Source organism: Pseudoalteromonas sp. S408, assembly GCF_005886645.1.
Classification (GTDB): Bacteria; Pseudomonadota; Gammaproteobacteria; order Enterobacterales; family Alteromonadaceae; genus Pseudoalteromonas.
The window spans coordinates 57,672-173,014 of the sequence record NZ_PNDY01000013.1; the positions used below are offsets into that span (position 1 = coordinate 57,672).

At 40.0% G+C, this 115,343-nt stretch carries 96 protein-coding genes (2 of these 96 cut by a window edge); 39 read left to right on the forward strand and 57 right to left on the reverse strand.

The genetic code is table 11. The features are described from left to right. Positions 1-1,073: the 3' portion of an EAL and HDOD domain-containing protein gene (locus CWB62_RS11610; RefSeq protein ID WP_058405085.1), read on the forward strand. It extends 151 nt beyond the left edge of the window; the window shows 1,073 of its 1,224 coding nt (coding positions 152-1,224); the start codon falls outside the window, past its left edge; it ends in the stop codon at positions 1,071-1,073. Positions 1,074-1,153: 80 nt separating this feature from the next. Here the strand turns inward: CWB62_RS11610 and CWB62_RS11615 are convergent, their stop codons facing one another. The 10 genes from CWB62_RS11615 to ccmA are packed head-to-tail and all read right to left on the reverse strand — an operon-like array spanning position 1,154 to position 8,871. Then, a complete protein-coding gene (locus CWB62_RS11615) occupies positions 1,154-1,885 on the reverse strand; it encodes an MlaA family lipoprotein (RefSeq protein WP_008127611.1) in 732 nt (243 codons plus the stop codon). A 9-nt stretch (positions 1,886-1,894) separates the two neighbouring features. Continuing rightward, complete coding sequence (ccmI, locus tag CWB62_RS11620) at positions 1,895-3,145, reverse strand: c-type cytochrome biogenesis protein CcmI (RefSeq protein WP_138527441.1); 1,251 nt, start codon at positions 3,143-3,145, stop codon at positions 1,895-1,897. Next, positions 3,146-3,607: a cytochrome c-type biogenesis protein gene (locus tag CWB62_RS11625; RefSeq protein ID WP_058405083.1), complete on the reverse strand. Its 462-nt coding sequence runs from the start codon at positions 3,605-3,607 to the stop codon at positions 3,146-3,148. Beyond that, the gene (locus CWB62_RS11630; protein WP_058405082.1) at positions 3,607-4,176 is read right to left on the reverse strand and encodes a DsbE family thiol:disulfide interchange protein; all 570 of its coding nucleotides are present in this window, start codon (positions 4,174-4,176) and stop codon (positions 3,607-3,609) included. The genes CWB62_RS11625 and CWB62_RS11630 overlap by 1 nt, the downstream gene beginning before the upstream one ends. Then, positions 4,173-6,143 carry a heme lyase CcmF/NrfE family subunit gene (locus CWB62_RS11635; protein ID WP_138527442.1) on the reverse strand — a complete coding sequence of 657 codons (1,971 nt, stop codon included), beginning with the start codon at positions 6,141-6,143 and terminating at the stop codon, positions 4,173-4,175. Before CWB62_RS11635 ends, CWB62_RS11630 begins: the two co-directional genes overlap by 4 nt. Before the next feature lie 2 nt (positions 6,144-6,145). Beyond that, positions 6,146-6,625, reverse strand: coding sequence for a cytochrome c maturation protein CcmE (gene ccmE, locus CWB62_RS11640; RefSeq protein ID WP_138527443.1), 480 nt, complete (start codon positions 6,623-6,625; stop codon positions 6,146-6,148). Beyond that, positions 6,622-6,825 (reverse strand): heme exporter protein CcmD, encoded by a 204-nt coding sequence (ccmD, locus tag CWB62_RS11645; RefSeq protein WP_138527444.1) that lies wholly within the window; start codon positions 6,823-6,825, stop codon positions 6,622-6,624. The genes ccmE and ccmD overlap by 4 nt, the downstream gene beginning before the upstream one ends. 2 nt (positions 6,826-6,827) lie before the next feature. Continuing rightward, the gene (locus tag CWB62_RS11650; protein ID WP_058405078.1) at positions 6,828-7,565 is read right to left on the reverse strand and encodes a heme ABC transporter permease; all 738 of its coding nucleotides are present in this window, start codon (positions 7,563-7,565) and stop codon (positions 6,828-6,830) included. Continuing rightward, positions 7,565-8,251: a heme exporter protein CcmB gene (ccmB, locus tag CWB62_RS11655; protein WP_058405077.1), complete on the reverse strand. Its 687-nt coding sequence runs from the start codon at positions 8,249-8,251 to the stop codon at positions 7,565-7,567. Before ccmB ends, CWB62_RS11650 begins: the two co-directional genes overlap by 1 nt. Beyond that, positions 8,251-8,871, reverse strand: coding sequence for a cytochrome c biogenesis heme-transporting ATPase CcmA (gene ccmA, locus CWB62_RS11660; RefSeq protein WP_138527445.1), 621 nt, complete (start codon positions 8,869-8,871; stop codon positions 8,251-8,253). Before ccmA ends, ccmB begins: the two co-directional genes overlap by 1 nt. Before the next feature lie 113 nt (positions 8,872-8,984). Between ccmA and fliK the strand changes: the two genes are divergently transcribed. Beyond that, entirely contained in the window at positions 8,985-11,609 is a 2,625-nt protein-coding gene (gene fliK / locus CWB62_RS11665) for a flagellar hook-length control protein FliK (RefSeq protein WP_138527446.1), read from the forward strand. 2 nt (positions 11,610-11,611) lie between these two features. Continuing rightward, a complete protein-coding gene (locus CWB62_RS11670; protein WP_138527447.1) occupies positions 11,612-11,920 on the forward strand; it encodes an EscU/YscU/HrcU family type III secretion system export apparatus switch protein in 309 nt (102 codons plus the stop codon). A 31-nt stretch (positions 11,921-11,951) separates the two neighbouring features. Here the strand turns inward: CWB62_RS11670 and CWB62_RS11675 are convergent, their stop codons facing one another. After that, positions 11,952-12,488: a thioesterase family protein gene (locus CWB62_RS11675; RefSeq protein WP_006791400.1), complete on the reverse strand. Its 537-nt coding sequence runs from the start codon at positions 12,486-12,488 to the stop codon at positions 11,952-11,954. Positions 12,489-12,596: 108 nt separating this feature from the next. Here CWB62_RS11675 and CWB62_RS11680 point away from each other — a divergent pair, with 108 nt between their 5' ends. Beyond that, entirely contained in the window at positions 12,597-13,091 is a 495-nt protein-coding gene (locus tag CWB62_RS11680; protein WP_058405072.1) for a hypothetical protein, read from the forward strand. A 25-nt stretch (positions 13,092-13,116) separates the two neighbouring features. Here the strand turns inward: CWB62_RS11680 and tyrR are convergent, their stop codons facing one another. From tyrR to bcsE, 4 genes are all read right to left on the reverse strand, one after another. Then, complete coding sequence (gene tyrR / locus CWB62_RS11685) at positions 13,117-14,673, reverse strand: transcriptional regulator TyrR (protein ID WP_006791402.1); 1,557 nt, start codon at positions 14,671-14,673, stop codon at positions 13,117-13,119. A gap of 172 nt (positions 14,674-14,845) precedes the next feature. Further along, on the reverse strand, positions 14,846-16,426 hold the full coding sequence (gene bcsG, locus CWB62_RS11690) for a cellulose biosynthesis protein BcsG (protein ID WP_138527448.1): 1,581 nt from the start codon (positions 16,424-16,426) through the stop codon (positions 14,846-14,848). Beyond that, positions 16,423-16,599, reverse strand: a complete 177-nt coding sequence (locus CWB62_RS18645; protein WP_171034589.1) for a hypothetical protein — start codon at positions 16,597-16,599, stop codon at positions 16,423-16,425. The genes bcsG and CWB62_RS18645 overlap by 4 nt, the downstream gene beginning before the upstream one ends. 3 nt (positions 16,600-16,602) lie before the next feature. Then, positions 16,603-18,219, reverse strand: coding sequence for a cellulose biosynthesis protein BcsE (gene bcsE / locus CWB62_RS11695; protein WP_138527449.1), 1,617 nt, complete (start codon positions 18,217-18,219; stop codon positions 16,603-16,605). 114 nt (positions 18,220-18,333) lie between these two features. Here bcsE and bcsR point away from each other — a divergent pair, with 114 nt between their 5' ends. The 12 genes from bcsR (at position 18,334) to CWB62_RS11760 (ending at position 38,342) form a co-directional block, all read left to right on the forward strand. Further along, positions 18,334-18,525 (forward strand): BcsR/BcsP family cellulose biosynthesis protein, encoded by a 192-nt coding sequence (gene bcsR / locus CWB62_RS11700; protein ID WP_058405069.1) that lies wholly within the window; start codon positions 18,334-18,336, stop codon positions 18,523-18,525. Positions 18,526-18,543: 18 nt separating this feature from the next. Continuing rightward, entirely contained in the window at positions 18,544-19,257 is a 714-nt protein-coding gene (gene bcsQ, locus CWB62_RS11705; RefSeq protein WP_138527450.1) for a cellulose biosynthesis protein BcsQ, read from the forward strand. Between the two features lie 2 nt (positions 19,258-19,259). Next, positions 19,260-21,935 (forward strand): UDP-forming cellulose synthase catalytic subunit, encoded by a 2,676-nt coding sequence (gene bcsA / locus CWB62_RS11710; RefSeq protein WP_138527451.1) that lies wholly within the window; start codon positions 19,260-19,262, stop codon positions 21,933-21,935. After that, a complete protein-coding gene (gene bcsB / locus CWB62_RS11715; RefSeq protein ID WP_138527452.1) occupies positions 21,928-24,174 on the forward strand; it encodes a cellulose biosynthesis cyclic di-GMP-binding regulatory protein BcsB in 2,247 nt (748 codons plus the stop codon). The genes bcsA and bcsB overlap by 8 nt, the downstream gene beginning before the upstream one ends. Continuing rightward, positions 24,174-25,304, forward strand: a complete 1,131-nt coding sequence (gene bcsZ, locus CWB62_RS11720) for a cellulose synthase complex periplasmic endoglucanase BcsZ (protein ID WP_138527453.1) — start codon at positions 24,174-24,176, stop codon at positions 25,302-25,304. Before bcsB ends, bcsZ begins: the two co-directional genes overlap by 1 nt. Then, positions 25,295-29,113 (forward strand): cellulose synthase subunit BcsC-related outer membrane protein, encoded by a 3,819-nt coding sequence (locus CWB62_RS11725; RefSeq protein WP_138527454.1) that lies wholly within the window; start codon positions 25,295-25,297, stop codon positions 29,111-29,113. The genes bcsZ and CWB62_RS11725 overlap by 10 nt, the downstream gene beginning before the upstream one ends. A 248-nt stretch (positions 29,114-29,361) precedes the next feature. Next, positions 29,362-30,846, forward strand: coding sequence for a peptide MFS transporter (locus CWB62_RS11730; RefSeq protein ID WP_138527455.1), 1,485 nt, complete (start codon positions 29,362-29,364; stop codon positions 30,844-30,846). 176 nt (positions 30,847-31,022) lie between these two features. Beyond that, a complete protein-coding gene (locus CWB62_RS11735; protein ID WP_138527456.1) occupies positions 31,023-33,776 on the forward strand; it encodes a metallophosphoesterase in 2,754 nt (917 codons plus the stop codon). A gap of 305 nt (positions 33,777-34,081) precedes the next feature. Further along, positions 34,082-35,128: a 4-hydroxyphenylpyruvate dioxygenase gene (hppD, locus tag CWB62_RS11740; RefSeq protein WP_138527457.1), complete on the forward strand. Its 1,047-nt coding sequence runs from the start codon at positions 34,082-34,084 to the stop codon at positions 35,126-35,128. A gap of 136 nt (positions 35,129-35,264) precedes the next feature. Next, positions 35,265-36,578, forward strand: coding sequence for a fumarylacetoacetase (fahA, locus tag CWB62_RS11745; RefSeq protein ID WP_138527458.1), 1,314 nt, complete (start codon positions 35,265-35,267; stop codon positions 36,576-36,578). 143 nt (positions 36,579-36,721) lie between these two features. Then, entirely contained in the window at positions 36,722-37,882 is a 1,161-nt protein-coding gene (locus CWB62_RS11755) for a M23 family metallopeptidase (RefSeq protein ID WP_138527460.1), read from the forward strand. Next, positions 37,872-38,342: a bactofilin family protein gene (locus tag CWB62_RS11760; protein ID WP_058552244.1), complete on the forward strand. Its 471-nt coding sequence runs from the start codon at positions 37,872-37,874 to the stop codon at positions 38,340-38,342. The genes CWB62_RS11755 and CWB62_RS11760 overlap by 11 nt, the downstream gene beginning before the upstream one ends. A gap of 18 nt (positions 38,343-38,360) precedes the next feature. Here the strand turns inward: CWB62_RS11760 and CWB62_RS11765 are convergent, their stop codons facing one another. Beyond that, positions 38,361-38,834: a hotdog fold domain-containing protein gene (locus CWB62_RS11765; RefSeq protein WP_006791419.1), complete on the reverse strand. Its 474-nt coding sequence runs from the start codon at positions 38,832-38,834 to the stop codon at positions 38,361-38,363. A 182-nt stretch (positions 38,835-39,016) separates the two neighbouring features. On the opposite strand from CWB62_RS11765, the gene CWB62_RS11770 reads away from it, so the two are divergent. The 3 genes from CWB62_RS11770 to CWB62_RS11780 all read left to right on the forward strand — a co-directional run bounded on the left by CWB62_RS11770 (position 39,017) and on the right by CWB62_RS11780 (position 41,564). Then, a complete protein-coding gene (locus CWB62_RS11770; protein ID WP_138527461.1) occupies positions 39,017-40,192 on the forward strand; it encodes a multidrug effflux MFS transporter in 1,176 nt (391 codons plus the stop codon). Between the two features lie 209 nt (positions 40,193-40,401). Further along, positions 40,402-41,034 carry a LysE family translocator gene (locus CWB62_RS11775; protein ID WP_058405105.1) on the forward strand — a complete coding sequence of 211 codons (633 nt, stop codon included), beginning with the start codon at positions 40,402-40,404 and terminating at the stop codon, positions 41,032-41,034. A 65-nt stretch (positions 41,035-41,099) separates the two neighbouring features. Further along, complete coding sequence (locus tag CWB62_RS11780) at positions 41,100-41,564, forward strand: methylglyoxal synthase (protein ID WP_058552241.1); 465 nt, start codon at positions 41,100-41,102, stop codon at positions 41,562-41,564. A gap of 11 nt (positions 41,565-41,575) precedes the next feature. Here the strand turns inward: CWB62_RS11780 and yegD are convergent, their stop codons facing one another. From yegD to CWB62_RS11810, 6 genes are all read right to left on the reverse strand, one after another. Next, positions 41,576-42,940, reverse strand: a complete 1,365-nt coding sequence (yegD, locus tag CWB62_RS11785) for a molecular chaperone (RefSeq protein WP_138527462.1) — start codon at positions 42,938-42,940, stop codon at positions 41,576-41,578. A 63-nt stretch (positions 42,941-43,003) separates the two neighbouring features. Then, on the reverse strand, positions 43,004-43,846 hold the full coding sequence (locus CWB62_RS11790; protein WP_138527463.1) for a DNA ligase: 843 nt from the start codon (positions 43,844-43,846) through the stop codon (positions 43,004-43,006). A gap of 33 nt (positions 43,847-43,879) precedes the next feature. After that, positions 43,880-44,536 (reverse strand): HAD family hydrolase, encoded by a 657-nt coding sequence (locus CWB62_RS11795; RefSeq protein WP_138527464.1) that lies wholly within the window; start codon positions 44,534-44,536, stop codon positions 43,880-43,882. Between the two features lie 63 nt (positions 44,537-44,599). Then, a complete protein-coding gene (locus CWB62_RS11800) occupies positions 44,600-44,899 on the reverse strand; it encodes a hypothetical protein (protein WP_058405052.1) in 300 nt (99 codons plus the stop codon). A 114-nt stretch (positions 44,900-45,013) separates the two neighbouring features. Further along, on the reverse strand, positions 45,014-47,299 hold the full coding sequence (locus CWB62_RS11805) for a TonB-dependent receptor (RefSeq protein ID WP_058405051.1): 2,286 nt from the start codon (positions 47,297-47,299) through the stop codon (positions 45,014-45,016). Positions 47,300-47,715: 416 nt separating this feature from the next. Beyond that, a complete protein-coding gene (locus CWB62_RS11810) occupies positions 47,716-48,576 on the reverse strand; it encodes a mechanosensitive ion channel family protein (RefSeq protein WP_138527465.1) in 861 nt (286 codons plus the stop codon). 320 nt (positions 48,577-48,896) lie between these two features. Here CWB62_RS11810 and CWB62_RS11815 point away from each other — a divergent pair, with 320 nt between their 5' ends. The 4 genes from CWB62_RS11815 to CWB62_RS11830 all read left to right on the forward strand — a co-directional run bounded on the left by CWB62_RS11815 (position 48,897) and on the right by CWB62_RS11830 (position 54,205). Further along, a complete protein-coding gene (locus CWB62_RS11815) occupies positions 48,897-51,038 on the forward strand; it encodes a M3 family metallopeptidase (protein WP_138527466.1) in 2,142 nt (713 codons plus the stop codon). A gap of 101 nt (positions 51,039-51,139) precedes the next feature. Then, positions 51,140-51,988: a DMT family transporter gene (locus tag CWB62_RS11820; RefSeq protein ID WP_138527467.1), complete on the forward strand. Its 849-nt coding sequence runs from the start codon at positions 51,140-51,142 to the stop codon at positions 51,986-51,988. A 74-nt stretch (positions 51,989-52,062) separates the two neighbouring features. Continuing rightward, on the forward strand, positions 52,063-53,388 hold the full coding sequence (locus CWB62_RS11825; RefSeq protein WP_138527468.1) for a glycerophosphodiester phosphodiesterase family protein: 1,326 nt from the start codon (positions 52,063-52,065) through the stop codon (positions 53,386-53,388). Positions 53,389-53,470: 82 nt separating this feature from the next. After that, a complete protein-coding gene (locus CWB62_RS11830) occupies positions 53,471-54,205 on the forward strand; it encodes a dienelactone hydrolase family protein (RefSeq protein ID WP_138527469.1) in 735 nt (244 codons plus the stop codon). A gap of 19 nt (positions 54,206-54,224) precedes the next feature. Here CWB62_RS11830 and CWB62_RS11835 read toward each other — a convergent pair whose 3' ends face one another. Beyond that, positions 54,225-55,148 carry a LysR family transcriptional regulator gene (locus CWB62_RS11835; RefSeq protein ID WP_138527470.1) on the reverse strand — a complete coding sequence of 308 codons (924 nt, stop codon included), beginning with the start codon at positions 55,146-55,148 and terminating at the stop codon, positions 54,225-54,227. Positions 55,149-55,315: 167 nt separating this feature from the next. On the opposite strand from CWB62_RS11835, the gene CWB62_RS11840 reads away from it, so the two are divergent. From CWB62_RS11840 to CWB62_RS11860, 5 genes are all read left to right on the forward strand, one after another. Further along, complete coding sequence (locus CWB62_RS11840) at positions 55,316-55,999, forward strand: type 1 glutamine amidotransferase domain-containing protein (RefSeq protein WP_058405044.1); 684 nt, start codon at positions 55,316-55,318, stop codon at positions 55,997-55,999. 130 nt (positions 56,000-56,129) lie between these two features. Beyond that, entirely contained in the window at positions 56,130-56,705 is a 576-nt protein-coding gene (locus CWB62_RS11845; RefSeq protein ID WP_138527471.1) for a rhomboid family intramembrane serine protease, read from the forward strand. 42 nt (positions 56,706-56,747) lie between these two features. After that, complete coding sequence (yghU, locus tag CWB62_RS11850; protein WP_138527472.1) at positions 56,748-57,590, forward strand: glutathione-dependent disulfide-bond oxidoreductase; 843 nt, start codon at positions 56,748-56,750, stop codon at positions 57,588-57,590. Positions 57,591-57,751: 161 nt separating this feature from the next. Continuing rightward, on the forward strand, positions 57,752-59,053 hold the full coding sequence (locus CWB62_RS11855; RefSeq protein WP_138527473.1) for an MFS transporter: 1,302 nt from the start codon (positions 57,752-57,754) through the stop codon (positions 59,051-59,053). Between the two features lie 163 nt (positions 59,054-59,216). After that, positions 59,217-60,593: an FG-GAP repeat domain-containing protein gene (locus CWB62_RS11860; protein WP_138527474.1), complete on the forward strand. Its 1,377-nt coding sequence runs from the start codon at positions 59,217-59,219 to the stop codon at positions 60,591-60,593. A gap of 57 nt (positions 60,594-60,650) precedes the next feature. Here the strand turns inward: CWB62_RS11860 and CWB62_RS11865 are convergent, their stop codons facing one another. Then, positions 60,651-61,106 carry a hypothetical protein gene (locus tag CWB62_RS11865; RefSeq protein WP_138527475.1) on the reverse strand — a complete coding sequence of 152 codons (456 nt, stop codon included), beginning with the start codon at positions 61,104-61,106 and terminating at the stop codon, positions 60,651-60,653. Between the two features lie 12 nt (positions 61,107-61,118). Beyond that, complete coding sequence (locus tag CWB62_RS11870; protein WP_138527476.1) at positions 61,119-61,394, reverse strand: EF-hand domain-containing protein; 276 nt, start codon at positions 61,392-61,394, stop codon at positions 61,119-61,121. A gap of 292 nt (positions 61,395-61,686) precedes the next feature. On the opposite strand from CWB62_RS11870, the gene CWB62_RS11875 reads away from it, so the two are divergent. After that, positions 61,687-62,541, forward strand: a complete 855-nt coding sequence (locus CWB62_RS11875) for a PA4780 family RIO1-like protein kinase (protein ID WP_138527477.1) — start codon at positions 61,687-61,689, stop codon at positions 62,539-62,541. Between the two features lie 34 nt (positions 62,542-62,575). Here CWB62_RS11875 and CWB62_RS11880 read toward each other — a convergent pair whose 3' ends face one another. The 4 genes from CWB62_RS11880 to CWB62_RS11895 form a co-directional block, all read right to left on the reverse strand. Next, the gene (locus CWB62_RS11880) at positions 62,576-63,247 is read right to left on the reverse strand and encodes a response regulator (protein WP_138527478.1); all 672 of its coding nucleotides are present in this window, start codon (positions 63,245-63,247) and stop codon (positions 62,576-62,578) included. A gap of 74 nt (positions 63,248-63,321) precedes the next feature. Further along, entirely contained in the window at positions 63,322-64,755 is a 1,434-nt protein-coding gene (locus CWB62_RS11885; protein ID WP_138527479.1) for an ATP-binding protein, read from the reverse strand. A gap of 139 nt (positions 64,756-64,894) precedes the next feature. Continuing rightward, the gene (locus CWB62_RS11890) at positions 64,895-66,823 is read right to left on the reverse strand and encodes an alpha/beta hydrolase family protein (RefSeq protein ID WP_138527480.1); all 1,929 of its coding nucleotides are present in this window, start codon (positions 66,821-66,823) and stop codon (positions 64,895-64,897) included. Positions 66,824-66,866: 43 nt separating this feature from the next. After that, complete coding sequence (locus CWB62_RS11895; RefSeq protein ID WP_138527481.1) at positions 66,867-67,475, reverse strand: flavin reductase family protein; 609 nt, start codon at positions 67,473-67,475, stop codon at positions 66,867-66,869. Positions 67,476-67,658: 183 nt separating this feature from the next. On the opposite strand from CWB62_RS11895, the gene CWB62_RS11900 reads away from it, so the two are divergent. The 3 genes from CWB62_RS11900 (at position 67,659) to CWB62_RS11910 (ending at position 69,894) form a co-directional block, all read left to right on the forward strand. After that, positions 67,659-69,188: a cryptochrome/deoxyribodipyrimidine photo-lyase family protein gene (locus CWB62_RS11900; RefSeq protein WP_138527482.1), complete on the forward strand. Its 1,530-nt coding sequence runs from the start codon at positions 67,659-67,661 to the stop codon at positions 69,186-69,188. Positions 69,189-69,190: 2 nt separating this feature from the next. Beyond that, positions 69,191-69,328, forward strand: coding sequence for a DUF2256 domain-containing protein (locus CWB62_RS11905; protein WP_082653623.1), 138 nt, complete (start codon positions 69,191-69,193; stop codon positions 69,326-69,328). Positions 69,329-69,456: 128 nt separating this feature from the next. Beyond that, positions 69,457-69,894 (forward strand): OsmC family protein, encoded by a 438-nt coding sequence (locus tag CWB62_RS11910; protein ID WP_058405031.1) that lies wholly within the window; start codon positions 69,457-69,459, stop codon positions 69,892-69,894. A gap of 68 nt (positions 69,895-69,962) precedes the next feature. Here CWB62_RS11910 and CWB62_RS11915 read toward each other — a convergent pair whose 3' ends face one another. Beyond that, positions 69,963-70,142: a 2TM domain-containing protein gene (locus tag CWB62_RS11915; protein WP_058405030.1), complete on the reverse strand. Its 180-nt coding sequence runs from the start codon at positions 70,140-70,142 to the stop codon at positions 69,963-69,965. Positions 70,143-70,359: 217 nt separating this feature from the next. On the opposite strand from CWB62_RS11915, the gene CWB62_RS11920 reads away from it, so the two are divergent. After that, complete coding sequence (locus tag CWB62_RS11920; protein ID WP_058405029.1) at positions 70,360-71,124, forward strand: EAL domain-containing protein; 765 nt, start codon at positions 70,360-70,362, stop codon at positions 71,122-71,124. Positions 71,125-71,170: 46 nt separating this feature from the next. Here the strand turns inward: CWB62_RS11920 and CWB62_RS11925 are convergent, their stop codons facing one another. Next, positions 71,171-72,658: a dipeptidase gene (locus CWB62_RS11925; RefSeq protein WP_138527483.1), complete on the reverse strand. Its 1,488-nt coding sequence runs from the start codon at positions 72,656-72,658 to the stop codon at positions 71,171-71,173. Positions 72,659-72,827: 169 nt separating this feature from the next. Here CWB62_RS11925 and CWB62_RS11930 point away from each other — a divergent pair, with 169 nt between their 5' ends. Further along, a complete protein-coding gene (locus CWB62_RS11930; RefSeq protein ID WP_082653622.1) occupies positions 72,828-72,995 on the forward strand; it encodes a DUF2986 domain-containing protein in 168 nt (55 codons plus the stop codon). 30 nt (positions 72,996-73,025) lie between these two features. Here CWB62_RS11930 and CWB62_RS11935 read toward each other — a convergent pair whose 3' ends face one another. The 3 genes from CWB62_RS11935 to CWB62_RS11945 all read right to left on the reverse strand — a co-directional run bounded on the left by CWB62_RS11935 (position 73,026) and on the right by CWB62_RS11945 (position 75,880). Next, a complete protein-coding gene (locus tag CWB62_RS11935; RefSeq protein WP_138527484.1) occupies positions 73,026-75,155 on the reverse strand; it encodes a TonB-dependent receptor plug domain-containing protein in 2,130 nt (709 codons plus the stop codon). Between the two features lie 108 nt (positions 75,156-75,263). Further along, positions 75,264-75,455, reverse strand: coding sequence for a helix-turn-helix transcriptional regulator (locus tag CWB62_RS11940; RefSeq protein ID WP_008132333.1), 192 nt, complete (start codon positions 75,453-75,455; stop codon positions 75,264-75,266). Further along, positions 75,452-75,880, reverse strand: a complete 429-nt coding sequence (locus CWB62_RS11945; RefSeq protein ID WP_138527485.1) for a hypothetical protein — start codon at positions 75,878-75,880, stop codon at positions 75,452-75,454. Before CWB62_RS11945 ends, CWB62_RS11940 begins: the two co-directional genes overlap by 4 nt. Positions 75,881-76,121: 241 nt before the next feature. Here CWB62_RS11945 and CWB62_RS11950 point away from each other — a divergent pair, with 241 nt between their 5' ends. After that, complete coding sequence (locus CWB62_RS11950) at positions 76,122-78,038, forward strand: alpha/beta hydrolase family protein (RefSeq protein ID WP_058405026.1); 1,917 nt, start codon at positions 76,122-76,124, stop codon at positions 78,036-78,038. A 318-nt stretch (positions 78,039-78,356) separates the two neighbouring features. Next, positions 78,357-79,559, forward strand: a complete 1,203-nt coding sequence (locus tag CWB62_RS11955; protein WP_138527486.1) for an MFS transporter — start codon at positions 78,357-78,359, stop codon at positions 79,557-79,559. A gap of 58 nt (positions 79,560-79,617) precedes the next feature. Here CWB62_RS11955 and CWB62_RS11960 read toward each other — a convergent pair whose 3' ends face one another. The 4 genes from CWB62_RS11960 to CWB62_RS11975 form a co-directional block, all read right to left on the reverse strand. Continuing rightward, positions 79,618-80,664 (reverse strand): NAD(P)-dependent alcohol dehydrogenase, encoded by a 1,047-nt coding sequence (locus CWB62_RS11960; RefSeq protein WP_138527487.1) that lies wholly within the window; start codon positions 80,662-80,664, stop codon positions 79,618-79,620. 134 nt (positions 80,665-80,798) lie between these two features. Then, positions 80,799-81,512, reverse strand: a complete 714-nt coding sequence (locus tag CWB62_RS11965; RefSeq protein WP_138527488.1) for a DUF1499 domain-containing protein — start codon at positions 81,510-81,512, stop codon at positions 80,799-80,801. Between the two features lie 88 nt (positions 81,513-81,600). Further along, positions 81,601-82,941 (reverse strand): DUF1501 domain-containing protein, encoded by a 1,341-nt coding sequence (locus CWB62_RS11970; RefSeq protein WP_138527489.1) that lies wholly within the window; start codon positions 82,939-82,941, stop codon positions 81,601-81,603. 10 nt (positions 82,942-82,951) lie between these two features. Continuing rightward, positions 82,952-84,859 carry a DUF1800 domain-containing protein gene (locus CWB62_RS11975; protein WP_138527490.1) on the reverse strand — a complete coding sequence of 636 codons (1,908 nt, stop codon included), beginning with the start codon at positions 84,857-84,859 and terminating at the stop codon, positions 82,952-82,954. A gap of 166 nt (positions 84,860-85,025) precedes the next feature. Here CWB62_RS11975 and CWB62_RS11980 point away from each other — a divergent pair, with 166 nt between their 5' ends. Continuing rightward, positions 85,026-85,241 carry a hypothetical protein gene (locus tag CWB62_RS11980; protein ID WP_058552207.1) on the forward strand — a complete coding sequence of 72 codons (216 nt, stop codon included), beginning with the start codon at positions 85,026-85,028 and terminating at the stop codon, positions 85,239-85,241. Positions 85,242-85,304: 63 nt separating this feature from the next. Here the strand turns inward: CWB62_RS11980 and CWB62_RS11985 are convergent, their stop codons facing one another. The 6 genes from CWB62_RS11985 to hrpB form a co-directional block, all read right to left on the reverse strand. Next, positions 85,305-86,855, reverse strand: a complete 1,551-nt coding sequence (locus CWB62_RS11985; RefSeq protein WP_138527491.1) for a sensor domain-containing diguanylate cyclase — start codon at positions 86,853-86,855, stop codon at positions 85,305-85,307. 95 nt (positions 86,856-86,950) lie between these two features. Next, positions 86,951-87,928, reverse strand: coding sequence for a sensor histidine kinase (locus CWB62_RS11990; RefSeq protein ID WP_138527492.1), 978 nt, complete (start codon positions 87,926-87,928; stop codon positions 86,951-86,953). Beyond that, positions 87,921-88,472 carry a heme NO-binding domain-containing protein gene (locus CWB62_RS11995; RefSeq protein WP_138527493.1) on the reverse strand — a complete coding sequence of 184 codons (552 nt, stop codon included), beginning with the start codon at positions 88,470-88,472 and terminating at the stop codon, positions 87,921-87,923. The genes CWB62_RS11990 and CWB62_RS11995 overlap by 8 nt, the downstream gene beginning before the upstream one ends. Next, positions 88,469-89,593: an HDOD domain-containing protein gene (locus tag CWB62_RS12000; protein WP_138527494.1), complete on the reverse strand. Its 1,125-nt coding sequence runs from the start codon at positions 89,591-89,593 to the stop codon at positions 88,469-88,471. The genes CWB62_RS11995 and CWB62_RS12000 overlap by 4 nt, the downstream gene beginning before the upstream one ends. A gap of 109 nt (positions 89,594-89,702) precedes the next feature. After that, on the reverse strand, positions 89,703-90,167 hold the full coding sequence (locus CWB62_RS12005; RefSeq protein WP_138527495.1) for a nuclear transport factor 2-like protein: 465 nt from the start codon (positions 90,165-90,167) through the stop codon (positions 89,703-89,705). Positions 90,168-90,260: 93 nt separating this feature from the next. Next, positions 90,261-92,687 (reverse strand): ATP-dependent helicase HrpB, encoded by a 2,427-nt coding sequence (hrpB, locus tag CWB62_RS12010; protein ID WP_138527496.1) that lies wholly within the window; start codon positions 92,685-92,687, stop codon positions 90,261-90,263. 273 nt (positions 92,688-92,960) lie between these two features. Between hrpB and CWB62_RS12015 the strand changes: the two genes are divergently transcribed. Further along, positions 92,961-93,158: a CsbD family protein gene (locus tag CWB62_RS12015; protein WP_138527497.1), complete on the forward strand. Its 198-nt coding sequence runs from the start codon at positions 92,961-92,963 to the stop codon at positions 93,156-93,158. Positions 93,159-93,219: 61 nt separating this feature from the next. Here CWB62_RS12015 and CWB62_RS12020 read toward each other — a convergent pair whose 3' ends face one another. The 13 genes from CWB62_RS12020 to CWB62_RS12080 form a co-directional block, all read right to left on the reverse strand. Then, on the reverse strand, positions 93,220-97,764 hold the full coding sequence (locus tag CWB62_RS12020; protein ID WP_138527498.1) for a PKD domain-containing protein: 4,545 nt from the start codon (positions 97,762-97,764) through the stop codon (positions 93,220-93,222). A 182-nt stretch (positions 97,765-97,946) separates the two neighbouring features. Then, the gene (locus CWB62_RS12025) at positions 97,947-100,208 is read right to left on the reverse strand and encodes a xanthine dehydrogenase family protein molybdopterin-binding subunit (RefSeq protein ID WP_138527499.1); all 2,262 of its coding nucleotides are present in this window, start codon (positions 100,206-100,208) and stop codon (positions 97,947-97,949) included. Continuing rightward, positions 100,205-100,702: a (2Fe-2S)-binding protein gene (locus CWB62_RS12030; RefSeq protein ID WP_006791476.1), complete on the reverse strand. Its 498-nt coding sequence runs from the start codon at positions 100,700-100,702 to the stop codon at positions 100,205-100,207. The genes CWB62_RS12025 and CWB62_RS12030 overlap by 4 nt, the downstream gene beginning before the upstream one ends. Positions 100,703-100,898: 196 nt before the next feature. Next, positions 100,899-101,594: an aspartate/glutamate racemase family protein gene (locus tag CWB62_RS12035; RefSeq protein WP_138527500.1), complete on the reverse strand. Its 696-nt coding sequence runs from the start codon at positions 101,592-101,594 to the stop codon at positions 100,899-100,901. 81 nt (positions 101,595-101,675) lie between these two features. After that, entirely contained in the window at positions 101,676-102,026 is a 351-nt protein-coding gene (locus tag CWB62_RS12040) for a hypothetical protein (protein ID WP_058405012.1), read from the reverse strand. Positions 102,027-102,106: 80 nt separating this feature from the next. Continuing rightward, a complete protein-coding gene (locus CWB62_RS12045) occupies positions 102,107-102,316 on the reverse strand; it encodes a hypothetical protein (protein ID WP_058405011.1) in 210 nt (69 codons plus the stop codon). 176 nt (positions 102,317-102,492) lie between these two features. After that, the gene (locus CWB62_RS12050) at positions 102,493-102,819 is read right to left on the reverse strand and encodes a DUF7716 domain-containing protein (RefSeq protein ID WP_138527502.1); all 327 of its coding nucleotides are present in this window, start codon (positions 102,817-102,819) and stop codon (positions 102,493-102,495) included. Next, positions 102,816-107,606 (reverse strand): RHS repeat-associated core domain-containing protein, encoded by a 4,791-nt coding sequence (locus tag CWB62_RS12055; RefSeq protein ID WP_138527503.1) that lies wholly within the window; start codon positions 107,604-107,606, stop codon positions 102,816-102,818. The genes CWB62_RS12050 and CWB62_RS12055 overlap by 4 nt, the downstream gene beginning before the upstream one ends. A gap of 15 nt (positions 107,607-107,621) precedes the next feature. Beyond that, positions 107,622-108,452, reverse strand: a complete 831-nt coding sequence (locus tag CWB62_RS12060) for a hypothetical protein (RefSeq protein WP_058405008.1) — start codon at positions 108,450-108,452, stop codon at positions 107,622-107,624. 170 nt (positions 108,453-108,622) lie between these two features. Beyond that, positions 108,623-111,256, reverse strand: coding sequence for a methionine synthase (gene metH / locus CWB62_RS12065; RefSeq protein WP_058405007.1), 2,634 nt, complete (start codon positions 111,254-111,256; stop codon positions 108,623-108,625). 9 nt (positions 111,257-111,265) lie between these two features. Next, the gene (locus tag CWB62_RS18755; RefSeq protein WP_138527504.1) at positions 111,266-112,336 is read right to left on the reverse strand and encodes a homocysteine S-methyltransferase family protein; all 1,071 of its coding nucleotides are present in this window, start codon (positions 112,334-112,336) and stop codon (positions 111,266-111,268) included. Beyond that, positions 112,326-113,273 (reverse strand): homoserine O-acetyltransferase MetA, encoded by a 948-nt coding sequence (metA, locus tag CWB62_RS12075; protein WP_058405005.1) that lies wholly within the window; start codon positions 113,271-113,273, stop codon positions 112,326-112,328. The genes CWB62_RS18755 and metA overlap by 11 nt, the downstream gene beginning before the upstream one ends. Positions 113,274-113,455: 182 nt before the next feature. Then, positions 113,456-114,757 (reverse strand): M24 family metallopeptidase, encoded by a 1,302-nt coding sequence (locus CWB62_RS12080; RefSeq protein WP_058405004.1) that lies wholly within the window; start codon positions 114,755-114,757, stop codon positions 113,456-113,458. A 176-nt stretch (positions 114,758-114,933) separates the two neighbouring features. Here CWB62_RS12080 and ettA point away from each other — a divergent pair, with 176 nt between their 5' ends. Next, positions 114,934-115,343 carry the 5' portion of an energy-dependent translational throttle protein EttA gene (gene ettA / locus CWB62_RS12085; RefSeq protein WP_006791482.1) on the forward strand. The gene runs 1,264 nt beyond the window's last position, so the window shows 410 of its 1,674 coding nt (coding positions 1-410); it begins with the start codon at positions 114,934-114,936; its stop codon lies off the right edge, out of view.

Sequence of the window (115,343 nt, forward strand, 5' to 3'; positions counted from 1 at the left end):
ACTTTGGTTTAGAAGACTTAACCGATAACAAGCCTGCTTATATTAACTTTACACTCGAAACCTTACTTAAGGGTTACCCTACCCTATTGGGTAAAGACACCATTGTTGTAGAAATACTTGAAACAATTCAACCCGGTAAACGCTTACTTGCTATTGTTAAAGACCTAAAAGACAAGGGCTATACCATCGCGCTCGATGATTATATTCACCAGCCGGTATGGCGCCACTTTTATCCGTTTATCGATATTATTAAAATCGACTTTTTAACGTGTGATTTAGCAACAATAAAAACCATTATAAAAGAGCTAAAGGCACAACCGCATATAAAGCTTTTAGCAGAAAAAGTAGAAACATATGAAGCATACAGCTTAGCGTTAGAGCTTGGCTTTGATTACTTTCAAGGATTTTTCTTTTCAAAACCAGAAATGGTTAAAAGCAAAGCGCTACCGCCATCAGAAATGGCCCTTGCAGAATTACTCTACCAAACGTCAAGTGTAGAGATGGATCTTAAAAAAATCACCGATGTATTTGAACGTGATGTAAACCTGTCTTACAAACTACTTAGATACTCAAACTCAGCAGCTTTTACACGACGAGCGGAAATAAGCACAATAAAACAAGCGCTTATTGTTTTAGGTGCTCAAGAAATTAAAAAACTGCTCTCTTTGTTATTTGCTGCACAAGTATCGGCTGATAAACCGGTAGAGTTAATTAGGTTATCTCTCACGCGCGCTCGCTTTTGTGAACTATTAGCTATTTCACATGGGCAAATGAAAGATACAGGCATGGCGTTTTTAACCGGTATGATGTCGCTAATGGATGCCATTTTAGATGAAAGTATGCAAAGTGTGATGCAAAAGCTTCCTTTATCTAACGACATTAAAGCGGCATTGTTAGATAACGAAGGATTATTAGCGCAATATTTAAACCTTGTTAAGCATTACGAAAAAGCAGATTGGTCACAAGCAAACGACATTTCTAAGGCACTCAATATTGCCGACCAAGTTCCTGATGCTTATCATGAAGCATTAAGCTGGGTTAACGAGCAAATGAGTTTGATGGTTAATACCTAAATATAACGTAGGGTACTTAGTAAACCTTATTTCATAATAAAAACGCCAGCATTTAGCTGGCGTTTTTACGTTTGATTCACTTATAAACTTTCTAGAAAGTCTTCATCAAAGTCGGCTGGCTCTTCTTTAATTGGCGGATTGCCATCGTAAAGCTCGAATAATTGACGTTGAAAATAAATATCTTTTACAAATAAGTAGGGGTCAAGTGAGTCATTTAAAAGCCCTTCTTGCGCCATTAAAGACGCGCGTGCTTCTACTGCTTTTAAAGCAAAAACTAACACAGTTTGTGGCGTAGTTAGGGCTATTTCTGGTAATACAAAATTATCTACTACGTCACCGGTTAAGTTTCTTGCTGTTGTTGGCCCCATTGCTGGTAGCATTAAGTATGCACCATCACCAATGCCCCACACGCCCATTGTTTGGCCAAAATCTTCATCTACTCGATTTAAACCAAGAGAACTAGCGACATCAAAAATACCAAAAATGCCCACTGTAGAATTCACTAAAAAGCGTGCAAGGCTAACACTGGCGTTACCCGGTTTACCCTGTAGCCCAGCATTTACCATATCAACCGGTGCAGTTAGGTTATCCGTAAAGTGAACAATGCTTTGACGCACAGGCACAGGAGTCACAGCAACATAACCCACTGCTGCTGGGCGAAGTATGTAAGCGTCTAAAACATCCATATTAAAGTCATACAGCGGACGGTTAATACTTTGTAATGGATCTCTTTCATCGACTTTACTTTCTGGTACTTGCGCACAACCGGCAAGTATCAAAAAGCTTAAAAAAGCTAAACTTTGTCTTAACATGTGTCGTCCTTAAGGTATTAATGTATCTATTTTAAGTTGGTATTCACTTACGCTTTCACGCTTTAGTGAAGAGGAATGCCCTTCTAATTCACCTGAACTTGGCATAACAGAGTCATCTAACGAAACACGCGCCGATATAATAATATCTTCTGCGCTAGATAAGTTCATACCTTCAACCATGGCAGTGCTGTCGTTTAATTCAACTGTAATAGGGAATGAATACGAAGTGAGTTTTACAGCAGCAAGTGGCATTGGCGAACCGCTCGCGGCTTTTGCAAATACAAACAAAGTCCCTTCTTGCGGCAATTTACTAATAAGCTCACTGGCAACATTAACGGTAACAGCAATGCTATTGGCTTTAGTTACTGGCATTACAGAACCTTCGCTTTGCATTTGCAGTTCAATATCTGCAATACGCTGAGATATTAAGCCATAACGAGAATCATTTTTTTCCATACTGGCTAGTAATACTTCAAATGCAGCTTTGGCTTGAGGCCAGTCCTTTCGCTCGTAAGCAATCAGCGCTAATAACGAAATAGCATCTAAATTAGTGGGCTCTGCATTTAATACTTTTGACAACATACCCGCAGCACGTGTCATGTTGGCTTCACTGCCTTCAAGGAGTAAAATTTGGCTGTAACTTATTAATACCTGTTTGTTATCAGGGTTCATGCGCAGTGCTTTATCAAATGATTGCTGAGCCATATCAAACTCATTCAATGACATCGCAACACGACCGAGTAACATCCATGCCATTTCGTCATCGCCTGATCGACTTAACTTAGTGCGCAGTGCCAGTGCAAATGCTTGTAGCTCATTTTGAGTAAGCTGCTCGCCTTTTTGCATCACTGCGCGCTCACCGTATTCAGTCAGATTATCCATGGCATCGTGCCATGCTGATATTTGTTGTTGGCTACCTGTTAAACTATAAAAAATACCGCTTAGTGCAATAACAAATGCCCCCCCTGTCAGGGCAAAAATACGGTTGTTACCTTTACTAATCAATGATTTTTCTGGTGACAGCTCATTAAGTAAGCGGCGTTTTAGTTCTACTATCGATTCAGAGTAGTTAACATCATCAATACGTTGGTTATCTAAATCAGTCTTTAAATCGACTAAACGCTGTTCATAAATACTTATAAGCTCTGCATTTGCGTTATGAGTAATTGTTTTAACACGCTCTTTTTGCAAAAAAGGCAGCATAACAAACGCCAGTGCAATCAGTGTGAGTAAAGCAAAACACGCCCACATTAAAATCATTTAACTTTGCTCCTGACGTTTATTTTGTTCAATTAGCTTATTTAAAAGTACTTCATCTTGGTTGCTCCAGGTCTGCTTTACAGACGCTTTACGCTGACGGATTACAATAAAACCAAATCCAACAATAACAATGAGTACCGGCAATACCCAAAGTACCAGTGTTGCAGGTGTCACAGGTGGGTCGTAATGAACAAAATAACCATAGCGGTCAATCATGTAGTCAATTACTTCGTCTTTTGTGTTGCCTTCTTTAACTAGCTCTACCACTCTTTCACGAAGGTCTTTGGCAACAATAGCGTCTGAATCTGCAATATTTTGGTTTTGACATTTAGGACAACGAAGTTCTTTTGTAAGCTCTTCAAAACGAACCGCTTGCTCGTCGGTATCAAATACGTAGCGATCAGCTTGTGCTAATGCGCTTGTCGTTAGTAAAAGGCTGAGTGAAAACAATAGCCACTTCATTATTTCAGCTCCTGCATCATAGGTGCAAATTTAGAACGCCATACTCGTGGATTAATATCACCGGTATGGTGTAGCAAAATGGTGCCGTTTTTATCGATTAAAAATGTTTCTGGCGCACCCGATACGCCCAAATCTAACGACAGCGTGCGGTGTAAATCCAAAATATTAAACTGATAAGGATTACCCGCACGCTCAAGCATGTCTTGTACTTCAGTACGTAGTGCTTGCATGTCAAAAGGACCATCAAAGTCTGCGTCGTAACCTTGCACATAATACAAGCCAATAATTTTAACGCCTTGCTCTCGCAACTTTGTTAAGTAACCCAGCTCTGCTAAACAGGTTGGGCACCACGTGCCCCACACATTCAATAAATAAACCTCGCCTTTTAACGCTTCGTTGGTCCATTGCTTGTTGTCTTGCATTAAATCAGGAAGGGTAAAAGCCGGCATTTCATGGCCAATTCGCCCTGTTTGTATTTCACGTGGGTTTGCAAACAGCCCTTGGTACAAAAATATACAAATAAAAGCAAAGGCTAAAAGAGGCGCTATGGCTAACAATTTACGGTTCATAGCACGCTCTCCGCCGCAGCTTTTCGAGCTGTTTTTGCAGATGTACGGTAACGTTTATCAAACAAAATCATAAACCCTGCAAGTGAAATTAATACACCACCAATCCATAACCAACGCACAAACGGCTTATGGTATATGCGAAGCGACCAAGCTCCTTGGCTTAATTGCTCGCCTAGAGCAAGGTATAAATCACGAGTAAAACCAGCGTCAATGGCAGCTTCTGTCATGAATTGCATGCCAATGTCGTATTTACGTTTTTCAGCGTACAAACGAGTCACTACGTCATCGTTTTTTAGCACCGTAACAACACCAGCATGGCCACTGTAATTAGGTCCACGAATTGTTTTAACGCCTTCAAAACGGTAGTTATATTGGTTTAGCTGCACTGTATCACCCGGCTTCATCGATACGTCGCGCTCAACCGAGTACGCAGAGGTTAGCGCAACACCCGCAATAACAAATGCCATACCAATGTGGCCCAACACCATGGCCCAATAACTAACACCTAAGCGTTTTAACCCTTCTTTTAATGAGCCATGCACTGCAGCTTTAGTCACAATGTCAATCAAGGTTGAAATGGCAACCCACACACCCAGCGTTGTTGCTAATAGCGTAAGTGGTGTGACTTCATCGTAAGCTGAAAATAACCATACACAAGTAATTGCCACACTGGCCAAAACACCCACTGCGATTTTATTTTGTAAAAACGCCCATTTGTTTTGCTTCCAGCGTAAAAAAGGGCCAATACCCATTAAAATAGCAAATGGCACCAGTAGTATTGCAAACATCTTATTAAAAAATGGTTCGCCTATAGAAATACTGCCTAAGCCCATTTCTTTATGCACCATAGGCAGCAGAGTACCTAGTAATACAATTAAGGTTGCCACAACTAAAAAGATATTGTTTAGCCATAATGCCACTTCGCGCGATACAAACTTGTATCGACCTTCGCTGTGAACCTGCGATACCCTAAGTGCATAAAGCGCTAAACCACCGCCAACAACTATTCCTAAAAAGGCAAGTATAAACAAACCTCTGTCTGGATCTGTTGCAAACGCATGAACAGATACAATAATGCCTGAACGCACGATAAACGTGCCTAGCAAGCTTAACGAAAATGCAGCAATTGCCAGTAAAACGGTCCACGATTTAAAAATACCGCGCTTTTCTGTCACGCTTAGCGAATGAAGCAAAGCGGTTGCAACAAGCCATGGCATTAGCGACGCGTTTTCTACTGGATCCCAAAACCACCAGCCACCCCAGCCAAGTTCTGCATAAGCCCACCAACTGCCAATTGTAATACCTAGGCTTAAAAAGCCCCACGCGGTCATTGTCCACGGGCGTGACCATTTAGCCCATGTATTGTCGAGTTTTCCAGTTAAAAGTGCTGCAATTGCAAACGAAAATGCAACCGATAAGCCAACATAGCCCATGTAAAGTAATGGCGGGTGAATAATCATACCGGGATCTTGTAAAAGCGGATTTAAATCTCGTCCTTCTACCGGAAAGTAAGGAAGTAAACGTTCAAATGGGCTTGATAGAAGTAAGGTATACATCATGAAGCCGACTCCTAAAAAGCCAAGTACACCTAAAACACGGGCACGTAAAACCCAAGGTAATGACTTTGAACGAGCAGCTACGACAGCAGTCCATCCAGCTTGCATCACTAACCAAAGCAAAATTGCTCCTTCATGGCCGCCCCAAGTCGATGTTATTTTGTAATACCAAGGCAGTGTGCTACTTGAATGATAAGCCACATATGACACGGTAAAATCATCAGTTAAACTTGCGTATATAAGCGCAGCAAACGAAATTAATACAAACGCAAACTGACCAATAGCTAAAGAGGGGGCTGCACGCATTAAGCGAAGATTACCTGTATGTGCGCCCCAAAGTGGAAAAATACATAATAAAACGCTCAGCACCATGGCGAGAGTTAAAGAAAAGTAACCAATTTCTGGGATCATAGCTAATTACCACTATCTAGGTTGTATTTTGGTTTTTCGTGCTTAATGCCTTTAACCGCCTCAGCAACTTCTGCCGGCATGTATTCTTCATCATGCTTGGCCAGTACTTCAAACGCTTCAATGACATTAGGTTCAATTAAAACACCTTGCGCAACAATGCCCTGCCCCTCGCGAAACAGATCAGGTAATATACCTTGGTACTTCACGGTAACTAATGGACCTGTATCAATTAATTTAAAGCTTACTTCTAAGCTTTTCTCGTTTCTATCAACAGATCCTGGGACGACCATGCCACCAATACGCAGTTTTTGGCCGATAAATGGTTTTTCTTTATTCGGGCCTTTGCCGTCAATCAATTCACTTGGGGTATAAAATAAGTTTATGTTTTCTTGTAAAGCGTAAAGCACTAAACCTATGGCAGAACCCAAGCCAAATAAAATAGCAACAATGACTAATAAGCGTTTTTTACGTCTGGGATTCATGATGCTTGCTCCTGCTTGGCTTGCTTAATACGCTCTTCGCGCACAATTTGTTGCTCTACTGAAGCCATAATACGTTTAGTATCTCTTAAAGAGCTCACTAAAATACCCAGTAAAATAACTGCACATGTACCAAATGAAAGCCATACATAAAACCCATAGCCTCCCATTGCAATAAAATCAGAAAAAGAGTCAAACTGCATAATTACCCCCTATTAAGCAACTGGCGCACCCATGGGCGATGCTTTTCTCGTTGCAAAATTTCATTTTTAAGACGAATTAAAGTGACTGTGCCAACAAACGCTGCAAAGGCTAAAATATTTACCATTAATGGCCAAAACATGCTTGGGTCAACTGCATTGGTATTGAATTTAGTAATGCTTGCTCCTTGATGAAGGGTATTCCACCATTCAACCGAAAAGTGAATTATTGGTAAGTTAATCACCCCTACAATAGCCAAGATTGAAGCCGCGCGACCAGCCGCTTTTTTATCTTCAAAAGCGTGGTATAACGAAATGACGCCCAAATATAAAAATAATAAAATAAGCTCCGATGTAAGTCGTGCATCCCACACCCACCAAGCGCCCCACATAGGTTTACCCCATGCAGCCCCGGTTATCAGTGCTATTGCCGTCATACATGCGCCAACAGGGGCTATTGCAATTACGGCAAGTTCTGCATTTCTGAGTTGCCATACAAGTGCAACAATAGCTGCAATGGCCATAGAGGAATATGCCCCCATTGATAAAATGGCAGAAGGAACATGAATAAAAATGATACGGTAGCTGTCTTTTTGTTGGTAATCGGCAGGTGCAAAACCAAGCCCCCACACCCAACCAACGAGCATACTGACAACCGTAACTACGGCAAAATAAGGCAAGAACGTATTGCATAACTGGTATGCACGCTCTGCTTTAGCATAGGGATGTAACCACTTCCACATTAACTTATACTCACTTTTAAAGCTGACGATATGGCGATTGGTGCGCTAATAATAGCGATAACTAACATAGCACCAAGGATGGCAAGTTGTCCGCTATAATCCAGCGACATAACACTGGTATCGATAGCCGACGTTGCAAAAATTAAAACTGGAATATACAAAGGCAGTACGAGTAAACTCATCAAAATACCCCCTTTTTGTAGCCCAACAGTCAGCCCAGCCCCTATTGCACCAATAAAGCTTAATAACGGTGTACCCAGTAATAACGTTAAAACAGTGGCCACCAGCGCATTACTGTCTAAGTTAAGTAACAACGCAAACAGTGGTGTCATGAGGACTAGGGGCAATCCCGTTACCACCCAATGGGCTGCTACTTTCGCAAGCACTGTGAGTGACAAAGGGTACGATGAAGCAATTAACTGCTCAAGAGATCCATCATTAAAATCATCTCTAAACAATTTATCTAAACCCAACATGGTAGAGAGTAAAGCGGCAACCCAAATAATACCGGGCGCCATTCTAGCAAGCAGACCGGGCTCAGGACCTATTGCTAACGGAAACAAAGAAATAACAATTAAAAAAAACAATATTGGGTTTACAATTTCAGCTCGCTGGCGAAAAGCAAGCTTCACATCTTTAATAAAAACCGCGCTAAATAGTAACCAATAAGAGTGTTGACGAGTCATCAGTGACGATACTCCAATGTGACTGTTTGTAAATCACTAAAATGAGCGGTTAAATCTTGGTGAGTAGTTAATAATATGGCGCCATTATTATTTAGATGTTGAGTAAATCGCTGCTGCAAAAATGCAACACCGCTTTTATCGAGTGCGGTAAATGGTTCGTCTAATACCCATAATTTTGCGTCGCTTAGCCAAAGCCTAACTAATGCAACTCGTCGTTGCTGGCCTGCCGACAGCATTCTAACAGGCACGTCTTCAAGGCCCACCAAACCTAACTTTGCCAAAATTGGATACAGGTCGGGCTCATTTGAATAGCCGTTGATGCGTAACCAAAAGCGTACATTTTCAACAGCGCTCAACTGTATGTTAACACCCGTTTTATGGCCTATAAAAAGTAAGTCGTGAGCAAACTCTTCATAGTATTTATTTATTGAGCGTTCTTGATACAAAACCTCGCCTTCATCAGGCGCAGAAAAACCGGCGATGATACGCAATAGCGATGTTTTACCAGCCCCGTTAGGACCCGCTAATTGCATGATTTGACCGCTTTTAAGGCTAAAATTAAGGTCCGCAAACAAACAACGTTCTTGCTTGATGCAGGAGACGGACTTAATGTGTAACAAGATGACGATTCTCTCTGCCAAAAATTAGGCGTTAGTCTACCATAATGATAGGGTAATACGAATATTGCTTTAAAATCGATTCACTTAAAATAGAGAAAACTTGATTTAAAATAATGAATACGCCAACGCAAATAACATTATCTAATTCATTGGTTATCAATTCATCAACTAATAACCAAACCAATGAGTTACCACAATTACCAGGTGAAGTACTTGCGGCTAAAAACATTCAATTTTCTAAAGACTCCATTACCCTTGACGTACTCGTTAATAAGCATTGGCAAACTCTCAGGCTAGGTACAACCCATGCGCCTCAATCTTTAGACAAAATAGCCAGCGCTAATATTCAATTAAGTGCAGATGGTAAACAGCTTGCTATTTTGCCCAATGTAACAACACTCACAATTAATAAACCCGCTCAATTACAACGCTTACTCAATTTTATTAGTACCGGTGCCGAGGTTGAAAGCAAACCACTTGCCGTTCAGGTTGCTTTAACGCCGGCACCAAAATTAATTATTGATAAGTTCAATGCCAGTATTGCCATTAATAAAGACGTGGCACAATTGCTCAGCACAGAGCAACCCTTAAAGCTCGTTATGAGCACCAGTAGTAAAGGGGCGCAAATTAATGTTATTAATCGCTTTGCTGATACCGTTCATACACAGCCGCTAAGCCAAACGAAGCTGGTTAAAATGCTAACAAGCTTGTTACCTAATGCACAACTACACGCAACGCCAAAATTAGCCATTTTAACGCATCCTCAAAAATCAGGTTCTTTTACTACACAAGTATCGAACGCGCAGCTAGCTGAACTTCCTCGTTCGCCAGTAAAAGTAAGTCTAACAAATCAAGCAGACAAGCTAGTAATAACAACACAAGCCGAAAACGCAAAAGTGATGCTAAGTAACTCTTTTTCCAAGCCCTTTAATGAATTACTGACTGCGCAACACGCCAATTTATCAACCTCACCCACACACAATAATAGCAGCATCAAAGTAAGCCCATTGGTGAGTACTCATAGCCCTATAAAATCGTGGCTTCAAACAAGTTTTAGTGATTTAAAAACGCGAATTAATGATGCCGTTAGCTATTTTGAAAACAAATCGTTTGCAAACGAAAATAAAGCTCAACTCTCGCCATCACTCACTTTAAACAAGCAGTTAAAAGCCGCCCCCCCCTTAACAAATAAAATTAATGTAATTGAGCATGCAGGTATACAAGTTGCTACTAATGCGCAAAAGCCCAGTGGTGATCGTGCTAATATTTTACCTAAGCATTTCTCTCAACTGCCGCCTATTGTACAGTTAACGCAGTTAATAAAAGCAAATGTCGCTGTTTGGCAATCTCCTAACGCCAAAGTTGTGAGTAGCCATTTGCAAATACCTGATGCAAAAACAACAAATACATCAGAAAATAAGCAGCCACAAATCGAAAAAGCCACTCAGCAAAGTAAAACAGCGCTAGGTACACAACCAGTTGCACCGTTAAGCACTCAAATAAAAGCAGAACACGCAGCCAAAAATACAGAGCAAGTATTAAAAAGCTCAACAGCCCAAGTTCAAACTACCTTGAATAACGAACCGCAAAAACAAACTAGAGTTAAAGAGCTAAATTCTCTGCCTCTAACAAAAGTGGGACTTAGTCATGTGCAACAAGCTAACACAGATAATAAACTGGCCACGCTGCCTATCCCCAAGCCTAATAGCCAAACAGCTCAGCAAACACACGTTGTATCTTTAACACCAGCAAATAATAACCTTTTAAGTACAGTTTTTAATAACACAGCGACTATTGCTTCACAAAGCCAAATGCTTCAACCTATTGAAGCTAAAATATTAACACCGCTTTTAAAACTGCCACCATCGCATGACTCAACTCAAAAAACCTCAGAAGAAAAACCCCCATTGAGCAGTCAAATAGCCGATATTCAAGTTAAAGCCACTAAACAAACACCTGACCTTAATGCATTGGTTAATCAGGCTTTTAATCGGATGGTATCAAGCAGCAACGTCAGCCCGACTGCTGTGCAAAGAGAAATACTGGCGACATTGCAACCTCATAGCTTAACGCATGACACCCTGCAAAGTAGCTTCACCAAAGGGCTTGAGCAGCTAGCCGTCAGTATTTTGGCCGCCCCTATTATTAACCAATCTGTAACCCCTATTACTTTTGAGTCAAAAACAGGTATTGATGCATTACTACAGGTGCTTATGCCTACGTTTAAAACTGGCAAAGCAAGTTCAAAAATACTCGAGCAACTGCAGCAATCACAAGTTCAAGCGCTTGCTGGAGAGCTTGTTCAGGTTAAAAACACGCTCACACAAGTTAATGTTTCAACACCTAACCAGCAACCTGAGAGTAACCCGCTGGCACAATTTTTATTGCCGATGAAATTACCGCCAGAAGCAGCCCAAACAGAAATAGCTCTTGGGCAATATAAAAAGCCATCGGCAGATAAACTAGAGCCGAAAAACGTATGGTTTGTTAGATTAAATTTTGATTATGCCGAGCTTGGACAACTGCAAATTACAGCCGAGCTAATGGACAAATCACTCGACTGTCAGTTACTCGCGTCAAGCCAAGAAGTGAGTGCTATTGCGCACCCTCACCTTGATAACTTGCGCTCAAAACTTGCTAAACATGGCTTACAAGTTGCCGAGCTAAACCTAAAACGAGGCGAAGCAACCCATGCTGCTTTTTATAAATCTCATGCAATTATTAATATTAAGGTGTAGTTATGAGTGCTCCCCCTAAAAGCAAATCGGCAATTGGCCTTTTATACGAAACCGGAAGCGCCCCCACGTTAAGCGCTAAAGGCTTTGGCGAATTAGCTGAAGAAATCATTGCAGCAGCAAAACAGAAAGGGATCATGATCCACGAAGACCCTGACTTAGCAAAAACCTTATCGCACCTCGAATTAGGTGAGGAAATTCCAAAAGAGCTTTATTTTGTGATTGCAGAACTGATTGCGTTTTCGTATGTATTACGTGGGCAATTTCCACCAGGATGGCAGGACTTTCAGGGTAAGTTGAATATAAAAGCTTAACATTAGGAAAGGCGCTAAGCGCCTTTAACGTTTACTTTGGTAAATTAGTCATTTTTTTCTGCTCAAGCATTTCTTTCCAATGCATTACTTCGCTTGGCAAAATAGGCGTTTTACCTTCAAAGCCAGCCACTTCAAGCATTTCTTCAATACTAATAACGCCTTTTTTGCTTTTAAATACACCACGCACGTAAGCTATAGCATGCAAACCTCGGTCAGAGTGGAATTTTTGCTCTATATAAAAATACTTATGATCCCACCCTACTAACTTAGTGCTAATGGTGTATTTTTGCATCGGTTTTATATCACGAATATAAGTGATTGCTGTTGCATTAACGATAGGAAACCATCGGCGTTTCATTATTTGCTTAAGTAAACCAACACGCTCGGTCATCCACGTTCGCGACAAGTCCATCATTGCCAAATAACGCGAATTAGTTAAATGCAGATTAATATCACAGTCAGTCGGGAGTGCTTTGTAGTCAATATCTACGGTATCAAGTAAATCTTGATAGTGTTTATTACGCTTAATTTTAAAAAATAATAATAGGAGTCGAATATATAAGTTCACAACAAAGGTCTTACCAGTAAAATTTAATTGAGTGTATCACAAGCACTTGCGAAGACGAATGTTCTCCCTTACTCTTAATTCACTCATATATATAAAAATAAAACGCTTATGAAACCTCTACTACATATAATTACGTTTATTGGATTACTTCTACCAAGCTATTCGGCGCTAGCTGATTTTTCACTGCCAGGAAAAGGGACCATTACCTACTCCACTGGAATACAAAAAAACTTTGAATTTGGTTTTGCATGGCAGCAAAAAGCTGAACAATTTAAAATTGGCGCTAAAAGCTACGCTATGCAAAGCATTCCAAGTTCATACTCAGTGGCTATTACACTATCAAAAGATGAAAGCCAGGTATGGGTGCAAGAGTTTAACAATGGTTTTATTGAAGGGTTTAATTGGCAAATTGGCGAGCATACTGTGTCACTGAAAAAGCAAATGTTTAGTGACCGAGTAAAAGGCGATTACGTTATAGAGTTAAATAACCGTAGTTACTTTTTTACCCGTAACAATGCCAGTATTGTTATAAACTTTAATGAAGACGGTATTGAAACTATTGCTATTGATGGTGTTACAAAAAATATGGGCACTAAAAACTAGTCCCATATTTCTGTTTTAGAAAAATCTAAACCTTAACGGTTTTTCTATTAATACCGTAGTCGCGTAGCTTATTTGCCACTGCGGTATGACTAAGCCCTAAACGTTTAGCGAGCTGCCTTGAACTTGGGTAGGCTGGATAAAGCTTACGTAATAATGTGGCTTCAAAACGTTTTACTGCTTGATCAAGCGATCCCTCAAAGTCTGACTCCAAATACCCTAATTCATGCGTAAACGTAGGCAGTTGTAAATGCTCTAAACGTAACTCACTGTCATCTAACAAAGACACTGCACGGTAAATAGCATTTTCAAGTTGGCGTACATTACCCGGCCATGGGTATTCTTGTAAAAAGCTTAAGCACTCTTGTGATAATAACGGGATTGCGTGGCCATTTTGCTGTGCGTATTTTTGAATAAAGTGCTCTGCGAGAGGCCCTACATCAGCTTTACGATCTCTTAACGGTGCAATTTCGAGTGTTAATACATTAATTCGGTAGTATAAATCTTCTCTAAAAACACCTTCTTGTACCATTGCGGGTAAATCTTTTTGAGTAGCAGCAACAATACGAACATTTACCTTTACTTCGTTCTCATCGCCTACTTTTCTGAAAGTCCCGTCTTGTAAAAAGCGCAAAAGTTTAGTTTGCAATTGGGTCGACATTTCACCCACTTCATCTAAAAATACAGTACCGCCATCGGCTTGCTCTAGTACACCGCGTTTAGGAGCTGCATTTTCTTCGTAACCTGCATAACCAAATAATTCAGACTCCGCTACATCGTCAGGTAACGACGCGCACGAAAGCGCAATAAACGGCTTAACTGATCGATTAGATGCATAATGACACGCTCGCGCAAGTAACTCTTTACCTGTGCCCGTTTCACCAGTAATGAGTATTGGGGCTTCTAGTTGCGCCATTTTTCGAGCTTCACGAACAACACGGCGCATTGCAGTACTAAAGTTATGAATGGTTGCAAAGCTCTCTTGTCCGTAGCGTCTGAATGCACTAACTTGCTGCCCTAAACGACTTTGCGACTTAATATTAATAACGGCACCAGCTAACACATCGCCTTCACTGCCTTGCGGCACGGCAATAGGCAGAATATCAGCAATAAAGTCTTCTCCAGCGACTTCAACTCGGGTGGTTTGCCCCAATACTTCTTTGCCTTCCAACCAACGAGTAAAGTTAAAGCCTTTGAGTAAGTTATTAATATTGGCACCAATTACTTCTTTTTCGCTTAACTGCAGGTCTTTACACGCAGCATCATTACATAAACGCACCCAGCCCTTAGCGTCAATAGAAATAACCCCATCAGGTAATGCACGTAATAAGGTATTTAATTCGTTATGCTCTCGTTCAGAAGGAAGAAATGCGGTAGTGCGTACATCATGCACACCATCAATAAGACGAATCGAAGGCATGATTTTTTGAAACTGCTCAAACTCAATTTCGGGAAAGCTCACATACATACGGCAATTAACAGAATCAACCTCAATACCTTTTAAATCAACACTGTAGTTAACTAAAATATTAAGGATTTCTTGGGCTATACCGATTCTATCAGCACAGTGAATATCTAGACGCATACATCCTCAAAGCAGGAAAAACTAAATTAGCCGAATAATACGCTAAGTCGCTTTGAGAAGGTAGCTTATTGTAAACATTTTTGGACAAACTTGCGTTTTAACTAAGGCGCAGGAATAACAGCCTAAATACGCTACGCAGTAGTGCTAGCCTACTGCATAGCTAAATTGTTTTTTAACCTTGAGGATAGGCAGACCATTCTTCGCCATCAAGTTGTATGTAAGGGCGTTTATTAACGTACATCATAATTGTACCCGCATTTTCGGCTACTTTTGATGCTTTAGGTAGGTTTCCTACTAAATTTGCAATGCTGTTGTTGCCACCAAAAACATTTGTTTCAAGTGCTTTAGCAACAATTTCAGACAGGGCAAAGTAGCTAGTCGATTCGTTAATCATAATTTGCGAGTAACTTTGAACATCCGGACCAATAAATTTAATAGCCGTCGGCACAGATACAATACTAGGGCTGGGTATTTCGCGAAGGCCAGCAAATTGAACTTTGTCACCTTTTAATGCTGCGCCATGCTCAGGCACTATCATTAACATGACGTTACGACCACGCTTTTCAAGGTTTTTAATAAAGCGGTTAATATCAGACAGTAAATTAGCGTGCCTGATTGGGTAACTTTCAAGGCTATTCATACGTTTTTGATTAGCTAACTGGTTACCGTCGTGCAAACTTGTTGTGTTGTAGTACATTGCACATGGCTTACAATCGTCAGCCTCATTTTCAAGCCAGTTGTTCAATACTGCCCCGTCAGAGTATATAGGGCTATTATCAAACCCATATTGAGCCACCGGCATTGAGCTGATATTAAGTGGTTTATTATTCAAACCACCAAATTGATCAATTAAACCTTTAAAGTTATCAAAATGCCCATCGTGGTTCATTACCACGCTACTTTGATACCCTAACTTTTCTAAGTTTTTGAATAAATAGCACTGCTCTGGTGCATCGTTAAATAAAGCGGTTTGACTGGTTTGCCCACAACTTGCTCGAAGCAACCTAATTGCGGCAGGCCCACTGTACGATGTAGCCGAATTAAAGTCTGAAAACACCACATCGAAGTCACTAAACATATCTTCAACACTGACACCAATGGCACTTAAATCATCAATTGCCATAGAGCAAATATTTAACACAATGACATCAAATAACTCACCATTTACCTGCGAAGGAAAGTGACTCACTAGGTGGCTTTGTTGCTGGTAAAAATCAGTGAGTTTTTGATCAGGTGTTTGAATGGCGCGAGTAATAACCTGTGTTTGTTGCTCAGGTTGATTATATGGGGTGGTATTCGCTGAGTTGTTTCCAGCAACAGTTGACGATTGTTCGCTGTCTCCCTGCCAGCCAATAATAAGTAACCCCACAATGGTGATTGTTGTAAAGCGTAACCACTGCGATGTGTACCAAAAGCAGACTGTGATAACAAATAATGCTAATAACATATCAACACTAATTACGCGTGCTAAAAGCTCAATAAAATAGCCGAAGCTAAAATCTTGAACATTACCTGCTTGTTTAGTTAGTCTATTTAAAGGCGGTAACCACGAGTCTTGATATAATATAACAATTGCCAAAGAGCCGCCAAATACGTGCTTTGCTTTTTCGATTATTGTTTTTTTGAACTTAATTGCTAAAAAAGCAGCAAGTGCAGCATTGGTCAGTACATTAAAATCAATTGCACCATAGTAAAATAGGGCAAATTTAGCCAGAAAATAAAGGTTCCAAGCTCCTAAACCTGATAATTTCACTGCTCATCCTTTTTTTTGTTATTGGGTGTGTAAGGTTCAAGTACTTCATGTTTAAAAGTAACCTTGTAATAATATTTTTTTACTCTGGCTAGTATGTAAGTTGCTGACATGCACAACATAATACCGACGAGCATAGCCAAAATAGCGGTAATAAAAAGCTGATCAATACTCATGGGTTAGGCCTTTAATCTCATCGCAAATGATACCGCATCGGGGCGCGCATCATTTGTAAACTCGGGCGTTTCTGATGCCTCTGTAATATTTTTTGACACACTGGGTTCAAATTTATAGCTGTCATTTTCGGTTAACTGCTTAGAATAATCAACAACGGGCTTACCGGCATAAAATCGTCTGAGTTGCTTACACTCTTGCTGTATATGAAAATGGTTTGAAATAACATTTTGCTGCACAAAAAAATCATTGGTTTGTAATTTAAACAAATGTTTAATTGCATTATTTACATCGTTTTCTCTACACGCATGCAAGTACAAATATACTGTGTTATCCGCAAGGCTAAAAACATCTCCTTCACGCTTAATATGGAACAAGTGTAAAGGATGAATCGGATCTATTCGTGGCAGTAACTCAAGCTTAACTAACACACCGCTTACCCCTAAATTAACCGCAGAGTCGCTATGAACTTCAACCTGGCGTGTAAACTCATCAAAAGGGAGATAGCCTTTAGAGAATGTGTTTTCAGTAAACTTTAAAACATGTTCAACAGATGGAGGTAATGGCCTCGAAAATTGAAAGCCTTGAATGGACTGGATCTGAGATAATAACCGCGAAGGCTCAGAAAAACTATACAAAATAAGATTTACGCCTAACGTTAAAAATAAGCATTCATCTTGGTGACGTATTACGCCATCTACATTTTGTATAACTAATTTTAACCAACGACCACAGCTTTTTCTGAGCTCAAAGCACTGTTTACCTAATTGCGCTAAATCAGTGTAGCGAGTAACGGCAAAAACAAGTGTTGCGGCTTTTAATTTTGGGCCTTTATCGAATAATTCATTGTTGTCTTTAGCGGTATAATAGTGTGTGGGTAATTTTGTGCCTATAGGCACCGCACTTTGCACTAACCATACGTCATCTTCATCGGGAAAATGACTGCCGTTTGGCATTTTTTGCTCGTTAATATTAGTCTCTGAAACAGCAAACTGATTGTTTTCAATTGCAAGCTGGAATTGTTTTTCAGCAAACACGCCCGTGCTATGCAGCCAGTAATCATAATCTAAAACACGTGTGGCAGAGTCATTATCAACAAAAATTAAGCCATCAAAAATAGTATTTAAGCGCCTCATTAAAAATCGGTAATGTGTGACTTCTGGACCCGATATTAAAAACAACAAGGTCACCCCTGATTTTTTAGCAAACTCACTGTAATCACTCAGAATTACACCTATATTTGCTTCGCTCGTAGCACTGAGTAATTCAGTGTGCAGGTGAATAAACACAAGGGCATTTTTTAAATTTTTATAGGCGCTAATTTCTTTTATTATACCTTTATTTGTGCGCTCTGTTGAGTAGTGTTGGGTTTCAGATGAAAATGAAAACGGGTGAACCTTATTGCGTTTATAAGCGTTGTTAAGTGCAGCCGAATAGGGCGATTCAAAAAATGATTCAACTTCTTGAGAAACAATATAGATATCATTTGAGAGACTTTGGTTAACTGCATGTAAAGCAAGTTCAACAACAAAATTGTCTAAAGGCGCCAAAACAGCATAACTTGAAGCCGATTTTAACTCCTTTGCAGCTGGCTCTAATCCCGGGATGTTAAAGTTATGCACTTAAAAAGTCCTTAAAAAAAATACTTTTTTACTAGTTTTGCCCGCTATTCTATATATAATAGCCAAATATTGTCCACTTTTAATAAAATAAAAATTACGCTTACAAAGGTTGTGATGAACAATTTAGCTACAAAAAGCTCACAAATACTTACATCAAGTGACATAGAAAACCTAGCTCGCCGTTTTGGTGGGAAAAGCGATGACTACATTGAAATTATGAATACACAAAAAAACCAAAAAACAATAAACAAATACGCGCTATTAAAAGAAATTGATGACGCAATAAAAACAACCAACAATAAATAATATAAAGGTAGCATTCCATTGCAACGGATTTTTGTAAAAGGTATTAAAGGAGGAATTGGCAGCACATCGGTCGTTGCTAATCTTGCGTGCGTCTTAAAAAAATCAGATGTAGATGTTATTGCCATAGATTTAGATGCTAAAAGCGACCTTGGGTTGCATTTTGGTTTAAAGTGGACGAGCACTAAAGGCTGGAGTAACGAAAGTAATTTCGAAGATGCACTACTGCACTTTCGTAAAGACAGCGACGGCGTACTTTTTTTACCCTTTGGTGATAATGAGGCAACGTTAGAAGACATAGTCTCAACCATTAATCATTGTAAAAAACTAGATTATAAATCATCAAGCTGGTTACTATTTGACTGCCCTGCTCATATTAATATTTCTCACTACCCGTTGGAAGAAGACGACATTGTGATTGAGCTTGTTACCTGCGATGCTATTTGCCATAGCCTTATATATAAACGCCTACAAACGTTAAAAACCGCCAAATCAACTTGGAAGCATTTTTTTGTAGTAAACCGCTACAACTCAGCCTCAGTGTTAGAGTTTGATCTATTTTCTCTTTGGCAATCTACACTGCCATTTATGGCGCCGTTTTTTATCAACAGCGATGAAGTTATTAAAGAAGCCACAGCAAACCGAAATGTTGCACTTAATTGTGCACCATACAGCGTTGCTAATGATGACTTTGAAACACTTGCCGGGTGGCTTGTAAGTAAAGCGGCGTTGTAACAATGAGCTTTTCTCTTTTTTACAAAAGACCCATACACAGTACTCTGTATTTACTACTGAGCATATTGTTTACTGATAAGCTTGTTCGCTATATTTTATTTAAATTTCATAGTTACTTTAATCAACACAAAGTTAATGTAATTGAAGCTTTTTTTATGCCTTTTATTACTTTGTTTAGCTCTTTATTTATAAATATAAGCAAAAACAGAGAGAGCTTTGAATTAACCTTATATAATTATTATCCCCACTTAAGGCTTCCTTACAGGACCTACATATACTCTAATATTGTGCGCTTTATAATTCAGACTATTTTTTTATTGTTTACCGTCAACAAACCTAAAAATAAATCTGTATCAATCAAAAAGCATGCAACAAATTATTTTTATGATTCGGTGAGCTACAGCCTAAGACAACTCCGCTGGTACGATCTTAAATTAGGTCGGTTAATAAGGCGCCTTTTTTCTAAAAACAGCAGCAGGCCTAAAAAGAGTGCTTTTAAAACAATGGCTGACGCTCGAATTTGGCAAAATAAGTTAATTAAGTACATTGTAGTTGCGCTTATATTATTTTTGCTCGCAATCTTTGTAACCATTCCATTTAGCCTTGAAGCGCAAGCCGTTTTTATTAGCTTTATATTACTGGTTGCTTACGCGCTAAAACGCGTAAAAGGTCATATGGCCACCATTATAATGGTCACGCTTTCTGTCACTACATCATCTCGTTACTTATGGTGGCGCTATACCGAAACACTCAACTGGGATGATCCACTCGCATTAACATTAGGTGCAGGTTTATTACTTGCAGAAACATATGCGTGGATGGTGCTTATTTTAGGTTTCTTTCAAACAATTAATCCACTTGAAAGAAAACCCGTAATGCTGCCAAAAAATACTGACTTATGGCCTACGGTAGATATTTACATTCCTACTTACAATGAGCCATTAAGTGTTGTAAGGCCCACTACCCTTGCTGCGTTGAGTATTGATTGGCCGGCAGATAAATTAAACGTATATATTTTAGATGACGGTAAACGCCCTGAATTTGGTGAATTTGCCAAACAAGTGGGTGCAGGTTATTTAACAAGGCCAGATAATAACCATGCAAAAGCGGGTAACATGAATAGTGCTATGCGCTATACCAACGGTGATTACATCGCTATTTTTGACTGTGATCACGTACCTGCTCGATCATTTTTGCAAATGACCATGGGGCAATTTTTAAAAGACAGTAAAGTATGTTTGGTGCAAACACCTCATCACTTTTTCTCAGCAGATCCATTTGAAAGAAACTTAAATAACCACAGTCAAATTCCAAACGAAAACATGCTATTTTACGGGCTTATTCAAGACGGTAACGATATGTGGGATGCCACGTTCTTTTGTGGTTCGTGTGCGGTACTAAAAAGAGAAGCGCTTGACGAAATTGGTGGGTTTGCTTTTGAAACCGTAACTGAGGATGCACACACTGCGCTGAGAATGCAACGCGCAGGTTACAAAACGGCTTACATAAATATTCCACAAGCGGCAGGACTTGCCACTGATAGTTTATCGGCTCATATCGGCCAGCGAATTCGTTGGGCCCGTGGTATGGCGCAAATATTTAGGCTTGATAACCCGCTTTTAGGCAAAGGCTTAAACATACCTCAGCGACTTTGTTACTTAAACGCTATGCTGCATTTCTTATCCGGCATTCCACGCATTGTGTTTTTAACTGCACCTCTGGCACTCATCTACTTTAATGCGTACATTATTTATGCGCCATTTTTAGCTATTTTTATCTATGTTGTACCGACACTTATTCAAATAAAAGCAACCAATTCGCGAATACAAGGTAAGTATCGCTATTCGTTTTGGGGCGAAGTTTACGAATCTGTGCTTGCTTGGTACATATTAAAGCCAACAACGGTTGCTTTATTTAACCCAAACAAGGGTAAATTTAACGTTACCGAAAAAGGCGGCTTAAACGACGAAGAGCATTATGACTGGGGAATCTCTAAGCCCTACCTTGTTTTACTCGCCATTAATTTATTAGGCATGTTGGTAGGTATTTTACGCCTGTTTTTTGGCGACCCTACACAGGTTGGTGTGTTGCTAATTAGTATGGGGTGGGCGCTTTATAACATTATTATTTTAGGGGCCGCCGTTGCGGTAGCTGCAGAAGCACGCCAAGTTAGGCACTCTCACCGTATTAAAGCAAACTTTCCAGCGGGCGTTCGTTTAGCAAATGGACATACGCTAAAAGTAAAAATTACAGATTACTCAGACAACGGCGTGGGTATAGAAACCGACCATGCGCATTCTTGTCGCGTAAACGATAAAATAGAATTATTAATGAGCCGTGGTAATAAGCAGTTTTCCTTCACTACCCATGTTTGTAACACTCGGGGTAACCAAATTGGCTTGACCATTAAAGATTTGTCTCTTGAAAAACAGCGCGCGTTTATACAATGTACATTTTCACGAGCAGATGCGTGGCTTGACTGGCAAAATAACTTTAGACATGATCGCCCATCTTACAGTTTTAAAGAAGTGCAGAAAACGAGCCTTAGAGGCTTTAGTAACCTGCTTTTCCATGCGCCAAGAGCGCTTCAACCTACTATTCAGTTCATAACTAATATAGTTATGTACGTAAACTCATTTACCCCAAAAAGACCAATAGTGCATAATAATTATGATTAAAAAGTTGCTAAATACACTCCTAACATTGTCACTTATTTGTAGTGTGCATATTGCACACGCGGTTGAGCCATTACAAAATAAATCAATGTTTATTAATGGCTATCCTGAAAGTGCTCAGGTATCGAGTTTACGTTTAGAGTTTGAAGCTTTAGGTTTTACTGGCTTTAAGCTCAACGGGGTAAATAACAATTCCCGCGTCGACTTCACAAACCGAATTGATAAATTAAGCACTAATTTAAAGCTGAATTTTTCGTATACAAACTCGCCTTCGTTAATCGCAAATGTATCGCATTTAAAAGTTTACTTTAATGATAATTTAGTGACTGTTTTGCCCATTAATGAGCAGCTAAGTATTGTGAAAAACACAGTGCAACATAGCCTCGACCTAAACGCTAAATATATCCAAGATTACAACCAAGTACGCTTTGAATTAGTTGGTTATTATGACCTTCGTTGTCAAGATTATTTCAGCCGCACCATTTGGACTGAAATTAATAGGTCAAGCAACATTATGCTCGACCAAAAGCAGCTTGCTATTGATAGTCGTTTAGAATACCTTCCTGAACCGTTTTTTGATGAAAAAGATTACAATAAACTTAACCTACCCTTTGTATTTGCTAAAACACCCAACACCCAAGCAATTGAAGCAGCAGCAACGCTATCAAGCTGGTTTGGCGCACAAGCAGACTGGCGCGGCTTTAATTTTCCAGTAACGCTAAATAAAGCGCCAAACAAACATAGCGTGGTGTTTATTACTAATGATTCGAAACCTGATTTTTTAAAAGATTACCCAGATGTTGAAAAACCAACGATTGAAATCATTTCAAATCCATTTAATCGTTATTACAAGCTGCTGCTAATATTGGGTCGTGATGAGGCTGATTTAAAAACTGCGGTGACGGGTCTTGCATTTGGCCACAAAGTAATGACAGGCAGAAGTGCAAGCATTGAAGCCATTGATCAATTACCGCTGCGTAAAGCATATGATGCTCCGCGCTGGCTTAGAAGCGATCGCCCTGTGCATTTTGACGAACTTATTGACTACCCTACGCAATTACAGGCGCAAGGCCTTAATAATGGCCCTGTAAAACTAAATATTCGTTTTGCACCTGATTTGTTTACATGGCGTGAAAGAGGGATACCTATTACCCTACAATATCGTAGCACTCCAGAATCGGAAGCTATCGACTCTCGTTTAAATATGTTAATAAACCAAGAATTCATAAGCGGCTTTTTGTTAGACGAAAACAACGATTTATTACAAACAACACAAGCATTACTGCCGCTAGTAGGCAACACCGATACAACCCAAAGCACTGAAGGGTTTTCTGTGAACGGGATTAATTTAGCGAACAGAAATGAACTTAACTTTGATTTTAGATTTGGGGTCCTCAAAAAAGGGGAATGTGCTGTTGCACCTCCTGGCGGTGAATTTGGTGTTATTGATGGCGACTCAAGTATTGATGTAAGCGGTTTTGACCATTACATTGCTCTGCCAGACTTAAATGTATTTGCTAATAGTGGATTCCCATTTACCAAATACGCTGATTTACAGCAAACTCTTGTATTAATTGATAACAACCCAACACCTAGTGCACTTACCGTTTTGTTTAATTTAACTGGCGAATTTGGTGCAATTACTGGTTACCCGGCTCACAGAATGAGTGTGGCTCATTTAAATGAGGACGCTGATTTAGATGATAAAGACATACTTGTAATCGCAAAACCAAACAGTATTGCTAACGACTTAGACGAAGATGCACAAACAAACATTTTGCTTAATAATAATCAACGAGCAATAAAACAAGCTATTTATAATGGCGCTTATGATGAGCAAACTACCGAAAAAGTAGAAGTAAGCATTAAAAGTAGTGGTGATATGGCTGTAATCACGGGGTTTCAATCACCATTTGATTCAAACCGTTCAATTGTATCGTTAAGTGCGACAACTAATAATGCATTTACTCTGCTTGATGACGCATTGATGAACTCAGAAAAACGTGCCCTAATTAATGGCAGTGCAGCCGTTATTAATTCACAAGGTATTAAAACAATACAGGTAGATGAACAATATTATGTGGGGCATATTCCGGTCCATACTTTAGTGTGGTTCCACTTATCTGATCATCCATTTATATTGGCGTTACTGTCTATATTAACGCTGTTACTGATCTCATTTATTTTATGGCGATTATTACAAGCACTAACTTACAAGCGTTTAGCTGAAGGAGATAAATAATGAAATCACTCGTTAATGTATTTTTTACTGTGATTGCACTATTTGCTTTTAATGCAAACGCAAAAGCTGAACAATGTGCACCATGGCAGTCGTGGCAGGTATTTAAAAATCACTTTGTAAGCCAAGACGGACGTGTTATTGACTTAGGCAGTGAGGGAAGTATCACAACCTCTGAAGGTCAATCATATGCACTATTTTTTGCACTTATCGCCAACGATAAAGTCGCGTTTGACTCTGTTTTAAATTGGACTCAAGAGCACTTATCAGAAGGCGATTTAAGTACTCGTTTACCTGCATGGAAATGGGGCCTAAATAAAAACCGTGTAGGGGGTATTTTAGACTCAAACCCTGCGTCTGATTCTGATTTATGGATTGCATACAGCTTATCGCAAGCCGCTATTTTATGGGACGAGCGTCGCTATAGTATTTTAGCCGCTGTGCTTGCTCAGCGTATAATCAGAGAAGAAACAGCTTATATAACAGGCCTTGGTTTATCTTTATTGCCGGCACCTGCAGGCTTTGAGTTTGATAATGAGCGTTATAAGCTAAACCCTAGCTACTCGCCGCTATTTATTTATCAACAATTTAAAAAGCTTTACCCACATTCACCATGGCATCAACTTCATGAAGGCTCAGCAAAGCTTATTTTAGATACTGCTAAGCAAGGCCTAAGCCCTGATTGGGTTATGTTTGATTCAAACCGTGGATTTTACTTTGACAAAAAAACCACTGACATAGGCAACTATAACGCTATTCGAGTTTACCTCTGGGCCAGTATGATGGCAAACGACGCACCTTATAAACAAGAGCTGCTTACTCAATTTGCACCATTTATAGAGTCGATTAAAGAACGTGGCTATGTTCCTTTAAATACATATTCTCAATCAGGTAAATCTGATAAACGAGGCCCATTAGGATTTAACGCTGCATTACTCCCTTTGTTAGCTGAGCAAGGTAACGATGAGTTAGTAATGGCTATTCAACAAAAATTGATGATTGATAAATCTTTTACACAAACACGTTATTACGACAGTGTATTAAATTTATTTGGTGAAAGTGCTGTAAATAAGCGCTTTAAAATCACGGCTGATGGAACGCTACAACCTACTTGGAGCACTGAATGTCGTTAAGGTTAGCCTTAGCTTGTACATTAGCACTAAGCGCTAGTTTAAACGCCAAAACCATAAATGATATTGATACACAATCTGTTGATTGGTTATTAAGTCAAATTAGTATTGGCGAAGCACAACAAAACAAAAAGCTAGTTGAAGACAGCCTACAAAAGTTGGTTGCTATTGCCCCTTCTCGAATAGAAACACAATGTGCTTTGGCCCATTATGACTTTACAAATGGCAATGTAAATCAAGCAAACTTACTATTAAGCAAGCTTGATAACCAACTAATGCAACAAACACCTTGCGTAAAAAAACTCAAGGTGATGTCTCGTATACAAGGGCAAGATAAGGCTAGCGTTCAAGAGGCCAAGCTACTTGCTCGTGCTGGCAGGTATGAACAAGCACGTCAGATTTATAATAAAATTTTTAATAATATTTATCCGACCTTAAATTTTGAACTTGAGCATCTAAGCTGGTATGCCCAAGACACCGGCCAATGGCAAGGCGTTAAAAATAGATATAAGCAACTACTAAAGCGCTATGACAATATTGGCCAGGTAGAAGTTGCTTATGCAAGGCACTTACTCAGACGTAACCCACGTGATAAAACAGCTATGCGTATTTTGGGGAAGTATGGCTCAACATCTGGTTTTAGTGATGAAGTAGAAGGTATTTGGCTATCTGCATTAAGAAACATGCCGATAAACAGTAATACAGATAAACAGTTTCAGCAGTATTTTACGCTCTACCCTTTCAGTAACAAGGGTGAATTACACTACCAAGATTTTAAAAAGCAATTAAAAGCACGACGAAAGTTGTTAGCCGATCCTGCTTATCAGCTTTGGTTAAAAGGTGAAAAGTTCCTTGAACAAGGAAAACTAAAATCAGCAGAGCCACACCTTTTAAACGCATTAAAAGGCCGCCCTACTGACGGTGCTATTATGAATAGCTTAGGCATACTTTATCTTCAACTAGGTGAAAATGGTAAAGCCTACAATTACTTTACACGTGCACAAAAATACACTGCCGACTTTGCAGAGCGAAATACCCTCAAAAGCATGGCCAAAACGGCTAAGTTTTGGTTTTATATTCGCCAAGCAAGAGACGCTATAGACAGCAGTGAATTTAGAGTTGCCAAATTAAAACTCGATTTAGCCGCCGCATTAGAAGAAGAACCGAACACTGTGTTAGCAAATCGTGGCACCTTACAATTTGCCCAAGGGTTATATTCACAGGCAGCACTTACCTATCAAGTTGTGCTTAAAAGCGAACCTTTAAACGAAGGCGCCCTATTTGGCTTATTTGAGATTGCAGAACTTGAGCAAAGTGAAAAAAACCTGACATCTTTTTTTAATCGACTTTCTTTTTCACAAAAAGAAATTTTAAGAGCGTCATATTTAAGTTCAATAAGTAGCGCGTATAGGGCTAAGGCAACAAAGCTTACCGAAGCAGGTGAATTAGAAGAGGCTGAAAAAATATTAAAAGAGGCTATTCAAGCAACACCTGAAGAGCCTTGGTTATATTACGACTTAGCATTTATATACCAACAAAAAGGGCTCACCGACAAAGCTCGCTCATTATTTAATAATGTATTGTGGCAATTTCCGCTAAATTCACAGCTTAGGTATAGCCATGCACTATTTTTGCGCGCGTTAGACGATTATCAAGGCGCGCTTGCTACACTTAAGTATATTCCTTTTAAATCTCGCGACGCTGATATTGTATCTCTTGAACAACAGTTGCAACTTAATGAGTCTTTAGCACAAAGCGAGCGTTTTATTAATTCTCAAAATAAAGCGGCAGCTATTTATCACTTAAGTGCGTTAGAGGCGCAAAATTTAACACCAGCAATGAAAGCTGAATTAGCACGAAGCTGGTTTAGCATAGATGAACAAAATCATGCCTTAAAACTAATGCGCAACGCGTTAGTTGAAGACCCCTCATTATCTGCCTATTGGCATATGTTATACGGCGAATGGCTTTTAGCACAAGACAATAAAGCACCAACTGTTGATTGGTTTAATCGTTATAGGCTTCCTGAAAATGCCTCTGAGAGTGAAATAAATCAGTTCGTGCAATTACAAAATGCTTATTATTCAGAGTATTTTAATGGCAGTGACCTTATTGCCAAGCTAAATCAGCTTGATCAAAAATACCCCAGCTCACCGGCTACAACGACTGCGCTAATAAATGCAAATTTAGCACTTGATCAAAACCAATCAGCCATTATTTTGTATGAACAAAAAGTAAAAAATAATCAGCTAATTGAACCCCAAGCTTTAATAGCAATATCTAAAGCCTACAGAGCACTTGGGGATGATTTCCAAGCGAAAGAAGTCACACAACTCGCCATTAAACAAAGCACAACGCAAGAAAGTTATTTTCAGCGTCAAATTATGGAATCGTTAAACGATTTTAACTACGCAGGTGATGCCCTTTACTTAGCTGAACAACTTATTCAAAAAGCACCTAATGATTTAGAGCTTCGTTATTTAGGCGCGCAAGTTGCTGCTAATTTTAATGAAACAGAGCAAGCACAAACGTGGTACGCACAAACGCTTTCACCTAATCGTCAACTAAATGAAAAAGAACTCTACGCATCACTTTCGCGCATTAATGAGAACGACCAGTGGTATATAAATGGTGCTAAACGAGAAATACTTAATCAGCAAAACAAAAACCAAGCCTACATTGCTGTTGGTGTTAATTTTAGTGGACAAGTAAGCACTGAAAGTGAAGCCACATTGGGCGCTGGTTTAGTCCCTATTGAAGCGTACTTTCCGCTTTGGCAAGGGCAAGGTTTTATAAAAATAGACCCAACAAGCATTAGCGCTCAAACAACACGATTTGACGAACAATTTGCTGGTAGCCGATACGGACAAGGCGCTTTGTGTATATTTAACTGTGGTATTGATGAAGTAAGTCCTGAGCAAGATGGCGTTGATATTGGCATTGGTTGGCAAAACGAAAACTGGCGCGTAGATATTGGTACAACACCACTGGGCTTTTTAATCGAAGACATTGTATGGGGTGTTAATTACTCGGACGACTTTGGTGACTTTGGTTATAGCCTTGAGTTAGAAAAACGACCAGTAACTAGCTCAGTACTTGCCTATGCAGGTCTTGAAGACGTTAATACTGGTAAAATTTGGGGTGGTGTTCGTTCAACAGGTTTAACCGCTAATGTTTCCCACGATTTAGGCGGCGATTGGGGGTTTTGGTCTAGTGCTGACTTTACATTATATAAAGGTCAAAACGTAAAAGATAACCAACGCTACCGCTTGATGGGCGGCACCTATTATCGTGTAATAAGCAATCAAGAACGCGAATTTACAGTCGGTGCAAGTTTATTGCATTGGGCGTATAAGTTTAATTTAAGTGAGGAAACGTGGGGGCATGGCGGCTACTATAGCCCTCAAAACTATATTGGGTTATCGGTTCCCTTAACTTACGATGCACGTTGGGGTGATGACTTTGTGTACCGCGTAAAAACGGGCGTGTCGTATTCGCAAACTAAAACGCAAGCCATCGACTTTTTCCCTAATGATCCTGACCTTCAAGCAGAAGCCTTTACGCGCCAACTTGAAACCGGTGTAGACCCTGCCTTTGACTCAGATACCAGTGCAGGCGTATCGTACAATTTAGAAGGCAGTTTTGAATACAGAATAACGCCACATTGGTTCTTTGGTGGTTATTTAGCTATTGACCGCTCGGATTTTTACGAACCTAATTTTGGCCAGCTTTATATCCGCTATTACTTCAATCCCGTTTACGGAACACTCGAATTTCCGGGTACACCTATTATCCCTTATGCTGAGTTCTAACTTGGCATAAGGTGATACACCGCTCAGTACTTCCCCTCGCCTTGAGGTATATGTATACTTGAGCGCAATTGTAGCTAGGATAAGGGTGTGTCTCTTACCTTATGGTGTTATAGCCATACAGCAAATCATTATCTTAGCTACAAATAATATACTGATGGTCGAGCACTTTAACCTTATAAACGGGCTAACTTAGCTAAAGCAAAAAATTATAAGGCCATCACAACAATTCTTTAAGTTAGGAAGTAAATATGAGTTCAGCTCCAGATAGTGGCTGGTTTGGCCACCCTAAAGGACTTTCGACATTGTTCTTCACTGAAATGTGGGAACGAATGAGTTATTACGGTATGCGAGCTATGCTCGTATTATTCATGACAGCAAGCTTACAACAAGAAGGCCTTGGCTTTACTGTTGCATCAGCTGCTGCAATTTATGGTTTGTACACAGGTGCGGTATACTTTTTAGGTTTGCCAGGTGGCTGGCTTGCAGATAGATTATTCGGTGGCCAAAAAGCGGTTTGGTACGGCGGTATTATCATTATGTGTGGCCACATTATTTTGGCCGTCCCGCATGAATATTCGTTTTTTATTGGTTTAATTTTTGTTGCTACAGGTACGGGCTTACTCAAGCCAAATATCAGTGCAATGGTAGGCCAACTATATAGCGATGCTGATGAGCGTCGTGATGGCGGTTACGCTATTTATTACATGGGTATCAACATGGGTTCTTTAATAGGTTACTACGTATGTGGTTACTTTATGGAGAACGTAGGCTGGCACTGGGCATTTGGTGCAGCAGCTGTTGGTATGGCCATTGGTTTAGTGCAATACAAAATTACACTTAATAACTTACCAGAGCACAGCGCTTTACCTGCTAACCCATTAAGCGCTAAAGGCACTTCACGTACATGGGGCGCTATCGCGTTGTTTGTGGCTGTTGTTGCGGGCGTTACCATAGCCGCTATGACGGGTGCCATTACTATAAACCCTTCGGTTGTAGCCGGTTATACAGCTGTTGCATTTACTATTATATTCTTTGTGTACTTTGGTCTTATTTATTTTAAAGGCAAATTAACTGGCGAAGAAAAACAAAGAATGTGGGCACTATTTTTAGTGTGTGTTGCGTCTGCGTGTTTTTGGTCTGGTTTTGAACAAGCCGGTTCTTCATTAAACCTATTTGCTCGTGATTACACCGACCGACTTATTGGTACTTTTGAAATTCCAACTACGTGGTTTCAATCTTTAAATTCACTATTTATTATTGTTTTATCGCCATTTTTTGCTGCGCTTTGGATAAACCTATCTAAAAAAATGATATCGCCTACTTACAGCGTAAAATGTGCATTTGGCTTGATCATCATGGCCTCAGGCTTTTTAGTCATGTTTATGGCAGCACATTATGCAGCTGAGGGCTTAAAAGTAGCGCCTTACTGGTTGGTTACTACGTACTTTTTACACACAGTGGGTGAGCTTTGTTTAAGCCCTGTTGCATTAAGTGCAGTAAGCAAGTTATCGCCTCGTCGCTATACGGGTCAAATGATGGGTGTGTTTGTTTTAACTTACTCTATTGGTAACATTATCGCAGGTTTACTTGCTGGTAACTTTGATCCAAATAACGTTCAAGAAATTCCTACCCTATACTTACAAATTGCATTATTTAGCATTGGTGTAGGTATTGTTTTAGTGCTTATGAGCTTTAAAGCGAAAATATGGGAAAAACAAGGATTAGAAACCTAATTCGGTTAATCCTTTTGTACTAATAATTATTTACTGCATATTCTAAATGTAGTAACAAATAAAAAATGCCCCCATAATTGTTTATGGGGGAATTTTTATACAGCTATGCTCCCATACTTTTAACTGATATTATGCATTAATAAATTGTTAAATTAGATACCCGAGGACTGCTGTATATGTTATTGGATAAGTTATTAAAAATAGCTGCAATACCATTTTTGCTCTTTGTATTAAGTGCATGTGGAGGTGCGAGTGATGCAGTAACAGTTAATCCAAATGATCCTGTTGAGCCCGAGCCTACCCTACTTTCTTTAACTGCTGCTAACGGCTTAAACTCAACGCTAGATAACGGGGGGGTTGAATTAATTATCCCTGCTAATACAGCCTCATCGAATAGCGAAATCACTTACGAAAAAACGACGTTGGATGACGCTAACGCACAGCTAAACATTATCTCTGATTTACATACTCTTATACCCGTTCCTGACATTACATTTTCAGATTCTATTACTATTAGAATAAAAATACCTGAAGACTACGTACTAGGTGGGCAATTATTTATAGCCAGGCAGTTGGGCCTAAATAGTTGGGAAACGATTACTAACTCAACCGTAAGCGATGATTACGTCAGTGCACAAGTGAATCAAGTAGGCACTTATGCAATTCAAATGCAGCGTAAAGAAGCATTCGCCGATATTGGCCCAACATGTGAGGCGAGCGCAACAACACAATCGGTACGGTTTGTTCATGTAGCAGACTTACATGCCCGTTTTGGGTATGAGGAACAATACTTTAGCCGCATTAAAGCGTATTACAACCAAGTTGCCAACCAAACACCACATACCCTATTTACCAACGGTGGTGACGATTATGAAAAAGGCACGGTAGCAGAGCAACTTTCACAAGGCACAGCAACCGAAGAAGCCATTAAAGCGATGCAGTTTGATATCCGCGTTGTGGGAAACCACGACTATGCATGGGGCCCTGAAAAACTGCTGAGTTATTCGCAAGATGATAAAGCGATTGTGCTTGCAAGTAACACTCGCTATGAAGGGGAGCAACTTCAAGACTTTGCCGCTGTAAGCTTTGCAAAAGTGCAAGTTGGCTGTATTACTCTAGGTGTATTTGGCATGACGTCGGTGCCATGGAATGAATTAGATGAGCCACTTCAAGACGATCCAATTCCTGATTTTATCAAACAATTTAAAATGAGCTGGGAATGGCAACAAGTCGCACAAAGCATTGTAAGCCAATACCGTGATGATGTTGATTACATGGTAATGCTAAGCCATTTAGGCGTAGGCTTAGATACCGATATGGCAACTGACGTTGAAGGCATTGATTTAGTATTGGGGGGCCATACTCATGGCGGCGAAAGCTTTGATACACTAGAAAATGGCGCCATTGTTATTCAACCTGACTTTTATGCAAAAGGGATAACCGATTTAACGCTGGAGTTTAATTTAGCTGATAAAACATCCCCTGTTGTGAACTATCAAACAATTGCGACCGAAACAATTACAGAACGTGATGACCCAACAAAGCAAGCCATTGACGAAATTATGGGGCGTTACGCACCCGATGCGCAAACCGAAATAGCTATTTCAGAAAACTACCCAAGTGCAATTGAGTTAGCTGAAATAACAGCATTAGCCGCGCAGCACGCAAGCTCAATCACAGCTGCACTGTTAAACCCTGAACTGGTTCAAAAACGGTGGACACCCGGCACGCTTACACAAGAAGATTTCCACGAAGCATTTTATGTAGAAAGGCAACCTTCGAATACACCTGGCTTTAACGCCATATATAAAGTGACAGTTACGGGCACAGATTTAACATCTATGTATGCAAGCCAACCAGACTGGTTTTCACTCACACCCGATAACGTTCAAGCCACCAGCAATTATGATGTTGCCTTATTTAAAGGTGCAGCGCTTAATCCTGAGTTATTTTTTAATGGCGTAACATTTTCAAACGTAGAACCCATTGCTGAAGCATGGTGGTTACTAGATCAGTACGCCCGATTTAGAACAAGCCAGTGCTTATACCTCGATACCAACAATCAACTATTTTCATGTACAAACGAAGAAAACATAACGGTATGGAATTTTGATAATACAGCAAGCCCACTCACAGCAGATTTTGGACCTTCAGTGCTCAGTTACTTCGATCCTGAAGAAAAAGACTGGGGCCCAGAAGAAACTCAATATAAAACCACTACCGAACTCGGCATTAGCGATTTGAGTGACGGGCCGTCAGGTGTAATGGCATTTTCAAGGCATGCACCAACCGAAGGCCTACATATTAACTTAAACACCCCCGCTAACGGCGATTATGCCGCTGATGGCATGGTTTCAGACTACACACTTGTAATGGATTTATACTGGCCCGCTGAAGGCCAAGATATTTACCGTGCGGTTGTTCAAGCGGATACCGTTAACTACTTAACCGACGACGCCGACATATTTATAGACCCAAGTGGTGGTTATGGTAAATCAACCAGCGACAGTGGCTATTTTGGTAATACACAACCAGACTCTTGGCACCGTGTCGCTTTAGTATTTTATACGGCACCTACCAATGGCGTATTTGAAGTATACATAGATGGCGAACTTGTAGGTGTAAAGGAAGATGGAGAAATAAACAACCGTTGGGCGCTCAAAAACGCCGTACTGTTATTTAACGATGACAATTTCGAAACCGAACCAGGCTACTTAAATGCCATGCTTTATGCCGGACGTGCGATGAGCCGCGACGAAATAAAAAGCTTAGGTAATGCGCAGCAAAAACTGACTTACGAGCAAGCAACACGCGTACTTAATCAAACTATTGAACGCCATTACCAAGCTGCCCCTGCAATAAAGCCTAATTTATGGTTACAACAGCGTAGCAAGTTTTTTGGTGAACACACCAAAAATGTAAACAATTAATTACACTTGCCACTATTTTATACCACTTCAAAAAAGAGAGTTTAACCACTTAAACTCTCTTTTTTATTATTTTAAATCATAAACTTAACTAAAAAAAAGTAACGTTAACCGCTTATTTTTACAGCGTAAATGTTCTCCTCTGTATGCACTAAAAGCAAGTTCACCTTAAACGTCCTATAAAATTTACACACAGCCTAAATACTAAATACAGCGCAACGCTTCCCCTAAACCTAATTCTGGTTAATTATCTTGCCATTAACACAACAACAAATAATCACAATGCTTACATTGTGGGAGTAACTAAAATGAGTGAAGTAACTAACTATTTAGGTTTAGTCGGTATTGAATTTACTGAATACGCCACGCCTGATGCAGATTACATGGACAAAGTATTTACTGACTTTGGCTTTTCAAAGCTTAAAAAGTTTAAAGGTAAAGACATTGTTTATTACAATCAAAACGACATTCACTTTTTACTGAACAACGAGCGTGAAGGTTTTTCAGCCGAATTTGCTAAAAGCCATGGCCCTGCAATTTGTTCAATGGGTTGGCGTGTTGAAGATGCCCAAAAAGCATTTGAAACTGCAGTAGAGCGCGGTGCAAAACCTGCAACCGATTCTACACACAAAAATCTTCCTTACCCTGCAATTTACGGTATTGGCGATAGCCTAATTTACTTTATTGACCAATTTGGCGATAAAGGCACCATTTACGAAAGTGACTTTGAAGATTTAGCAACGCAAACCATTGTTGAAGACAAAGGCTTTAAGCGTATCGATCACCTCACTAATAATGTTTATAAAGGCACTATGGAAACATGGGCAAACTTTTATAAAGATGTGTTTGGTTTTACAGAAGTACGTTACTTTGACATTAAAGGTCAAAAAACGGCGCTAATTTCATATGCGCTTAAATCTCCATGTGGCACCTTCTCAATTCCAATCAACGAAGGTAAAGGTAACGACAACAACCAAATTGACGAATACTTAGGTGAATACAATGGCCCAGGCGTTCAGCATTTAGCATTTTTAACTGACGATTTAGTTAGCTCGCTAGACAAACTAGATAAATCAACGATTGCTACGCTTGATATTATCCCTGAGTACTACGACACCATTTTTGACCGTGTACCGTGGGTTAAAGAAGATAAAGACAAAATTCGCGAACACCAAATACTGGTAGATAGCCAAAGCGAAAATTGTTACCTACTACAAATTTTCTCTAAAAACTTATTTGGCCCAATTTTTATTGAAATGATTCAACGTGTTGATGATGGCGGTTTTGGTGAAGGTAATTTCCAAGCGTTATTTGAATCAATTGAACGCGATCAAGAGCGCCGCGGCGTTTTATAACCTTTTTTGAGTAAATTAAAAGCAGCGACCTTCGCTGCTTTTTGTCGTTTTAATATTTAAAATGTATGGCTTAAAGTGCAAGTATGCTTAAATAAATACTCCATTGTTGCCATACAGTTAAACCAAAGGAAATGTAATGAGCCTAATTAACGAAACCCATGATATCAATTTAACAAGCTGGGTAGAGTCAGCAAATGTTGCCAATTGCGACTTTCCTATTCAAAACTTGCCATTTGCCGAGTTTCGTCGCAAAGGTACTAACGAAGAATTTCGTGGCGGTGTAGCGATAGGTGATCAGGTTATCGATCTTGCAAAACTAAGTGAGCTTAATGTATTTACAGGCGATGCTAAAACAGCACTCGATGCAGCTAGCGAGTCAACACTAAATGCATTTATGGGTTTGGGTCAGCAATTTTGGTCAGCACTTCGTATGGCTCTTTCTAAATCACTACGCGAAGGCGCTGATTGTCAAAAAGACATTGCAAACACATTAATAGCACAAGCTGATATTGAATTTGCATTGCCATGTCGTATTGGTGACTACACCGACTTTTACACTTCTATTTATCATGCAACAGCAGTCGGTAGTTTATTTCGCCCTGATAACCCACTATTACCAAACTATAAATGGGTACCAATTGGTTACCATGGCCGTTCTTCATCTATTGATGTGTCTGGGCAAACATTTCACCGCCCTAAAGGACAAACTAAAGCACCTGATGCTGAAGTACCATCATTCGGCCCATGTAAACGCCTTGATTACGAGCTAGAGCTTGGCATTTACTTAGGTAAAGGAAATGCGCTTGGCGATGCAATTGCAATCGAAAATGCAGAAAATCATGTATTTGGTTTTTGTGTGTTTAACGACTGGTCGGCCCGTGACTTACAAGCTTGGGAATATCAACCATTAGGTCCATTTTTAGCGAAAAACTTTGCATCAACAGTGTCGCCTTGGATTGTTACAACAGAAGCACTCGCACCGTACAGAACAAGTTGGACGCGTGATGAAAATGACCCACAACCAATGGAATACCTAGAGTCTGCAGCTAATCGCGAGCAAGGTGCATTTGACATTCAAATGGATGTAAAAATTCAAACCGAAAAAATGCGTAGCGAAGGACACTCTCCTACCCGCGTATCTACCTCTAGCTTTAAGCATTCGTACTGGACTGTAGCCCAAATGGTCACTCACCATACGGTTAACGGGTGTAACTTTATGCCGGGTGACATGTTGGGTTCGGGTACGCAATCGGGGCCTACACATGAAGAAGCGGGCTCTTTACTGGAGCTATCTCGTGGCGGTAAAGAAAAAATAACGCTAAGCAATGGCGAGCAACGCAGCTTTTTAGAAGATGGCGATAACGTTATTATGCGTGGCTGGTGTGAAAAAGAAGGCTTTGCACGTATTGGTTTTGGCTCAGTTGAGAGTACGGTTTTGGCCGCAAAATAATCTCAATCAAGCATAACCAAATGAAGAGGGTTGCTTTTAAAAGCAGCCCTTTTTTATTAATTTTTGAACAGTTACAATTTTTTTCTGGCTTTTTAAGCTCAGATTGATACATTATTCCGGTTAGTAGCCAGTGTTTATATGCCATGTCAGTATTTATAAAGTCTTACAAAAAACTTTTTCCAGCTCGCCAACTTCTTATTCGTCAAAATGGCGAGGTTAAGCATGTTGTTTTAGCGTCTTGGTTACAACTTTTCGCAATAATGCTTATTTTAGCAACAATTGCGTGGGTGAGCATTTCGAGCTTTCGTGTTTATACGCAAACTAATCATATCTCTGACATAGAAAAAAACCAGCTAAACAAACAAGCACTTTGGGAACAAAAAGTTACCGAGCAGCAACGTCTTCACGAACAGCAACTTAAGCAGCTTGTAACGCTTGAGCAAAAACAAGCGCTACTTCAAAGCATGATCGAATCTTTACCTGCTTCAATTAGCCAAGACGTTATTCAGTTAGGTGAAGAGCTTGAGTCCCCTATTAATGAAAATAAAAACGAATTCCATGAACCTTTAGTTGATGAAGATCCAAATGCTAAGCAAGTTAATTTAGGTCAACCTATTAGTTTTGAGGCGCGGTTGGCGCGTTTAAATGACCAATACGAACAAAGCTTTAACTACCTAGACACAAAAATAAACGAGCGACACAACGCCATTTTAGCCATGCTTAAAGGCGCAGGGCTTGATACCGCTTTAGAAAGCCACTTAGCAATTAACGCTTTGCACATTGCTCAAGGTGGGCCATTTGATGTGTTTGACGAAACAAATATACCCAGTCATTTTTTGGCAATAGTCGACAAATTAGTTGCGTTAAACAATCTAGAAAATTTATTAACTGAATTACCTAACACCCTACCTTTACCCGCTGCAAAATATTACATTTCAAGTAGCTTTGGTTTACGTAAAGACCCAATGAATAATCGTCGTGCATTTCACAAAGGCGTAGACTTAGCAGGTTGGCACAAAACCGAAATTTTTGCTCCTGCAGACGCTGTGGTTCTTCGTGCAGGGCGTAATGGCGGATACGGTAACTTTATTGAACTTGAACACAAAAATGGCTTAGTTACTCGCTTTGGCCACTTAAATAAAATAAAAGTAAAAAAAGGCCAGCATATCGCTAAGCACGATGTGATTGGTTTAATGGGGAGCACTGGAAGAAGTACCAGCACTCATTTACACTACGAAGTATTGGTTAATGGCGAACAAGTCAATCCTCTAAAAATAACAAAGGCGCTCTCTCGTGTTCGGTAAAAAAAAATCAGCAAGTACTAACCTAAGAAAGGTTAATCATACCCCCTCTATAATTTCTGAAGATGTGCGCCTTACTGGCACTTTAATAAGCCAAGGTGAAGTTCAACTTGATGGCCGAATAGATGGTGACATAAAAGCCGAACAATTAGTCATTGGTTCCTCCGGTGTTGTTGAAGGAATTGTCGAGGCCGTGGGTATTGTTGTTAAAGGCACGGTTATTGGCTCTATCAATGCAAGTGAAGTAAAAATACAAAGTGGTGCCCATGTTCATGGCGATGTGTTTCATGACTCATTGAGTATTGATGCTGGCGCTGTAATTGAAGGCAACTTAAAGCAACGCACTGAAAAAGAAACAGTAGAATTAACTGCTGAACCAATTGAAACAGAAGTAAAAACACTGATTGAAGAAGATGACAGCGGCTTGTCGTTTGTAAATAAACAAGCCACCGATAAAAGCTAGCGCTACACTAGCGGTAGGCTATTTTTTTTCAGTAATATACATTGTAATATCTGCAGTGAACACGAGTTCGTTGCGGGTATTATAAAGCTTCACGGGTACAACCAAGTCTTCTTTATCTATCCACTGGCGTGGTAAATCAATCTCAGCAATAGCCGTAACGTCTGTATCAACCTTTGCCAAATATTGTACTGTCATCCCCTTTGGGATCCAACGGTGGGTTTTTACCGGTACAGTCGCATCAACCATCACACCTGCACACAACTCAGCTAGGTTACACTGCGCAATTGCATGAATGGTTCCAATGTGGTTATGAACACTTCGGCGGTTTTTAACAACAGCACTGCAGTGCCCTTCTCGCAGGTCTAATACGTAAGGTTTCATAGAGCCAAAGTAAGGGGCTTTAAAACAAACAGCTTTAGTAAAAAGCCAATTTCCAAAGGGTAAGTTTTTAAATTTATGCCACGTTTTTACAAGTGGTGATTGATTTGCCATTATAGTTTTCCAGTTACAGTTACTTTATTAACGCTAACACATCAGACCAGTTTAAAAAAGCCGTTTTAATCGCTGCTTTTATCACGTGTTTAATAAAAAATACGAATGACGACGTATGCATAGGCCAAAAGCCCTTTCTTTTTTATGAGTGCCCCCCTAAAATACGCGAAAAAGGAGACTCAATGCATTCACAGCCCGCAAAACCTAATCTAACTTTATTACTTATCTTAGCGTTGCTTGTTATTTTTTGCCCTATGGCTATTGATATTTATCTGCCCGCCTTCCCTACCATAGCAGAGCAATTTTTGGTAACTGAGCAACAAGTGCAGCAAACCGTTGCCATTTTTATGTTAACTGTTGGATTAGGTCAATTAATAGCAGGGCCTTTAGCTGATAGATTTGGCCGAAAGCCTGTCGCATTAGTGGGTATTAGCTTATATGCAGGCTCTGCGCTACTTGCTTACTATGCCCCTTCGTTTGAAGTATTACTTTCTGCGCGTGCATTACAAGGGTTAGGCGCATGCGCCACATTTGTTGTTGCTTTTGCGATTGTAAGAGATAAATTTGGTAGCGAGCGCAGCGGCCAAATTATTACCTACTTAAATGGCATTGTGTGCTTTATTCCTGCGTTGGCGCCCATTTTAGGTGCTTGGTTAACGGTTAAGTTTGGCTGGGAAATGAACTTCTTATTTTTAACTGGGTTTGCATTAGTAGGCTTTATTTTAACGCTGTTCTTTTTTAGAGAAACACGACCAGCCGATAGCGTGTATCAGGGGCATATTCTCGACTTAAGACGCTTTATACCCATTATTTCTACGCCACTATTTTTATTTAATAGCTTACTTTGTATGGTCACAATGTCGGTTATTTTAGTATTTGTCACTTTAGCGCCAGGGTGGATCATTACTGAACTTGGCGGCAGCGTGGCTAACTTTACATTTTGGTTTTCACTTAATGCTGTTTTAAGCATTATTGCCAGCTTTGTTATGCCGCTATACATAAAGCGCCACCCCAAACGTGCTTTGAAAATAGGGTTACTCCTATTGGTTAGCTCTGGTTTATTGATGCTCGTGTTTAGCCAATATAAATCGGCACTCGCGTTAATGATCCCCATGTTTGTTGCTGCATTTGGCTTTGCACTTACCCTTGGCTCTGCAGCAGGAAGAGCATTAAGCCTCTTTCCTAAGCAAGCAGGAACAGCTTCAGCGCTGCTTGGTGCAATGCAAATGAGTGGAGCAAGTTTGCTGGTGTTCATTACTCAATTTTTACAATTATCGACCCCGATATTAATTGGCGTCCACTTTTTATTATTGGTGCCTTTTAGCTATTTGTTGTTTCGCAAAGCACAGTTTTCATAACCCACCTTATTAGCACGAATTATTAGTGGGAAAATATTGCTTATTTTCCCACGCTTACTTTAATAACAATGCTTAAAAAGCGGCAGGTGAAACTGGCGTAATGAGAGGTTAATCAAGCGCTTCAACATTGATACAGTAAGCCATAGACTGCTTTTTATTTATCATTACGATTGGTATCATCCACTACCTTTAATTAATTCATGTATATGATGATTAACCCCGATTTTCTTTTCTCATTTTTAATTGCTAGTTTTTTAATGGCAGTGGCTCCTGGCCCTTCGAATGCATTTTTAATGGCACAAACATTTGCAAATGGCCGCACCGCAGGTATGCAAAGTGCATTTGGTTTTGCATTAGGTGGTGTTGTGCATACCTTTTTTGCTGTAATAGGTTTAAGTGCTATTTTAAAAGCATCCCCTACGGCCTATAGTGCTGTTCAATATGCTGGTGCCGCTTATTTGTGTTATTTGGGCTTTATGATGATTAAAAGCACGACAGCTGCCACACAACCCCAAAGTGAAGATAAGCCACACATAAGCACAGCTAAAAAGTCTAATGTGATGTTTCAAGCCATGATGACCGAAGTACTTAACCCCAAAGTCGCTTTATTTTTTATTGCTTTTATTCCACAGTTTGTAGATCCCAACTTATCATCAGCCACTTTTCAGCTCGCATTTTTTGGCCTGCTATACCCTATTTTTGCTTTTCCAATAGACTGCACGTATATTTATTTTGGCGACAAAATCGCACAGTTTTTTAGGCAGCATCCAAATAGTCAACTTTGGATTGATAGAGTAACGGGAATAATATTTATTGCCCTAGCTATTAATCTACTATTATAACTCTCCTAATTTTGCTAACAGTTGGTGTAACTATGAGCATTTAGGCACAAATAAAAAGAATTAATATGGAACAAAAAACACAATCTCTTCCTGCAAAAAAAAATATTGCCCTTGTTGCTCACGATGGCAAAAAAGCCGCGCTAAAGCTGTGGTGTGACAAACATAAAAGCACACTGAGTAAACACACCTTATATGGCACAGGTACAACGGGGCATTTAATTCAAAAAAGTACAGGGCTTGATGTTGTTCAGCTTTTAAGTGGCCCAATGGGTGGCGACCAGCAATTAGGCGCAAAAATAGCAGAACATGAAATTCATGTTTTAATATTTTTTTGGGACCCTTTAGCTTCACAGCCTCATGATCCTGATGTAAAAGCATTACTGCGTTTAGCCGCTGTTTGGAATATTCCCGTGGCGTGTAATGAGGTAAGTGCTGATATGCTACTAAGCTCTCCTTTAATGGACACCGAGCTTGAGCGCACTTTGCCAGATTACGAAAAATACCTCGCAACCCGACAAATAAGTCTATAAAGCCTTATAAGCTACTTATAAAGCATGCTGGCCCATTTTGTCAGGCCAGCAGTTACACTACCAAAGTGGTCACCATTAACCATATTAATATCACCTAAGTGCTCGCTAAGTGCTGCTTTAATTAGTGGAGATTGCGCACTGCCTCCCGTTAAATAAATAACGTCTGGAGTTGTTTGCGCGTCACTTATTGCTTGTTTTGCCAACGTGACTATTTGGCTAATACTACTTTCTACAGCTAAAGATAAGTCATGAACTGATAAATTTTTACTAAGTTCGGTATCTAAAAAGCGCAAGTCACAGTTAAAATCGTTTGTTGACGATAGTGCTATTTTTGCGGCTTCACCTTGTTGAACAAGTTGATGTCCTTGCTTATTTTGCTGTAAATGAATTAAGCGCTTATAAAGCGCTGGTGCACTTACATCGCGTAATTGTGCATTAAGCTCTCGCGCCTGACTTTCACTGTAAAATTGGCTTTGTAAATTAACATCGTTAATTTTACAGGCTTGCCAAAACGGCTGATTTGGCAAGGGTAATCCTGATTTAAATGTACTACCCAGCCCCAATAAAGGCATTAAACCATGAAAGCTCAATGCAATATCTAAATCGTTTCCACCAACACGCTTACCACTGTGAGCTAAAAAGTCGTTATCACGCTGACTATTTCCTCTAAAACTGGGGCCCATTTGCACAAATGAACAGTCACTGGTGCCTCCACCAATATCTATAACCAACACTTTCTGATCGTGTGTTAAATCACTTTCGTAGTCGATACCGGCTGCAAGCGGCTCATATAAAAAATCAACGTCTTTAAAACCAGCTCGTTTTGCTGCTCGCTCTAAAATACCAACCGCTTGCTGGTTAGACTGCTCACCACCCACCGCCTGAAAATTTACAGGGCGGCCAATAACAGTTTGAGTAAGCTCTTTTTCTAAAGATTGCTCTGCACGTTGTTTTATTTTTAAAATCATTGCCGTTGCAATGTCTTCAAAAAAGTTGATTTGCCCTTGCTTTAAACCGGTTGCGCCAAAAAACGATTTGGGTGACTTAACAAAGTACCCTTCTTCAGGAAATTGAACGTATTCACTAATTGCTTCTCGGCCAATAAATAAGGTTTCATCTGAAGGTTGTAAATCAAGGTCTGATTTAATTCGAGGCAATGAATTTAAGAGTGCTTGGCGCTGAGAGTTAAAATCTTGCTCGTGCGCGGTGGCTTTCAAATGCTTAGCCACAAAATCAACTACCAAAGCACTATGATGCGTATAAAGTGTAGAAGGTAAGTAATGTTTGCCTTGCTCTAAAGGCACTAACTGAACATTATTATCGTTCATTACACCCATAGCACAATTAGAACTACCGTAATCAAAACCTACAAACATATACCACCACACATTACCAAAAAGGCCGCGCAATTTAGCATACTTAAGATTACTTTTAAATTGCTATATGCTTTCTCTTACTCTCAAAAAACTAGCAAAGCGTGGAAGACCATTCTTAGTTAACCCGTGAAAACGATAGGTAACAGTGCTGCCAATGGCCGGTGGGTTTTGCCGTTGGGCATCACTAAACCCTGTACCAATTGAAAACAACTGCCCAGAGGCTGACTTAACGCGAAGCGCACCAAGCATCCCCGTGTATTTACCTTTACCCGGCAAATGAGCAATAACAACCGCCTCAGCATCAAGGTAAGGCTTTAGCTTTAACAAAGCACCACTTCGTCCACTTTTATGTTTTGCATCAGCTAGGTGCAGCATAACGCCTTCTGCACCCTGTGCCGTTATGCTATTGAAGTTATCAGAGAGCTGTTTGTTATCTTTAAATTGAACCTGCTTAACTGCTTGGATATGGGGCTGATTAATATGTGTAACAAGTTGAGAGTAATTTTTATAACGCTCACTGAAAGGTAGGGTTTTATCTGGCATATCAAATATTTTGTAAGTGACAGTTTGCCAGTCTTGGTTATTTGGTATTTTAGTTCTTACTATACCGCTTAATGCAGCAAAATGTGCCCGTTCAGTCCAAAGCTCGCCGTCTAACCATATGTTAGGCAGTGATGCGCTAAACCAAGGTGGTGCATTAATCACATTACCTTTGCGAGTAACAAACTGTGTGCCGGTCCATATGGCTCTTACACCGTCAAATTTTTCGCTGACTAAGTAGGCGCTAATATCGTCGTGCTTTTCTTCATCATACACTTTGGCTAATAATACAGAAGGCTGAGAAGTATAAGCCGAGCAGCTAAACAAAATAACCGTAATTAATAACATCCATTTTAGAGCAATCATTAGCGCATCCAAGCTAGGTAATAGTGACTTAAACTATAGTTGAGATTGCACCCATTGCCAAAACTCCTCAAGGTTACCCATGCAATAGGTCGCTTTGCTAAAGTCATGTTCTTTGGTGTGGCTATTTGCAATAGCAACCACTCTTAAGCTCGCATTATTTGCAGCGCTTACGCCTGTAAACGTATCTTCTACAGCTATCGCATTTTCTGCCTTTATGTTTATTTGCTTTAAAGCGAGTAAATATGGGTCGCCTGCCGGTTTGGGGTTAATCACATCATCTTTGGTAACAACGCTATCAAAAAACTCATAAAACCCCAACCCTTTTAGAATTGGCATCGCTTCACTTGTTGCACTTCCTGTTACGAGTGCCATTTTTAAGCTGCTATTTTTAACCGCTTTTAATGTTTGCACCACAAAAGGCATAAGAGGCGGTAAATTCGTTTTTACGTATTCACCAAATAATCGGTATTTCTCTGCGGCTAAAAACTCAGCACTGACTGATAAGTTATTCTCACTTTTAATTTCAATTGCCGCTTCAAGTGTAGGACGCCCTGAAAATCGCTGACAAAATTCTTCTTCTAAATAACTTACTCCAAATGGCGCTAACAGTGTGCTCCAACATACAAAGTGCATTGCTTCTGAATCGACTAGCGTGCCATCCATATCAAATAAAACGGCCTGTAAACTCATGATTTCTCCTTAAATTATAGTGCTAAAAAAAGGTGCTTCAGCACCTTTTTTGTTATTACATGATTATTGCGTTAAACCAGCAGGCGGCTCACCAAAAGCCTCTTCACCAGTTTCAATATCAACTAACTCATAGCCACGCGCTTTACGAACCACCTTAAGTACAGGTTTTTCAAAAGCGGTTTTTAAGCGCGCCGAGTCATCTTTTAATTCATCAAGCGTTGTACCGAACGGTGCTGCACCTGTTTCAGACCAATTAGTTACTTTACCATTAAGGTTATATTCTACTTCGTGTATTTGATATTGCGCTGCTTCATCTTTTGTTGCTTCACAAAAAATCACACGATAATTCCAAAATCCAGCCATTCTATTTCTCTATCAATAAACCAATTATGCGCTACTTTAACAGCTCTAAAAGGGATCACAAAATAAAAAGCCTGCACATGGCAGGCTTTTAAATGCATATTTCTAATCTACTAATTAGAAGAATTTAACTTTAAATTCAGCACCAACATAACGCTCTTCATTAACAATTCCCGTGTTATTGTTAAAGTCGATTGCGCCTATTGCTTGTTGCTCATCAAATAAGTTACGAACAAAACCAGCAACTTCGTATTCGTAGTCACCTTGTGCCCATCTGTAACCTGCACGAAGACCAACTTCAGTTAAAGGCTTGCCTTCAAACTCTACAGATTCATATAAGAACATGTTGATTTTGCTGCGGTAAGAAATATCACCATTTGCAAAGAAATCACCATCTTCAAGCTCTTTAGTGTAACGAAGTGTAAAGTTAGAAATCCACTCTGGTGCATGCGGTAAGCTGTTACCGTCTAAAATTGCACGAGCTTCAGGACCAAAAGGACCTGCAACTTGGAAAGTTGGATCTGTCACAGTACACTGGCCACACACAGCTACAGCTAGGTCATTATCTTTAAGCTCAGTTTTGTTATAGCTTAAGTTAAATGTTGCATTAAGCTCATCGCTTAATACCCACTCAGTGTCTAACTCAAAACCGTAGCCCGTCGTTTTATCTGCATTGATTAAGCGGTTAAAGTTTGCACCACCACCTACAGCAGTCAATTGCTGATCGCTCATTGTGTAGTAGAACACAGTTGCGTTTACGCGACCTTGTCCGTCTAACACGTCTGATTTAATACCTGTTTCAAATGAAGTTACGGTTTCAGAATCAGCTGTTGTTACTTCATCACCAAATAAAATACGACCTTGCAAGCTTGGTGCGCGGAATGTATTAGCTACGCGGCTGTACCAGTTTACGTCTTCGTTTACTTTGTAGTTTGCAGATAAATCCCAGCTTACATGGCTATCGCTAACATCTTGCTCGATAAATAAAGCACCACCGCCAACAGGGCTAAGTGTACGATCTGCAGAGAAATCTTTTTCATCATCAGAGTAACGAAGACCCGCTGTTACTTTTAAATCATCAGATACAACATAATCAACAGAGCCAAATACTGCCCATGCTGTTGTGTCTTGCTGCTGTTTTACATACCCGTTTAAGGCGCCAGCATTTGGTGATGAAAATGTGTCGTAGCTAAAGTTTTCAATTGTTAGTTCTTCATCAAAGTAAAAAACGCCCACTTGATAATTTAAGTCGCCGTCAAAGTTACTTGATAAACGAAGTTCTTGAGTAATTTGATCTTGCTCAGGAATACCATCGGCACTTTCTGAAGGGAATGGAATAAAGCCAGGGCCCATGTAATCAGGAAGGAAAACAGCACCGTAACCACCGTCAATATCACCACGAGAGTAAATTTCAGCGCTTTCCCATGCAGAGATAGACGTTATAGTGTGGTTTTTAAGTTCCCACTCAAGTCTTAAGCTCATACCTTCAGATTCTACTTGTTGAGTAGAACGAGCACCGGCATCTTGATAAACAACATCATGCTCGTAGTTATCAACCAATTCGTTAGAGCCAGATTCAATTACGTTTGCACGAAACGCAATAGGCGAACCATCTAAATCACGTGTGTGATAGTTTAAAAGCGCAGAAAAATCATCGCCTTCATATAAAAACTGAATACGTGCAGCTTTTTCAGTATAACCGCCCTGTTGATCTTTAGCTTCAAAATTAGGTGCTTGGTTATCAATGTAATCATCTTTATCTTGCCATAATAATGAAACGCGAGCAGATAAACGATCTGTTAGCGCACCACCTACAGCACCTTCAGTGTCTACTGCGCCACGGCTACCGTATGAAACCGCACCGTAACCGTCAAACTCTTGGCTAGGTTTAACTGAATCAAACTTAACAAGGCCTGCAGGCGTATTACGGCCAAATAAAGTACCTTGCGGACCACGTAATACTTCTACGCGCTCAATATCAAATACTGGAAAGCCTTTTAAAATCGCATTTTCTTGAACAACTTCATCAACAACTAACGATACAGGTTGAGACGCATTCAAATCGAAATCGGTGTTTCCTAAACCACGTACGTAAAAACGAGGGAAAGAACGGCCAAATGAAGATTCGATAGACAAGCTTGGAATTTTCGCATTCATAAAACGAATGTCCATACCCGCAGAGCTGTAGGCATCAAGGTTATCACCTTGCAATGCAGATACAGCTACAGGCACCTCTTGAGCATTTTCTACACGTTTACGTGCAGTAACTTGGATAACTTCTAGTTGATTACTTTTTTTAGCCGTTTCTTCTTCAGCAGCAAATGAAGAAACAGAAGTGCCAGCAGCAGAGAGTAGTGCGGCATTGATGATTGTCGCTATTGCAGATTTTTTAATTGCTTTCATGTCGGGTATTAACCTTTTGTATGCACTCTTGTTCAACGGTTTTTTGTGTTGCGCAATGTATTCATTGCGGGTTCGTACAATTTTTCGCGACTTGGCTATATGCGCGCGGACCTTATTATCGAGAGTACAAAAACGAAATAATGAGGCTGAACGAACGAGTGAGATTATACCACTGTGTGATAAATTTACTGCATAAAATCTTTGTAATTTTGAAACTATTTTGCAACATTTAACCACAAGATAGCGGCTTTTAATTACTTTTTAGATGTAAAAACCCAACCATAAGGACATATGTCCTTATCAATAAAACCACAAATAAAGTAGCAATTTTAAAGTTTTAACTAAAAAACCTAACTTAGGTACGATTTTTGCTGGCGAAGAAAAAACCGCACTAGGCGGGTTTTTTCAATGTTTTATCAAGTACGCTTTATGGCTATTTCACCATCGATATGAATGTCACGTTGAGGGAACGCAATCACCACACTATGTTGCTCAAATATGTCATACAGACTAAAGCGAATATCACTGCGCACAGTTCTAAGCATGGTTTCAGATTCAGCACATACCCAAAAAACAGCGTTAAAAACTAGCGAGCTATCGGCAAAGTCATCAAACAACACTGCCGATTTTGGTGTTTTTAAAATTGCGCCATGTTCATCTAACACCTGCTGAATGAGCTTTTTAACTAATACCACATCTGATCCATACGCCACCCCAACACTCACCGATGAACGTGCATTTCCATCAATTAACGTCCAGTTGGTTACTGTGTTCTCTAATAATTGACTGTTGGGTATTAGCATATGTACCCCGTCATTTCGACGTATACGCGTTGAACGAGTATTTATAGTTTCGACGACACCTTTGGCACTGCCTACTTCTAAAAAGTCACCTATTCGAATGGGGCGTTCCCACATTAATATCCAACCGCTTATAAAGTTATTAATTATATTTTGCGCACCAAACCCCACACCTATTGCAATGGCGCCAGATACAAACGCAAAAGCCGTTAATGGGATGTTTAATACTTCCAGCGAGGTGAAAACTAAAATGGCGATACTTAAAATAAAATAAATACGCGTAAATAAATGAACAGCATCTTGGCTTATTTTTTTGGCAAGTAGGGTTCTTTTTATTAACTTACCAATGTGGGTCACCACAAACCACATTGCAAACAAAATAAGCGGCACCTGAATTATTTTTGCCACTGTTAGTTGGATGTCGTTGTAACTAAATACAACAAAAGAAAGGATTTCGTTTATTTGTTCTAAATTCATTTATTTTCCAATCAGGGAGTCTTTAACTTTATTATAAGGTGAATGTGTTTTAATTAACTAACCTTAACACGCCACAATGCAATTTAACTGACTTTAAAAATTGCGCTTTGTTATTTTATAGCACTTATGACTCCAAAAAGGGCATCAAAATAAACAGCTCAAGCTACTTTTACCTACCTAAACTCCTATTTTTAGCTAATTTGCGTTTAAATCCAGCTTAATCTCGATAAACTTTATTGTATATAAATCAAAATTTGGTAAGTTAAGTGGGTTTTTCGACTCGAAAAGCCTATTCCGGCTAATCTTTCTATGGAGTTATTATGCGTAAAACCCTAATCGCCACTACAATTGCTAGTGCATTATTACTATCTGCCTGTTCAGAAAATAAATCAGAAACACAAACAATGGCAAAAGAAAGCGCAGCACAAGTGCAAGACGTAAACGCAAGCAATGTGTTATTCAAACCAAGTCCTTTACAATACATGGCACCTGAGTTTGATAAATTTGGTACTAAAGATTACGAAGCCGTATTTGATGCAGGTATTGCAGAGCATACAGCTCAAATACAAGCAATTGCTAATAACCCAGAGCCAGCAACATTCAAAAACACGTTAGTTGAAATGGAACTATCTGGTGAGTTATTGAACCGTGTATCAACGGCATTTTATAACTTATCGGGCTTAATCTCAGATGATGAATACCAGCGCATTAGTAAAAAAATGGCGCCTGTATTATCGGCTCACTCTGATGACATTTATTTAAACGGCGCTTTATTTGAGCGCGTTCAAACAATATACGACAACCAAGCAACACTAAGCGTTGAAGACCAACGTCTTGTTGATTTTTACTACAAGCAGTTTGTAAAAGCCGGCGCTAAACTAAGTGACGAAGAAAAAGCAAAAATGCGTGAAATTAACGCACAGCTTGCTAACTTATCTACTGCGTTTTCGCAAAACGTTTTAAAATCCTTTAAAGAAGATGTCATTGTTGTTACTGACAAAGCTAAACTTGCTGGCCTTTCTGAAGGTGAAATTGCAGGCCTTGCCGCTGCAGCTAAAAAAGCAGGTAAAGATGGCTACATGATCACGCTTGTGAACACCACGCAACAGCCTATTTTATCAAGCCTTGAAAACCGCGAATTACGTGAGCAAATTTTTACTGCATCAGCAAACCGTGCGGCACAAACAAATGGCCCTATCATCATTGAAGAAACTAACTTACGTGCACAAAAAGCAGAGCTGTTAGGCTACAAAGACTGGGCTTCGTATGTAATGACGTCGCGTATGGCGCAAACAACTGAAAATGTATATGGCATTTTAGATGACCTTGCCCCTAAAGCCGTTGAAAAAGCAAAAATTGAAGCCGCTGCTATTCAAAAAGTAATTAATGATTCGGGCGAAAGCTTTGAACTTAAACCTTGGGATTGGGCATTTTACGCTGAAAAAGTACGAGCAGAGAAATACGACCTAGACCCTGCGTTAGTTAAACCTTACTTTGAAATGAGCTCAGTAATTAACGATGGTTTATTCTTTGCGATGAATAAACTGTACGGTATTACATTCAAAGAACGTCAAGACTTACCGGTTTACCACGAAGATGTAACCGTTTACGAAGTATTTAATGCTGACGGCAGTGCAATTGGTTTATTTTACATGGACCCATACGCACGTGAAGGCAAACGTGGCGGCGCATGGATGAGTGCATACGTAAGCCAAAGCGGCTTAAAAGGCACTAAACCGGTTATTTATAACGCGCAAAACATTCCAAAACCTGCTGAAGGCGAGCCAACGCTTATGACCTTTGACGAAGTGTCGACTATGTTCCATGAATTTGGTCATGCGGCTCACGGTTTATTCTCAGATGTTAAATACCCAAGCCTTGCTGGTACTGCAACGGCGCGTGACTTTGTTGAATTTCCATCTCAAGCACACGAAGATTGGATGATTGAACCTAGCGTACTTGCTAATTACGCTAAGCACTACAAAACAGGTGAGCCAATTCCACAAGCATTACTTGATAAAGTATTAGCATCGCAAAAATTCAACCAAGGTTTTGGTACTACTGAATATTTAGCCGCTGCTTTACTGGATATGGAATGGCATTCATTTGGTTCAGATAAGAAAATCAATGATGTTCAAGAGTTTGAAAACGCAGCACTAAAAGCTCATGGCATTGATTACTACCCTGTACCACCGCGTTATAAATCAAACTACTTTAGCCATACTTTTGCTGGCGGTTACTCTGCGGGTTACTACGCCTACCTTTGGACTGAAGTATTTGCAGCCGATGCGTTTGCACATATGGAAAACAACGGCGGTTTAACACGTGAAAACGGTGATAACTTCCGTAAAGAAATCCTATCAAAAGGTAATAGCCGCGACTTAATGCAAAGCTACATTGAGTTTAGAGGTCAAAAACCAACAACCGACGCACTACTTAAGCGCCGTGGTTTAGTAGAATAATAACTTAACTTATTATTTTTAATATAAAAGCCCGCTTGCGGGCTTTTATTGTTTATACCTTTATTTATAACAGATAAACTTAGCCAATTAGTTATTACAAAATGATGGTTATGGGCTATTTATTTACAGTGACCCTACTTTGGGCATTTTCGTTTAGTTTAATTGGCGTATATTTAGCTGGTCAGGTTGATGCATGGTTTAGCGTATTAATACGTGTTGCGCTAGCCACATTGGTATTTTTACCGTTTATTAAACGCCTTCCTCCCGCCACCGCAATCAAGCTTATGTTAATAGGCGCTGTGCAACTTGGTGTTATGTACAGTTTTTATTACCACTCATTTTTGTTTTTAAGCGTCCCTGAAGTATTGCTTTTTACCGTAATGACACCGCTCTATATCACTTTATTAAACGACGCCATTAACAAACAGTTTAATCCGCAATTTTTTATTGTCGCTTTAATTGCCGTATTGGGTGCTGTCGCAATTCGTTATGAAAATCTCGACAATAACTTTTGGTTAGGGCTGTTGCTTGTGCAAGGAGCTAATTTAAGTTTTGCCACTGGTCAAGTCACTTACAAACGACTAATGCAAGGCAAGCAGCTTGACGGCAAAGCGGCATTTAGCTGGTTTTTTATTGGTGCGCTTATTATTGCCGGCTTATGTTACGCTTTATTTGGTAATCTAAGTAAGTTACCAAGCACGAATACACAATGGGGAATTTTAATTTATTTAGGAATTGTGGCCTCAGGCCTAGGTTATTTTTTATGGAATAAAGGCGCAACGCTTGTCAATGTTGGGGCGTTGGCAGTTATGAATAACTTACTTATTCCAGTCGGTATTATTGTTAATATTGTTATTTGGAATAGAGATGCCGATATTTTTAGGCTAAGTGTTGGTGCTGCAATAATGCTTTTAGCGTTAGTGATTAATCAAATAATGGCGAAAAAATAAGTTCACTTTCCTGTCGTTTAAATGTCATTAAGTGTGACTAAGGTAGTGCAACTTTTATTTTTTAAGGATAAACAATGAAACGCATTACCTTATCTGCCAGCTGCCTTCTATTTGTTGCACTTATTGGCTGTGACGACGAAGTTAAAGTAGTCGAAAAAGACGTGGTAGTAACGAACACTCACGTTGAAATTGTAGAAGTGCCGACCCCTGTGGTTGTAGAAGTTGCACAAGGAAGCAATATTCAACTAGGTGCTCGCCCAGATTATTTAATAAACGACATGGCGCCAAGCGAACTAAAAACACAATTAGCAGCTTGCCAAGATGGCCCATTTTATACGACAGACTTTTCAATTGGGCATCGTGGTGCGCCAATGCAATACCCAGAACATACTAAAGAATCCTATGTTGCAGCAGCGCGTATGGGGGCCGGTATTGTAGAGTGCGATGTAACGTTTACAAACGATAAAGAACTCGTATGCAGGCACTCACAATGTGACTTACATACCACCACCAATATTTTAGCTATTCCAGAACTTGCTGCAAAATGCAGTGTGCCATTTACCCCAGCCAATCCAAATACAGGGGTTCCTGCTTCAGCAAAATGCTGTACAAGCGATATTAGCCTGAGCGAATTTTTAACCCTTGAAGGAAAGATGGATGGCGCCAACACAAACGCCACCACGGTAACTGAATACCTCAACGGCACCCCAAATTGGCGTACCGATTTATACGCAACAACAGGTACGCTTTTAACCCATAAGCAAAGTATTGAATTATTTAAAGCACTGGATGTAAAAATGACCCCAGAGCTTAAGTCGCCTCAAGTTAGTATGCCTTTTGATGGTATGAGCCAAGAACAATATGCACAAAAAATGTTAGATGAATACACGCAATTAGATGTACCAGCAAATCAGGTTTATCCGCAATCATTTAACTTAAACGATGTAGAATACTGGATTAACACCAACCCTGAATTTGCAGAACAAAGTGTTTACTTAGATGGCCGCGATAGCGAAGCAGGGTTTGATCCGAGCAATCCAGCAACATGGCAACCAAGCATGGCCGAGCTGGTTGCTAACGACGTTAAAATACTCGCGCCTCCCATTTGGATGATGTTAACCATCGATAACGATAATAATATAGTTCCTTCACAATACGCCATTGAAGCAAAAGCAGCAGGTTTGAAGCTCATAGCGTGGAGCCTTGAGCGCTCAGGGCCACTAAATGAAGGCGGTGGTTATTACTATCAATCAATTGCTGATGTAATAAATAACGATGGCGATATGATGACTGTAGTTGATGTGTTAGCAAAGCAAGTAGGCGTTATTGGTATATTTTCTGATTGGCCGGCCACGGTAAGTTACTACGCAAGCTGTAATAAAATGCCAGCCAGTATTTAAAAACGCATTTCAGCGGTCGTTTATTCTGCTGCGCTCAGTTACCATAAAGAGAGAATCTAAACCTTTTTAACTGAGCGCTTTTATGATCATCCAACACCATAATGCTGATTTATCAACACCAACAGGCCTAATGCGAACCACAGTGTATCGTCCACAAGCCGATGGGCAGTTTCCTGCTATTATTTTTTACTCTGAGATTTTTCAGCAAACCGCCCCCATCGCCCGAAGTGCTGCACTTTTGGCAAGCCATGGTTTTGTTGTGTTAGTACCTGAAGTATTTCATGAGTTAAACCCTATCGGGACTGTACTTGCCTACGACGATGCAGGTAAAGATAAAGGTAATGCTGATAAGTGGGAAAAACCGCTTGAGCATCACGATAGCGACACACAAGCATTAATCGATTTTGTAAAGTCGCAACAATACTGCTCAGGTACAGTGGGTGCAATGGGGGTATGTATTGGCGGGCATTTAGCTTACAGAGCTGCACTTAATCCCCAAATAAAAGCGGCGTTTTGTTTATACGCAACCGATATTCATAGCGACACACTACCCGCTCAAAAAGGAAACAATTCATTTGAGCGCATGGCCGACATACAAGGTGAAATACATTTTATTTGGGGTAAACAAGACCCTCATGTACCACAGGAGGGTCGCAGTAAAATTTATCAACAATGTATTAGTAGCGGTATTAATTACCAGTGGCAAGAAGTTAACGCACAACATGCCTTTATGCGCGACGAAGGTGAGCGATATGACGGTGCACTCGCAATCACTATGTACCAACAAGCGGTGGCGCTATTTAACCGCACGCTTTAATGCAAAGCCATTGAGTTATTTAAACGCTTTTCAGCATACCCAGCGCGGTATGCTGCTTTACAAAGTACGCTTTTAAATAATCAATAAATAACCTAAGTTTTTTAGAGCCAGTGGCACCTGGCGGAAACACCCCATAAAGCTCAATATCTTTAGTTTTGTAATCGTCTAGTATGATCTCTAGTAGCCCTGCTTGGACTTTAGGCCACGCATCATAAAGAGGAATACGACCAAGGCCATGCCCCGCCTCTACAAATGCCGTTCGAGCTGCCGCATTATTAGTACTTAAACCACCTTGCATTGTAATGTCGTGTTTTTTGCCATCTTTTTGAAGTGTTAATGTTTTACTTCCTAATTGATACACGACCCACTTGTGCACTTTTAACTCCGCTGGGTTTTTAGGTTTACCAAAGTAATCAAAGTAATCTGAAGAGCCACAAATACAGGTGCTCATTGTGGTGAGTTTTGTAGCTTGTAAGTTTGAGTCACTTAACGCAACACCACGAATAGCAATATCAAAGCCATTTTTTATTATATCTACTACGTCGTCTGTCAGTTGTAGGTCGATGTCAATTTTTGGATATTGACGCTTAAACGTATTTATAGCGGGTACAATTAATTGCATGCCTACATTAACTGGACAACTCACTTTAAGTAAACCTTGCGGCTCGCTTTTTATATTTTCTATTTGTTGATTTGCGGCATTGGCCTGCTCAGTAATAACGCGACAGCGTTCGTAATACGCTATACCGGCCTCAGTGAGTGTCATTGTGCGAGTTGAGCGATTTAAAAGCGTAACTTCAAGCTGGGTTTCTAGCTTTTTTAAGTGATAGCTTGCCACAGCACGCGTTAAACCTAGTTGCTTAGAGGCGGCAGTTAAACTTCCTTGCTCTACAATTTGTGCAAACACCACCATACTTTTTAATTGTTCGAATGACACTTTCATGGTTGTTTCCGCCTAGTTTAAAATTCAACCCACACATTGTATCAATTATTAAACCAATAAAGTCAAATTTATCATCGTTGTTTAAAGCAGTTTAAATGCATATAGTAAATACACGAGTTTGGTGAATACCAAATACTGATTAACTCAATTATCGAAGGAATATTGTTATGGCTAAAAAAATACTTATGGTACTTACTTCACATTCGGACCTTGGTAACACAGGTGAAAAAACCGGTTTTTGGGTTGAAGAATTTGCAGCACCTTACTATGCATTTGTTGATGCAGGCGCTGAAGTAACACTTGCGTCTCCGGCTGGCGGCCAACCGCCAATTGACCCTACAAGCACGCTTGCTGATTTTCAAACCGATGCAACTAAACGTTACGATGCAGACAGCGCAGCGCAAGCGCTAATGGCTAATACCCATGCACTAAGCGAAGTAAATTCAAGTGATTACGACGCAGTATTTTACCCTGGTGGCCACGGCCCATTATGGGATTTAGTAGACAACACCGATTCTGTATCGCTAATTGAAAATTTTATTAAAGAAGAAAAACCCGTCGCTGGCGTATGTCATGCAAGTGCTGTGTTTTTAAATGCCAAAGATGCAGACGGCAACGCATTGGTAGCTGGTAAAAAAGTAACCGGCTTTACTAATAGCGAAGAAGAAGCAGTACAACTAACCGACATAGTCCCATTTTTAGTAGAAGACGAGCTAATCAAAAAAGGCGGCGACTACCAAAAAACTGAAGATTGGGGTGTGCTTGCTTTAGAAGATGGTTTATTGATCACAGGTCAGAACCCTGCAAGTTCAGAGCTTGCTGCTAAAAAACTATTAACTAAATTAGGTTAATAGCAATTATACACTAAAGGCCAATACGGCCTTGATTAAGCACAGCATTTAAGCTGTGCTTTTTATTTGCTTTTCATTACTCAATACAATTTCTATACTAGCAACTGCTTAAGCTCATTAGGGAAAATATATGACAACCCAGTCTCTGTCATTAGTTACTACTTCAAGATTTGCAATATTTAGTATTGTTGCTGTTTGCTTTGTACTTCAAGTTATTAATAGCCTCCCTGGAATAAACCTCAATGGTTTAGGTATTTATCCTCGTAGCATTCAAGGTTTAATTGGCATACTTTGCGCTCCCTTTTTACACGGTAGTTGGTGGCACTTTGCCAGTAATATGCTGCCATTTGCGGTGCTCAGTTGGCTTATTTGCCAATACAGTGTTAAACGATTTTACACCGTGTTTGTTTTTACTGCGCTTGCAGGTGGTTTGCTTGTATGGACATTTGGTCGCAGTAATTTTCATGTTGGTTTGAGCGGCGTAATATATGGTTTATGGGGTTTTATTCTCTGCTATGGCGTGGTTAGGCGCTCGCTAAAATCAATCGTAATCGCTGTAGTCGTTGCCATACTTTATAGCGGTTTTATTTGGGGCGTATTGCCGCAACGTTTTCATATTTCGTTTGAAAGCCACTTATTCGGAGCCTTAAGTGGTTTGTTTTTGGGTTATAAATTAGCAAAAGCAGATAGACAAAAAGGTTTGTGAAAAAACTATTTTAAGTAAATCAATCTAACAGTGAGGTTATTTATGAGCAATAAAAACGATTACACACCACCCAAAGTATGGACTTGGGAAAGTGAAAGTGGCGGTAAGTTTGCCAGTATTAATAGGCCCATAGCTGGGGCAACGCATGACAAAACCTTACCTATTGGTGAACATTCATTTCAGCTTTACTCGCTAGCAACACCGAACGGCCAAAAAGCCGCTATTATGTTTGAAGAACTTTTAGAGCTTGGTATTAATGATGCGCAATACGATGCTTATCTAATTAATATTGGCGAGGGAGATCAGTTTGGTTCTGACTTTGTTAATATTAATCCAAATTCAAAAATTCCTGCGCTACTTGATCACTCAACAACACCGCCAACACGTGTATTTGAGTCGGGCTCTATTTTGCAATATTTAGGTGAAAAATTTAACGCATTTATACCTAAAGGTCTTGTAGCAAAAACCGAGTGTCGTAACTGGTTATTTTGGCAAATGGGTTCTGCACCCTACTTAGGCGGCGGGTTTGGCCATTTTTATAGTTATGCGCCCAGTAAAATGCAATACCCTATTGACCGCTTTACTATGGAAACCAAACGCCAACTCGATGTACTTAACCAGCATTTAAGTAACAATGACTATATGGCGGGCGAGGAATATTCAATTGCCGACATGGCTATTTGGCCTTGGTATGGCTCGCTTGTTTTAGGCGACTTGTACGATGCTGCAGAGTTTTTAGACGTTGCCTCTTATACGCATGTTGTTAAATGGGCTAAACAAATCGCTGAGCGTCCCGCGGTTAAAAGAGGTCGTCGTGTTAATCGCACATGGGGCCCCGAAGAAGACCAGTTAGCCGAACGACATAGCGCAGACGACTTTAAGTAAACTGTTGCTAACACTTCAAAAAACCAGCTTAAATGCTGGTTTTTTATGTTCAATTTTAATATGGCGTTGCTAAAGTGATCACACTCCCCTAACTGAGAGTAGAATATTTAATCATATCAACCTAGTATAAATTTACTTACTTCAAAATTTGTGAAAACACCGTGGTCAAACTAACAAAAGAGCAAATTTATAAACGCCTTAATAATGAAGAAGATGCTAAAGCCTGCAAAGAAATTGATGAATCTGCATGTAAAGAGGTACCCGGTAACTTCATTATTTTATTACTGAGCCAGCTGTTTAGTAAATTTGCAGATGCACTACTCAACCCTAAAGTAACGCTCCCTTGGTTAATGCACAGCCTAAATGTGCCTGGCAGCTTTATAGCGTGGCTTGTACCAATAAGGGAATCTGGCTCTTTACTTCCGCAGTTGGCCATTGCCGATGTGATCCGCAAACTATCTGTTCGAAAATGGGTATGGGTAATTGGCGCTATTGCGCAATCGTTATGTATATTTGCGATGGTAGGCGTTGCTTTTACATTAGAGGGAAAACAAGCGGGCTACGCTATTTTAGGTTTATTAATTTTATTTAGTTTAGCGCGGGGCTTTAATTCAGTAGCAGCAAAAGATGTACTGGGAAAAGTGATTCCAAAAAAACAGCGAGGAAACATTAGCGGCTTAGCGGCAAGTATTGCAGGTTTAGCAACCCTGACCTTTGGGCTGTTAATGTGGTTTTTTTCTCAGCAAAAAGAACAAAACACGGTATTAATGGCTTTGGTATTGGGCGCAGTAATGTGGCTCGTGGCGGCCTTTTTTTATAGCCGCATAAATGAATACAAAGGGGCCACTGAGGGAGGAAAAAACGGGTTACTGCACGCATTTACAAAACTTAAACTCCTTTACCACGATAAGCAATTTGCCCACTTTGTTGTCACACGGGCTTTTTTGTTGTGCTCAGCCTTAAGCGCACCATTTTATATTATTTTGGCAAGTCGCCAGTCGTTTGAGTTTTCATTACTTGCAACGTTTATTGCCGTATCGGGGTTAGCTAGTTTAGTGTCGGCGCCAATTTGGGGGCGATTAAGTGACCTATCAAGCCAGCGAGTTTTAGTGCTTAGTGCCATGCTAGTCACTTTCAATGGTTTAGCGGTTTTTGTTATTGCAACGTGGTTTAACCATTTGTTGAGTGCATGGTGGCTACTGCCTACGCTTTACTTTTTACTTTCTGTTGCTCACCAAGGGGTTCGCCTTGGCCGCAAAACGTATTTAGTCGATATGGCACAAGGAAACAAACGTACCGATTATGTTGCGGTAAGTAATACGGTTATTGGTGTGCTTTTACTCATGTTAGGCAGTCTTGGATTACTTGAGAGCTTTTTGTCTACCGCTGAACTTATTTTGCTCTATAGCATGCTTGGGTTTTGTGGCGCTATGAGTGCATTATTTTTACCTATAATAGAATAAACATCGCCATAACAATTCGTACTAACACCTAAAAGCACTTACTTTATTAACCCATTTAGTATAAACATTTTATTACAATTACTTACACCCTAACGTTAGTTTTTGCCGTAGGCTGAAGAGAATTAAATACTTGCCTACTTAAAACTACACAAAGGGACTTACCATGTTGAAACCGTTTAGTGCATTACTTATATTGCTTGCGCCTAGTGTTTTATCGGCACAAACTATGTCGATTAAAACCACCGAAGAGTTAGTAACCACCGACTCAACAACGTTATTTGCATTCAACAAAGAGCTTAAACAGCTAGAACATATTGATTTGCTATCGGCACAAAGTACTCAGCTAATTTTGCCTGATAAGGCCATTGGCTTTGACGTGGCAACACTTGCTAATTCGAGTGGTAAACAAGCGCTTGTTGTAGCAAGCGATGGCATTTACAAAGCAGGCAAGGATATACCTTCACTGTTATTTACATACACATCAGTAATAAACCAGCTAGAAGTCACCGAGTTTGAAAAAATAAACTTTATTATTGACGCAAACAAAGATGGACTGAGTGATATTTTGCTCCCTGACTTAAAGCAAACAACTCTGTATGTTCAAAACACCAACGGCCAATTTACTCCTCATACTTTTGAAAAAACAGCGCTATTTACCGGTGATTTTTCAAAAGAAGGGCTCATTCTTGAGGTTGATATTAATAACCAGCCTACTATTACCGACTTTAACCACGACGGCCTAAACGACTTAGTATTTTTAAATAAGCAAGGCGCCCATGTACTTTACGCGAATGCTAATGGTTACAATAAAACCATGGCTGACGTTAATTTTAATATTGAGTTGGGTGAGCTCAGTAACGGTGAAAAACGCAAAATAAAACAGCTTATTGATATAAACAACGATGGCTATTTAGACTTTATTACCAAGCAATATAAGCCAGTGAAAGGTATGGATTCGCTCGATATTGAAATAGCGCATAACCTTTATTTGGGTAATAAAACAGGTTTTAGTGAAACACCTATTAAATTGTTAAATACCAGCGGCCCTAGTCAGCTTGTATTTGAAACAGACTTTAATAACGATGGCTTAATAGATCTTCAAACAATGGACTTGGACATTGGCCTTGGCACTATTGCTTCTATGGCTATGGGCGGTGGTAAAACTGACGTAGATGTAGAAATGAATATTTATAAGCAACAAGCAGATGGCTCATTTGCCAGCAAATCAAGCATAGAAATTGATCTTGAGATGGAAATAAATATGAGTAATGGCGATGCAACCCCGCCTTTATACATAGGCGATATAAACGGCGATAACAAAACCGATGCAGTCTATAAGTACAGCAAAAAAACGCTCTATGTTTACTACGGCGATGAGAACAATTTGCTGAGCAAAAAGCGTAAAAAAATAAAGTTAACTTTACCTAAAAAAAGTAAAGATATTTTGTTAGTTGATATTAACCAAGACGGTAAAAAAGACTTTGTGTTTAAATTTACCGAAGAAGATGGCACCAGTAAAATATCAACCCGCTTAAACTAACCACCTACACAAAAAGCCCAGTATTACTGGGCTTTTTGTGTCAGCTTTTACACATATTTACGCTTTAATACTGAGTAACGAATCAGATTCAGACAAGCCAAACTTTTCTTGAACAGCCGAGAGTATAGCGTCTTTATCTTCATCGTTTATTTGGCTTGAATACTGCTCGAGTAATTCATCAAGGTAACTTACTACCTCTTCTGTATTAACTTGCTCTAGTGAATTTTGTGGCGGTGGAGGCGGTCTTTGCCCTTCAGGGCGGCCAGCATCACCAATACTTTTAGCATCAAATTCAAGCTCGCTCATTAATTCTGCCAGCTCTTTAGTGGGTGAAATACCCTGCTCTTCAAACGCAGCTTGAATGCTTTTTGCATCTTCAGAGGTTAAGCTTTCGGGACCAAACTGCGCTAGCGTTTCTTTTACAAAATCACTTTGTTCTGACGTTAGCGATACAGCTTGGCTTTTTTGCTGCGGGATAAAACTAGTAGCGTTGTTGTTTATAGAGTTGATCATGTTAGTTTCCTTTCAACGTTCACGACGAGGTGGTTTATGTTCACTTAATTCTTGCTCGCTGATTTCCCCATTACCGTCAGCATCAATTTCATCAAAAATAGTCTGTGCGTCACCGTGAGGTGGTTTTTTAGTATTAAATTCATTAAAACTAATTGCACCATTGCCATCGCTGTCGAGAGTTAAGAAGTCTGGCTTAGGCGGTTTGTTATTACTTCCTTTTGCAGCAATATTGGCTGAAAAAACAATGCTAAGTAATACAATCATTGCCGTTGATGTTAAATGCTTCATAGTAATAACCTTATATTCAGGGCGTGTTGATAGCGTAAAATTACACTTTAAAAACGCAAAAAATGTGCAAACAATAAGGAAGTATTAAATAATTTAAAAAATTGATGTGTTCTAGGGCGTTCTGGTTGCTCAATTTACAATCAGCAGATAAGCTAACGCAAGCGTGTGTAAATGCGCGTAATACTGCCCTTAATTCTCAAAGCTGATATACTGCTTGAGCATATAAAACAACTAATTACAGAGCACTTTTATAAATAATGATTAATAACCAATTCCACTTAGCAGGCAAGCTGTGAAAACACCAAAACGCTTACAACCCCTTATCGATGACGGTTTAATTGATGAAGTACTTAGCCGACTAATGAGCGGTAAAGAAGCCGATGTATTTGTAGTTCGCTGTGGTGAACACATCCGGTGTGCCAAGGTTTATAAAGATGCTGTTAAACGCAGTTTTAAAAAAGCCGCACAATACCAAGAAGGCCGTAAAGTTCGCGGTGGTCGTCAAGCACGTGCCATGGGAAAACGCTCAAGTTATGGGCGCCAGTTAGAAGAAGAAATTTGGCAAAACGCTGAGGTTGATGCACTTTCTCGATTAGCTAGGGCCGGTGTACGCGTACCCGACACATACTGCTGTGTTGATGGTGTATTACTTATGGAACTTGTGTCTGATAGCGATGGCGATGTAGCGCCGCAGCTAGGCCATGTAAGTATGAGCAAAGAAGAAGCTATAAAACAACATAAACAAATGATGCATTACATTATGCTTATGCTGTGCGCGGGTATAATTCATGGTGATTTATCAGAGTTTAACGTGCTTGTTGACGATAAAGGCCCTGTGATTATTGATTTACCGCAAGCTGTAAATGCGTCTGCTAACAATAGCGCTGAAGCCATGTTTGCTCGTGACGTAAACAATATGCGCCGATATTACAGCGAGTTTGCGCCTGAGCTGTTAAATACTCAGTATGCCAAAGAAATGTGGGCACTATTTGAAGAAGCAAACCTAACACCTAACTCTATACTTACAGGTGAGTTTGAAGATAACAGCGAAGACGCTGATGTTGATTCTGTACTTGACGAAATCCAAGCCGCAGCCGATGAAGAACAAGAACGTTTAGCGCGTATCAACTTCTCTGACGACGAGTAATAACACTCATTTTTATGGTAATCGCTTTGCTCCCTTATTGCGGGTGTACAAAGCGATACCCCACCCCATAAACAGATTGAATCACACTCTCAGTTTTAGTTAATTCATCAAGCTTTTTGCGTAATTTTTTTATGTGGCTGTCAATTGTTCTGTGGCTCACAATGCGCTGATCGGTATACATGGTATCCATTAGGCTATCACGTGAATAAATTCTACTTGGGTTATTAAACAACGGTTTAAATAACTGAAACTCAACGTTTGTAAGCTCAATGTTGTTATTTTTATAGTTCACTTTGTAGGTGGTTTCATCTAACTGCATTGCCGACGTTTGAGCCTGTGACGTATTAATACGCCTTAAAATAGCTTTAACGCGGGCAACCAGCTCTGCGTAACTAAATGGCTTACAAATATAATCGTCAGCGCCTAACTCAAGCCCTAACAGACGGTCTATTTCTTCTACTTTAGCCGACACCATAATAATCGGTACTGTGGAAAAGCGCCTAATCGCTTTGCATAATTCAATTCCGCTTTGACCTGGTAACATTACATCAAGTAACACAAGGTTGGGCCTATTAATTTCAAGCCATGGAAGTACGTCATTCCCATGGTGTATTTGATGAGTATTAAAATGATGATTCATTAAAAAATCACTCATTAAATTAGCCAATTTTTTTTCATCTTCAACTATTAATATTTGTTCACTCATTGGCATCTCGCTTTGTCATATAAGTCCTAGCCACTTACTAAAGTAGGTAAATTAAAAAGTGACACTTCTGCGCTTTACATTGTGGGTAAGCTAATCACAACAGCAAGGCCGCCTATGCTTGCTTTCTCTGCGACTATTTCACCATGATGGCCTTCGACTATGTGTTTACATATTGATAAACCAAGGCCCGCTCCACCTTCTTGGCGGTTACGCGCATCATCAACCCGATAAAGGTATTCAAACAAATGCGCTAAATGCGAAGACTCTACCCCAACGCCATTATCCTCGATGGTCAGCTCAATAAATGATTGCCCTTTTTTGCTTATGTTTTCAGCGGTTATTGAAATAGTAGTGCACTGAGCATAGTGCAAAGCATTCATTAAAATATTGTCAAATAGCTGTAATAGCCGTGTTTTATCTGCCTGAACAATAGTTTGTTTGGCACTGTTAAGTACGTAAATATTAATTGCATGTTGTTCAAAAAGTACCTGATATTTTTGCTCAATTGTATTTAACAGTAATGTTAAATCGGTTGGCTGCATGGTGTAATGCATCCCCCCTAATTCAGCACTATTTAGCATGTGTAAATCATCAATCAACCGTTTTAAATGCATTGCCTCATCGTTAGCAGAGCTAATGTTTTGGGTGTTGGGCTCACGTACGCCAAGTAACATTGCTTCAAGTTCACCAAGTAAAATGCTCATGGGTGTTCTTAATTCGTGAGAAATATTTGCCAGCCAACGTTTACGCACTTTTTCATCTTTAGCGAGCGTTAAGGCAAGCATGTTAAAGTCTTCACTTAACTGACCTAATTCGTCTTTTCGATCAAGGGTAAGCTTAGTGGTGAAGTTCCCTTGGGTCAGCTGGTGCATACCTGTTGCAATTTGTTTTACGGGGCTGACTAAATGTCGTGATAATAAAAAAGTTAACAACAAGGTAAATAAAGCAGCGGCTATAGCAATAAGCCACAAGTAGTTGGTTTGCTGCTCTAAAAAGTCAAGCTCGTAGCCATCAACTAAACCATCTCTTTTAGAAACAGCTATATAACCAACGGCTATATTATTAACAATAATTGGCGTATTTATATAGGTAAGCTCATCAAGGTAACGCCCTCGTATCGGCTGTTTATTTTTATCAAGCAACGCGTAATGAGCTATTTTATTGGGCTTAGGTGGGCCCTTCATTTCAAAGCGGGCGCGTTCTGGCGGGGGCGGCCTCATTGAGCGACTCCTTGGCCCCGGGCGTTCAGAAAATTGACTACTTTGTAGCTCGGTTTCAATAAGGCGTCTAAAGCTTTTATTATCACGGATGACTTCGTCCCATGAGGCACTGCTTTCATATTGCGTGGCGAGCTTTATAACGAGGGGCTCAAGTGCTTTGATTTCTTTAGCATTCACATAATCAATAACCCCCTGACCTATACTCCATTGTATAAGCACCACCAGCCCTGCAATGATACTGAAGGTAAAGCTAAACAAAATTAAAAAAAGCTTATTATGAATTTTCATAAGGGAGTGTTGACCTTAAAATAAAACCGCCACTTATAACTTGGCCACATTTAAATAAATAGCTTAACAACCAAACGTGCAAACAATGTGTATTTTCCTAAATTTTTATACAAAAAAGGCGACCTAAGTCGCCTTTGTATTATTCACTTTTTAAGTGTTTATCAAAAAAGTCTAAGAAAGCCTGTAAGGTTTTAACTCTGTGCGGTTGATACGATAAGTAATGGTCGCCATCGTCCAGCTCAATATAGGTTACATCTTTTCCTTCATCATCGAGTTCATCTTCCATTTCACGGCTATGGTAAACAGGCACCACACTGTCATCGCTGCCATGTACTAATAATATAGGTCGGTTGATTTGCTTTGCGTACGTTACAGGTGAGTTAGCCTCGAGCATATCGTCATCTGTACCAAACTGCTTTCTTACTATTTCTTTATTAGTAAAGTAACGCGCTTTAAAAACAAGGTGCTCTAAATCACTTACGCCTGCAAAACTGGCAGCACATTTAAATGTTTCAGGGTGCTTAACAACCGCCATTAACGCAGCATACCCCCCATAACTTGCGCCACCAATACAGATTTTTTCAGGCTGTGCTATGCCTTGTTCAATTAGCCAATTAGCACCATCTTGTAAATCGTCTTGCATGGCTAAACCAAAACCCTGAATCGATTGCATTAAAAACTCGTAACCATAACCACTTGATCCCCTAAAATTAGGTTGTAAAACAGCGTATCCGTTATAAGCAAGCAGTGCCGTCCAATAATCAAAGTTAGCGTAATCTCGCGCCATTGGACCACCATGCGGAAATATTATAGTGGGTAATTTATCGCCCTTTTCATACCCTACAGGCAACGTTAAATAACCCTCAATGGTTAATCCATCTCGCGCTTTGTAACTAATCCGTTCTTTACCGCCGTAAGCTGTTTCATCAATTTGCGGATAAGCATCGGCAATGGCACTGACCTGATTTTTTGTTCTGTCTCCTAATAAATAACTACCAGACGACTTTGCTGAACTAACGTAAAGTATGTATTTTTGTTGATCTTTAGTGGTGCTTAAAATATCAATATCGTAGTCGTCTTTAGGAAGCGATACTCTTAAAGAACGGTGAAGTTTATCTAAATCTGCATCCCAGTAGTTTACCCCGTCCTCTAAATGAGAATCAGTAAAGCCTGCAACCTCACCTGTTTTGCTAGAATAAAAAATAGAACCATCAAAGTCGTATTTATCATTACTATAAATTAACTCGCGCTCTTTGGTAGTTAGGTTAAGTCTAAACAATGCATCTCGCCCGTTGTGCAAAGCCGAGATATATAAAAGGTTAGGGCTTTTATCAAACCCTAATATAGAAATACTTTGCTCACTAAATACTTCGTAATCAAATAACGTGTCCCAGTCTCCGGTCTCAGCGTTAAGTAATTCATAAGTAAATTGAGTTTCGTCCATTTTTTTAGCGATTCGCACATTACCTTGCCTGTCGGCAAACCAATCTGTTACGTTATTGCGCTGTCTTTGTACTTTACTTTTGCGCAATGTATTAAGATCTAGCTCGTATACAGCAGGGTTATTTGGCACTGTAAAATCACCCTGTACCAAAATTTTATCTTCTTGTTCTGGTAGAAAGCTCACTATACGGTCTGCAAATTGTGGCTGACGCTCATCTCGAGAAGGGACAGCTCTAAACGCTAATTTAATCCCATCTTTATTTGTGAGATTGTACGAGTACAAAAGTGTAGATGTATATTTAGCCCCGCCAAATTGGTACTTAATAAACCTAGCACCCAGCAAAATAACGTTATCATTAGCCCAGCTATACCAATCAAAAAATACAGTGCGGTTGTCTGCATTTAAAATTGCTTTTGTATTTCCTGTTTTGAGATTTTTAACCATTAACACTAAGGTGCCTTTGTGGTTTCGAACAAAAGAAAGGTTCTCACCATTGGGAGATAGTTTAATTTGGCTAAAGTCTTTTAAGCCCGCAAAGGCTTCTATTGGCAATTTTTTATCTTGTGCGGCGAGAGTATTAAAGCTAATAAGCGTGATTAATGCAGCAGCAATGAATTTACGCATCAAAAATCCTTTTATTTTTATGTTTTTAAATCAGGTCCGTATTCTACAACTGAGGGCGTTTCAGAACAAATTTATCTTTTGTTGTACTAAAGTAATTACCCCCCATTTTCCCTACAGCATCTAAGCGAGCAGGATCAATATAACCGTTTGCTAATATTGCATCATCAACGCAAATACCTACTACATTTAATAACATCATTTTACCGCCACTTGCCTGATCAGAAATAGTAATGACCTCACGTAGTGTGCATTCATAGCGTACTTTAGAAGCCTCGACACTTGGCGGGCTCACTAACAAACTTGGCGCCTGTTGTATATTTGCTTCATCAAACTCGCTCACGTCATTTGGATAATTAGCACAGCTTTGATTCATTTGTTCAACTAAGTTATGGCTAACAATATTGACTACACACTCTTTAGTTGCCAGTAAGTTAGTTAAGGTGTCTTTGTTGGCTTGATCTCGCGGGTTTACCTGAGTAACACTTAATACAGGAGGGTTACAGCTTGCTACGGTAAAAAATGAGTACGGGGCAATGTTCGCAATTCCCTTCTCACTTAACGTGCTGATCCATGCAATAGGTCGTGGGCTTATACCACCCACTAAATATGAATACACATTGTGATTGGCATTGTTAGTTAAATCTAAAAACATGTTTTTCCTTTTTATTATTAAAACTAAATCGCAATTTAAAACCTTTACGTATTAACAACTTTAACTGTTTTGTATTTCAATACTTTTATCTAGCAACCAGTACCAACTAGCTAATACGCAAGCAAAAAACACAAATAACGTGAACACTAATATACTAACTTTAAGCGACGAGTCGTAAATTAAATGCGTGAAAAAATAAACATAGTGTGGTTCAAACGCGATTTACGCTTAAGCGATCATCAGCCCTTAAAAAATGCGTTCGATACTGACATAGCGACCTTACTACTTTATAACTTTGAACCAATCCTACTTGAAGATGCCCATTACAATGAGCGGCATTGGCGCTTTGTATATCAATCTATTGTTAATTTAAATTCTCAGTTAGCGCGCTTTAATGCAAAGGTTTATATATTTAATGAAAATATGCAAACACTGCTTGATAGGCTCAATAACCAGTTTGAAATAGCACGTATTTTTAGCCACCAAGAAATCGGGCTAAACAATACATTTGAGCGCGACCTAGCAATTAAAACTTGGTGCCATCATAACCATATAGACTGGCTAGAATCGCCAACTGGCGCTGTTATTCGTGGTAAAAAAAATCGTGATAACTGGAATGAGCGCTGGCAAAAAACAATGCAAGCTCCGCTTGCTATACCTAATTGGAAAAATGTTAATACCGTAAAACTTAAAGATTATGAAACTCCAGCGTTACCTAAAACCTACACGCAAGATGATGATAACTTTCAACAAGGAGGATCGCTTCACGCAAGAGAAGTTATGCAAAGTTTTTTTGGCCAGCGCGGTAAAGGCTATCAAAAAGGGATTTCTAGCCCAAGCTTAAGCCGTACACATTGCTCTAGGCTCTCGCCATATTTAGCGTGGGGAAATATAAGCCTTAGGCAAGTCTATCACACTGCGATAGACGCTTATCATTCATCACACCCAGATAAGAAAGGTTGGAAACGCCCGCTTGCTGCTTTTGTATCTCGTTTGCATTGGCATTGCCACTTTATGCAAAAATTTGAAAGTGAATGCACCATGGAATTTAAAGCATTAAATCCGGGATATCACTCATTTCCATATCGTACCGATGAGCATGTAGAACGCGACATTGAGCGCTGGGCACAGGGGCAAACAGGCATACCAATAATAGATGCATGCATGCGCTGTTTAAAAGCCACCGGTTATATTAACTTTAGAATGCGCGCTATGCTTGTGAGCTTTGTAACGCATCATTTAAATATAAGTTGGCAGCAAGCAAGTTTGCCACTGGCGAATTACTTTTTAGATTTTGAACCCGGTATTCACTACCCGCAAATTCAAATGCAGGCATCGGTTACGGGCATTAATACTATTCGTCATTACAACCCGATTAAACAATCAGAAGATCAAGATCCTACCGGCGCATTTATTAAAAAGTGGTGCCCCGAGCTTGAAAAGCTTCCTATTGAGTATTTACACGAACCATGGGAACAAACCCCAATGGAGGCATTGTTTAACGATTTTAAACTCGGTGAAGATTACCCAGAGCCGATGCTTGATTTGACGGTCGCATCTAAAGACGCCCGCGAGCGATTATGGCAATACCGAGAGCGTCCAGACGTTAAACGTGCCATAGGCAAAATTCTTAGAAAGCATGTTGCAATCACACCTAAAACAAGCAAAGTAAAAAATAAAAGTACCACTAAAAATAACACTAAGGTTAAGTAATTATGGCGCATAAAAAACTAAACCTACCTCACAAAATATGCCCAGTATGCGACAAGCCATTTTCGTGGCGTAAAAAGTGGCAGCGTGACTGGGATAATGTAATTTATTGCTCAGAGCGGTGTAAGCGCAATAAAGAGTAATTGAAATTTACTGGCGTCTATTTTGCAACATCATCAGAAATTAGTGCTTTTTCAGCCGTTATTTAAGCTTTTTTGTAAATAACGCTTAATGAGTCTGAAAAGCTTACATGCAACGCAAGGAGAAGATGATGACGATTAAAAAAACAGCAAACTCAACGTGGTCTGGTGACATTAAAACAGGCAAAGGCAGTATTTCAACGCAAAGTGGCGCACTTGATAAACAGCCATACGGCTTTAATACCCGCTTTGAGGATGAGCCAGGGTCAAATCCTGAGGAGCTAGTAGGTGCGGCGCACAGTGCCTGTTTTAGCATGGCGTTGTCGCTTGCATTAGGTGATGCTGGTTTTACGGCCGATAAAATTGATACCAAAGCAACGGTAAGCCTTGATGAAGTAGACGATGGCTTTGCAGTGACGCATATAACTCTTGAAGTAAACGCACGTATTAAAGATATTGCTAATGAGCAATTTCAAGCATTGTGTGAGCAAACTAAAAAAGGCTGCCCTATTTCAAAGCTGCTTAATACCGAAATATCACTTAACGCAACACTCGAGAGCGTCTCATAACCGACTATTACCCATGCTCAATAGTAGGTAATCTAAGCCAAGTAAGTTTTTACTTGGCTTTGCATTCATTACCCAACCCTTTTTGAGTTGTTTAAATTTAATAAATCGTTAAGTAGTGCAATACCCATACCTAACGCCGGCCATATCACCCATAAATAATTTGGCGAGGTAATTAAATTAATGACTGTTAATAGTGTTAATACAGCTAAATAACGCTTTAGATTTTCAAAAAATGTAGTTGTATTCATGTTTACTCTCCTCTTTATGTATGAGGTTATTTTTAAACATAAACACAGCAAATACAGCTGTTAAAAGTCACTCAATATTATGACAAGTGTCATCAATTAGGGCTTACTTATTAATCACTTATAACTAGTTAAAATATAAAAACTCATACTTTAACTTGTTTGTGTTAAAATCGGATTTAAACTAACCTTGATGTATATGTTACAAAGGCTGAATTAAATGAATGAAAAATCAACAAATTGCGCAAAAGTTACCTGCAGTAACTGTGAGGATGCAAACACACTTGAATTTGATTTTTCAATGGCCTTCCAACCTATAATAAATTGCCAAACCAACCATATTTTTGGCTACGAGGCATTAGTGAGGGGGCTAAACGGCGAATCTGCTTATTCTATTATTTCAAGAGTGAACGAGGAAAACCGTTATACGTTTGACCAGCTTTGCCGTATTAAAGCCATTAAGCTAGCCTCAGAACTAGGCATTACATCAATGCTTAGCATCAACTTTTTACCAAACGCTATTTATAAACCAGAACGTTGTATACGCACCACATTAGAAGCGGCAAAAAAGTATAATTTCCCAATTAAAAACATCATGTTTGAGTTTACCGAGGTAGAGAAAGTAGAAGACACTGCACATATAAAACGCGTGGTTGGTTATTACCAATCGCTTGGCTTTAAAACCGCGACCGATGACTTCGGCGCAGGTTACTCTGGTTTAAATCTACTTGCTGACTTTCAAACAGATATTATTAAGCTAGATATGGCACTAATACGCGATATTAACCACGATGCGAAACGCCAATTAATAGTAACTCATTGCTTAAACATGTTTCGCGATTTAAATATTACAGCCCTAGCTGAAGGAATTGAAACAGTAGAAGAATACATGTGGCTTAAACAGGCTGGCGTTGAGTTAATGCAAGGCTATTTATTTGCAAAGCCCAGTTTTGAAAATCTCCCCAAAGTTAATTTTGAAAAATAGGTGCTAATTAATACCAACACCTATTTTATGAGTATTTAAATTTAGCTTACATATTACCTAGCTCAATCATCATTGCGGTATACATGCGTAAATTAAGCTCCAATTGCTCAAGCGTAATAAATTCATGCTCTGAGTGGCCTGTATAACGTTTACCCGGCATTGATGGGCCAAACGATACGGCATTATCAAATAGTTTTGCGTTAGTACCTCCGCCAATTGATACAAAATCGGCTTGTTCGTCACCTGTAAAATGTTTAAAAATATCGAGTAGCTTTTGTGCGTGCGGCGCATTATCTAACAGCATAGGGTTGCCTATCACTGTATCTATACTCTCGAGTGTAACCTTATTGTTAGCTTGCCATTGATTAACGGCTGTCTCTATTTGCTGCCTTAAAACATCTTCATTTTTACCAACAGGGCGACGAGCATTAACGGCTAACGTTAATTTATTTCCGCTGCGCTCAATGACGGTTGGAGAAACAGTCATTGGGCCCATAAAGTCATGTTTATAGGCAATATCGCCAAACTGCTTACCGTGAAGATCTAACCCTATCAGTTGATTTACAAATTTAATGAGCTGTCCATCGCTGTTGTTTTCAAGCGCGACTCCATTAAATAGCTCAGCTAAATGTGCAATGGCATTCACGCCAGATTCGGGCTCAGAAGAATGGGCAGACATGCCCTTTACACTAATGACCATGGCGTTATTTTGTTCAGTAAAGTTAAATTCAACTTTATCTAGTTGCTTGGCTTTTGTTTTTAATTGGTTTACTAGTGCGTTGTTTGCATTATGCAGTACTAAGCTTGCGTCTTCTGGTATTTGGCTTTTGAAAGCACCACCAGCAAGGTCGCTTACATACACTGCTTTTTGATCTGATATGGCATTAAATGTAGGAGAAATTAAGCTCCACCCTTTTTCAGCAACCACTACTGGGTATGATGCATCAATGGTTACTGCATACTTTGGTTGCTCGTATGTTTTCATGAATTCAGTCAATGGGCCCCAATCAGACTCTTCAGCTAAGTAAATCATCAGCTCAATGCGGTTATCAAGCTCTATGCCTTTGTCTTTAATCGCTTTCATGGCGTAAAGCGCAGTAGCTATTGCCCCTTTATCGTCTTCGGTACCGCGACCAACTAACTTGCCTGGTTCTGAGGTATCAATAATAAATGGGCTTTGCTTCCATTTACTCGCGTTTGCAGGTTGCACGTCACCATGAGTCACTACGGTGACTTTTTCGCTTTGCTCACCCATACCTATTAACACGGTATGTCCTAAATCTTGGTAATCAAAACCAAGCTCTGCAGCTTTTATTTTTAACAGCGATTTAAAGGCTATAAAGTCTGGGTTTTGTGGTGTGGGTATTGAGTCTTTATTTACCGTAGGAAAGGCCACTAAGTTAGTTAGCGTATGAACTTGGGCATTTTGGTAGGTATTTACTGCGTAATCGGCAATGTTATCTATCTCTTTATTTAACTGTGCTTGGGCGTTAAACATGTATAAAGCAAGGCTGGCTAGAACTAACTTTTTCAAAACAATATCCATTTAATGAGTCACTACGAGTTTTAATTATAACGTGCGAAATACATTACAAATAGCGCTTTGCGGTAATTTAACACACTATTGAGGGCAATATTTATATGGCAGCTTTAAGTTGGATAGCGGTATAATAGATGGCTTAAAATAACTAGGGTAGATTTGTGTGAATCGTCGTAAAAAAATAGTCACTAAATTTCAAAAGAAAGACAAACGCGCTAACGCTAAATTACATAAAAGTAATAAGCCTGCGTATGTGTCAAAAGCTGATCGAGAAAAGCTTGAGCAGCAAAATTCAGTAACTCAAAGCGATGATAACCAAGAGCAGGAATAACCGACTCTTGGTTATAGATATAAAATCACATTAAAATGCGACACTCATCCCAATATTAAACGAGCGCCCCTGCCCTGCGAGCTGTTCAAAACCAGTACTTTCGCCTTTTTTAAGCTGCGCAATGCTCACACCACCAAGCGGTAGCTGATAGTATTCATCAAATATATTATTCACATGTGCACTTAACGTTAAGTCGCCCCATGACGCTTTTGAGCCTACATTGACAATATTATAGCTGTCGGTTTGGTTTTCGAATCGAGTGGTATCTACGCGTGTTTTTGTATCATTCCATTGCCATGATAAGGTATTTTCAAAGCGGCCCAGTTGTTGGCTTATTTCAAGCTTAGTGTGCAGTGGTTTTATTTGATAAAGCGGCTGATTTGTATCATTTCGCTTTGCGCGCGTATTGGTAATATTGGCATTTAATTGCCAATTACCGAGTGCTTTAGATTCATGTATATTCGCGGTTAAATCTAATTTAACTCCATACAATACCGCATCTGTATTTGTAAATTTAAGTATATTGCGTGTCGTATTTTCTAAGCCAAATCGATTAAACGACCTGACGATATCTGCATCAATGTAGTCGGTTGTATCGGTATACCAAATGTTAGCACTAACCCGCCAGTCGTCGTTTTGAGCCGATTTAATATAAGTAGAGCTTACTGTATGCGCAGTTTCCACCGCTAAATTTGGATTACCTATATAGCCATTGCCATCGCCGTACCAACCAATCATGGTAGTTGCCATATTGCTTACCCCCCAACTGTATCGCTCATACAAATTAGGCGCTCTATTTTTACGAGCAAGACCCAGTTGTAACTCTTCATTGGGGGTAAGTTGGTAATTAAGTAAAACACTTATATCAACCACCGTATCTGATTTATTGTGCTCAATGGCATTAAAAGCAGCAGCGGCATTTGCGTTATTCGGCTGCATTGGCATGGCGTTCATATTCATCATTGCCATGCCTTCATTGTAAGGCTGAACATCGTCAGCACGTGTCTTTACATGTTCAACACGTATACCTGAATTTAACCACAACTTAGTATTTATTTGGCTCTCATACTCTGCAAATGCTGCAATACGCTTACGCTGACCATTATTTATATTAATGTAATCGTTAGGCCCCATCATGGCGGAACCTTCAACAGCAGACCACCAATCATCAATTCGGTAATCATAAAATGCCTGTCCTAGTAATAGACTACTATTACTATTTAAGTTTAAACGCCATTTTAATTGTGAGCTTATATCTCGCGCATCAGTGCTCATTGGCATCATGCCGGTTTTTTCTGGACTAAAAAAACCCATATCGTGTTTTACATCATGCCAGTTAAGCTGCGCCTCCAACTCACTGCTTATAAATACATGTTTATACTGTGCAATAGCGCCAAAACTTGTGTTATCAGTCATATCCATATACTGATTGGCGAAGCCCTGATAAGGTATTTTTTGGTGGGTTAACTTAACAACAAGCTGTTGATTTTTATCTCGTATCGCTGCAGAAAGCGCATGGTTTTGAACGCGATATAAAGTATCAAATACTAAATTTCCATTTCCGTCTTCATAACTTTTAGCATCACTAAATGCACCTTGGTAATTAAAGCTCAAGTTATCACTTGTTATACGTGCCCCAACGCCCACTTTTCGTGCATTATTTACGCTGTTGTATTGAGCCGATACATAACCCGAATGCCACCCTAGGTCACTACTGTCGCTGTACTGTGGTGAAATAGAATTAACGCTTATTACACCAGCAATATTATCGCCACCGGCACTCACCGCAGATATACCCGCAATAACATGATAAGCGGTAATTTGATTAGCAGAAACATACGAAAGTGGTGGGTTCATATGATTAGCACATGCAGCGGTTACATCTGCGCCATCTACTAATACTTTTACTCTATCGCCCATCAGGCCATTTAAAATAGGTAAGTTTGACACCCCACCCGAAGCAGAAAAGTCTACCCCTAAGTTGGTTAATAATGACTCTGCTGAGCCAAGTGCAAGATGTTTATTTTGCGAATGTCCCTGAACCTCAATAACTTCTAAGGAGGTGTCGTCTGCAAAAACTACAGGAGAAAATATACTGCTTATAAATAAAGCCAAGGGAGTTAATAAATGTGTGTTTGGAGTCGTGCTTAAATCTGCCATTTTATAATTATGCCACTGTAATAGTTGAACTAATTATAATTCGTGTAGCCATATTAAAAGCGCGACAAATTGTCGCACTTTACTCATTTTATATTAAATACGACGGCGTTATTCATCATCAAAAATATCTTCTATTTTTAATTCAAATAACCGCGCTGCTTTAAACGCCAAAGGTAAACTGGGATCAAACTTGCCTTTTTCTATTGCGTTAATAGTTTGGCGTGATACATCTAATAATTCTGCTAGTTTGGCTTGTGTTAAATTTCGTTCAGCCCTGAGTACTTTTAAGCGGTTTTTCATTCGTCGCCCTCATCACAGCTGTAGCGTTTGTTAAGTATGTAGGTACTAATTAAATAAACCGCGCCCATTAAAAACATTATGTCTGGTATGTCAGCTCGCACGTCGATAATGCCACTTAGCTGCAAATTACTATATGCAAGCCCGCCAACCACAACCGCCCCAAGCGTAAAGCCCATTGCGCTTAAATGTATTTTTTGTTGTAACTCATCAAGCCCTTGTAAATTGCGCTTATTGGCTATAATCATCGCAATACCCACTACAACATTTACGACAATAAAAAAGCCACTCACCACGTTATTATGCTCCCAAATTAAAACAGGTCCAAACGAACATAGCGCCAACGACAGTAACCAGATAAGCGTCCATTTAGCTAAATTAGTGGTGTTTATTTTTTGGCGCTGTCTTAACGTTAATTGTGTTTGCATTTTTTAACCCTCTTAAAAAGTAAAGTTCACTTTACTATATTTGTACAAAAACAGCCCAAAGTCAAATAAGCTTTACATAAAGATTGGTTTTAATGACATTACAATGTGTTACAAATCTCTAGTGAAATGTTTCCAGCAGTACTTCTAAAAAGATAAAAATAACAATAGAATAACGTTATTAAATATTAAGTAACAAGTAGCTATGGTATTTAATAAATACTCTAAAAATTAAGGATATAAAATGTTAATTACAAGGCTTATAGTTTTATGCTTATTGTTATTAAGCTTTAACTCATATAGTAAAAATACGTTAGAAGATTTTTTTGATAAAAGCGGATACGTTCAGGTTAAAATCTCACCTAGTGGTAAATATTATTCAATCACTTACAGAGAAGATACTGAAGTAAAGCTGGTTATTCTTGAAAGGGAATCAGGAAAAACAACGGCCGCATTTGCATTTGGCGAAAATCAAAAAATACGTAATGTTACTTGGTTAAATGACGAAAGATTTATGATGTCAGTAGCTAAAACAGTCGGCTTTTTAGATACCAAAGGTGGGCGCCCATATTATGTTGTTGCAAATTACGATGGCTCTAAAAGGCGTGAAATTTTATTTTCAAACACGTCCATTTTAAAAGTCATTAGCACCCTTCCAAATGATAAAGAAAACATTTTAATCACCAAAGGTCACTTTAATGATGATTTTGCTGTTAATGTTCATAAATTAAATATTTATAACGGAAAAGTGGATTATGTAGCCGGCCAACCCAAAGACGACGTATTTGGTATAACTACCGATATTTCGGGTAACCCTAGATTGGCATTTCGTTATGAAGAAGATGAAGTTCAAGAGCTTGGCAAAGGCGATTTAAGTGTTTATTTTAAGAAAAAAGCGAACAGTAATTGGCTGTCTTTAAACCTTAATAAACTAAGCTACGAGAAAGGAGATGCGCTAGGTTTTTTAGGTATGAACCTAGAGGGTAACGAGGCCTTTTTAATGAGTGACTCGGGCAGAAAAACTACTGCTATTTACAGCCTTAACTTTGAAAATGAAGAACTGACCCTTTTAGCGGCAAATGACAATGTTGATATTTCAACGGCAATATTTGGCCCTAACGGAGATGTTATAGGGGCTACGTTTGACCCTGATTACCCTCAATACCAATACTTTGATGCGAAGGGTGAAAATGCAATATTTAAAGAGCTAAGTGACACATTTAAAAATTACCGATTACAATTTACAAGCCACTCTAAAGAAAAAGGCCTTTCTGTGTTTTCTGTAGAAGCAGACAACTCGCCAACTACCTTTTACTTGTACGATACTAAAAATAAAAAAGCGACTTTTATTGCCTCAAGTGCTCCTCAGATAGATAAAAAAAGTCTTTCTATGACGGAACCTTTTAGAATAAAAGCAAGAGATGGCGTTGACCTAAACGGCTATTTGACCATACCAAAAGGGGCTGCTGATAAAAACTTACCTGCAATTGTCTACTTGCATGGCGGCCCGCATGGACCTAGAGATTTATGGGAGTACAACCCTGAAACTCAGTACATGGCTTCATTAGGTTACGCTGTGCTTCAAGTAAACTTTAGAGGATCTGGTGGCTATGGCAGCGAATTTCAGAAGAGTGGTTATAAAAAATGGGGGCGCGAAATGCAAGACGACGTCACCGATGCCACTCATTGGGCTATTAATGAGGGAATAATAGATAAAGATAGAATATGTATCTACGGCGCTAGTTACGGTGGTTACGCTACATTAATGGGCGTTATTAGGGAGCCAGATCTGTACAAGTGTGCAATTGGTTATGTAGGCGTATACTCACTACCAGAAATGAAAGAGAGTGGCGATACACCAAAAAGTAAATCAGGTAGAAAATTTCTAGACATGGTTCATGGGACCGACATGCAAGATATGCAAGCTCGCTCTCCTTCATTTAATGTTGATAAGATTAAGGCTAAACTGTTTATTGCCCATGGCGAGGACGATGTAAGGGTTCCTATGGAACAATATGAAGCATTAACATCAGCGCTTGATAAAATAGGCTATCCATATGAGTCAATGGTGAGAGATGAAGGACATGGATTTCATCAACCTAAAAACATCACTGATTTCTACACTAAAATGGCTGAATTTTTTGCAGAAAGTCTAAAATAATACGCTAATAAAATTGTGCCAGCATAAATGCTGGCACTCATTTCCCTCTCCCTACTAAGAAATTTTTTATATGACCTCCACTGTTTTTATTATTCCTCCACCATTTTTTATTACATTCAAAAATAATACCTTTTGACATTAAATAATATAAATCGTATTTATTTAATATTACCTAATGACTTAACCTCTCGCTTCACTTAAACTAATTACTTCTCGCTTTTCTATATTCATCTCATAAAATTTTTGCATTTATAACCCATTGCATTTTTGGCTTTGGCGTTACTTTTTATATTTAAACATCTAATTCAAAGGGGATTTATGAAGCCTGATGTTACGTCTATATCTAACCAGCTCAATAAAACAGCTATTTTAATTGTGTTGGCGCTAGGCACCTTTATTTTAGGGTTGTCTGAATTTTCGATGATGCCAATGTTACCTCTTATAAGTGAAACATTTGGCACAACGCCTTCTCAAAGTGGTTATGCTATAAGCGCTTATGCTATGGGCGTAGTGGTTGGCGCGCCAGTGTTAATGCTAACAACGGCTAATATGCGAAAACGAAAAGCACTACTGATTTTTTTAAGTTTAATGTGTATTTCTAATGGGCTTAGTGCATTGGCAACGTCGTTAGAGCAGTTAATCATATTTAGGTTTTTGAGTGGACTGCCCCATGGTGCCTATTTTGGCGCTGCCATTTTGCTTGCATCAGATATTGCGCCGCAAGGTAAACGAGCCAGTTTTATGTCAAAAGTATTTATGGGACTAACCATTGCCACTATTGTTGGTGTGCCCATTGTTACGCTGGTAGGCCAAAATTTAAGTTGGCGTTACTGTTTAGCAGGTGCTGCAGTGATAGCTTTTATCGCATTTATTTTAGTTTATAAAGTCGTGCCAAACATAGATAACGCTAAGCCCTCTAACTTATTAAATGAATTTGGCGTGCTAAAAAACAAACTTGTTTGGTCAATTTTAGGTATTGTCATTATTGGTTTTGGTGGTGTATTTTGCATATACACTTATATTGCCGACACAATTTTAGATGTAACAAAAACAGCGCCTTATACTATTTCGGTGGCAATGGTGATGTTTGGCATTGGCTGTACACTGGGTAACTACGTATTAGGAAAAGCCGCTGACAAGTCGGCAATAAAAACCACAGGCTTTGCGCTTGTGTGTACCATTATTTTTGCATTTGCCTATGTTACGGCAAGTTATAATATTTGGATGCTTTATGTGGTTATTTTTTTCATAGGGTGCAGTGTCGGTTTAGCTACGTTAATTCAAAGCCTTTTAATGGATGTTGCACCTGAGGGGCATGCAATGATAGGCGCATTAGTTCAATGTGCATTTAATACAGCAAATGCAATTGGCCCGTGGGTGGGTGGAATTGCGATTGCCAAAGGCGCTGCACCCAATCAAACTGGCTATGTCGCTGCGGTATTATTTTTAGGTGGCTTAGGAATGTGGTTACTTAGCTATTTACAACTGAATAAGTCGCCAGCTATCAAAACGGTTAACTAATCACTATACCAAAAGAGCGGCTTGTAAGCCGCCCTTTTATATTTACACAAAAAAAAGTTTACGAATCTAACGATGCCATATCAATGACAAAACGATAACGTACGTCTGATTTTTCCATACGTTCGTAAGCGGTGTTAATTTCGTCAATATTGATCATTTCACACTCAGGCAATACATTGTTCTCGCCACAAAAGTCGAGCATTTTCTGTGTTTCTGCTATGCCACCAATGAGTGAACCTGCAACCTGACGTCGCCCCATTAATAAAGGCACCGTATTTAGCTCGTCAACGGGCCCAACCTGACCAACAATAATTAATGCGCCATCTATGTCTAATAGCGGTGTATAAATTGATAGGTCGTGTTTCACAGGCACTGTATCGATGATCACATCAAAAGCCGACTGTGATTCTTTCATTTCGTCATCATTTGTTGAAACTAAGTAATGCTGGGCACCAAGTTCAACGGCATCCTCTTGTTTAGATTCGCTTCGACCAATAACAGTAACATCGGCACCCATTGCTACGGCATTTTTAACCGCCATATGCCCTAAGCCACCAAGCCCTACAACTGCAACACGGCTACCTCTTTTAATGCCCCACTTATGAAGAGGTGAATACGTAGTAATACCTGCACATAACAGTGGTGCAACGCGCGAAAGTTCTAAACTTTTTGGTATTGAAAGCACAAACTCTTCACGAACTACAACATGCTTAGAGTACCCGCCTTGGGTCATTTCACCGGTTTCTCTGTCTTTACCGGCATAAGTGCCAACCATGCCCTCACGGCAAAATTGCTCTTCATTGTTGTCGCACTGATCGCAGCTTTTACACGAATCAACCATGCAGCCTACGCCAACAGTATCACCTTGTTTATATTTTTTTACGTCGTTGCCGACCGAAATAACTTTACCAACAATTTCATGGCCAGGGATCAGTGGGTATTTTACACCGCCCCAATCATTTCTTACCGCGTGTAAATCTGAATGGCACACACCGCAGTATAAAATTTCAATTTCTACATCGTTATTTCGTAAATCGCGGCGTTCAAACGCAAACTCTGTAAGCTCAGAACCTTGGCTTTGTGCTGCATATCCTACTGTTTTCATAATAACTCCATAGTTGTTTAAAAATTTAAAACGCATTGAGTATTCACTCTATGGGGTGAATACAAACTGAAAAACAGCCACAAAAAAGCCCAAATAGTATTTGGGCTCAATAACATAGCAATGTTTAAAAAATGCTACTTAGTAAGTTCTGCGTTTATTTCATCAATTAAGGTATTAATACGTTGCGCATTTTTTCCTAAATCGCTTCGACCAACGCGTGATTTACTTCTTATATCAACAAAACGTTCACTGCCTTCATCGACAATACGAACGACAACATCGTCTTTAAAGCCAAACCAGGTTGTGGTGTCTGTTGCTTCTATTAAACCAAGTGATTTATTAGCGCTTACTAACTCCCAGCCTAAATTTTTAACTGCTTGCTCGGTTGCTGCCATTAAATCATTTTTCGTTTGTGCAAAGTTAAGTGTTGTTAGTTCTGGGTACGCTTTTCGTTGTTGTACCGCGGTTTCTTCCCCTGCATATTCAACTGGGTTTGGTGCATCAGCACGAAGCGGTGCAATAGCAACAAATTTAGGCGGATTAACTAAATCGGTTGAAATATCATGGATTGGCGGAACACTTTTCGCTTTGTTCATCATGTTAAGCGGCATAGCAATAGCAACCACAGAAAATATAACGGCAATAATAGAACTACCGAATGAAGCGGTTTTACGCATAAATATTAGCTGCACGAGTAACAATACAAGCGCTGCACCCCCTACATATACGCCGTATCTGAAGCCGGTAAAGGCAAGACCTAAATCAACAACGCCAAACTTGTATAAAGGGCCAGGTAATACAACGAGTAAAAAGGCGATTAAACTCACCAAGCTGACTAAAACTTTCATTTGTGTGCTCCATTTTGTGTGTAATTGTTATTTTGTAAACAGCACTTATACTGCTTGTGCTTGATTTTGGTTTACCATTAGCAACTAATTACACAAAAAAGTCCAATGTTGTGCGATCAAAGTTGGTCAGATTAGGAAAAATATCACTCAATTCAGAGGGTGCAACACCAAACCATTGCGCTAACGAAGCAAAGTATTGCTCGTTAGATACGCTTGGAATAAGTCGGCCACCGCCAACGTCTTGCGGTCCATCTAAATGCTGAGTTAAAAAATCACCATAGATATCCCCTCCTTTAACAGCCCCTCCCATTACTAGTTGATTACCCGCCCAACCATGATCGGTGCCATCTCCATTTGAGGTCAACGTTCTGCCAAAATCAGACATTGTAAAGGTCGTTACTTTGTCTGCCATATTTAGCTCTTGCATCGCATTATTGAACTCATTCAAGCTTTGCGCTAATGAGTTTAGTAATAACGGATGCATATCTAATTGGTTATCGTGAGTGTCAAACCCGCCCATTGAAACAAAGAACACTTGGCGCTGTGTTGCTAACGTAGACTGCACACTAATGGCTTTTGCCACTGCAGCCAATTGCTGAGAAACACTTGAATCGCTAAATGTTGTTACTAGCTCAGGGGCAGTTTCTAACGCGTTGTTCATGGTTTGAGTATTGTTAATGGCCGAATTGAAACTTTTTGCATAGGCGTCACTAAGTGGATGCTTAGTATTGCCCATTATGCGGTTCATAATATTAGTTACATGGTCTGTGCGAGGTTGATAACCACCAAATGCATTTATACGGCTAATCCCACTTTTATTTAATGCAAACGCTTTTGTTTGGCTGCCGGTTTGCCACAGGTTGGTTCCATCTAACGACACATTGGCAGCAAACTGGTCTTGCTGATTTAAACGCTCTAACAAACGTGCACCCCAGCCGCTATTGAGCGACTGTTTTTCACGGCCATACATCCAAGAAGCTTGTTGATCATTATGAGAAAATAAGTGTTTAGGCAACGCCACTGCATTATTTTTGTAATCGTTGTAAGTTGTTGGCGCAAGTAAGGTACCTACCCCACCAACAAAAGCTAAATTAGACTCATTAAACACATTTTGAATAGGCGACAGTGATGGATGCAAACCCACACCACCAGCAAACTGGGTGGCAGTATTTAATGTAATTGGCGATGCAACAGCTAAATTTTGTCGGCTTTGCTCATACAAGCTGCGCTGCTCACCCTCAAGGGGCACCAACATGTTAAGTGAGTCATTACCGCCATATAAAAAAATGCATACCAATGCTTTGTAGTCGCCCAGTTCTACCGCATTAACAGACCCGGTAAGCGCTTGTAATTGCAAACTAGTCAGTGCGGCTGCCGATACACCGCCTTTTAAACATAACGATAAAAATTGCCTTCTATTAATGCTCATTACGCCTCTCCTAATACTGCAAATTAAATTCAGGTGAAATAGCAATCATATAAAGTAAATACGATACCCGTTCGCGATATTGATCGTCATCAAAATAGGCATCTAAATCTAATAATGCTTGGCGTGTGTCACTACTCATAGAGCCTGCAAAATACAGTACGCTGTATTGATCGAGTAAGTAGTTAACCCCATTGCTTTGCAAAGTATTCATATCGTTAATGATGTAAACATAAATGCCATTTGGATTTAAATCGGTGTGCGCCTCTGCGGTACTCCACACTAAATCGGCAAAGTGCTCATTCATGGTGCCAATGAGGGTAGCGTCACCCGCTATTTGTAGCTCAGGAGCCACTAATGCATCTGCTCGCAACTGAGCAGGCTGGTAGTCAGGTCTAAAAAAGTTAAACACCGAACTCGACTGCATAGGCCCTTGCCCATATCGGTCAACTAAATTCCATGTTTTGTAAAAACCTTCGGGTGACTTCGCGTTTAAGTTTCGCCAAAATTGGACTGTTTTAAGAAGCGGTTCTTTTATTTTCCCTTGGTAGTTTAATACGCTGCCGTAATGGCGAGCTTCATCATCTAAATATATGGCTTTGACTACTGCAGCTAAATCCCCTCTTACACCTTCGCCATTATCATTAAACACGCTGGCAATTCGCTCTACATATTGCGGTGTAGGGTTTGATGTAATAAGTCGTTGTATTAGCTGCTTACTAATAAACGGCGCTACATTTTGATGATTAAATAAATTATCAAGCGCTAGTTGTAAGGACTCTTGCGCTCCATACCCTTGGGGAATAACGTCGCCGTTTAATAGCGTTTTTTGCTTTTGTGAATGGTACTCTTCAAATGCTTGCATAGGCGCAACATAGTCGCGACTTTTGCGCTTAAATGTTTCGCTGCCTGCAAATGTCCACCCTGTAAACACACGAGCAAAGCCTTCTATTTCTGCTTGGCCATACGTAGCAATGGTATTACCGTTAGCGTCTAATTTTACAGTGCCATCTTGGTTTAGCTCATCAAGCCCGATAGTAAATAACTGCATGACCTCACGGGCATAGTTTTCATCTGGGCGAATATTTAGGGTCTCATCGGCCTTTTCGTTGCCCAAATGACTAAGGTAAGTTCCCATAATTGGCGATAAAGTTATCGCCTCAAGTAAATCACGAAAATTACCAAATGCATGCGTTAGCAGTAAATCGTAATATGCCACCATGCCCTCAGGCTGGGAACGTAAATCGTTATTAAGATCAGACACAACGAGTATTTCACTCAGCGCAAAAGCGACGCGCTGGCGCAATTGGTCGTCGCTTTGCATGACGGCTTTCCACCACGCGTCTATTCGGCTTATATACCTAAAATCTTCATCGTCATTAGTAAACACTATATAGTCACGATGATAGTTAATGGGCAGTGCTAGTTGAGCATCGAGCCAGTGCAGCTCACTTTGCCCTTGCGCACGTTGTATTTCTGTAAGCGTTGGCCCCATGCTTCCTTGATGCAACAACCGCGCTGCAGAAAATGCATCCATACCATTGCGGGCAAAAAAGTTAACCGTTTTAACGGTGGTGGCCCCTTCGTTATCGGTCGCGGTAACGTTAAACGCATATTCTGAAGGCATGTAAGTTAATGCATCAGCCAATTTAACGCTAACTGAGCTTGCGTTTACTGGCTCACTTAATACAACAGGCCCCGAAACTTGCTGCCAAATCACACTGGCAATACTGCCGTCAGCATCGCTGGCTGCTGCTGTTAACTCAATAGTTTGGCTTTTTTTGATATCGCTTGGCAAATCAGACAACGTTAGTATAGGGAGCTTATTACCATTAACCTTAGGTGTATCGCTTGAGCCTGAACCGCCGCAGGCACTAAGAAAAAAGACTGAGCTTGCTATCAAAACTAATTTATAATGCATGTTAAATCGCCATGATATTTTGGTTTAAGTAGGTAATTACCTACTTAGTTTAATGCATTAATTGAAACACAAAATTTACATTTTTTCCTTTTATTTTTTGTAATCGAAACTTGACTAACGTTCAAAAATGCACAAACTACGGGGGTTAAACAGCCAGAGACCACATATGAAAACAGAAATTAGCTATCAGTTTGAATCTTCGCAAGTTGCCAACCGTTTTTTACATGAATTAAAAAACTGGTCCGTGAACGATGTAAAAACACGCCTTTTTAATGGGGGAGATAGCGTAAAAGTAAGCTACGATTACGACGAAACTGGCTTCGATTATACTATTGCCGAGCTTGATGATTTAGCCGAGCAACATGGAGGAAAAGAAGTTTAGTGTAAAGCAATGTATATTAAACCTGTTTGCGTTAATAATAACAATTTAGCAGTAGCGATTTGATTAAATTGATTTAATTAAAGCTCTATTTCGTCCGGTATTTTTGGCTTCGTACAGCATAACGTCTGCGTTTTTAATTAATAGCTTAGCGGTTACTTTTTCATTATCCATAGCTTTTGCAGTTGCAAAAGCACAACCTACACTAACAGTTAAAACGTTACTGACTTTAGAGCCTTTATGAGCTAGGTTTAGCGCCTTTACATTTAGCAGCAGTTGTTGAGATATTGCTTCAAATTGCTCAGCCGTAAGCTGATTAAACAGCATTATAAACTCTTCACCTCCATAGCGCGCTGCCGACCCATTATTTGATTGGGCGGTCTCTTTTAAAACACGGCAAACTGCTTGCAAAGCACTATCCCCCTCTTGGTGGCCATAAAAGTCGTTATAAAACTTAAAGTAATCTACATCAATTAGCATTAACCCCAGTGTTGTTTTTTGTCTGTGGGCCTCTTGCCACTGCGTTGTGTAAATCTCTTCAAAAGCACGCCGGTTATAAATTTGTGTTAACTCGTCTATTTTACTAATTTTTTCTAGTTGTTCGTTTTGCTTTTTAACCTCTTTTATTAATGAATTAAAACCATTTATAAGCACACGCATTTCTAGAAACTGATTTTTAAAGTGAAGCGGTTGAAGATCGTTTTTAAGCAACATTAAATTGATTGCAGATGCGCCATTAATTAACGGTGTAATAAAAAAGCGGTTAACTATATAAAAGCCAATTAATGAGACAATAAAAAACATTAATAAAATAATTATTAAGTAATTATCAAATAAAATGGGGATACGCTGATGATGATGCTTAATATTCATAAGCAAAATTGGGTTACCATTTATATCTAATAACGTTCTTTGACGCTCTGTGGCTATTTCCTCATTTTGAATTCCATCACTGAGAGCAACCGCTCTTTGTGGTGCGCTGTCTTTGTTTATTAAAGTGTAGCTTAGCTTTACTTGTGCCATCTCGGCCATTTTAGCGAATTGTGACTCCCTTACTTTTTTAATAAAAACAATGCTACCAACAGACTCTCCTGTTTTGTTTGTTCGTTGAATTGCGTGCGATGCAAACATAACAGGACTATGCTCTGTACTCAAAAAACCGAAGCGTTCTGACGTATTTGTTCCATAAGGGAGAATAGTACGATTAGGCAAACGAGTATTTAAATCAAACTCTGGCAGCTCAAAGGGTTGCTCTTGAATATAATCAAAAGTATGCGCATAAACTTGTTTAAAGTTCATGTCGTAAATAAATACACCATCTATTTTGAGTGATTTAAAAGTATCGTCCACATAATTTGACTCAATATAATCTTTATTAAAGCTCGTCATGTAATCGTATGAGTCATCCCACACCGAATAATCGTAATTTAGGGTTTTTAAAAAAACAAACTCTCTGTTTAATGCTATTTCTAGGCTCAATAACTCTCTATTTTGGTAGTCTTTAATGTTTTCATTTATGGTTGGTAACGTAAAAAAGTATCGGTAACTAACCAATAAGCTAGTTACAAAGCACATCAAAATTAGGGTACCTATTATTACAAAAAATCTTAATGTCATTATTAGTGCCTAAAATGTAAGTAGCTAAACGCATTTGCCGCATAGCCCTTATGAATAGTTGTTTAAATGTGCTTAAGTTTTAAATGGCGCCGTTATTAATTTAACGATGATTCTGGCATTAATGTAATTGGCATAGTACAGCGCATTAGCGTACCAGCGCCCAGTTCGCTTTCTACCTCAATTGAACCATTGTGCTCTTTTAACACGTTGTAAACGATGGCCATCCCCATTCCGGTGCCTTTTCCAACTGGTTTTGTAGTGTAAAAGGGCTCAAATATATGACTTTTAGTTTGTTCATCCATGCCGCAGCCATTATCAGCAATTTCAATGTAAATATTTTTTTCGTCTGAAAATAACTTGATGACTATTTTGCCTTGCTTGCCATCAACTAAATCACACGCATACTTCGCATTTAGTAATATATTCACAAACACTTGATTAATTGCCGATAAATTACAATAACTTAATGGCAGCTCGTCATAAGTACATTCAACGTCACAACTTTTTAATTGATTAGCTAGTAACTTAATCGCCCCCTTTAAAGATTCAGTAATATCAGCCATAGCAAGTAAGTTATTTTTAGGTCTGGCAAAATTAAGTAAATTATTTACTATTGCCGCAATGCGATGCAGCCCTTCATGCGTGTCGTCTAACAGCTCATCTAAATCTTCTAAAATAAAATCAATGTTAGCTTCATTATCGAGTTTAACGAGTTGCGCTTCTAATTCTGATGCGGATATAGATTTGTCTATAAATTGCTTAGCAACCTGCATTAACGAATGCAGTGTAGGTTTGAAGTACTTAATACTGTCGAGATTACTCATCACGTAGGCAAGTGGATTATTTATTTCATGAGCAACGCCTGCCGATAACGTACCGAGTGTTGCCATTTTATCGGTTTGCATTATGGTCACTTTCTGACTTTTAAGCATGCTCAGCTTTTCTTTTAACTCTTGATTGGCGCAAAATAACTTACGAGTTTTATCTTCCAGTAATACCTCTAGCTTATCTCTCGCTGCTTTTTCACGTAGATACGCTTTTTTATAGTTATAGTTATAGTTATCTTCAACCATTTGAAGCCTCGTATCTGACTTCAATAACGCACTTTTCGCAGCCATCGTGCATACACTCAACATGGTCTAAAACTACATTAACTCCAAAATGTGAAGCTGCACCATAAATCAGCCCTTCAGCACACATACATAGCTGCCGCTTAGAACGGTAATGCATTAAAATAAATCCTTCTTCAACCAGCTTTGCTTCTATCTCTGGCAAATTTGGCTCGTGGTATAACTTAGCGACTTCAACATGAATAACCTTATCAATCCCCATAATTAACTCTGCAAAACTGTCAAAGCCTTCAGCAACTGTTGGGTGACTCCTATTTAAATGACCAAACAAATACTCACCAAATGCTTTTAACACTTCGGGCATGGTCATAGATAACGCTGCTGCAACATCTTGGGCTAAACCAATTATTTCTTCATCGGGATAGCTTTGCGCCGAAATATAAACGCGACCATCTGGGGCGTTTTTTTCAAGTAAATCATCCCATGCAGCCATTCCACATTTTTCAATAACTAGTGCCTCTAAGCCTCTAAAAATAATACCTTTCATATTTTATCCTTATTAATTGACCACCACTGCTGTAAATCGGGGAGTAGTTTTAGGTCGTCTATAAAATCGAATTGTTCAAGGTTAAAGTTCAAAGCCTTGTTGCAAAACACGTGTTCAATAATAATGTGGATCACCGTTAATGATATGTTTTTTTCTGAGGGTAATTCATCAATTAATTGTGCTTCTACTATGTTTTGATCAAACCCCCAAAGTGATAATAAGTAGGCACTTAAAACAAATTTAGGTACTGCTTGTGTATTTAAATCGCCATTGGTTTTGCTCGTTATAATTAGCTCACCTAAAACACTTAATAACCCAACAGCGCATGCAAGTAATTGAACTTGGCGATCTTGTTTTATAAATTTCGCTAACGATTGCGATAACTCTGCTTTTTTATAACCTTTTTCTATTAATTGGTTAATCGCTTTTTGTTTATTTTTACTGAGTAATTGATGAGATAACTCTGAAAAAACCACAATAGCTCTGAGGTTTATTAAGCCAATGCGTACAATGGCTTCTTTTACACTCGATGTGTGGGTATCAAATCCCATGAAGGCCGAGTTGGCAATTTGTAAAACTTTACCGGCAAGTAAAGGATCATGCCGAACATCTTTTTCTAAAATAGAAATATTAGGCTCGCTTTTATTGAGCTCATTGAGGAGGTTTTGCGTTACACCGCCTAAAAATGGCAGCTTTGAAAGTTGGCCTAAAACAACGCGATGTTCACTGCTAATACAAAGTGTTTTTAACACGGTGGCACTATTTATAACACTTTCTAAGTGAGACTGAGTAAACGGCTTAACAAGATGAAAATGAATGACGTTATTTAACTGGAGCTGATAATTACCACTCATGTCACCTGTAAGCAGGCACCTAAGCGCAGAAGGACAGAGCTCCTTGGCTTGTTCGAGCACATTTTTGCCTGTTGGAAGCTGCATCATCGAATCGCAAAAAATGATATCAGGTAAGGCGTTGTTATTTATATGTTGTTCAAATTGAGTAGCAACTTGAACACTCGACACGTCTGCGCTGGGGCATAAACGGTTAAGTGTGCGTATTAACGCACGTAACAGCAGTTCGTCGTCATCAATAATGAGAATATTGATTTTTAAATCATGCATCTACTACACCTAAAGCTATAACGTACTAGTTTATAACTAAAGCGTAGTATAAATTTATCAATACCCCTAGTTTCAAAGGCGCTAATTAGTAAAAAGTAAACACATGGTTTTATTCATGATATTTACGGATCATCGCCACTTTACCGTTTTCAACCTCTATTACTTCCATCATTATTGAGGTGTACTCTATTGGCTGTTTGTTTTGTGGGTGAATGCCTTTAGCGTGGTTTTTATAACGAATCGCAAAACCGCTATCGTTAAATATAAAAGTATTGAGTAGCTCACTTTCATACAGGGTATGCGCGCCTAAGTAAAAGCTCATGCCTTTGCGCATTAATTCTTTCCCATCGGCAGTGCGAGAGTCATCTACTTGATACGGTATGTGCTGACTGCCTACATCGTCTGTTAATAAGCTAAGGTAAGCTTCAAGCTCTTTAGTACCGGCGTTTGGGGCTTGCGTAGCTGTCATTGTTTCGTAGTAGTGCTGTGCAAATTTGCTTAAGTCCAGTGCCTTTTCAGCATAAACCGAAAATGGAGTCACTAATAGCAAGACTAATGTAAAAAGTAGTTTCATCACTTCTTCCTTGTGGTAAAAGTATTGATTTATTTATAGGTACACTATACTCATATGCTTAAAAATAAAACATATACTTTTAAGCTAATAAATCTACATTTTGCTTTTAACTCTATTCGTTGCCACGCTGTTAGCTGGGTCGTCTGGCCAAAAATGTTTAGGGTAGCGACCTTTCATTTCTTTTTGCACATCGCGATAACTGGTAGCCCAAAAGTGCGCAAGATCTTGTGTGAGTTGTAATGAGCGCTTACCTGGCGATAGTAATTCCATAAGTAGTGGCAGCTTTCCATTAGCAAGCATAGGCGTACTGGTTAAGCCATACACTTCTTGCATGCGCACGCTTAACTTTGCGGGGCCATCTAGCTGGTAATTAATTTTTATATTTGAGCCACTCGGTACCGTTAATCTAAGTGGTAATAACGCTTTTAACGCTGTTTGCTGTGGCCAGTCAAAACAATTTTGCAGTGCTTCAAAGTAGTTAAACTTTTTAAGCTGATCGAGTGTTTTTATATCTTGTAAGTACACGCCTAACCAATCATCAGCCGTTTCTATAAGGTGTTGCTCGCTAATAGTTGAGAATTTATCAGGCATAAACTGACTAGCTAAACTCATGCGTATTAATAATTGTTGTGCATCGGGCTGTTCATTAAATAATGCAAAACCATGCTTAGTAAATAAATTAAGCCACGCTTTGGCACGCTCGCTTTTATCTAGCTTTTGTTTGCTCGGCTGGCTTGTAAGCGTAATAGCGCCGAGCTTTACTTCGTCTTGATGAATAAAACGCGCGGTTTTTTCATCAAATTCACAGCGGGTGAGCTTAGTAAATAAATGCGGTAGGTGCTCTTGTAGCTCAAATGGGCTAAGCGCTGTCGCTGCAAATATACGTGCGCCTTTATGGCCGCCCATGGTAGCAATAGCAAGGTAGTCATCGTTGTGCCAGTAATCGGTGTTTAAATCAGCGCCCGCACCATTAGCAAGTAAGTAGCCATTGCCGCGTTTTTTTGCAATGCGGTCGGGGTAAGCTAATGCTACCAGCAAACCTAAATACTCGGTGTTTAGTTCGCTGTTACTGTCGGTTACTTTTAAACGGCTTTGCCAGTATTTTAACTGCTGTTTAAATACTGGGTGTGGCCTTTGCTGCTGGCTATGTAGCGCTAAGCTTAGCTCGTTGGCGGTGTTTATTCTGCTCTCAAGCAGCGCCACTAAATAAAGTGCTAAGCGATAAATACCAGGGAGTTCTGCCTCAAGCGCCTGCGCTTTTAAAAGCATATGCGCTAAGCGAATATCCGCCCCAAAACCCAGCATGTTACTGCCCAACTTGGTTAGTTTGCCTTTGGAATCGATGGCTTCAAGCATAGTTAATAAGCTCATTGCTTGTGTGCATTGCTGCGCAGTGGGCGTATCAAGCAAGGTGAGTTCGCTAATATTTGCGCCCCACTGTTTTGCTTCAAGCATAAGTTGGCTTATGTCTGATGTGAGTATTTCGGGGTTATCGTGGCTATTGCGTCGCTCAAAGGTTTGCTTTGAACCAAGCCTATAAACCACACCTGGTTCTATTCGTCCTGCTCGCCCTGCTCGCTGCACGGCAGAGGAGCGCGATATGCTTTGTGTAGTAAGCTCCGTTACACCTGTTTTTAAGTTATAACTGGCCGCGCGTCGTTTACCGCTATCAATAACAATGCGAATGCCTTCAATGGTTAAGCTGGTTTCGGCTACATTGGTGGTAAGCACGACTTTGCGCATTCCTTCAGGCGCAGGAGCAATCGCCGCTTGCTGATTGGCTTTATCTTGCTCGCCAAATAACGTGGCAACTAGGCAATTACTTGGCAAATCATTAAGGGCCTGTTGAACACGTAATATTTCAAATTGACCAGGCAAGAACACCAGCGCACTGCCGCTTTGCTCGTTTAGTGCTTGTTTTATTAAAGAAGGAATAGCATCAAGCCAGCGGCTTTCATCTTTTATGGGTATGTATACTTCGTCTATGGGGTAGCTTCGCCCATTTGATTGAATAACTGGGCAATCAAAAAATTGCGTATAGCGCTCAGTATCAAGGGTGGCCGACATAAGGAGTATGGTTAAGTCGTCACGCAGTGCACTTTGGGTCTCTAAAGCAAAAGCCAGTGAGGTATCGGCTGCAATTGAGCGTTCATGAAACTCATCAAATATCAGTAAATCAATGTCGCTAAGTTCTGGATCGTTTTGTAGCATGCGAGTAAGCATGCCCTCAGTAACTATTTCAAGGCGCGTATTGTTACTTACTTTACTCTCACCGCGTACACGAAGGCCAACGCTTTGCCCCACATTTTCGTTTTGGCACTTCGCTAGGTAATTGGCAATATTACGTGCAGCTAAGCGGCGCGGCTCCAGCATTACAATACGTTTAAAATGGCCGTCGCACATAAGCTGTAGCGGCAACCAGGTTGATTTACCTGCGCCAGGCGGTGCTTGTAATAACGTTATAGGGTTACTTTGTAATGTAGTTACGAGTTGTTGATATATGTTTTGAACCGGCAGCACTGCTATTTACCCAAAATTGCTTTGTATGCATTGTAACAAAAACCAAAAATAAACGCGCCGCTAAAGCCGTGTGGTTATAAAGGGCACCATAATCAGAAATAATTACAGACCGCTCTGTACATTTTTTAAGGACATGCGCGCTATATTAATTCCTACTGTGCCAATAAAAACATAACATTATGATTATAAATACAAAATTTAAACTTAACTTATTGGTACACGCCTTGCTCCTTTTATACTGAACGTTAATTAAATCTAAGTAAGGAGAAACTTATGAACAGCGATCGTATGAAAGGTAATTGGAACGAACTTAAAGGTAAGGCGCAACAAAAATGGGGCGAGCTTACTGACGACGATTTAGACAAAATTGAAGGTAGCCGTACAGAGTTAGTGGGTAAAATCCAGCAGCAGTACGGTAAATCTAAAGAAGAAGCAGAGCGTGAAGTAGATGAGTTTGAAAAAACTCACTAATCGCTAACTTCTAAAAAAACCGCCATTTGGCGGTTTTTAATTGGCTATATTAAAGCTATAGCTAGTTTATTTCTGTAACACCAGGATAAAATGTATCAATGGGTCTATCTTCGGGCACTATTTGACTTGACGTAGTACCATCAGCAATAGTGTAAGAGAAAACTTTATCTTCTAGAGCATTACCGTTTGACAATACCCCAACTATAGCGCCTTCAGCATCCTCAGTTAAAAACCCAACAACACCTGTATTGTCAAATGAAGCGACAATAACAGGCTGACTTACACCATCAAACTGCATGACCTTTCCACCTTCTGTGCCGTAGTAAAAGTTACCATCAGAACTTGCTAATAAAGCCGTAGAAGGGGCATCACTTAATCCAGTTATCACAGAGCTAATTATTGGCGCTGCACAGTCATTGACTACACGATGAATAGCAGCATTTGCACCGCTGGTTGAACGTGTTGCAAAGTAGCCATCAGCACTTGGCGTTGCAAATTCAACTGCTCGCACAGGTTCATTACTGCCAGATGAACTTACTTGCACACTTTTAAGTTGATTAGTGGACAAGTCAACACAATTAAGCGCATCACCAGTAAAGAACCACGCATTGTTATTATCTATCGCTAATGCATAGCGAGATATCTCGTCGCTGGTTTGGCCAATAGATCCTTCTTTTTGGTAACCTAAGGAGTCAGTATCAATCGAATACAGCTCGTAAGTATCAGCAAAAAGATCTATTCCTAAGCTATATAATTTACCTGAGGCCGATTCGACATGATTTAATCCAGGTCTTTTGGTACGTGGTAAAACAACTTCTGCAAGCTCGCCAAGCGCAGAATCATATCGAAGCACCTTACCTCCATCTCGCCCACGCTCGCCATCGCTCACAGCAAAAAAGTAATCCCCAGCTGAATTTTTAGTGACTTTACCAAAAGGAAATCCACCTTTGCTAAAGCCCAGCGAAGTCATACTAACCGAACTATCTGCGCGATCGTAGGTGAGTATCGCACCTCGTTTATTCTCCCCACCATCATAACTAAGCACCGATACATAGCGGTCATTAATTGAGTCATCTGGGTCATTTAGGATTGCGGGGTCACCAATAAATAATATCCCTTTATCACCCCCGCCTTGTATGATGGTTTTAGTACTATAATTTGGCTTTGTGATTTCGCTTACAAAAGGTGGCGCAACTGTTAAGCCTGTGTCAGCAACTGAGTCAACTAAAAATTTTGCCAAATAATCAGTGACTGTCATATACATATTATCAGCAACTTTAGAGGGTACTAACCCAGCAATAGAGATATTTTTCCAGTTACTAAAAGAGTGCCTTAATGAAAGAGGTCCACCTGATATCGTTGTTTCGTATAATACCGCAGGCGTTTCTGAGGTGACTCCTTCACAAACACTAAATACCAGAGGCGCCCGCCAAAAGAAAGCACCGATAGGGTTTCTGCAATCAGAAGCGACTTCACCAACCCCACCGCTGCGCCCTGAAGATTCCATTATGGGGGAGTTAGAACTAACAAAATGAACAACCGTATCATTATTCACAGCAATATGGCGTCCGCGAGCCCCCAAGGCACCAAAACCAGATATAACCCATGGTTTACTTAAGTCATTTGAATCACTTGCCGTTAATTCAAAACCAGGCCAGTATAAAGACCCGCGAGGAGCAACGAACACTGATAATAAGCGATTATCACCATTCCACATTAAATTAGTGACAGGAGCAATAGGATATCCGGCGTAGTCTGTACCTGTAGCACCAAATTCACCAATAACCTGTACGGTAAGGTAATCGTCACTACTTGCATCCATATTAAATTGCAGCACGCCACCAGACTGGTTTAAACCTCCTGCATCAGCTTTAACATAGGCTGTTTTGCCATCAGGGTGAAATAGGAGTGTGCCCTTTACATTTCTTATTTCATTGCCAGATGGAAACAGTCGAGGAATACTCATCAGCAGTTCAACGTGATGACTCGCTGGGTTATATTTTAACAAAGCGCCTCGTCCATATAACCCCGTTGATCCTAACACTGTATATAAGTGACCATCATTAGGGTGAGCAACTAAACTCTGACTAAAAGATGATGAATTGATTCCAGGTAAGCCATGAAAACTAAATAGCTCAGTCGACTTAGATAAGTCACTTTCAGAGATAGAATAAACAGCACCCGTACGACTGTCTCCCCCTGTACCACTTAGCATCATTAGGTTATGTCCTGCAGGAAGTGAGATAGCAGCCCCCTTAGGAGGATTTTCTATAGTGATTGCTCGAGAGTAAATGGCAGACCAAAGTGAGCCATCTGATACTGTCAGCGTAATTATATAGCTGCCAACTGCATCAGGCATAAACGTTGGGGTTGAACTAGTTTTATCTGAAAGCGTAGCTGCGCTTCCTTGTGTCGGAATTAAACTCCAGAGGTAACTTAAGCTATCGCCATTCGGATCAGAGCTTTGGTTACCGTCAAGGTTATAAAGCGTGCCTACAAATCCCTGTGGTGTAATACTAATATAAGCATTAGGCGCTAAATTTCGCTCTTTATCGTGAATAATAATAACATCAGGAATACTCACACTTTTAGCGTCGCTAACCACTAACTGAATAATGAAATCACCTTCAACATCAGGCGTTAAGTCAGGGTTGGCAGAAGTTGCATTGTTCAGTTGTGCAACGCTCCCTGCGGGTCTGCTTACAATTGCCCAGCTATACGATAATATGTCGCCATCAGCATCACTCGACCCTGACCCATCGAGTACAAACTTAGCACCTAAATCAACTTGTATATCGCGCCCTGCATCCGCCACTGGTAATGTATTTTTTGCAGCATCACGAACAATAACCACATCACTATCACGCTGGCCCAATGCATCCGTTACGGTTAATTGCGCAACATAATCACCTGAGCGATCTGGGGTAAGCGAAGCAATAGGACGGTTCGCATCCATAATAGTGCTACCACTACCTGCCGGGCTAGACAATAAAACCCATTGGTAACTGAGTGCTTGTAACTCAGGATCACTCGATAAAGAACCATCTAGTTTGACTGATGAACCCGTGCCGGCGGATTGGTCATTTCCGGCATTAGCAGTCGGTGGTAAATCCTTATCAGTAACAATCACGGTCGCAGGTGAACTCGTTAGTACACCATCGGAAACAACAAGCTGAAAAATAAAGTCCCCCGCTAAGTCTGGTGTAAATGACGGGGCAACAACGTTGGAGTCAGACAGCGTGACTGCACTACCTTTTGGTATCGAAATAATACTCCATTGATAACCTAACCCTCTCTCTTCAGGATCACTAGAACGTGAGCCATCCAGGTGAATAATTTGACCTGTAGAAGCAAGTTGCGAAGGACCGGCATTCGCAGTTGGCGGAAGGTTAGACGTTGAGATAGTCACTGTACTTGCGGTACTTAAATATTGCCCATCGTAAACTATAAGCTGAACGACGTAGTCGCCACTTACGTCTGGCGTTATAACAGGATGAAAAGAATCAATATCTGATAATTGCGCCAAAGACGCCTTTGGTTTGGAAATAATAGACCAACGAGGTTGAATGCTATCGCCATCACCATCTATCGATGCAGAACCATCAAGGTGTATAACTTGACCAATTTGACCACTTAAATGACGACCTGCGTCTGCAATAGGCGCTTGATTTGTGCGATGTAAAATGACACTACTTGGACTACTATCATAAACGCCATCATTTACTGTTAAAGAGACAACATAATCACCGGCTACATCTGGGCTTAATGTTGAAATAACAGACGTTGCATTCTGGATTTCAACTGTACTTCCAACTGGAGCTGATACTATTCGCCATTGATAATTCAATGCGTTTCCATCAGCATCGCTAGAACCCGAACCATCAAATCGGATGGTTTTTCCAACCTCATAGGTCTGGTTAGCTCCTGCATTTGCTACAGGTGCGACGTTGGTATCGCTTATTAAAACAGTATCGGCAGCGCTCTGTAAAACACCATCACTAACAATAAGTTGTACCTGATAGTCACCTGAAATATCTGGTGTTAATAGAGCAAAAGGGCTAGTAGCATTTGTAATAGCGGCATTACTACCTGCAGGGCTACCAATAACTGACCACTCATAAGATAGTTGGTCACCATCACTATCTGAGCTTCGGCTACCATCTAACATAACTGGTTGACTACCAGATACCCGACGGTCAGGACCCGCATTCGCTACTGGCATTGAATCGGTATCACTAATAATAACTGTGCTTGGATCACTATCGGTTGTTCCATTATTTACAACAAGCGCTACTTCATAACTTCCTGCTTCATCAAGAAAAAGGCTTGGAAATGGAGATGCTGTATCACTTAATTCGCTCGTACTACTTGGCGGCGCGCTAACAATGCTCCAACTGTAGGTTAAAGCAGCGCCATCAGGGTCATATGAACCACCGCCATTTAGAACTACCGTTGCTCCTTTTTGCAATTGCGCAGAATGGCCTGCATTTGCAATGGGTATAACTGCATCTGTACCTGCATTAGTACCACCGTCTACTGGGTTATCCGATGTATCGCTACCGCAGCCATTCAACAAAAAGATTAAAAAGAGCAAAAATATACGCATAGTGTAATTTCCTCAAACAAGCCAAGCATTTATTAACTAGATTTTTAGCTTAGACAAAGAAATAATTTTTGTACAATTAGAGCTAGAAGTTAAAGGTTGAATAACAAAAAATTAATTTAAATGAGCCAGCAAAAAACCGCCTTATGGCGGTTTTTTTGTTTAACGGCTAAAAAGGACGTTATTTACGCTTTTAATTGGTTACCTATAGGCAGTTGCCTAATGCGCTTACCACAAGCTGCAAAAATAGCGTTACACAATGCAGGAGCATAAACCGGCGTTGCGGGCTCGCCTACGCCTGCTGGTGGTGCATCGCTTTGTATTATTTCTACTTCTACCTCTAGTGGTGAATCGCTCATACGGGGCACGCGGTAATCATGAAAATTACTTTGTTGCACGCGGCCTTTATCAAAAGTAATACCATCGCTAATTGCAGTGGTAATACCGTAAATAGAGCCACCTTGCGTTTGGTTTTTAACGGTATCGGTGTTTACAACCGTACCCGCATCAATAGCCACCCACGATTTAATCACGTTTAAGTCGCCAGCATCAGATACTTCTACCTCTACAACCGTTGCCACATACGTTAGAAAGCTGCGGTGCGCTGCAATGCCTAACCCGCGCCCTTTTGCCAGTGTTCTCCCCCAATTTGCCATACTCGCTGCTTTTTCAATAACATGACGCAAACGGCTTATTTCAAGTGGATAAACCGCTTTATCGCCACCGTAGTTATTATAGTTTGCGTTCTGGCTTGCGAAATCGATAGTACGCGCTGGCCCAATGGTTTCCAATAAATAATCTTTTGAGTCTTTACCCGCCTTGTGGGCAGCCTCATTTATAAATGACTGCACAGCAAACGCATGAAAAATATTTGTGACCGAGCGCATCCAGCCTATTCGGGCTTTTGCTGGTGCTTCACCTCGTTCCAGTTTCATATTGGGTGTTAAAATTGGATTATCAGTAAAACCTAGGTCTAGCTCAAAGCCACCAGGTGCAGATGCCCCTTCTTGAAAGGTAGACATAATTGGCGAAAACGCCGTGCGATGCAAGTAAGCCTCAATATTACCTTTTTCATTGAGTGACGCTTCAATATGTTGAGCCGATACCGCATGATAAAAACTGTGTTGAATATCATCCTCTCGCGTCCATTGTACGCGTATAGGTTGCCCTACTTTCATTGAAATGTAGGCGGCCTCTGCCGAAAAATCAGGTTTTGATTTACGCCCAAACCCGCCACCTAACATGGTGACATGTACGTTAATTTTACTCTCGTCCATACCCAGTAGTGCGGCCACAGTTTTCATATCGGCTTGCGGGTTTTGCGTTGCAGCCCAAATATCTACACTGTCTTTATTGTACATTGCCGTGGCGCAAGGTGGCTCCATAGGTGCTTGAGTTAAATGCGGCGCGTAATAGTCGGCAACTAATTTATTGCTCGATTTAGCCAACACGCCCATGGTATCGCCTTTTTCGCGCACATGCGCTTGCGGCTCACTCACTGTTTGCAGTAACGACTTTTTAAAGCTCTCTGAATTATAATCGCCGTTTTTACCATCATCCCACACCACTTTTAGTGCTTTACGCGCCTGCCATGCAGCCCAGGTATTTTTAGCAACAATAGCAATGCCGCCTTTTGGCTGAAATTGCGGTGCGCCTTTTGGTACAGGCATTTCAATAATATCAACTACGCCATTAATTGCTTTAGAGGCGCTGGCATCAAACGATTTAACCACACCACCTACTACCGGCGGGCGCTCAATAATAGCCACCAGCGCTTTTGGTTCGCGTACATCGGCAGCAAATGTGGCTTTACCGGTTACTAAATCGGTTAAATCTATGTGCGCCATACCAGTATTTATATAACGCCATTCTTTACGTGTTTTAAGTGTTAGCTTGTCAGGCTCTGGTGGTGTAATACTAAGCGCTAGGTCTATTAAGTCTTTATAAGCCAGCGTTTTACCCGAGCTGTGGGTAACCACGTGCTGATTAGCTGTACAGGTTTGTGGCTCAACTTTCCAATATTTAGCAGCTGCGTGCTGCATCATGTAGCGTACGCTAGCGCCCATTTCGCGCAGGCGCTGCATGTTGTAGCGAATACTACGCGAGCCATCGGTATTTTGATCCCCGTATTTAGGGTCGCCCTTACCTTGAATAACAACTACTTTATCCCACGCAGCTTCCATTTCGTCTGCCACAATTTGAGCAATGGCTGTTCGAATTTGTTGGCCCATTTCAGAGCGGTGGCAGGTTATTTCAACCATGCCATCGGGGCGCAGTGCTATAAATAAGTTGGCGCGCTTTGCTTGCTCAGAGGGTTGCTCTAACACGCCAGCAAACGCTCTTGGTGCACTGCCTACAAAATAAGTGCCTAATACTAATGCGCCTATTGCGCTGGTTTTTAAAAATTGGCGGCGGTTTAGGTCAAAGTACGTATTGTCGTTTTTCATACTTCTTCCCCTTGTTCATTTGGGTCAAAATACTCAACGCCCGCAATAGTTTTAGCCGCCGACTTAATCGCTTTATGAATACGCGGATACGTGCCACAACGACAAATATTGCCCGACATATTACTCACTATTTCATCATCAGTTGGATTGGGGTTAGCTGCTAACAAGCTTGCCGCTTGCATTATTTGCCCGCACTGACAAAACCCACACTGCGGCACTTTATGCTCAACCCACGCTTTTTGCACAGGATGGTCGCCTTGCTCGCTTAATCCTTCAATAGAGGTAATATTGCGCCCTACTACAGCCGATACCGGTAATACACACGAGCGCTGCGCTACGCCATCAATATGTATAGTGCACGCACCACACTGCGCCATACCACAACCAAACTTAGGCCCGGTTAAATTTAATTCATCTCGAAGATACCAAAGCACCGGCGTTGACGGATCGCCTGTAAACTCATGTTTATTACCATTAACGGTAAGCGTGATCATATTTAACTCCTTGGCAAAGCGCTTTCAAGGAATGCCTTGTTGCGCGAGAACGGTTTGAATACTTGCTACTTTTTTAGCCTACCACTTAGGATTGGTTTATTGAAATTTTTATCGGTAAGTGGCTTTAATAAGCTTTGGTAGGTCGCTAAACGCAAAAACCGGCCTGTGGCGGTTTTATGTATAAGCTAAATGCTAGTTATTTAGTTAGTGCTAATTTAACCGCGGCCTGCGCATGAATTTGCGTGGTATCGTAAAGGGGCACGGTTGTATGTTGCGGCTCTACCAATAAAGCAATTTCAGTACAGCCTAAAACAATGGCCTGTGCGCCTTTTTCAAACATCCGCTCAATAATATTTATAAACTCAGTTCGCGCTTCTTCATTAATAATGCCTTGGCATAACTGATTATAAATTATGTCGTGTACACGCGCTCGCTCATTAGGCTCGGGTATTAACACTTCAATGTTATGCTTATCGGTTAACCGCCCTTTGTAAAAGTTTTGCTCCATTGTAAATTGCGTCCCCAGTAAGCCTACTCGCGTTATTTCATCGTGTTTTAACTGCGCTGCGGTGGCATCGGCAATATGCAAAATAGGAATGCTGATACTGCTGGCAATGTAGTCAGCCACTTTATGCATGGTGTTGGTACAAATAAGTAAAAAATCAGCCCCACCAGCCTCTACCGATTTAGCAGCTTCAGCTAGAAGAGCGGCTGTTTGTGGCCAATCACCTTGGTGCTGCAATGTTTCAATTTCTGCAAAATCAACACTTACCATACAAATTTTGGCACTATGCAGCCCACCCAGCGCACCTTTCACCCCCTGGTTTAACGCTTTGTAATAGCTAGTGGTTGACTCCCAACTCATACCACCAAGCATGCCAATCGTTTTCATAAAATTGCCTTTTTTAATATACTAAAAGAGCTAAGCAGTTATCCCAAATGTATCTTAATTAGCTGAGGGATTAAGCCATAGCTATTTTTTAATGCCTCTTTCGGTTTTACAAACGATTACAATAGCGGTAATAAAATTAAAGAAAATACCAAGAACAAACCAAAGTAAAGCACTTCGGCCTGTAGATTTAGCCCACCAAGCACTGAAAAAAGCAAAAAATAATACAGCCAATGCACTACGATTAAATTCCTCTTCTAACTTTTCTGTGTCGTAAGACAAGCTCGATAACTTACTTTCTAACTCGTTGACCTTTTTAGTTAATAGCATAATTTTTTCACTTTGCTCATTTTGTGCAGTGACTGTTTCTATAGGCTGAGCGTATGCCAATAATGAGCTTGCAACCCATATCATAATGCAGAGTATAAATTTCATTTTATTCCTTTAAATTATTTAAACTTAAACAGGTAATTAACCAAATTACGTTAATTGAGGTTGGGATAAAAAACCAGTATTTAAAGCTTTTCTTTGTTTATTAAAGCTCTTTCTTTAACTGCAGATTGGCGAATAAAAAACATTATTACGCAGCCTGCAATATTCCCACCTATTAATAAGTTGGGTATGGCTAAAATAGTTATTTGATTAACTTTTCTCTTATATACAGCCCATAAATGCCAAAAAGCATAACGGTAAAGGCCACCCACTGCAAAAGCTAAGGCATGCACACTTCCCTTTTTAAGAACAATAAATACCATCCCAGAAGCAAGAATTAGTAAAGTCCAGATAGTTGACAGGCAAAAAGCAAGACGCGACCCCATTCTTTTACTTTTATTCTATGAACTTGGAACTTTGGCTTCAAAAGCAGCCAAAAATAAAGCCCCTTGCGGGGCTTTAAAATGGTTCAACTTAGCGTTATAAAAGCGCCTTTATCGTAATAATATTTGACAGCTGCAATAAGAAACTCTTGTTCTACATCCTTAATTTGAGCATTCAAATTCTCAGAAACATCCTGTACATCACTTATTGAAAGAGCATATTTAAGGCCATTTCTTTTTGCAATTTCAGGATCATCATCTGGATCTTCGGTTTCTTCAGGATCTAATATCATGCACATCATTCGTTCATCCCAAACCGTATCCACGGCAGGTATGTATAATGCGTAGTCCCATGGTAATGTCTCGATCTTTAGTAACACTTTATCTAACGTAATTAAAATATCTGTACTCAATTTCTTCCTCCTCCCCATGTGCTCATACCACCAACACCTCCGGGATGCAGAGTTGACTGTACTGCGCCTGGGGCATTATGATGACTTCTAGGTACAAGCTGCATCACTCCAGGCTCAACTCCATGATGCCAGGTAACATTTTTAGTTGGTGCTTTCCTTGGATATGCCCCTCTTGCCCCCGGTTGAACCCCTTTCGTTATTCCTGGGTGCAAAGCTTCCATCATATTACCAAATACTGGGTCACTCTGCATTTGTTGATGTAAATTTTGATTTGCTTCTTGAAAGTGAGCTTTATCAGACTTTCCTGGATACATATTGTTAGATAATTTTGTTTCGAATGATACGGAGTATTGAGCGCTATTTCCTCTAGTAGCTAATGCTTCAGAAGCTTCTCGTGAAGCTTTAATAGCTATACCAGCACCACCCGGTACAACAGGTATCGCCAAAGCAGCCCCATCAGCAATCACCCCAAGCGCATCTATACCAGCAGCACCCCAATTACCATTCCACAGATTACCACCTAGTGAAGTTAAGCCTACACTAAGACTCGCAGCATCCCAAACAGATTCTGCTATTGCTCCACTAGGATCAGTATACTTATAAGGGTTATTATTAGCATAAGCATAACGGTTAAAACTATGTACATCACGGAATCCAACAGGATCATTCGAATAAAAACGACCTATGACTGGATCATAGTATCGTGCCTGCATATAACTCAACCCTAAGTCGGTGTCGAATTTATGCCCTGTGTACCCCACATCATCTTTGGGGGCTTCTATCGTTTCACCAAATGGACGAGCATGCTGTCGGCTTTCATCTATGCTTTGCGATGTTACATCACCATATTTAGCTATGAGTTTTTTACCTAAGTAAATATAGTTAGTACCTTCACCGGTTATGGTGTCACCTTTTTCTCTGTAAAGTAATGTACCTCCTTGGCTGTACATTGAATAACTTGTACCGTTGATGTCAGTTTGTTTTACTCGGCGATTATGCCCGTCATATAGGTAGCTATTTCCTTTTGCAGTGGTAAGTTGGTTAGCATGGTTAAAGTCAAGTGTATATGCGCCATTATCATTGATGTTACCTCGATCATCATAACCTATTGAGCCGTATTGGCCATTTACGCCATTTACTTTAAATAAGCGATTTTTAGCATAATCATATTCATAGGTGAGTGTTTTATTTTTACTTTTATAGTATGTGATGTTACCAAACCCATCGTAATGCATTTCACTCGAGCCGATTTCAGAGCCTCCAGTGGTGCTTGTTAGGCGGTCTAGGCCATCATATTCTAAATTCGTCAAACTATATTTAGGGTTTTGGTCATCAATGATTGAGGTAACATTCGCATTATTATCGTAATCATAAGTCAATGACATAACCGTACTAGGTAGATTACTGCCACCGGCGCCAGTATCTTTTAAGCGTTTTGGCAGTAAACTATCTGTATGTATTGTTGTTTCATGTTTTATACCGTTGCCATATGTAAATGATTTCAACAAACCATTTGCATAATATGTAGCACTTTTAGCAAAGCTTAAAGCAACAGTTCCACCATCATAACTTTGCGCTTCTGTTGGCTCACCAAAACTATTGGGCTGGTAATTTACAATAGTTCCATCGGGGTAACCTAAGTGTTCTAGCTGTTGTAAATCATTGTATTTATAATCAAGCATTAGAGGTGATTCATCCTCAACAAATAATTGTTCTTCTTCAAGAAGGTTTTGATTATTGTATTCGTAACGATGAACTACGCTGCCAGCTTCTAAAGTCAAAATGTTACCATTGTTATCCAGTTCGTAAATCACGTCTCCCGAGTTATCTGGGTAGTCAATTTTATGTAATTCGCCGTGACCATCATAACTAAAGGTGGTACTATTTTCTGGTTCTGAAATACGACATTCAGTATCATCAACTCCAGGTTTACTCCAAACTAATTCACCTAAAGCATTGTGTTTATAAAGTACGTTACCAACATCCTCACGAGTTACTAGGCATAATTGTTTATAATCATCATAGTAACGATTTTCATGAAAAGTTTTCAAGTTAGCATCGCTAGTATAACCATTTTGAGAAATTGAATTTACGTGTCCATAAACATCAACATCAATTGTTGTTGTGACATTTTCCGGTGATTCAATTCTAGTTATTACATCATAATTAGGAGAGCCAAATGCTTGAAACGAAGTAGTGGTAGCGTTTCCTTTTGCGTCGGTAACTTGAATTCTATTACCGGCTAAATATGCATAGGTGACTTGACCTAAACCACTAGTAGAAACTTCTTTAATACGACCAAACCCATCGTAAATAGTCTCTATACCATTTAAATTTATTTTTGAAGATGACCAAAATGATTCAAAAATCTTCTGGTTATTATAATCGTAGTTAAAGTTTTTATAACGCGTATCTGTACCATCTGTTTGAACAAGTTGTTTTAACCTCATCAAACCATCAAATATCTCGGTTACAGAGTAAACAGGCTCACTCTCGCAGCTACTTAGTTCAAGATCTAAATTACAATATTTGACAATCCGTTTAGGGCTTGTACCATCTGAATAGTCCCAAGTGAAAAATTTACCATACCAATCATTACCAAACTTTTCGTCATTAGAATAACTTACAGCTTGAATAGCACCACTAGAGTGGTATGAAAAACTCGTTTGGTTTCCATTTAAATCAGTTGTTCCTATTTCCCAACCATTAGCGTCCAACTCCTTTGACATAGTAATATGATCATCGCCATACCTGGCTATTTTTCTTATCGTTTTTGCTATACCAAACTTATAATCTGAAAATAAAACAAATCGATTTCCTTGGTCATTAACCGCATTATATTCCTCTTTTATTATATTTCCTTCCGAATCATATTCAGGATAACGATTTACCCATCTCCCAAACTGTTTCTTCTCAAACGGTAAGCCTAACCCATCATATTGCCCTTTAGCTGTTACATCATCATGGTAGGTGATCTCTGAAATAGTTTGATAGCTGTTTTCACTATCATCTTCAGATACCATTACTGATGTTGGCAAACCCAATAACCAGTTATCACCGGTTTCATGTTGGTAGGATAACAGTGTAAATTTTGTTTTACCGCTAAAGCTTTCTTCTATCTTTGTTGGCTTCCCATACAAGTCATCAGATTCAAAACTTGTACTATATATACCGCCATCTTGCGAAATAATACGTCCTTTTAATCTTACTTTTGAAGTTAAAGATTTAGCTATATCTTCTGGGAAATCCAAGAAAGTAAATTCGCCTATGTCTGCTATTAATTCATAGGTATAGTTTATTTCTTTTGTAATAGAATCTTCATTCTCCGAGTCATAGTTGGTGACAACTTCTCTCAATAACTTACCATGTTGAAATGATTTATCATCAGAAAAATATTTAATCGAAGTGTCCAAATCTCGAGTTGCTGTAAACTGGACCACGTTCTTTGAATTAAGGCTGCTATCTTTATAATCAAAAAACCATGTATTAGTATTATCAACACCATCATTCACTACTTTTGAATGTAACTTTCTATTTTCTCTATATGGATCGTTCCTCATACGATTAAATACTTTATACGAGTAAGATATTGTTCCCCCGCTTGGAAGGGTAACCATAGTAAGGAGTCTAGGACCATTATATTCGAAGTAATGAGGGTTACCTTCATCTCGATATGATTTCTTATCATCCAATGAAACTTCGCCATATTTATAACGCCAGACTTTTTCTCCAGATGTAACTTCGCTTAAATAATACCTTCCATCCATCGGATTATCATAATAGCCATATTCAATAGACTGACCACCATCAACTGCTATATTTTTGATTCTCTCATTATATCTGCTAGGTGTTGATGAGAAGTAATTTACATCTATATTTGTACCGTCACTACGATTTATTTTGGTCAACCTTTGCTCTATATAAGGAACTCTTATATGCGATGCATTATGTCCTATATCATTCTTTGGCATAAAAAAGTTGCCATGAGATTCATAATCATAGGTAATGGCTGTCCCAAAAATGTTATTTACTTCTGAAGCAAATAGAGTTGTATTTCCTGTATGATTAAATTGATGACTTAAGCCAATATGACTATAAATAGCTTGAACAACGTCTATTCTATATGTAAGACCTTTTGGTGACTTTACAACAAAGCCGTTACCATCACTCGTACATGTTGCTATCCAGTCATTAGTTGTAACCCATTTAGCTGATGGATAGCGAGCATCGTCTGTATTTTTGAATAATTGCTGAGCTGACTGGCCCGGTATTTTTAAAGTCATGCCTGACCAATATTTCTTAGCGATCTGTATTCCACCGCTATTTAATGTAGAAGCACGGCCATCACCAGGGTATGGATCGTTACAGATTCCCGTTCTAGTTGTACTAACATGATCTATCAGCTTATCGTATTCAGCTTTATCAGGGGTCGCACTCCATCCTCTAGTTATGCCATAAGGTACAGTTGGTATTATTATCCTTGGAATCTCCAGGCGCCAGTTGCTCATACTGCCAATTTGACCGTTAAAACCCCAGACTCTCTCACTTTGCCCAAAACTTCTTGAAATCAAAATGTCCATACCATTTCCACCAGGAATGTGCATGTCTATAGATTCGTAACTCAGCTGACCATTTATAGGATTAATATTCTCGCCTACACTTTGATACCCATTTTCAATAGAGTATTGTTCAGTAAACCCTTTGTAATCTTTTGCTGTTAAGCTCTCAACAGAGCTTGAAAAAAAGAGTATGACAAGTAGTGGTATTCCACATATCAAATTATTCATTTCTACTTAAATCCTTTATTTTGTCTCAGCCACAGGGCTACCTAATAGATCCGTGTGAACATAAATTATTCTTTTACCTGGCTCAATAACGTTAAATATTACTGAGCGTATATCACTATCTAAGTCGCCACTTTTGGTTGCGTAAGTACATACCTTTTTGCTTTTATTGATGTATATTGGATCAAAATATAAAAGCCATGGCTCTGATGAGTAACAACTCTTTTCTTTCTCAACTAGCCTAAACCATACTTGTCCTGAGCTGTGAGCTATTTCAAATGATGAGCCTTTTACTAAATCTCCACCATTTGGCTTAAAATACGGCGAACCTAACTTCACTTTACGTTTAATTTCTGGACTATATAAATAGGGTGAATAAGTAGTTTGATCTGTAGAATTATTAACCCTTTTAGCCCTTACTCTAAATTTAATTGTCGAAAACGGAAAAGAACTGTAGGTATAGTAATTATGTGGTGAGTTACTTATTAACCTGTATGAATTATTGTTCAGTTCAGATACTTCAACATCAATACTAAAACTAAAATGACCACGGCTACGCATATCGTACGAGTACAGACTTCCTTGAGGTGGGAGTATAGGAGATGGTACCGTGATTTCTCCTTCTAATGCCCAATCCCATGAAATCTTTAAGGCATCATTGTCTTGTACATATTTAAAATTAGTCGGAGCTGTTACCCCTTGGCTTGGAGGTGTAGGGGTTATAGGAATAGGATCTGGTGGATATACTGGCCCGCCTGTATAGGGTGGTAAATTAAAAACCCCACTGGCCTTAGCCCCTTCTGCATAAAACAATAAAAATAAACATACTATTAAAACTTTAATCTTCACACTTACTCTCTGTATACAAAAAAGAAACATAATAACATAAATAAGGTACAAAAAGTAAAGCGAACAATTACTTATAAACAATAAAACCTGTAGCCTAGCACTAAAAAACGAGCCTATTTTGGCTCGTTTTTGTTTTACTGATAGCTGACCGCTAAAAACTGACCGCTTCGCTATGATTCCGGCTCATACCCCAAATTAGGCGATAGCCACCTTTCGGCCTCTGCGAGCGTCATATTAGTTCGCTTGGCGTAGTCTTCTACCTGATCCTTTTGTACAGCGGCTACAGCGTAGTATTTTGCCTCTGGGTGTGAGAAGTACCAGCCCGAAACCGCAGCTCCTGGCCACATGGCGTATGAGCTAGTGAGCTGCATGCCAATGCGCTTTTCGGTATCGAGCAATTGCCAAATTTTCTTTTTCTCGGTGTGCTCTGGGCACGCAGGGTAACCTGGCGCTGGACGGATACCTTGGTAGTTTTCGCGAATTAGCTCATCGTTACCCAGGTTTTCATCGGGTGCATAACCCCAATACTCTTTACGCACTTGTTCGTGCAGGTATTCGGCAAAGGCTTCTGCGAGCCTATCGGCAACCGCTTTTACCATTATTTTATTGTAGTCGTCTTGCTGTGCGTCAAACGCATTGGCTAAATCGTCTTCTTCTAAACCGCCCGTTACTGCAAACGCACCAAAGTAATCAGGTGTGCCTTTTGGCGCAATGTAGTCAGCCAAACAATAGTTAGCAAAGTCGGTTTTTTCGGTTTGCTGGCGTAAATGGCACGAGGTGTTTAACAGTTCTTTACGGGTTTCGTCGGTGTAAATTTCTATGTCATCGCCCACGCGGTTTGCAGGGAATAAACCAATTACACCCAATGGTTGCAAACTGCCTGCTTTTTCAAGGTCGTCGAGCATCTCGTTAGCGTCTTTAAATAAGCTGCGTGCTTGCTCGCCAACAACTTCATCATCCATTATGCGCGGGTATTTACCAGCGATTGACCACGTCATAAAGTATGGGGTCCAATCTATATATTTACGCAACGTGGCGATTGATACATTTTTAAACTCAGTCACGCCCAGCTTTTTAGGCACGGGTGGCGTGTAGTTATCCCAATCAAGCTTGGCTGCGTTATCGCGGGCACGCTGTATGGTAACTGGTTTTGAACGTGGCTTTTTGCGCGCTTGTTGCTCGCGTACTTTTACGTACTCGGCTTTTGTTTTTTCTAAAAAGGCTGGTTTTAGCTCTTTAGATAACAAGCTCGATACCACGCCTACCGCACGGCTGGCGTTATTTACGTACACGACGCCTTTGTCGTACTGTGGCTCAATTTTAACGGCAGTATGCGCTTTAGAGGTCGTTGCGCCGCCAATCATTAGTGGGAGCTCAAAACCTCTACGAGTCATTTCTTTGGCTACGTGTACCATTTCGTCAAGCGATGGGGTAATTAAACCCGAAAGGCCGATTATGTCGGCTTTTTCGTCAATAGCGGTTTGCAGTATTTTTTCGGCAGGTACCATTACGCCTAGGTCGATTACTTCGTAGTTATTACATTGCAGTACTACGCCTACAATGTTTTTACCTATGTCGTGCACATCGCCCTTTACGGTGGCCATAACTACTTTACCATTAGTGGCGCCTTCTTCTTTTTCAGCTTCTATGTATGGGTCTAGGTAGGCCACTGCTCGCTTCATTACACGGGCTGATTTAACAACTTGCGGTAAAAACATTTTACCTGCGCCAAATAAATCCCCTACCACGTTCATGCCATCCATTAATGGCCCTTCAATCACGTGGATAGGTTTATCGGCAGCAGCGCGGCACTCTTCCGTGTCTTCATCTATAAAGGTGGTTATACCTTTAACAAGGGCGTGCTCTAAGCGTTTTTCAACAGGCCATGTGCGCCATTCTAAGTCTTCTACCCGCTCAGCTTGTGCCATGCCCGAAAACTTAGGGGCTATTTCTACAAGGCGTTCACCTGCACCTGGGTCGGTGTTTAGTATTACGTCTTCTACGGCTTTACGGAGTTCCTCAGGGATATCGTCGTAAACAGCAAGCTGGCCTGCGTTTACAATCCCCATATCCATACCCGCTTTTATCGCGTGGTATAAAAACACCGAGTGAATGGCTTCACGCACGGGGTTATTGCCCCTAAACGAAAACGATACATTAGACACCCCGCCCGACACTTTACAGTGCGGTAAGTTTTGTTTAATGCGGCGTGTGCCTTCAATAAATTCTACAGCATAGTTGTCGTGCTCTTCTATACCGGTGGCTACGGCAAATATATTAGGGTCAAATATAATATCTTCCGGCGGGAAGCCAATCTCTTCTACTAATATTTTGTAGCTGCGCGCACATATTTCGTATTTTCTATCTGCGGTGTCGGCTTGTCCGTCGGTATCAAACGCCATAACAACAGCAGCTGCGCCAAAGCGTTTAATAATTTTAGCTTGGCGTTTAAACGGCTCTTCGCCCTCTTTAAGCGATATTGAGTTAACAATAGCCTTGCCTTGAATACACTTTAAGCCTGCTTCTATCACTTCCCATTTAGAGGAGTCGACCATAATAGGTACTTTAGAAATATCAGGCTCTGAGGCAATTAAGTTTAAAAACTTAACCATGGCCGCTTTTGAGTCCAACATGGCTTCGTCCATGTTTATATCAATAACTTGGGCGCCATTTTCTACTTGCTCGCGGGCTACGGTAAGCGCTGCTTCATAGTCTTCTTCCATGATTAGGCGTTTAAACATGGCAGAGCCAGTTACGTTGGTACGCTCGCCAACATTGGTAAATACTGCTATTTGCTGTGTCATGTTGGCTCCTTAATTTAAGTTACAGGCTTCGAGGCCCGATAAACGCATGCGTACTTCAAGCTCTGGCAATTGGCGAGGCTTAACGCCTTCAAGCCCTTTTGCAAACGCGCGAATATGCGCAGGCGTGGTACCGCAGCACCCGCCTACTATATTAATAAAGCCCGATTTACCCCAATCGATAATTTCGGCTGCCATATCGCCCGCTTCTAGGTCGTATTCACCAAACTCATTAGGCAAGCCCGCATTAGGGTGTACTGAAGTAAAGGTTTCGCATACGCGCGACAGCTCTTCTACGTATTGGCGCAGTAAATCAGGACCAAGTGCGCAGTTTAAACCAATCGAAATAGGCTTAATATGGCGAATAGAGTTATAAAATGCTTCGGTTGTTTGCCCCGAAAGCGTACGGCCAGAGGCATCGGTAATAGTGCCCGAGATCATAACGGGTAATGTACGCCCAGCTTGCTCAAATGCTTCTTCTACTGCGAATGAGGCTGCTTTTGCATTGAGGGTGTCGAATATGGTTTCGATAAGTATTAAATCAGCGCCGCCTTCCATTAAAGCAAGAGTAGACTCAACATAGGCAGTAACTAGCTTATCAAACGTTACGTTACGGTAACCTGGGTCGTTTACATCTGGCGAGATAGAACAGGTTTTCGATGTTGGCCCTAACACACCTGCTACATAGCGAGGTTTTTCTGGATTTTTAGCGGTGAACTCGTCACATATTGCGCGCGCGAGTTTAGCCGACTCTAAGTTTACCTCACGGCTTATGCTTGCCATGTCGTAATCTTCCATCGAAATGGTGGTTGAGTTAAAAGTATTGGTTTCAATAATATCTGCACCGGCAGCTAAAAAGCTGCGGTGTATTTCTGTTATTAACTCTGGCTTAGTGAGGCTTAATAAATCGTTATTACCTTTAATTAGCACGTGCCAGTCTTTAAAGCGCTCGCCACGATAGTCTTCTTCTTCAAGTTTATGAGTTTGGATCATGGTGCCCATAGCGCCGTCTAAAATTAAAATACGCTCTTTGAGCGCTTCACTTAGTTGGGCTTGTTTGTTGGCGGCTTTATTATTCGGCATAGTTGTTAGTCCTCACATCTTGGCTAACTAAATTAATATCATACGGTGTGGTTTGATACACGTAGTAATTTAACCAGTTCGAAAAAAGTAAAAAAGCATGACTTTGCCATGTTTTTGAAGGTTGTTTGCTTGCATCATCATCGGGAAAATAGTTTTCAGGTTTTGGCGCGTCTGGGCTTTTTTGTAAATCGCGCTCGTACTCCCCTTTTAGGGTGTCGGCATCGTATTCCGGGTGGCCGGTTATAAATACTTGGCTACCCGATTTGTTTTTCAGTAAGTAAGCACCTACTCGCTCAGAGCCTGCTAATATAACTAAATCATCACATGCGTTTATTTTATTTATATCAATGTGCCCATAACGTGAGTGTGGCACTAAAAAGGTATCGTCGAAGCCACGGGTTAATGCACCATGTTTAAAATGACATTGGTGGGTAAATACACCACACAGCTTATTGGGTTTTAAGTCGCGCTTTAAGTTGTAGCTGTGAAATAACGCGGCATGGGCCGCCCAACACGAAAACAACGTAGAGGTAACGTGTTGCTCTGCCCAATCAATAATGATTTTTAGCTCTTCCCAGTAGGCAACATCTTCATACTCTAAATGTGCTAGTGGTGCACCTGTAACAATAAGCGCATCGTAGTTGTTGTTTTTTACCTCTGAAAAATAGCGATAAAACGTATCGAGGTGTTCTTCTGAATTATTACTGCTGCGGTGGGTGTCTAGGCGCAGCAGCTCTACGTTTACTTGCAAAGGAGAATTGGCAAGCAAACGAATAAACTGTACTTCGGTTTCTACTTTATTAGGCATTAAATTTAATATAGCCAAACGCATTGGGCGGATTTCTTGCGTTTTTGCACGGCTTTTTGGCATGACAAATACGTTTTCTTGGCGTAAACGTGCAATGGCCGGAAGCTCATCCTTTACAGTGATTGGCATATTTTTAACTCCTACTCATAAAAACTCGTGCTAATTATGAACTGAAAGCAAAAAATATCAACCTCTAGATGTATAGATGTCTAAATGAAATTTATTCATTATTAATTAAGTCTGTGGCAAGCAATGAGTTACCCCCTAAAAATAGGCTTAACTCACTGCATTTAAAATACTTACTTTTTAAACTACTCGTTATTACCTACTAGGACTAAATTTTGTTGAGGAGGAATTAAATACTCAGCGCCGTTTTTGGTAATCACAGCCATTTCTTCAACTGAAATGGTTTTAAACTCGGTGTTGTTTAAAGGCCAACTAAAAAAACCATCAAAGGCAAACACCATTCCTTCTTTTAGTTTACGATGTGCTGCAGGCCTTACTTGCGCACTGCGAGAACCCCCTAAATTTGGGCCCGTGTCGTGCGCAACATACCCTACTGGGTGACCGGTGCTCCATGGCACAGGCTCTGAGTTGTATTTATTCATTAATACGGTTTGAGCTTGATCCACGTCTATGCCTTTTACGCCGGGTTTCATGGCATTAAATGCGGCAAAACCACTGTCTCTGGCGTTAACCCAATATTGCTGAATGTTGGCCGGTGCAGAGGTTTCCCCTTCTTTAAGTACATAAGCAAAACGCTGAATATCACTTACCCAGCGATTGTAGAGCTTTACACCAAAATCAATTTGAATTACGTCACCCGGCATAATCACTTTATTTGTAGAATGCGAATGTCCGCGGTCTGGGCCTGAGTTTACATTAGGATTTTGGTCGGCAGCCCACGCGTCAGTTACGCCTCGTGCTTTCATTTTAGCTTTTAAAAATTTGGCTACATCGGCATCGGTGGTTTTACCTGGAACAATGGTTTTATAAGCCTCTAGTTGCCACGTTGCTGAAAGCATTGCAGCCTCTTTCATTATTTCAACCTCCGCAGGTAATTTAATTGAAAGCCATTGATAAACGACTTCTTCAGAAGATACGAGTTTTGCTGTGTGCTTTGCGCCTAATAAGCTCGCTAGTTGCTTGTATTGTGAGTGCGATAAGCCATCAGCCTGCGCGTTAAGGTCAGAGACATTTATTGCAATGCGCTCAAAAGGCTGCTTTTTTATAAACTCAGCGGCGTATTTTAACGCAGACACACTGCGTGGCACTGAGATCACTTTTTCATGTATATTTAGCTCGTCGAGTGCTTTTGCTTCGCTTGAAGGTGAGTAAGCAACTGAATGAAACGTCCCTTTATTGAAGTAAAATAAGTACGCCGCTGGTGACCCTGCGTTTTCACAGCCAATATGGTCGGCCAATGGGTCGTTGTTATTTTCTCTACAAACAATAAGCCAAGCGTCTACATTAGCCGCTTTTAAAGCGTTTGGCAGGAGCTGGGTTATTCTTTGTTTTCTTATTTCGGGCCAAGGTGAGTCTGCTGCATTTGCTTTGGAATTTATTGTAAATAATATTAGCAAAGCCAGTATTATTATTTTTTGTATGGTCATGAGTTTTTCTTATTTTTACTATGGTGTAAATACGTTAGCACACCCAAATAAAACTATACATTTAACAAGGTAAAACGATAAACAGATATTCCCACCCGCCATTCGTTGACTGTTTCACCTCTCAACAACTACAATACAACATTGAAATTTTTATTATTATTTGAAGGCTTTCCTCCATGGTTTTACCTGATAAGTTTATTTTCTCAATGAGTCGAGTATCTAAAGTTGTGCCGCCTAAGCGCACAATTTTAAAAGATATTTCGTTGCACTTTTTCCCTGGCGCCAAAATTGGTGTGCTTGGTTTAAATGGTTCTGGTAAATCGTCATTGCTACGCATTATGGCCGGTGTTGACCAAGACTTTGAAGGTGAGGCGCGTCCTCAGCCTGGTACTAAAATTGGTTACTTACCGCAAGAGCCTGTACTAGACGAAAGCAAAACAGTACGAGAAATAGTTGAAGAAGCTGTTGGCGAAGTAAAACACGCCCTTAATCGCCTTGACGAAGTGTACAACGAGTACGCAATGGAAGGTGCTGACTTTGACGCACTGGCTAAAGAGCAAGGTGAATTAGAAGCGGTTATTCAAGC

What these genes read in the sequence shown, in the direction of transcription:
- CWB62_RS11860 (WP_138527474.1), top strand. Translation starts at nt 59,217, where the DNA reads ATGTTGAAACCGTTTAGTGCATTACTTATATTGCTTGCGCCTAGTGTT.
- hppD (WP_138527457.1), top strand. Translation starts at nt 34,082, where the DNA reads ATGAGTGAAGTAACTAACTATTTAGGTTTAGTCGGTATTGAATTTACT.
- CWB62_RS11890 (WP_138527480.1), bottom strand. Translation starts at nt 66,823, where the DNA reads ATGCGTAAATTCATTGCTGCTGCATTAATCACGCTTATTAGCTTTAAT.
- CWB62_RS11905 (WP_082653623.1), top strand. Translation starts at nt 69,191, where the DNA reads ATGGCGCATAAAAAACTAAACCTACCTCACAAAATATGCCCAGTATGC.
- CWB62_RS12005 (WP_138527495.1), bottom strand. Translation starts at nt 90,167, where the DNA reads ATGAAACTACTTTTTACATTAGTCTTGCTATTAGTGACTCCATTTTCG.
- metH (WP_058405007.1), bottom strand. Translation starts at nt 111,256, where the DNA reads ATGACACAGCAAATAGCAGTATTTACCAATGTTGGCGAGCGTACCAAC.
- CWB62_RS12080 (WP_058405004.1), bottom strand. Translation starts at nt 114,757, where the DNA reads ATGACCATACAAAAAATAATAATACTGGCTTTGCTAATATTATTTACA.
- fliK (WP_138527446.1), top strand. Translation starts at nt 8,985, where the DNA reads ATGAATACGCCAACGCAAATAACATTATCTAATTCATTGGTTATCAAT.
- CWB62_RS11790 (WP_138527463.1), bottom strand. Translation starts at nt 43,846, where the DNA reads ATGATTGCTCTAAAATGGATGTTATTAATTACGGTTATTTTGTTTAGC.
- CWB62_RS11915 (WP_058405030.1), bottom strand. Translation starts at nt 70,142, where the DNA reads ATGAATACAACTACATTTTTTGAAAATCTAAAGCGTTATTTAGCTGTA.
- CWB62_RS11800 (WP_058405052.1), bottom strand. Translation starts at nt 44,899, where the DNA reads ATGGCTGGATTTTGGAATTATCGTGTGATTTTTTGTGAAGCAACAAAA.
- CWB62_RS11815 (WP_138527466.1), top strand. Translation starts at nt 48,897, where the DNA reads ATGCGTAAAACCCTAATCGCCACTACAATTGCTAGTGCATTATTACTA.
- yghU (WP_138527472.1), top strand. Translation starts at nt 56,748, where the DNA reads ATGAGCAATAAAAACGATTACACACCACCCAAAGTATGGACTTGGGAA.
- bcsZ (WP_138527453.1), top strand. Translation starts at nt 24,174, where the DNA reads ATGAAATCACTCGTTAATGTATTTTTTACTGTGATTGCACTATTTGCT.
- CWB62_RS11900 (WP_138527482.1), top strand. Translation starts at nt 67,659, where the DNA reads ATGCGTGAAAAAATAAACATAGTGTGGTTCAAACGCGATTTACGCTTA.
- CWB62_RS11840 (WP_058405044.1), top strand. Translation starts at nt 55,316, where the DNA reads ATGGCTAAAAAAATACTTATGGTACTTACTTCACATTCGGACCTTGGT.
- CWB62_RS12020 (WP_138527498.1), bottom strand. Translation starts at nt 97,764, where the DNA reads ATGCGTATATTTTTGCTCTTTTTAATCTTTTTGTTGAATGGCTGCGGT.
- yegD (WP_138527462.1), bottom strand. Translation starts at nt 42,940, where the DNA reads ATGTTTGTAGGTTTTGATTACGGTAGTTCTAATTGTGCTATGGGTGTA.
- CWB62_RS11980 (WP_058552207.1), top strand. Translation starts at nt 85,026, where the DNA reads ATGAAAACAGAAATTAGCTATCAGTTTGAATCTTCGCAAGTTGCCAAC.
- CWB62_RS11865 (WP_138527475.1), bottom strand. Translation starts at nt 61,106, where the DNA reads ATGATCAACTCTATAAACAACAACGCTACTAGTTTTATCCCGCAGCAA.
- CWB62_RS11725 (WP_138527454.1), top strand. Translation starts at nt 25,295, where the DNA reads ATGTCGTTAAGGTTAGCCTTAGCTTGTACATTAGCACTAAGCGCTAGT.
- ccmB (WP_058405077.1), bottom strand. Translation starts at nt 8,251, where the DNA reads ATGACTCGTCAACACTCTTATTGGTTACTATTTAGCGCGGTTTTTATT.
- CWB62_RS11910 (WP_058405031.1), top strand. Translation starts at nt 69,457, where the DNA reads ATGACGATTAAAAAAACAGCAAACTCAACGTGGTCTGGTGACATTAAA.
- CWB62_RS11990 (WP_138527492.1), bottom strand. Translation starts at nt 87,928, where the DNA reads ATGGTTGAAGATAACTATAACTATAACTATAAAAAAGCGTATCTACGT.
- CWB62_RS11765 (WP_006791419.1), bottom strand. Translation starts at nt 38,834, where the DNA reads ATGGCAAATCAATCACCACTTGTAAAAACGTGGCATAAATTTAAAAAC.
- CWB62_RS11975 (WP_138527490.1), bottom strand. Translation starts at nt 84,859, where the DNA reads ATGCATTATAAATTAGTTTTGATAGCAAGCTCAGTCTTTTTTCTTAGT.
- CWB62_RS11735 (WP_138527456.1), top strand. Translation starts at nt 31,023, where the DNA reads ATGTTATTGGATAAGTTATTAAAAATAGCTGCAATACCATTTTTGCTC.
- metA (WP_058405005.1), bottom strand. Translation starts at nt 113,273, where the DNA reads ATGCCAATCACTGTAAAGGATGAGCTTCCGGCCATTGCACGTTTACGC.
- CWB62_RS11955 (WP_138527486.1), top strand. Translation starts at nt 78,357, where the DNA reads ATGAAGCCTGATGTTACGTCTATATCTAACCAGCTCAATAAAACAGCT.
- CWB62_RS11755 (WP_138527460.1), top strand. Translation starts at nt 36,722, where the DNA reads ATGTCAGTATTTATAAAGTCTTACAAAAAACTTTTTCCAGCTCGCCAA.
- CWB62_RS12030 (WP_006791476.1), bottom strand. Translation starts at nt 100,702, where the DNA reads ATGATCACGCTTACCGTTAATGGTAATAAACATGAGTTTACAGGCGAT.
- CWB62_RS11845 (WP_138527471.1), top strand. Translation starts at nt 56,130, where the DNA reads ATGACAACCCAGTCTCTGTCATTAGTTACTACTTCAAGATTTGCAATA.
- CWB62_RS11965 (WP_138527488.1), bottom strand. Translation starts at nt 81,512, where the DNA reads ATGAAAGTTTTAGTCAGCTTGGTGAGTTTAATCGCCTTTTTACTCGTT.
- CWB62_RS11885 (WP_138527479.1), bottom strand. Translation starts at nt 64,755, where the DNA reads ATGAAAATTCATAATAAGCTTTTTTTAATTTTGTTTAGCTTTACCTTC.
- CWB62_RS18645 (WP_171034589.1), bottom strand. Translation starts at nt 16,599, where the DNA reads ATGAGTATTGATCAGCTTTTTATTACCGCTATTTTGGCTATGCTCGTC.
- CWB62_RS11835 (WP_138527470.1), bottom strand. Translation starts at nt 55,148, where the DNA reads ATGAAAGTGTCATTCGAACAATTAAAAAGTATGGTGGTGTTTGCACAA.
- CWB62_RS11630 (WP_058405082.1), bottom strand. Translation starts at nt 4,176, where the DNA reads ATGAACCGTAAATTGTTAGCCATAGCGCCTCTTTTAGCCTTTGCTTTT.
- CWB62_RS11810 (WP_138527465.1), bottom strand. Translation starts at nt 48,576, where the DNA reads ATGAATTTAGAACAAATAAACGAAATCCTTTCTTTTGTTGTATTTAGT.
- CWB62_RS11985 (WP_138527491.1), bottom strand. Translation starts at nt 86,855, where the DNA reads ATGACATTAAGATTTTTTGTAATAATAGGTACCCTAATTTTGATGTGC.
- CWB62_RS11615 (WP_008127611.1), bottom strand. Translation starts at nt 1,885, where the DNA reads ATGTTAAGACAAAGTTTAGCTTTTTTAAGCTTTTTGATACTTGCCGGT.
- CWB62_RS11680 (WP_058405072.1), top strand. Translation starts at nt 12,597, where the DNA reads ATGAAACCTCTACTACATATAATTACGTTTATTGGATTACTTCTACCA.
- CWB62_RS12055 (WP_138527503.1), bottom strand. Translation starts at nt 107,606, where the DNA reads ATGAATAATTTGATATGTGGAATACCACTACTTGTCATACTCTTTTTT.
- CWB62_RS11935 (WP_138527484.1), bottom strand. Translation starts at nt 75,155, where the DNA reads ATGGCAGATTTAAGCACGACTCCAAACACACATTTATTAACTCCCTTG.
- CWB62_RS12000 (WP_138527494.1), bottom strand. Translation starts at nt 89,593, where the DNA reads ATGCATGATTTAAAAATCAATATTCTCATTATTGATGACGACGAACTG.
- CWB62_RS12035 (WP_138527500.1), bottom strand. Translation starts at nt 101,594, where the DNA reads ATGAAAACGATTGGCATGCTTGGTGGTATGAGTTGGGAGTCAACCACT.
- bcsB (WP_138527452.1), top strand. Translation starts at nt 21,928, where the DNA reads ATGATTAAAAAGTTGCTAAATACACTCCTAACATTGTCACTTATTTGT.
- CWB62_RS11625 (WP_058405083.1), bottom strand. Translation starts at nt 3,607, where the DNA reads ATGAAGTGGCTATTGTTTTCACTCAGCCTTTTACTAACGACAAGCGCA.
- ccmD (WP_138527444.1), bottom strand. Translation starts at nt 6,825, where the DNA reads ATGCAGTTTGACTCTTTTTCTGATTTTATTGCAATGGGAGGCTATGGG.
- fahA (WP_138527458.1), top strand. Translation starts at nt 35,265, where the DNA reads ATGAGCCTAATTAACGAAACCCATGATATCAATTTAACAAGCTGGGTA.
- CWB62_RS11870 (WP_138527476.1), bottom strand. Translation starts at nt 61,394, where the DNA reads ATGAAGCATTTAACATCAACGGCAATGATTGTATTACTTAGCATTGTT.
- CWB62_RS18755 (WP_138527504.1), bottom strand. Translation starts at nt 112,336, where the DNA reads ATGCCGAATAATAAAGCCGCCAACAAACAAGCCCAACTAAGTGAAGCG.
- CWB62_RS11940 (WP_008132333.1), bottom strand. Translation starts at nt 75,455, where the DNA reads ATGAAAAACCGCTTAAAAGTACTCAGGGCTGAACGAAATTTAACACAA.
- CWB62_RS11995 (WP_138527493.1), bottom strand. Translation starts at nt 88,472, where the DNA reads ATGAAAGGTATTATTTTTAGAGGCTTAGAGGCACTAGTTATTGAAAAA.
- CWB62_RS11825 (WP_138527468.1), top strand. Translation starts at nt 52,063, where the DNA reads ATGAAACGCATTACCTTATCTGCCAGCTGCCTTCTATTTGTTGCACTT.
- bcsR (WP_058405069.1), top strand. Translation starts at nt 18,334, where the DNA reads ATGAACAATTTAGCTACAAAAAGCTCACAAATACTTACATCAAGTGAC.
- CWB62_RS11635 (WP_138527442.1), bottom strand. Translation starts at nt 6,143, where the DNA reads ATGATCCCAGAAATTGGTTACTTTTCTTTAACTCTCGCCATGGTGCTG.
- CWB62_RS11830 (WP_138527469.1), top strand. Translation starts at nt 53,471, where the DNA reads ATGATCATCCAACACCATAATGCTGATTTATCAACACCAACAGGCCTA.
- CWB62_RS11820 (WP_138527467.1), top strand. Translation starts at nt 51,140, where the DNA reads ATGATGGTTATGGGCTATTTATTTACAGTGACCCTACTTTGGGCATTT.
- CWB62_RS12025 (WP_138527499.1), bottom strand. Translation starts at nt 100,208, where the DNA reads ATGAAAAACGACAATACGTACTTTGACCTAAACCGCCGCCAATTTTTA.
- bcsA (WP_138527451.1), top strand. Translation starts at nt 19,260, where the DNA reads ATGAGCTTTTCTCTTTTTTACAAAAGACCCATACACAGTACTCTGTAT.
- CWB62_RS11950 (WP_058405026.1), top strand. Translation starts at nt 76,122, where the DNA reads ATGTTAATTACAAGGCTTATAGTTTTATGCTTATTGTTATTAAGCTTT.
- CWB62_RS11805 (WP_058405051.1), bottom strand. Translation starts at nt 47,299, where the DNA reads ATGAAAGCAATTAAAAAATCTGCAATAGCGACAATCATCAATGCCGCA.
- tyrR (WP_006791402.1), bottom strand. Translation starts at nt 14,673, where the DNA reads ATGCGTCTAGATATTCACTGTGCTGATAGAATCGGTATAGCCCAAGAA.
- CWB62_RS11650 (WP_058405078.1), bottom strand. Translation starts at nt 7,565, where the DNA reads ATGTGGAAGTGGTTACATCCCTATGCTAAAGCAGAGCGTGCATACCAG.
- CWB62_RS11670 (WP_138527447.1), top strand. Translation starts at nt 11,612, where the DNA reads ATGAGTGCTCCCCCTAAAAGCAAATCGGCAATTGGCCTTTTATACGAA.
- ccmE (WP_138527443.1), bottom strand. Translation starts at nt 6,625, where the DNA reads ATGAATCCCAGACGTAAAAAACGCTTATTAGTCATTGTTGCTATTTTA.
- CWB62_RS12015 (WP_138527497.1), top strand. Translation starts at nt 92,961, where the DNA reads ATGAACAGCGATCGTATGAAAGGTAATTGGAACGAACTTAAAGGTAAG.
- CWB62_RS11895 (WP_138527481.1), bottom strand. Translation starts at nt 67,475, where the DNA reads ATGTTTTTAGATTTAACTAACAATGCCAATCACAATGTGTATTCATAT.
- CWB62_RS11780 (WP_058552241.1), top strand. Translation starts at nt 41,100, where the DNA reads ATGGAACAAAAAACACAATCTCTTCCTGCAAAAAAAAATATTGCCCTT.
- CWB62_RS12040 (WP_058405012.1), bottom strand. Translation starts at nt 102,026, where the DNA reads ATGAAATTTATACTCTGCATTATGATATGGGTTGCAAGCTCATTATTG.
- CWB62_RS11730 (WP_138527455.1), top strand. Translation starts at nt 29,362, where the DNA reads ATGAGTTCAGCTCCAGATAGTGGCTGGTTTGGCCACCCTAAAGGACTT.
- CWB62_RS11880 (WP_138527478.1), bottom strand. Translation starts at nt 63,247, where the DNA reads ATGAGTGAACAAATATTAATAGTTGAAGATGAAAAAAAATTGGCTAAT.
- CWB62_RS11770 (WP_138527461.1), top strand. Translation starts at nt 39,017, where the DNA reads ATGCATTCACAGCCCGCAAAACCTAATCTAACTTTATTACTTATCTTA.
- ccmI (WP_138527441.1), bottom strand. Translation starts at nt 3,145, where the DNA reads ATGATTTTAATGTGGGCGTGTTTTGCTTTACTCACACTGATTGCACTG.
- CWB62_RS11920 (WP_058405029.1), top strand. Translation starts at nt 70,360, where the DNA reads ATGAATGAAAAATCAACAAATTGCGCAAAAGTTACCTGCAGTAACTGT.
- CWB62_RS11945 (WP_138527485.1), bottom strand. Translation starts at nt 75,880, where the DNA reads ATGCAAACACAATTAACGTTAAGACAGCGCCAAAAAATAAACACCACT.
- CWB62_RS11960 (WP_138527487.1), bottom strand. Translation starts at nt 80,664, where the DNA reads ATGAAAACAGTAGGATATGCAGCACAAAGCCAAGGTTCTGAGCTTACA.
- CWB62_RS11970 (WP_138527489.1), bottom strand. Translation starts at nt 82,941, where the DNA reads ATGAGCATTAATAGAAGGCAATTTTTATCGTTATGTTTAAAAGGCGGT.
- CWB62_RS11775 (WP_058405105.1), top strand. Translation starts at nt 40,402, where the DNA reads ATGATTAACCCCGATTTTCTTTTCTCATTTTTAATTGCTAGTTTTTTA.
- CWB62_RS11795 (WP_138527464.1), bottom strand. Translation starts at nt 44,536, where the DNA reads ATGAGTTTACAGGCCGTTTTATTTGATATGGATGGCACGCTAGTCGAT.